The organism is Paenibacillus sp. FSL K6-2441, assembly GCF_037964765.1.
Lineage (GTDB): Bacteria > Bacillota > Bacilli > Paenibacillales > Paenibacillaceae > Fontibacillus > Fontibacillus phoenicis.
The window spans coordinates 1,025,515-1,140,857 of sequence record NZ_CP150174.1 but is presented as its reverse complement, the minus strand read 5'-3'; the positions used below and the strand labels follow the sequence as shown (position 1 = coordinate 1,140,857).

General features: G+C 54.0%; 93 protein-coding genes (2 of these 93 only partly in view). 31 read left to right on the top strand and 62 right to left on the bottom strand.

The features are described from left to right. Nucleotides 1–647, bottom strand: the 5' end (the start) of a protein-coding gene (locus NSQ80_RS04865) for a response regulator (RefSeq protein ID WP_339301605.1). Its footprint begins 955 nt before the window's first position; only the first 647 of its 1,602 coding nucleotides appear in the window; the start codon lies at nt 645–647; the stop codon falls past the left edge of the window. A gap of 269 nt (nt 648–916) precedes the next feature. Between NSQ80_RS04865 and NSQ80_RS04860 the strand changes: the two genes are divergently transcribed. Beyond that, the gene (locus tag NSQ80_RS04860) at nt 917–1,888 is read left to right on the top strand and encodes an ABC transporter permease subunit (RefSeq protein ID WP_009224679.1); all 972 of its coding nucleotides are present in this window, start codon (nt 917–919) and stop codon (nt 1,886–1,888) included. A 21-nt stretch (nt 1,889–1,909) separates the two neighbouring features. Continuing rightward, a complete protein-coding gene (locus NSQ80_RS04855) occupies nt 1,910–2,803 on the top strand; it encodes a carbohydrate ABC transporter permease (protein ID WP_009224678.1) in 894 nt (297 codons plus the stop codon). A 77-nt stretch (nt 2,804–2,880) separates the two neighbouring features. On the opposite strand, the gene NSQ80_RS04850 is transcribed toward NSQ80_RS04855, so the two are convergent. Together NSQ80_RS04850 and NSQ80_RS04845 are read right to left on the bottom strand one after the other, a co-directional pair. Further along, a complete protein-coding gene (locus tag NSQ80_RS04850; RefSeq protein WP_339301603.1) occupies nt 2,881–3,369 on the bottom strand; it encodes a low molecular weight protein-tyrosine-phosphatase in 489 nt (162 codons plus the stop codon). Nucleotides 3,370–3,470: 101 nt separating this feature from the next. Then, nucleotides 3,471–4,346, bottom strand: coding sequence for an AraC family transcriptional regulator (locus tag NSQ80_RS04845; RefSeq protein WP_339301601.1), 876 nt, complete (start codon nt 4,344–4,346; stop codon nt 3,471–3,473). A 359-nt stretch (nt 4,347–4,705) separates the two neighbouring features. Here NSQ80_RS04845 and NSQ80_RS04840 point away from each other — a divergent pair, with 359 nt between their 5' ends. Further along, a complete protein-coding gene (locus tag NSQ80_RS04840; RefSeq protein ID WP_260072012.1) occupies nt 4,706–6,082 on the top strand; it encodes an IS110 family transposase in 1,377 nt (458 codons plus the stop codon). Nucleotides 6,083–6,454: 372 nt separating this feature from the next. Here NSQ80_RS04840 and NSQ80_RS04835 read toward each other — a convergent pair whose 3' ends face one another. Both NSQ80_RS04835 and NSQ80_RS04830 read right to left on the bottom strand, forming a co-directional pair. Next, nucleotides 6,455–9,601, bottom strand: a complete 3,147-nt coding sequence (locus tag NSQ80_RS04835; protein WP_339301599.1) for a discoidin domain-containing protein — start codon at nt 9,599–9,601, stop codon at nt 6,455–6,457. Between the two features lie 233 nt (nt 9,602–9,834). Beyond that, nucleotides 9,835–10,662, bottom strand: coding sequence for an AraC family transcriptional regulator (locus tag NSQ80_RS04830; RefSeq protein ID WP_260069783.1), 828 nt, complete (start codon nt 10,660–10,662; stop codon nt 9,835–9,837). A 239-nt stretch (nt 10,663–10,901) separates the two neighbouring features. Here NSQ80_RS04830 and NSQ80_RS04825 point away from each other — a divergent pair, with 239 nt between their 5' ends. Further along, the gene (locus NSQ80_RS04825; protein WP_339301597.1) at nt 10,902–12,068 is read left to right on the top strand and encodes a Gfo/Idh/MocA family oxidoreductase; all 1,167 of its coding nucleotides are present in this window, start codon (nt 10,902–10,904) and stop codon (nt 12,066–12,068) included. A 488-nt stretch (nt 12,069–12,556) separates the two neighbouring features. On the opposite strand, the gene NSQ80_RS04820 is transcribed toward NSQ80_RS04825, so the two are convergent. Beyond that, nucleotides 12,557–13,711, bottom strand: a complete 1,155-nt coding sequence (locus tag NSQ80_RS04820; protein WP_339302159.1) for an IS4 family transposase — start codon at nt 13,709–13,711, stop codon at nt 12,557–12,559. Between the two features lie 408 nt (nt 13,712–14,119). Between NSQ80_RS04820 and NSQ80_RS04815 the strand changes: the two genes are divergently transcribed. The 3 genes from NSQ80_RS04815 to NSQ80_RS04805 are packed head-to-tail and all read left to right on the top strand — an operon-like array spanning nt 14,120 to nt 17,138. Then, nucleotides 14,120–14,968, top strand: coding sequence for a sugar phosphate isomerase/epimerase family protein (locus NSQ80_RS04815; protein WP_339301595.1), 849 nt, complete (start codon nt 14,120–14,122; stop codon nt 14,966–14,968). A 9-nt stretch (nt 14,969–14,977) separates the two neighbouring features. Then, nucleotides 14,978–16,087, top strand: coding sequence for a Gfo/Idh/MocA family oxidoreductase (locus tag NSQ80_RS04810; RefSeq protein WP_339301593.1), 1,110 nt, complete (start codon nt 14,978–14,980; stop codon nt 16,085–16,087). Between the two features lie 19 nt (nt 16,088–16,106). Beyond that, on the top strand, nt 16,107–17,138 hold the full coding sequence (locus NSQ80_RS04805) for a Gfo/Idh/MocA family oxidoreductase (protein WP_339301592.1): 1,032 nt from the start codon (nt 16,107–16,109) through the stop codon (nt 17,136–17,138). A gap of 135 nt (nt 17,139–17,273) precedes the next feature. Here the strand turns inward: NSQ80_RS04805 and NSQ80_RS04800 are convergent, their stop codons facing one another. From NSQ80_RS04800 to NSQ80_RS04770, 7 genes are all read right to left on the bottom strand, one after another. After that, complete coding sequence (locus NSQ80_RS04800) at nt 17,274–17,465, bottom strand: hypothetical protein (protein WP_036644918.1); 192 nt, start codon at nt 17,463–17,465, stop codon at nt 17,274–17,276. 262 nt (nt 17,466–17,727) lie between these two features. Further along, nucleotides 17,728–18,225: a hypothetical protein gene (locus tag NSQ80_RS04795; protein WP_323075874.1), complete on the bottom strand. Its 498-nt coding sequence runs from the start codon at nt 18,223–18,225 to the stop codon at nt 17,728–17,730. Further along, the gene (locus tag NSQ80_RS04790) at nt 18,222–19,319 is read right to left on the bottom strand and encodes a carbohydrate ABC transporter permease (protein ID WP_339301589.1); all 1,098 of its coding nucleotides are present in this window, start codon (nt 19,317–19,319) and stop codon (nt 18,222–18,224) included. The genes NSQ80_RS04795 and NSQ80_RS04790 overlap by 4 nt, the downstream gene beginning before the upstream one ends. After that, entirely contained in the window at nt 19,319–20,401 is a 1,083-nt protein-coding gene (locus NSQ80_RS04785; protein WP_323075871.1) for a sugar ABC transporter permease, read from the bottom strand. Before NSQ80_RS04785 ends, NSQ80_RS04790 begins: the two co-directional genes overlap by 1 nt. Before the next feature lie 154 nt (nt 20,402–20,555). Continuing rightward, complete coding sequence (locus NSQ80_RS04780) at nt 20,556–21,974, bottom strand: ABC transporter substrate-binding protein (protein ID WP_260069775.1); 1,419 nt, start codon at nt 21,972–21,974, stop codon at nt 20,556–20,558. A 363-nt stretch (nt 21,975–22,337) separates the two neighbouring features. Beyond that, nucleotides 22,338–23,366, bottom strand: coding sequence for a LacI family DNA-binding transcriptional regulator (locus tag NSQ80_RS04775; protein ID WP_009224664.1), 1,029 nt, complete (start codon nt 23,364–23,366; stop codon nt 22,338–22,340). Between the two features lie 442 nt (nt 23,367–23,808). Next, complete coding sequence (locus NSQ80_RS04770; protein ID WP_260069774.1) at nt 23,809–24,342, bottom strand: DUF6273 domain-containing protein; 534 nt, start codon at nt 24,340–24,342, stop codon at nt 23,809–23,811. A gap of 386 nt (nt 24,343–24,728) precedes the next feature. On the opposite strand from NSQ80_RS04770, the gene NSQ80_RS04765 reads away from it, so the two are divergent. Genes NSQ80_RS04765 through NSQ80_RS04755 form a run of 3 tightly spaced genes read left to right on the top strand, consistent with a single transcriptional unit; the run spans nt 24,729 to nt 26,352 of the window. Continuing rightward, entirely contained in the window at nt 24,729–25,088 is a 360-nt protein-coding gene (locus NSQ80_RS04765) for a PadR family transcriptional regulator (RefSeq protein ID WP_036644910.1), read from the top strand. Continuing rightward, the gene (locus NSQ80_RS04760) at nt 25,085–25,762 is read left to right on the top strand and encodes a permease prefix domain 1-containing protein (protein ID WP_036644908.1); all 678 of its coding nucleotides are present in this window, start codon (nt 25,085–25,087) and stop codon (nt 25,760–25,762) included. The genes NSQ80_RS04765 and NSQ80_RS04760 overlap by 4 nt, the downstream gene beginning before the upstream one ends. Then, complete coding sequence (locus tag NSQ80_RS04755) at nt 25,759–26,352, top strand: DUF4825 domain-containing protein (RefSeq protein WP_260069773.1); 594 nt, start codon at nt 25,759–25,761, stop codon at nt 26,350–26,352. The genes NSQ80_RS04760 and NSQ80_RS04755 overlap by 4 nt, the downstream gene beginning before the upstream one ends. 155 nt (nt 26,353–26,507) lie before the next feature. Here NSQ80_RS04755 and NSQ80_RS04750 read toward each other — a convergent pair whose 3' ends face one another. Further along, the gene (locus NSQ80_RS04750) at nt 26,508–26,732 is read right to left on the bottom strand and encodes a hypothetical protein (RefSeq protein ID WP_009224659.1); all 225 of its coding nucleotides are present in this window, start codon (nt 26,730–26,732) and stop codon (nt 26,508–26,510) included. Further along, nucleotides 26,681–27,025: a DUF1492 domain-containing protein gene (locus tag NSQ80_RS04745; protein WP_009224658.1), complete on the bottom strand. Its 345-nt coding sequence runs from the start codon at nt 27,023–27,025 to the stop codon at nt 26,681–26,683. The genes NSQ80_RS04750 and NSQ80_RS04745 overlap by 52 nt, the downstream gene beginning before the upstream one ends. 178 nt (nt 27,026–27,203) lie before the next feature. Between NSQ80_RS04745 and NSQ80_RS04740 the strand changes: the two genes are divergently transcribed. Next, on the top strand, nt 27,204–27,431 hold the full coding sequence (locus NSQ80_RS04740) for a hypothetical protein (RefSeq protein ID WP_009224657.1): 228 nt from the start codon (nt 27,204–27,206) through the stop codon (nt 27,429–27,431). Nucleotides 27,432–27,619: 188 nt separating this feature from the next. Here NSQ80_RS04740 and NSQ80_RS04735 read toward each other — a convergent pair whose 3' ends face one another. The 7 genes from NSQ80_RS04735 to NSQ80_RS04705 all read right to left on the bottom strand — a co-directional run bounded on the left by NSQ80_RS04735 (nt 27,620) and on the right by NSQ80_RS04705 (nt 37,517). Continuing rightward, nucleotides 27,620–28,657 carry a glycoside hydrolase family 18 protein gene (locus NSQ80_RS04735; RefSeq protein ID WP_009224656.1) on the bottom strand — a complete coding sequence of 346 codons (1,038 nt, stop codon included), beginning with the start codon at nt 28,655–28,657 and terminating at the stop codon, nt 27,620–27,622. A 62-nt stretch (nt 28,658–28,719) separates the two neighbouring features. Then, the gene (locus NSQ80_RS04730) at nt 28,720–31,347 is read right to left on the bottom strand and encodes a transglutaminase domain-containing protein (protein ID WP_260069770.1); all 2,628 of its coding nucleotides are present in this window, start codon (nt 31,345–31,347) and stop codon (nt 28,720–28,722) included. A gap of 6 nt (nt 31,348–31,353) precedes the next feature. Then, nucleotides 31,354–32,400, bottom strand: a complete 1,047-nt coding sequence (locus NSQ80_RS04725; protein ID WP_260069769.1) for a carbohydrate-binding family 9-like protein — start codon at nt 32,398–32,400, stop codon at nt 31,354–31,356. A 39-nt stretch (nt 32,401–32,439) separates the two neighbouring features. Beyond that, on the bottom strand, nt 32,440–33,879 hold the full coding sequence (locus NSQ80_RS04720; RefSeq protein WP_260069768.1) for an alpha-L-fucosidase: 1,440 nt from the start codon (nt 33,877–33,879) through the stop codon (nt 32,440–32,442). Between the two features lie 60 nt (nt 33,880–33,939). After that, nucleotides 33,940–35,589 (bottom strand): extracellular solute-binding protein, encoded by a 1,650-nt coding sequence (locus NSQ80_RS04715; RefSeq protein ID WP_009224652.1) that lies wholly within the window; start codon nt 35,587–35,589, stop codon nt 33,940–33,942. A 41-nt stretch (nt 35,590–35,630) separates the two neighbouring features. Next, nucleotides 35,631–36,536: a carbohydrate ABC transporter permease gene (locus NSQ80_RS04710; RefSeq protein WP_339301582.1), complete on the bottom strand. Its 906-nt coding sequence runs from the start codon at nt 36,534–36,536 to the stop codon at nt 35,631–35,633. A gap of 18 nt (nt 36,537–36,554) precedes the next feature. Continuing rightward, nucleotides 36,555–37,517: an ABC transporter permease subunit gene (locus tag NSQ80_RS04705; protein WP_009224650.1), complete on the bottom strand. Its 963-nt coding sequence runs from the start codon at nt 37,515–37,517 to the stop codon at nt 36,555–36,557. 358 nt (nt 37,518–37,875) lie between these two features. Here NSQ80_RS04705 and NSQ80_RS04700 point away from each other — a divergent pair, with 358 nt between their 5' ends. Then, entirely contained in the window at nt 37,876–40,182 is a 2,307-nt protein-coding gene (locus NSQ80_RS04700; RefSeq protein ID WP_009224649.1) for a helix-turn-helix domain-containing protein, read from the top strand. Nucleotides 40,183–40,258: 76 nt separating this feature from the next. Here the strand turns inward: NSQ80_RS04700 and NSQ80_RS04695 are convergent, their stop codons facing one another. Continuing rightward, entirely contained in the window at nt 40,259–41,428 is a 1,170-nt protein-coding gene (locus tag NSQ80_RS04695) for an SEC-C metal-binding domain-containing protein (RefSeq protein ID WP_323075852.1), read from the bottom strand. Nucleotides 41,429–41,450: 22 nt separating this feature from the next. Continuing rightward, nucleotides 41,451–42,437, bottom strand: coding sequence for a Gfo/Idh/MocA family oxidoreductase (locus tag NSQ80_RS04690; protein WP_323075851.1), 987 nt, complete (start codon nt 42,435–42,437; stop codon nt 41,451–41,453). A 157-nt stretch (nt 42,438–42,594) separates the two neighbouring features. Between NSQ80_RS04690 and NSQ80_RS04685 the strand changes: the two genes are divergently transcribed. From NSQ80_RS04685 to NSQ80_RS04670, 4 genes are all read left to right on the top strand, one after another. Beyond that, complete coding sequence (locus NSQ80_RS04685; protein ID WP_009224646.1) at nt 42,595–43,107, top strand: hypothetical protein; 513 nt, start codon at nt 42,595–42,597, stop codon at nt 43,105–43,107. Between the two features lie 528 nt (nt 43,108–43,635). Continuing rightward, nucleotides 43,636–44,229: a DUF1273 domain-containing protein gene (locus NSQ80_RS04680; RefSeq protein ID WP_009224645.1), complete on the top strand. Its 594-nt coding sequence runs from the start codon at nt 43,636–43,638 to the stop codon at nt 44,227–44,229. A gap of 175 nt (nt 44,230–44,404) precedes the next feature. Then, nucleotides 44,405–46,021: an alpha-glucan family phosphorylase gene (glgP, locus tag NSQ80_RS04675; protein WP_339301578.1), complete on the top strand. Its 1,617-nt coding sequence runs from the start codon at nt 44,405–44,407 to the stop codon at nt 46,019–46,021. A 647-nt stretch (nt 46,022–46,668) separates the two neighbouring features. Continuing rightward, nucleotides 46,669–47,889 carry a phosphodiester glycosidase family protein gene (locus NSQ80_RS04670; protein ID WP_260069806.1) on the top strand — a complete coding sequence of 407 codons (1,221 nt, stop codon included), beginning with the start codon at nt 46,669–46,671 and terminating at the stop codon, nt 47,887–47,889. Nucleotides 47,890–48,016: 127 nt separating this feature from the next. Here the strand turns inward: NSQ80_RS04670 and NSQ80_RS04665 are convergent, their stop codons facing one another. The 7 genes from NSQ80_RS04665 to NSQ80_RS04635 all read right to left on the bottom strand — a co-directional run bounded on the left by NSQ80_RS04665 (nt 48,017) and on the right by NSQ80_RS04635 (nt 57,908). Continuing rightward, a complete protein-coding gene (locus NSQ80_RS04665) occupies nt 48,017–49,210 on the bottom strand; it encodes a sugar ABC transporter permease (RefSeq protein WP_009224642.1) in 1,194 nt (397 codons plus the stop codon). A gap of 2 nt (nt 49,211–49,212) precedes the next feature. Beyond that, nucleotides 49,213–50,724, bottom strand: coding sequence for a xylose ABC transporter ATP-binding protein (locus NSQ80_RS04660; RefSeq protein ID WP_260069766.1), 1,512 nt, complete (start codon nt 50,722–50,724; stop codon nt 49,213–49,215). Nucleotides 50,725–50,836: 112 nt separating this feature from the next. Continuing rightward, entirely contained in the window at nt 50,837–52,126 is a 1,290-nt protein-coding gene (gene xylF / locus NSQ80_RS04655) for a D-xylose ABC transporter substrate-binding protein (RefSeq protein ID WP_009224640.1), read from the bottom strand. 57 nt (nt 52,127–52,183) lie between these two features. Continuing rightward, nucleotides 52,184–53,755, bottom strand: coding sequence for a helix-turn-helix domain-containing protein (locus NSQ80_RS04650; RefSeq protein WP_339301573.1), 1,572 nt, complete (start codon nt 53,753–53,755; stop codon nt 52,184–52,186). A gap of 22 nt (nt 53,756–53,777) precedes the next feature. Beyond that, the gene (locus NSQ80_RS04645; RefSeq protein ID WP_339301571.1) at nt 53,778–55,217 is read right to left on the bottom strand and encodes a sensor histidine kinase; all 1,440 of its coding nucleotides are present in this window, start codon (nt 55,215–55,217) and stop codon (nt 53,778–53,780) included. Continuing rightward, entirely contained in the window at nt 55,214–56,197 is a 984-nt protein-coding gene (locus tag NSQ80_RS04640; RefSeq protein ID WP_339301570.1) for a sugar-binding protein, read from the bottom strand. Before NSQ80_RS04640 ends, NSQ80_RS04645 begins: the two co-directional genes overlap by 4 nt. 382 nt (nt 56,198–56,579) lie before the next feature. Then, nucleotides 56,580–57,908: a S1 family peptidase gene (locus tag NSQ80_RS04635; RefSeq protein ID WP_339301568.1), complete on the bottom strand. Its 1,329-nt coding sequence runs from the start codon at nt 57,906–57,908 to the stop codon at nt 56,580–56,582. A gap of 137 nt (nt 57,909–58,045) precedes the next feature. Between NSQ80_RS04635 and NSQ80_RS04630 the strand changes: the two genes are divergently transcribed. After that, nucleotides 58,046–58,765 carry a stalk domain-containing protein gene (locus NSQ80_RS04630; protein ID WP_339301566.1) on the top strand — a complete coding sequence of 240 codons (720 nt, stop codon included), beginning with the start codon at nt 58,046–58,048 and terminating at the stop codon, nt 58,763–58,765. 105 nt (nt 58,766–58,870) lie between these two features. On the opposite strand, the gene NSQ80_RS04625 is transcribed toward NSQ80_RS04630, so the two are convergent. After that, the gene (locus NSQ80_RS04625; RefSeq protein ID WP_339302160.1) at nt 58,871–59,881 is read right to left on the bottom strand and encodes a Gfo/Idh/MocA family oxidoreductase; all 1,011 of its coding nucleotides are present in this window, start codon (nt 59,879–59,881) and stop codon (nt 58,871–58,873) included. Nucleotides 59,882–60,072: 191 nt separating this feature from the next. Here NSQ80_RS04625 and NSQ80_RS04620 point away from each other — a divergent pair, with 191 nt between their 5' ends. Next, complete coding sequence (locus NSQ80_RS04620; protein ID WP_339301564.1) at nt 60,073–60,831, top strand: SGNH/GDSL hydrolase family protein; 759 nt, start codon at nt 60,073–60,075, stop codon at nt 60,829–60,831. 32 nt (nt 60,832–60,863) lie between these two features. On the opposite strand, the gene NSQ80_RS04615 is transcribed toward NSQ80_RS04620, so the two are convergent. Further along, nucleotides 60,864–61,370 carry a CYTH domain-containing protein gene (locus NSQ80_RS04615; protein WP_009224632.1) on the bottom strand — a complete coding sequence of 169 codons (507 nt, stop codon included), beginning with the start codon at nt 61,368–61,370 and terminating at the stop codon, nt 60,864–60,866. A 143-nt stretch (nt 61,371–61,513) separates the two neighbouring features. Here NSQ80_RS04615 and NSQ80_RS04610 point away from each other — a divergent pair, with 143 nt between their 5' ends. Next, on the top strand, nt 61,514–61,822 hold the full coding sequence (locus tag NSQ80_RS04610) for an MCP four helix bundle domain-containing protein (RefSeq protein ID WP_339301562.1): 309 nt from the start codon (nt 61,514–61,516) through the stop codon (nt 61,820–61,822). Further along, entirely contained in the window at nt 61,746–63,341 is a 1,596-nt protein-coding gene (locus tag NSQ80_RS04605; protein ID WP_339301560.1) for a methyl-accepting chemotaxis protein, read from the top strand. Before NSQ80_RS04610 ends, NSQ80_RS04605 begins: the two co-directional genes overlap by 77 nt. 345 nt (nt 63,342–63,686) lie before the next feature. Here NSQ80_RS04605 and NSQ80_RS04600 read toward each other — a convergent pair whose 3' ends face one another. Beyond that, complete coding sequence (locus NSQ80_RS04600) at nt 63,687–65,255, bottom strand: amidohydrolase (RefSeq protein ID WP_339301558.1); 1,569 nt, start codon at nt 65,253–65,255, stop codon at nt 63,687–63,689. Nucleotides 65,256–65,359: 104 nt separating this feature from the next. Beyond that, nucleotides 65,360–66,319, bottom strand: coding sequence for an alpha/beta fold hydrolase (locus NSQ80_RS04595; RefSeq protein ID WP_009224628.1), 960 nt, complete (start codon nt 66,317–66,319; stop codon nt 65,360–65,362). 198 nt (nt 66,320–66,517) lie between these two features. Between NSQ80_RS04595 and NSQ80_RS04590 the strand changes: the two genes are divergently transcribed. Beyond that, nucleotides 66,518–67,300, top strand: coding sequence for a Cof-type HAD-IIB family hydrolase (locus NSQ80_RS04590; protein ID WP_323075834.1), 783 nt, complete (start codon nt 66,518–66,520; stop codon nt 67,298–67,300). 188 nt (nt 67,301–67,488) lie between these two features. Further along, complete coding sequence (locus NSQ80_RS04585; RefSeq protein WP_260069757.1) at nt 67,489–68,424, top strand: S-layer homology domain-containing protein; 936 nt, start codon at nt 67,489–67,491, stop codon at nt 68,422–68,424. A gap of 83 nt (nt 68,425–68,507) precedes the next feature. Here the strand turns inward: NSQ80_RS04585 and NSQ80_RS04580 are convergent, their stop codons facing one another. The 3 genes from NSQ80_RS04580 to alr form a co-directional block, all read right to left on the bottom strand. Further along, nucleotides 68,508–69,875 (bottom strand): MATE family efflux transporter, encoded by a 1,368-nt coding sequence (locus NSQ80_RS04580; RefSeq protein ID WP_323075832.1) that lies wholly within the window; start codon nt 69,873–69,875, stop codon nt 68,508–68,510. Nucleotides 69,876–69,921: 46 nt separating this feature from the next. Beyond that, nucleotides 69,922–70,854 carry an aldo/keto reductase gene (locus tag NSQ80_RS04575; RefSeq protein ID WP_316011272.1) on the bottom strand — a complete coding sequence of 311 codons (933 nt, stop codon included), beginning with the start codon at nt 70,852–70,854 and terminating at the stop codon, nt 69,922–69,924. 238 nt (nt 70,855–71,092) lie between these two features. Further along, nucleotides 71,093–72,268 (bottom strand): alanine racemase, encoded by a 1,176-nt coding sequence (alr, locus tag NSQ80_RS04570; RefSeq protein WP_323075830.1) that lies wholly within the window; start codon nt 72,266–72,268, stop codon nt 71,093–71,095. Between the two features lie 159 nt (nt 72,269–72,427). On the opposite strand from alr, the gene NSQ80_RS04565 reads away from it, so the two are divergent. Further along, nucleotides 72,428–73,675 (top strand): helix-turn-helix domain-containing protein, encoded by a 1,248-nt coding sequence (locus NSQ80_RS04565; RefSeq protein WP_323075828.1) that lies wholly within the window; start codon nt 72,428–72,430, stop codon nt 73,673–73,675. Between the two features lie 103 nt (nt 73,676–73,778). Next, complete coding sequence (gene ald / locus NSQ80_RS04560; RefSeq protein ID WP_323075827.1) at nt 73,779–74,912, top strand: alanine dehydrogenase; 1,134 nt, start codon at nt 73,779–73,781, stop codon at nt 74,910–74,912. Between the two features lie 56 nt (nt 74,913–74,968). On the opposite strand, the gene NSQ80_RS04555 is transcribed toward ald, so the two are convergent. The 7 genes from NSQ80_RS04555 to NSQ80_RS04525 form a co-directional block, all read right to left on the bottom strand. Continuing rightward, nucleotides 74,969–75,904 (bottom strand): D-alanine--D-alanine ligase, encoded by a 936-nt coding sequence (locus NSQ80_RS04555; protein WP_009224620.1) that lies wholly within the window; start codon nt 75,902–75,904, stop codon nt 74,969–74,971. Between the two features lie 57 nt (nt 75,905–75,961). Beyond that, on the bottom strand, nt 75,962–77,443 hold the full coding sequence (locus NSQ80_RS04550; RefSeq protein ID WP_339301553.1) for a PLP-dependent aminotransferase family protein: 1,482 nt from the start codon (nt 77,441–77,443) through the stop codon (nt 75,962–75,964). Between the two features lie 93 nt (nt 77,444–77,536). Then, the gene (htpG, locus tag NSQ80_RS04545) at nt 77,537–79,417 is read right to left on the bottom strand and encodes a molecular chaperone HtpG (protein WP_339301551.1); all 1,881 of its coding nucleotides are present in this window, start codon (nt 79,415–79,417) and stop codon (nt 77,537–77,539) included. A 125-nt stretch (nt 79,418–79,542) separates the two neighbouring features. Further along, nucleotides 79,543–80,721, bottom strand: a complete 1,179-nt coding sequence (locus NSQ80_RS04540) for a substrate-binding domain-containing protein (protein WP_260069750.1) — start codon at nt 80,719–80,721, stop codon at nt 79,543–79,545. Continuing rightward, the gene (locus tag NSQ80_RS04535) at nt 80,718–80,939 is read right to left on the bottom strand and encodes an ATP-binding protein (protein WP_009224616.1); all 222 of its coding nucleotides are present in this window, start codon (nt 80,937–80,939) and stop codon (nt 80,718–80,720) included. Before NSQ80_RS04535 ends, NSQ80_RS04540 begins: the two co-directional genes overlap by 4 nt. 638 nt (nt 80,940–81,577) lie before the next feature. Continuing rightward, nucleotides 81,578–82,864, bottom strand: a complete 1,287-nt coding sequence (locus NSQ80_RS04530; RefSeq protein ID WP_339301547.1) for an alpha-L-fucosidase — start codon at nt 82,862–82,864, stop codon at nt 81,578–81,580. Nucleotides 82,865–83,017: 153 nt separating this feature from the next. After that, nucleotides 83,018–85,513, bottom strand: coding sequence for a glycoside hydrolase family 2 protein (locus tag NSQ80_RS04525; RefSeq protein ID WP_339301545.1), 2,496 nt, complete (start codon nt 85,511–85,513; stop codon nt 83,018–83,020). A gap of 135 nt (nt 85,514–85,648) precedes the next feature. Here NSQ80_RS04525 and NSQ80_RS04520 point away from each other — a divergent pair, with 135 nt between their 5' ends. Next, the gene (locus NSQ80_RS04520) at nt 85,649–86,533 is read left to right on the top strand and encodes a helix-turn-helix domain-containing protein (RefSeq protein ID WP_009224613.1); all 885 of its coding nucleotides are present in this window, start codon (nt 85,649–85,651) and stop codon (nt 86,531–86,533) included. A 16-nt stretch (nt 86,534–86,549) separates the two neighbouring features. Here the strand turns inward: NSQ80_RS04520 and NSQ80_RS04515 are convergent, their stop codons facing one another. The 4 genes from NSQ80_RS04515 to NSQ80_RS04500 all read right to left on the bottom strand — a co-directional run bounded on the left by NSQ80_RS04515 (nt 86,550) and on the right by NSQ80_RS04500 (nt 93,495). Further along, on the bottom strand, nt 86,550–86,897 hold the full coding sequence (locus NSQ80_RS04515) for a hypothetical protein (RefSeq protein WP_009224612.1): 348 nt from the start codon (nt 86,895–86,897) through the stop codon (nt 86,550–86,552). A gap of 93 nt (nt 86,898–86,990) precedes the next feature. Beyond that, entirely contained in the window at nt 86,991–91,997 is a 5,007-nt protein-coding gene (locus tag NSQ80_RS04510; RefSeq protein ID WP_339301542.1) for a S8 family serine peptidase, read from the bottom strand. Nucleotides 91,998–92,171: 174 nt separating this feature from the next. Next, nucleotides 92,172–93,230, bottom strand: a complete 1,059-nt coding sequence (locus NSQ80_RS04505) for an NAD(P)/FAD-dependent oxidoreductase (RefSeq protein ID WP_127576152.1) — start codon at nt 93,228–93,230, stop codon at nt 92,172–92,174. 22 nt (nt 93,231–93,252) lie between these two features. Beyond that, nucleotides 93,253–93,495: a hypothetical protein gene (locus NSQ80_RS04500; protein WP_260069745.1), complete on the bottom strand. Its 243-nt coding sequence runs from the start codon at nt 93,493–93,495 to the stop codon at nt 93,253–93,255. A gap of 104 nt (nt 93,496–93,599) precedes the next feature. Between NSQ80_RS04500 and NSQ80_RS04495 the strand changes: the two genes are divergently transcribed. The 4 genes from NSQ80_RS04495 to NSQ80_RS04480 all read left to right on the top strand — a co-directional run bounded on the left by NSQ80_RS04495 (nt 93,600) and on the right by NSQ80_RS04480 (nt 98,754). Beyond that, complete coding sequence (locus NSQ80_RS04495; RefSeq protein WP_036644899.1) at nt 93,600–93,944, top strand: iron-sulfur cluster biosynthesis family protein; 345 nt, start codon at nt 93,600–93,602, stop codon at nt 93,942–93,944. Nucleotides 93,945–94,180: 236 nt separating this feature from the next. Then, nucleotides 94,181–95,098, top strand: a complete 918-nt coding sequence (locus NSQ80_RS04490; RefSeq protein WP_323075818.1) for an aldo/keto reductase family oxidoreductase — start codon at nt 94,181–94,183, stop codon at nt 95,096–95,098. A 96-nt stretch (nt 95,099–95,194) separates the two neighbouring features. Continuing rightward, a complete protein-coding gene (locus NSQ80_RS04485; RefSeq protein WP_323075817.1) occupies nt 95,195–96,394 on the top strand; it encodes an MFS transporter in 1,200 nt (399 codons plus the stop codon). A gap of 122 nt (nt 96,395–96,516) precedes the next feature. Then, entirely contained in the window at nt 96,517–98,754 is a 2,238-nt protein-coding gene (locus NSQ80_RS04480) for an S-layer homology domain-containing protein (protein ID WP_323075816.1), read from the top strand. A gap of 108 nt (nt 98,755–98,862) precedes the next feature. Here the strand turns inward: NSQ80_RS04480 and NSQ80_RS04475 are convergent, their stop codons facing one another. Next, nucleotides 98,863–100,440, bottom strand: a complete 1,578-nt coding sequence (locus tag NSQ80_RS04475; protein WP_232228323.1) for a methyl-accepting chemotaxis protein — start codon at nt 100,438–100,440, stop codon at nt 98,863–98,865. 482 nt (nt 100,441–100,922) lie between these two features. Between NSQ80_RS04475 and NSQ80_RS04470 the strand changes: the two genes are divergently transcribed. Next, nucleotides 100,923–101,108 carry a hypothetical protein gene (locus NSQ80_RS04470; protein WP_009224602.1) on the top strand — a complete coding sequence of 62 codons (186 nt, stop codon included), beginning with the start codon at nt 100,923–100,925 and terminating at the stop codon, nt 101,106–101,108. Nucleotides 101,109–101,123: 15 nt separating this feature from the next. Further along, nucleotides 101,124–101,372: a spore coat protein gene (locus tag NSQ80_RS04465; protein WP_009224601.1), complete on the top strand. Its 249-nt coding sequence runs from the start codon at nt 101,124–101,126 to the stop codon at nt 101,370–101,372. 72 nt (nt 101,373–101,444) lie between these two features. On the opposite strand, the gene NSQ80_RS04460 is transcribed toward NSQ80_RS04465, so the two are convergent. The 12 genes from NSQ80_RS04460 to NSQ80_RS04405 all read right to left on the bottom strand — a co-directional run. Then, nucleotides 101,445–102,485, bottom strand: a complete 1,041-nt coding sequence (locus NSQ80_RS04460; protein WP_028538700.1) for an LLM class flavin-dependent oxidoreductase — start codon at nt 102,483–102,485, stop codon at nt 101,445–101,447. 51 nt (nt 102,486–102,536) lie between these two features. Further along, nucleotides 102,537–104,003, bottom strand: a complete 1,467-nt coding sequence (locus NSQ80_RS04455) for a DHA2 family efflux MFS transporter permease subunit (RefSeq protein ID WP_339301535.1) — start codon at nt 104,001–104,003, stop codon at nt 102,537–102,539. Continuing rightward, complete coding sequence (locus NSQ80_RS04450; protein ID WP_260069741.1) at nt 104,000–106,075, bottom strand: ABC transporter ATP-binding protein; 2,076 nt, start codon at nt 106,073–106,075, stop codon at nt 104,000–104,002. The genes NSQ80_RS04455 and NSQ80_RS04450 overlap by 4 nt, the downstream gene beginning before the upstream one ends. A gap of 9 nt (nt 106,076–106,084) precedes the next feature. Next, on the bottom strand, nt 106,085–106,981 hold the full coding sequence (locus tag NSQ80_RS04445; protein ID WP_036699952.1) for an ABC transporter permease: 897 nt from the start codon (nt 106,979–106,981) through the stop codon (nt 106,085–106,087). A gap of 37 nt (nt 106,982–107,018) precedes the next feature. After that, a complete protein-coding gene (locus NSQ80_RS04440) occupies nt 107,019–107,945 on the bottom strand; it encodes an ABC transporter permease (protein WP_028538696.1) in 927 nt (308 codons plus the stop codon). A gap of 24 nt (nt 107,946–107,969) precedes the next feature. Further along, a complete protein-coding gene (locus NSQ80_RS04435; RefSeq protein WP_009224595.1) occupies nt 107,970–109,628 on the bottom strand; it encodes an ABC transporter substrate-binding protein in 1,659 nt (552 codons plus the stop codon). Nucleotides 109,629–109,666: 38 nt separating this feature from the next. Further along, a complete protein-coding gene (locus NSQ80_RS04430; RefSeq protein WP_339301528.1) occupies nt 109,667–111,025 on the bottom strand; it encodes an LLM class flavin-dependent oxidoreductase in 1,359 nt (452 codons plus the stop codon). A 135-nt stretch (nt 111,026–111,160) separates the two neighbouring features. Then, entirely contained in the window at nt 111,161–111,733 is a 573-nt protein-coding gene (ssuE, locus tag NSQ80_RS04425) for an NADPH-dependent FMN reductase (RefSeq protein ID WP_009224593.1), read from the bottom strand. Nucleotides 111,734–111,813: 80 nt separating this feature from the next. Next, nucleotides 111,814–113,154 carry an LLM class flavin-dependent oxidoreductase gene (locus NSQ80_RS04420; protein WP_009224592.1) on the bottom strand — a complete coding sequence of 447 codons (1,341 nt, stop codon included), beginning with the start codon at nt 113,152–113,154 and terminating at the stop codon, nt 111,814–111,816. A 46-nt stretch (nt 113,155–113,200) separates the two neighbouring features. Continuing rightward, on the bottom strand, nt 113,201–113,680 hold the full coding sequence (locus NSQ80_RS04415) for a DinB family protein (protein WP_009224591.1): 480 nt from the start codon (nt 113,678–113,680) through the stop codon (nt 113,201–113,203). Between the two features lie 85 nt (nt 113,681–113,765). Next, on the bottom strand, nt 113,766–114,920 hold the full coding sequence (gene solA / locus NSQ80_RS04410) for an N-methyl-L-tryptophan oxidase (RefSeq protein WP_009224590.1): 1,155 nt from the start codon (nt 114,918–114,920) through the stop codon (nt 113,766–113,768). Continuing rightward, nucleotides 114,917–115,343, bottom strand: partial view of an amidohydrolase gene (locus NSQ80_RS04405; protein WP_009224589.1) — the 3' end only. Its footprint extends 773 nt past the window's final position; the window shows 427 of its 1,200 coding nt (coding positions 774–1,200); its start codon lies beyond the right edge, outside the window; its stop codon occupies nt 114,917–114,919. Before NSQ80_RS04405 ends, solA begins: the two co-directional genes overlap by 4 nt.

Sequence of the window (115,343 nt, the reverse complement as noted above, 5' to 3'; positions counted from 1 at the left end):
AAATATTCCTCCGTCACCTCGGGCAGACGGGAGATCGCGGCTTCCAACGAACCCGCCTCCCCTGTGCCGTCGGGCTCTCCGCCGTTGATGCCGCTTGCGCTGCGGTCCGCGCTGCAAAGCGCCAGCGAATAGGAAGGGCCGGAGGCTCCTCCCCGTTCCAGCTTGCGAAGCTCGGCGGTGAGCTGCTCCTGCCGAACCGGTGATTTTTCGTGGAGTAGCTCTTTCAACAACTTGGCTTTCGTCATCTGAACCGATTTATATTTTAAACGTACCTCTTCGCACTTTTGCTTCACCCGCGCCATTACTCCGGAGATTTCCTCCAGATCCAGCGGCTTAAGCAAATAACCGACCGCTCCGACGTGCAAGGCCGATTTCACATAACTAAACTCGTCATGACCGGTCAGAAATACAATCTGCATCCAGTCATACTGCTCCCTGACCCACCTTGCCAACTCCAGGCCGTCCATGAAGGGCATCTGGACGTCTGTCAGCACAATGTCAGGCTGAATGGCTTGGATCTTCTCTTGGGCATCCTTCCCGTTGATGCCGACGCCGGCGACGTATATCCCCATCTCCTCCCAACGGATGAAGTCCCGCATCATCTCCAATTCCAATTGCTCGTCGTCCACCAGAAAAATGCTGTACATGCCGCAAGCCCCCTTCGGTTGTCTTTCTATGCCTGATCACCGTCCTGGGAGGACGGTCCTTTCAACTTACGACTTCCTGCGTCCACTTTAATTATAGCGCTTACATCTTCGGGAGCTGAATCCTCCTTTCGCATGAAAGTTATTTTCAAGCATGATTCGATGTTTTGCTTTATCGACACGGATTTTTCGGGGGTCTTATAATTTTTTTAAGCCATAGGCTGGACGTCCTGACTTGAACTTGAACTAGAAAACCAATGCGAGGTGCCGCTATGCAAACCGACTTGAAGCTACGTGAAGGCACGGACCTGAACCTCCCGCGCCGGAAAGTTTGGCCCGTCTTCAAACAACAAAAATACCTGTTCCTCTTGATGCTGCCGGCGCTCATCTGGGCGATCCTGTTCGCCTATGCTCCAATGGCCGGATTGTATATGTCGTTCGTGAACTACCAGCCCACGCTCGGCCGTTTCTGGTACAGTCTGTTCCACAGCGAATTCGTGGGATTGCAGTGGTTTCGTTATTTTTTTAATAACGGCGATTTCCTGATCATCCTGCGCAACACGTTGGCTTCGACGTTGATTACACTCCTGTTCTCGTTTCCGATGCCAATCCTGATCGCGCTGGCCATTAACGAAATCAAAAACGTCCAATTCAAAAAAATCGTGCAAACGTCCTCCTATTTGCCGTATTTCATCTCCTGGGTTATCGCGGCCAACATTATCGTTACGCTGCTGTCCTCGGATGGTGCGGTGAACGCGTTGCTGAAGTTTCTCCATATTACCAATGAGAGCATCCTGTTCCTGCAAAACGGCAAGTACTTCTGGTGGATTGTCGCCTTGGGCAATACGTGGAAGGATATGGGCTACAGCTCGATCATGTATTTGGCGGCGATCTCTTCCATCAACCCGGAATTGTACGAAGCGGCCAAGGTGGATGGGGCCAACCGGTTTAAGCAAATCCGTTATATCACGTTCCCGCATCTAAAGCCGACGATCGTCATCCTGCTGATTCTGGCCATGGGCGGCATTCTGAACGCCGGGTTCGACCAGCACTTCCTGCTCGGGAACGATTTGACGAAGGATTACTCCGACGTGCTCTCAACCTACTCGTTCCGCTACGGGATCCAGAACGGGATGTTCTCTTACGCTTCCGCTGTCGGCATGTTCAGCTCGGTGGTCGCCTTTATCATCGTGGTGATCGTCAACCAAATCGCGAAAAAAATCAACGGCCAGTCCTTATTCTAAACCTGGCATGGAGGGAACTGCATGAAAAATCAAAAAACGATGACCGAGCATCTGTTTGATGCGGCCTTGTACCTGTTCCTGACGTGCATCTTTCTCGTCACGTTTTATCCGTTCTGGAACATCCTGATCATCTCGCTGAACGATGCGACGGACTCGCTGCGCGGCAACCTGTATTTCTGGCCGCGAGAGTTTACGACAGCCAGCTATATTACCATCTTCCGCAACCCGGAAATCTGGAGTGCGCTGCAGGTGACGGCGCTGCGGACAGTGATCGGGACCGCGGTGTCGATTATCTGTATCTCCATGCTGGCTTACTCCTTAAGCAAACGGTATTTGCTCGGCTGGAAGTATTTTTCGTTCTTCTTTGTGTTTACGATGTATTTCGGGGGCGGCTTGATTCCAACGTATATGGTGATCAAGGCGTTGGGGTTAATTGACTCGTTCTGGGTGTTTATTTTCCCGGGGCTGATCGGAGTGTTTCTGATGATCCTCGTTCGCACCTTCATCGAGCAGTTGCCCGGCGAAATCGAGGAATCGGCCAAAATCGACGGCGCCAACGATTTGCAGGTTTTCGTCCGCATCGTTCTTCCGCTGTGTGTACCGGTGCTGGCGACGATTGGCTTGTTCCTGGCCATCGGCCACTGGAATGCTTGGTACGATTCCTATATTTACACGTATAAACCGGAGCTTAAGACGCTGCAGGCCGTTCTGGTCAAGATCCTTAACCAATTCCAGACCGGCGCGATGATGACCGATGCCCAGCAGCTGGCGCAAAACGCCAAGCGCATCCCGGTCTCCAGCGAAAGCATTCGGATGGCGGTCACGATGGTGGCGACGCTGCCGATCATCATGGTGTACCCGTTCGTGCAAAAATATTTCGTCAAAGGGATCATGATGGGCGCGATCAAAAGCTAACAATTAAGAAACCCGTCGCGGCGATTGCCGGACGGGTTCTGTGTTTGTGGTTGGCTCTTGTTTAGGCTGATCTGCGCTTAGCCAAAGGCGTGCTCCTGCCGGATCAATTCCAGTAAAGCGCGGCAGCCCTGCTGCACCAGGCCGTAGACCTCTTCGAAATTCCCGGTGTAATACGGATCGGGAACTTCCTTTAGCTGCGATTCCGGCACCAGATCCAAGAGTTTCACGATCCGGGCATCGGTCTTGCGGGCCAACGCCTTCAAATCACGTTCGTTCTGGTTATCCATCGCAATGATATAGTCAAACTTGGCAAAATCGTCCTGCGCCACCTGCCGCGCTTTCAGCCCTTCATAGGAAATGCCGTACTGATCCAAAATGCGGCGCGTGCCGTGATGCGGCGGATTGCCTGTATGCCAGTTGCCGGTTCCCGCCGAATCGATCACAAACCGTTCGCTGAATCCAGCTTCGTTCACCAGATGCCGAAAGACGGCTTCCGCCATGGGCGAACGGCAAATGTTCCCCAGGCATACAAACAACACTCCCACTTTGCGCTTCTCGTTTTCCATGGTTCTCCTTCTTCCTTCCTGTCACCTATCTGCTCAACACTCTCTCTTAGCAGATAGTACTATAGGTTAAGCCGGAGAACAACCATAGCTCAGTCGAAGCTTCAGCCTTTGCGCACCACCGGAATCCAGATTTCACTTCGATAGTTGGGCAGGGAGGTGTCCGGGCTCTCGTTCCATAGGAGCTCCGGTCCTTCGGCCAGCTCGTAATGAGCGGACGGGAACCACTCGGAATAAATCCGTCCCCAAACGTTCCGCAGCGCATCCGGGAATGGGCCGACGGCAGTGAACACCGCCCATGTCGAAGCGGCCACCGCAAGCGATGCATAGCCGTCCGGGCAAACCTGCGTTGTCGCCACGCCAAGATAATGGTCCAGCTCCCCCTGCTCCTCCATGCGCCCTTCCGAGAAATTAATCGACGCGCTGATGATCCCGGCCGGTTCGAGATTGGACAACCCCTTCAGCTGAGCGATCTTCTCCGGGGTTAACTGCTGCGCCATTTCTGCGATATGCGGATTTACTCCGTGAAATTGAACCGGTACCCGCTTGTGCAGGCCGACGATCCGAAAAGCATCTTTGTCTACGATCCGATAATTCATTTCATTTCCTCCTTGTATGGTGAGTTGGAAGGACATCCGAGGATAAGCTTTCAACTGCGCTCCCGGATCTCTCGCCTCCGACGGCGTGATGCCATGCAAGGCTTGGAATGCCCGGGTAAACGCATCGGCGGAACCGTACCCATATTTCACCGCAAGGTCGATGACCCGCACCGGCCCCTGCTGCAGCTCGAAAGCAGCCAGCGTTAATCGGCGGCGGCGGATGTATTCCGTCAGCGAAATCCCGGCCAGGAACGAAAACATCCGTTTAAAATGGTACTCCGAACAAACGGCGATCCGGGCGACTTCCCCATAATCGATCTCCTCCGTCAAATTCCGCTCGATGTAGTTTAGCGCTTCGTTCATATTTTTTAGCACATCCATCGTTTGCACCTCCTCTGGTTCCCATCATACTAGGAGTTCTCCTGCCCCTTCCGACTTTCCGCGCACCAACTTTGCAGGGAGTCTGGACTGGCCGGCGAAATGAGTTTGGTATCAGTATATCGGATCAGGGAGTAGTCACCAAATAAGAAAAACGTCTATCGACGTACATTCAAAGTAGACAGACCGCGTTTAGCGGAAGTTTTTCTTGCGATATCAGGATGCCAATCCCCGTAGTTTATACTTTCTGGCGTGTAATATAATCAAAATATAAAGAGGAAATCCCCAGCGACTATCGAAGAAAGAAGCACCTGACAGGGAAGCTTCAATCTTACCTACCAACCACAGGAGGTTAAAGTCGCATGGGGAAATCCTCGCACATTCAAGGCCGTAAGGGAACTAAGTTCAGTCAACAGCTAAGGGGCGTTAACCTGGAGCAAGTCCTCATCGTTGCAATCGATGCGGCCAAGCTCCACCAAAAAGCCTTAATATGCAATTATTTCGGCGACATCATTGAAAAACCCTTCTTTTTCTCAGCGAATAATTCTGGTATGGAGCTGCTTTGCAAGAAGATTAATCAAGCGGTTACAGCCACAGAGGCTGTTCGCTTGTTCCTGGGTATTGAGGCAACAGGCCATTACTATGAAGACATCGTCCGCGAGATGGCGAAACGAGGGTACCACGTTCAGATCTTGAATCCGTATACCACCTTCGAGGAACGCGCCGGCGCACTGAATTGGTGCAAAACAGATGATCTTGATCTTGTGGCCATCGCCCATGCCATCAAAAGCAACAAAGCCACTGAAAACCAGCTTTTGAATGGCGTGCAGCGTCAGCTCCATGTCTTGACTCGAGCACGGCGCTCTGAGACACGGAAGCGTGCTTCCTTGCGTACAGAGATTCGAGCACTTATGGACCTCATCTGGCGCGAGTACCAAGGATATGCAGATTATTCAGCCGGTAGAGCTCGAAAAATCAAAGTATTCAGTGACTTCTGGGGGAAAGCCTCGCTCTTCTTCATGGAGCATTATCCACACCCCGCTGCTGTCCTGAAACTAGGGGAGACCGGGCTACGGAAGCTCTCGATTCAGCATAATCTCAAATTGCGAAACACCACCATCCAGAAGCTCTTGCACGTCGCTGAACAAGCGTTATCGAGAAACTTACAGGAACTTCGGCCTGAGCTTATGTTACTGAAAATGAAGCTACGTGACTTACGAACATTTGATGCCAAAATTAATGTTTTGGAACAAGAGATCGAGAACCTTCTCCTTCAGACAGACGGACGACTGCTTCTTACCGTCCCGGGCTTAGGAGTGACTACCGCGGCTGAGCTTTATGCTGAAATCGGCGATGTATCTCAGTACTCGAACGCAAACCAGTTAATTAAGAAAGCTGGCACAAACCCCATTGTTAAGCAAACAGGTGGCGGCAAAGGCTCCTACCGCAAGATTTCCAAACAGGGAAACGATCACCTTCGTTATGCGGTATATCTAGCAGGTAAGAGTCTCTGCATGCATAATAAGGACCTTAAGCCTTTCTATGATCGTCTGAAGGAAAAAGGAAAACATGAACGAGCCATCTTTGTTGCAATGGGTAATAAGATGCTCAAAGTCGCTTTCGCCATGCTGCGAGACCGTTTACCGTTTCAATCGCAGTGCTCTGATTATCACATCCTTGATGAGGTCAATAAGAAGTTGAACTTCAATTGCGTTATGCCGACACTAGCGGTGGCCTAACTAAGCAAGATCTTGGAACCGGTCTTTCTGGGACTGAGGGAAGATCGGATCACTTTCTTGGAGACCTTGGATCTCGTATGTCAGCTTTATCCACCTCGCCCTGTGAATGCGAATTGTACGTTAGCGTATACTCTGCACTCAGCCAGATTGCATCGCAGGATTGAAAAAACGAGGCTATTTCCTTTCAAGTCCGAGAAAGGCCGGTTTCAAGCATCGCTTCTCTGTCAGTTGCTAACTTTTTTGAAAATCTGGGTGGTTAGGTGTGTTTGGGTTACCCAGAAACCTAAAAATTCTACTTGACATAGTACGCTGATATCTTCAAAAAACAGGGGAAAGGCCCCACGGCCTTCCCCCTCTGCTTTTCCGTATGACTTATGGCGTTTCCCCTGTCAAACTTTCGACCGTTGGGCCCAGCTCCTCGTCCACCCAATCTGCGGATGTATATAACGTGAAGATCAGGTCCCGATTCGTTTCCGCGGACCAGGTTAACCCTCCGTCCGTGGACAGCTTGGCTTCCCCGCCCGCATAAGGGTTCTCGTCGCTGTAGGCAAATCCGTAGTTGTTGTCCGTACTTGGCGTATAGTCCGAACCGGGCGATTTTAGGATCAAACCATAGGTTTTGCTCGTATCCAGTCCCTTTAACTGTGGGTAAATCGAATAAGGCGAGATCGAGCCCGGGATGTTGTACGCCGGAAGCGAAGCCGTAAACAGCTTCTCCGCCGGTTGACCCTGTTGGTCCAACACGACCAGCTCGAAATAATAAGCGTCCTTTGGCACCTCATTCCGATAGCTCTCGTAAATGTAAACATCCAGTTTAGGCAAATCCGTATGCTCTAACGTGAAGGTCTGCATCCGCTGAATTCCCGCCCGCACGTCGGAGTAATAATCATACCGGATATCACTGTCGTCCTGATCGATGCGGCTGCCGCTCACCCCAGGAACATAGTAGGCTTCCAGTTCGTAGATCGAAGGCACCCCGTAGTTCGTATTCAGGTAAAGTCTCAGCTTGGTGGTGGTAACCTCTGGGAACGTCAGCGTCCGGTTATCGCCTAGCGTAAATCCTTTTGTAATGTTCCGGTAAGCCGAACCGTCCCAATATTGGAGCGTATAGTTGGCCGTTTTGAAATACGTATCCCGGAACTCCTTCACGACAACCTGATTGACCTTCGTTGCTGTGCCAAAATCAATTTCCGCCCATTGGTCGTTCAGCTGCCCATCCGCAGCGTTCCAGCGCGTTGTAAGATCGCCGTCGGTCAGCTTATCGGCCTCGTAGCCGGGATCGCCCCAGGTCGAGGAGACGTTGACTGGCTTGCCTAACGCCAAATTCGTTGGCAGCGGGTCCGCAGGCTCCGTTTTTCCCGAACCCGCGATTTGAATAACGGCCGAGCCCTTCGCTTCCAGCGAGTACGTTAACGTGCCCTGCACCGTGCCCAGCGACCGCCCGCTGTACAGCTCGGTCAGCCGGTATTTTTTGTTGGGTTTGAGGCCGAGATCAACCAAATCAACCTGGATGTCCTGCGCCTGGTTGGTCCAATTGGATAACCCGACCACGCGGTTGTCCTTCCCTTCCGACAGCACGGTGACCGCAGGGGAATGCGCCTCATGATGGTAAAAATCGGTCATCTGCAGCGGTTTGGCGGCCTGCCCTTTTTTCACCAGATCCAGCAGTTCCTCGTTATGCAGCCAAGCCAACCGATCCTCGTCGATAAAAGGCAGATTGTCGCCGATCAGATAATGCCCTCCGCCCAGCGTCACCGCCGTGTTCAGCAGCTTCGCGTCCTGCTGGCTGAACTTGTACCAGAACCCTTGGATCACGTACTGCGGAATGATCATATCCGGATCGTTGTATTCGTAGAGCGTTCCGTTCGTCCACCAGGAAGCCGCAGTATTAAACGCCTGCCGCTCAATGCCGGAGTAGCTCGCTACGCCAAGCGACGTGTCGCAAGCCGTCCGACGGCCATGGGCAAACGCAGCCGGCAGCAGCGGGGCAATCGACTCGTTGATGTAAATCGGGCGGTCCGCCGCCAGTACGACGTCGCGAATAATGCCCATCCCGATTCGGTAGTTTTGCATTCCGTTCACCGAAGGATCGTAATGTTGTCCCTCGTACATCCCCATATCGATAAAATCCAGCTTAATGTAATCGTAGCCCCAGCGGATATAATCGTCGATATTCCGCTTCACAATCTGCTGAGCTACCGGATGGCTGAGGTCCAGCGCGTACGTGTTCAGATAGGTTTTGATCAAGTTCCCCTGCTCGTCCTTCAGGCAGATGTCACGATGGGTTAATCCCGTCCCCTCGATCGGCAGGTCGATCCACTCCTCATAAATCGTAAACGGCGTCGAATATCCGCCCGCTTTCAGCCCTTTGGCATGCACATAGTTGATGAACTTGGTGATCGATTGTTCAAAAGGCAGGCCGCTTTCCGGTTGAAAACCGCCGTCCAGATTAAAATAATTATATCCCAGCGGCTTCAAATGCTCTGCCACGTAGTCGACCATCGCATACATAGCCTCCGCGGTGGCATAACGGTCATGCGAGTAGAACGTATTGTAACCCATCGGTACGTCGCCGTCCCACTCCATATGAGGCTCTCCGAGGTTATAAACGGTGCCGTATTCCTCAAGGCCATGTTGATAATCGTCGTAATACCCGAGGAAAAACAGATCCGAAGACACCGTCGTACCGCTATGACTCCCACCCCAGTTATACAGGGAAAATGCGGTCAGCGGCCCGTTAGGAAGCTCCGCTTCGCCGAGCTTTTGGCTGCTTTTCCAATTCTGGACGGTCGCCGCCCCGCCAACAAAGCCGTGCTTGTTCTCGTTGTCAAACACCGCTGCAACCCAATGGCTGATCCCGTTGAAGTCGTCCCAGGTCAGCTGCTCGCCAGCAAAACGGTCGGCTCCGTTTTGGCTTTTCCCGAAATCGTCCACCGGCGCAACCCCGAAATCGAAGTTGTTGGAATACGGCGTCGTAAAAATTTTCTTCGCATTGCCCGCCCCGATCTCGATCCGCTGTGCGGCAATTGGGGTCAGCTCCTCCACGTTCAGACCGTCCGCCCGCTGCACCTGCATGTCGGTCAACACGTACGAAACCTTCGGGTACAAGTAAAAGTTCAAATCGATTTGCTCACCGCTTGCCAGCTGGCTGTGAATCGTCAGCTTGCGGCCGTTTTTGCCGTACTTGTCCGGTTTCAGCTTGCTCCACTCCGCCGTGCTTTCCACCGCCTCCTGGGTTGAACGCGTTTCGCCGCCTTTCTCGCGAAAGCTTGACTCGAACTGCTGCACGACCGATTGTCCGTTCCACGACAAGCTGCCGATTCCTTCCGCTAAATCGTAAACCAGCGAAACCCTTCCGTTTGACGCCTGCACGATGTTGCCGTTTCGGGCATAAGCCCCGGCTTCTTCCTCCGCCTGTACGGCTTGCGCGGATCCCAAGGGTCCGGAGAAAGCCAATGCACCGACGAACAGCAGGATGAATGCGTGCGCCATTTTCCTTGTCCGTAAACGTCTTCTCACCTTTACGCCTCCTTCAATCGTGAAATGGTGGAACTTCGGTTTGCGATGCCAGAACTGGATGTTTTTTCTACCCCCATTCTAAAAACCCCCCTGTCCCGCAGCTATACCGCAATGTAATGATTCATGCAGGAAAACGCCTTACATCCAAGGTGAGCATAAAAAAAGCCCGCCCCCTGCGCATCAAAGCGCGGAGAGCGGGCGGTTAAGTTCAGTTGGGTTCAACACGGAGCAGATTACCGCGTGCAGGCGCGGTACGCGGTCGGCGAAATCCCGGCATGACTTTTAAACTGGCGGGAGAAATGCGCCAGCTGCATGCCCAACCGGTCGGCGATGTCCGCGATGCTGTCGTCCGTATAGGTCAACAGCCGTTTGGCCTCCTCCATCCGTTTGCGCTGCACGTAATGCATCGGGGTGACTCCCATGATTTTTTTAAAATAGGGAATAAAATAGTTCGGATGCAAATGCACCAGGTCGGCCAACGTCTCGATTTCGATCGGCTCGTGCAGATGCTCCTGGATATATCTCAACACGCCGTTCAGCTTGTTCCGTTCCGTAAACTGCATATAGTCCTTCAAATAATCGTGGTAGCCGCCTTCCTCCAGACAGCAGGCCAGCAGATTCAGCAGACAAGCCTGCATGCGTAACCCGGCAAAGGGTCCCCCGGACTGAAACTGACGGATCAGCTCCTCGAAGGTCGCTCGGACGTCCTCGGGATTGCCGGCATCGCTGATGTACAGCTTGCTCCTCGCATGAAACAGCGGCCATTCCCCCACCTGAGCGTCGAAATGGCAGAAATACCGGGTATAGGGATTTTCCGGATTCGTAAACGTCGTTTGACTGCTCCCCGCCGGCATGATCATCAGCTGACCCGGCCGGGGATAATACGTCTCCCCGTTGATGATGACCGCCCCTTCCCCCTCCGCGATAAAATACAGCCGATTAAAGCTGGGGGCCAGCTCCGTCCGGTTCCATCCGGGAAAGCCGCTTCTCAGCTGTGCATGCGTCACGGTGACGGTTAAGCTCTCGGGCAAACGCCCGGCAAGTTGGTCCATCTCATTCATCGGCTTCTTCACCCTTCCCTATGTCTCGCTGTAAACCTTTTCATACCGAAGGATTCTTATCCCATTGTATCAGTCTTATTTATCGAATACACCTTAATTTTGTGCAAAACCGTCTTAATTCGTGCCATTCTCAACCCTTCCGATTCAAGCTAAGCTAAGAGCGACAGGACTATATAGAAGCTGACAGGACGTTCATATCAATTATGGTACTACTTATATAGGAGGCAGGGAGCGATTATATGGACAAAGTACGTTTCGCCATCATCGGGATTGGCAATATGGGAACGTCACACGCATTAAACCTCAGCAGCGGCGAGATCCGGGGCGCGGAGCTGACCGCCGTATGCGACACGAACCCCGACCGCTTGAAGTGGGCGAAGGAGCATCTGCCGGAGACGGTGCTGACTTTTGATACCCCGGAAGCGTTGTTTGCTTCGGACGCGATGGATGCGGTGCTGGTCGCCACGCCGCACTATGATCATCCGACGCTGGCGATGCAAGCTTTTGAGAGCGGTTACCATGTGCTGGTAGAGAAGCCAGCCGGCGTGTTCACCAAAGCGGTTCGCGAGATGAATGAAGCGGCGGCGAAGTCCGGGAAGCAGTTCGGCATCATGTACAATCAGCGGACGAATCCGCTGTACGCCAAGCTTCGCGACCTTGTGTTGTCCGGGGAGCTGGGGACGATCCGCCGCACGAATTGGATCATCACGAACTGGTACCGCTCGCAAAGCTACTACGACTCCGGCGGTTGGCGCGCCACTTGGGCCGGAGAAGGCGGCGGCGTGCTGCTGAACCAGGACCCGCACCAGCTCGACCTATGGCAGTGGACGACCGGGATGATGCCCAAGCGGGTGCGCGCGTTTTGCCACTTTGGCAAATACCGCAACATCGAGGTCGAGGACGACGTGACCGCCTACGTGGAATACGAAAACGGCGCCACCGGGCTGTTCGTCACCACGACTGGCGAAGCGCCGGGCACGAACCGTTTCGAGTTGACCGGCGACAACGGCAAAATCGTCGTGGAAGACGGCAAGCTCACGTTCTGGCGGCTGCGCGTGCCCGAGCCGAAGTTTAACGCGGAGTATACCGGTGGCTTTGGACAGCCGGAATGCTGGAGATGCGAAATCCCGGTGAGCGGCGGCGACGGCCCGCAGCATAAAGGGATTTTGCAAAACTTCACGAACGCGTTGCTGCACGGCGAGAAGCTGCTCGCCCCCGGCGAGGAAGGCATCCTCGGCCTGACGCTCTCCAACGCCATGCACCTGTCCGCCTGGACCGACGACTGGGTGGAACTGCCGCTGGACGAGGAGCTGTTCTATGCCAAGCTGCAGGAGAAGATCCGCACCTCCTCGTTCCGCAAGGAAGCCGGCAGCGGCAAGGTGCTGGACGTGTCGGGTACGCATTAAAGCGGTGCGGGAGCGCGATGGGCGTGACGGGTGCGCAGTGAAGTGGCGCTAGAGCGTGCGATGGGACGTGGCTGGCACGCACTCTGCGGCACAGGAGCGCCATGAGACGTGGCCGGCACGCACTCTAGCGGCACAGGAGCGCCATGGGACGTGGCCGGCACGCGCTCTAGCGGCACAGGAGCGCCATGGGACGTGGCCGGCACGCACTCTAGCGGCGGGTGACCTGCCCACAGGCTGCCTTCCGAGCAAATAGCGGACTTTTTTTCCTCTATTTGCTCCAAATCAGCCCGTTGAGCCGAAATAAGGGTAAATTTGGCACTAGCGTTGCATTAAGACTTCTTTCTGCTTTGATTCAGACAAATACAGAACAACGATATAGTATATACAAACCGGATTAGTATATATTTTACAGACGCACTTTGCTTAAATTTGAAAAAGTTTAGAGGGGATTAGACCCGCACGTTACCCATTTTTTAAAATTTAAGTATTTAGTTCAATACTTCTACAATGATTCGTGGCTTCATCGATTTGTTCGCCTGCTTGGGGGGCCGACCGTTTCGCTTCGTTCGTCCTTTTGAGCTCCGTGTGGGCTTTTTGAATAAGGCTTCATGCAGCCTAGTCCATGACCGATCGGCATAGAGTCGAATCAATCGAAGTAACTGCCAAACGGTTTGCTTGCACTCTAGCTTCAGGCGTAGCAACAGGCACAGAGCATAGGATATCAACGCGATATACATCTGGTTCCAGATGGCTTCTGCGGTGTACCCATGAGGCTTCACTAAACGGAGGTGTTGCTTAATCCATTTAAAGAATAGCTCGATTTGCCAACGATGCCGATATACATCTGCAATTTGGTGCACGGACAAATCCATGCGACTTGTCACAAGGCGATATAAACGACCTTGCTGATCCTGAAACTCAATGAGTCGCAACTTCATTTGCTGCCCTGGCAGAGTTACATCCGCATCCCGAATGAAATCTCCCCGCTTGGGAAGAGCCCGTTCCTTGAGGATCGTCAATCGGGTATTATCCTTAACCCGAGCCACAAACTTCATCCCTTGGTCCACCCAGGCTTGAAAATGCTTGTGCACCTGATAGCCTCGGTCCATCACATAGGTCACTTCTTTATCGACCGTAAAGTTTGGGGCAACTTCGTGGTCTGCGACATCTTTGGTTGAGGCGATGATTTTATCTGGAACCATCGTCTTCGCGTCGACGACTAGAAGTGAAGTGTGCATTTTCACGCCGTGATTGGATGCAGAGCAGTAAGCCCATTTGGAAAGAATCGCTGGCAAGGTGATTTGAGTAGAATCCATGATCGCGAGCTTTCCGATCTTAGTCGTGATTCCTGGCTTACTCTCCGTTAGTTGTTGGATTTGTCTCGTTACTTGCATGAAAAGCAGGTGAAGGTTCTCTAGGGGAAGCTTCTTCATTTTCCGCGAGAGTTGGGATGGGCTTATGCTTTCAAGTCCACCAAGTATCGCTTGAAAATCTTCATTGGCTTCAAGATGCTCGGACATTTCAGCATAAGACTCTCGTTGCTGTAACTGGGCTTCAATGAACAGCAGTAGGGAAGAACCGACAAAAAGCTTGCGAGCACGATAATCCAAAACGCTATCTCGGGAAGAATTAATATTTAACATTTGTAGACATTGACATATGACACTTAAATTTGTACTGTTATCCATAGAAATCTCCTTTTGTTGAGAGGTTGATGGATAACCTTTGGATCAACTCAACATTAGGGGATTTCTTTATTTTTGTACATGAAAACCAGCCTATAATTTGCAAATTTAGTAAATTGTTGATTTGAAATATCGTTTGAAAAGTTAATGCAACGCTAGTGTAAATTTGGGCCTTATTTTCCGGAAACACGCAAGTTTCGCCCGCTTCGCACGCTTCCCATTCAAAATAAGGACAAAAAAGTCCCTTATTTCTCCGTATCCGCTCAAACCTTGCAAAATAAGGCCATTTTTTACCTTTATTGAGAATTGAGCCGTTAGTCTAGCACACGAGTAAGCATTAAGGATTTCAAAGAGGAGCGATAGCCCATGAAATTGTCCGTATTTACCGTATCCACCCCGGATTTGACGCCGGAGGAGTTGGTGCAGGCCGCTCGCGAAGCCGGGCTCCACGGCGTGGAGTGGCGTTTCAAGGAAGTTCCCGCCGAAGTCGCTGGTGAAAAACCATCGTACTGGCGCAACAATCTGTGCTCGATCGACCCGTCTTCCTCTGAAGAGCAACTGCTCCGCTTCAAACGCATCACCGAAGCCGAAGGGCTTGAGGTCGCCAGCATCACGCCTTATTTGAACTCGCTGGATCTGGAGGAAACGGAACGCGTATTCTCCGTCGCCCGCCTGCTCGGCGCCAAAATGATCCGCGTCGGCGCGGCCGGATATGACGGCACCACCCCCTATCCTGAGCTGTACGACAAAACGGTGCGCTATCTGAAGGAAGCAGAGCGCCTGGCCAAGCAATACGGCGTCAAAGGGGTCGTGGAAACGCATCATCTGACGATCGCGCCCAGCGCCAGCCTGGCCCATCGGCTCGTCAGCCACTGCGATCCCGATCAGATCGGCGTCCTGTACGATCCGGGCAACATGGTGCACGAAGGGTATGAGCAATTCAAAATGGGACTTGAGCTGCTGGGCCCCTATCTCGCACATGTCCACGTCAAAAACGCCGCCTGGTCGCAGACCGGTACGCGCGAGGATGGCACCGCAGCCTGGCGCTGCGAGTGGTCGCCTCTGGCGGACGGCGTGATCGATTACAGCCGCCTGCTCCGGGACCTGAAATCCGTCGGCTACGACGGCTACCTGGGGATCGAGGATTTCAGCGGCCACTACGGCTCGAAAGAAATGCTCCGCCAATTTGCCGAGTTTATCCACGAAAGGATGTAAGGCGATACGATGGATGCACAACAACAGAAGCCCTCTTTTCAAGCGAAGGACGGAATGAACTATGCGCCGAAGGGACGTCCCCATGCCGTCGTGAAACCCGGCGAATTTATATTTGCTGCGGTGCACCTCGACCACGGGCATATTTACGGCATGACCGGCGGCCTGGTCGAAGCCGGAGCGACCTTGAAGTGGGTGTATGATCCCGACCCGGCCAAAGTCCAGGCGTTCGTGGAGCAGTACCCGCAAGCCGCCCGGGCAGACAGCCTGGATCAAGTGCTCTCCGACCCCGAGGTGCGGCTCGTCGCTGCAGCGGCGGTGCCGTCGGAGCGCGGTCCGCTGGGGCTTAGGGTGATGGACGCCGGGAAGGATTATTTTACCGACAAGACGCCGTTCACCCGTCTGGCCCAACTGGAAGCTGCGCGTCAGAAGGTACGCGAAACCGGACGCAAATATATGGTCTATTACAGCGAACGCCTGCACGTGGAATCCGCCGTGTATGCCGGTCAGCTCGTTCAGCAAGGGGCGATCGGGCGCGTGCTGCAGGTGACCGGGTTTGGTCCGCACCGGCTGAATGCGGGTTCGCGGCCGGAGTGGTTTTTTCAGAAGGAAAAATACGGCGGTATTCTCTGCGACATCGGCAGTCATCAAATCGAGCAGTTTCTGTTCTATACTGGGTGCAAGGATGCCCAAGTGCTGCACAGCAAGGTAGCCAACTATCATCATCCCGAATACCCCGAGCTGGAGGACTTCGGCGACGCGACGTTGGTTGGAGATAACGGGGCGACGCAATATTTCCGCGTGGACTGGTTTACGCCGGACGGACTCAGCACCTGGGGAGACGGACGGACGTTCATTTTGGGCACCGAAGGGTATATTGAGCTGCGCAAATACGTCGACCTCGCCCGGGATGCGGAGGGCGACCATGTCTACCTGGTGAATCAGGACGGGGAGCAGCATTTTGCCGTACGCGGGCAGGTGGGCTATCCGTTCTTTGGCGAGCTGATTCTGGATTGCCTGAACCGCACGGAAAACGCCATGACCCAGGAGCACGCCTTCAAAGCCGCAGAGCTGTGTCTAAAAGCTCAGCAGCAGGCACTTCGCGTCACCCCAACTTACTAGGACAGGAAGGGACCTTACGATGACGATGCAAGAACCGATCGGCGCGGCGATTATCGGCTGCGGAGCGATTTTTCCGCTGCATGCCGGGGCTGTGCAGCAACTGGACGGCGTGAAGCTGAAAGTGGTCGTCGACAGCGATGCCGCCAAGGCAGAGCAGGCCGCAGCGGCGTATTCCTGCGAAGCGGCCAGCGATTACCTGACCTTGCTGGATCGTGACGATATTCAAGTCGTCCACCTCTGTACGCCCCATCACCTGCATGCGGAGATGGCGACGCAGCTGCTCCGTGCCGGCAAACATGTGCTGACGGAAAAACCGCTCGCACATGACCTCAAAGCGGCGGAGAACCTGGTGGCAGAAGCTCGGCGCAGCGAGGCACAGCTGGGGGTTGTTTTTCAGAATCGGTATAACGACTCATCCCGAAAAATCCGCGAATTCCTGGAATCGAAAACGCTGGGCCGGCTCATCTGCCTGAAAGGCATCGTCACCTGGCACCGGGACGAAGCTTATTATACCGACAGCCCATGGCGGGGCCGCTGGTCGACGGAAGGCGGCGGCGTGCTGATCAATCAAGCGATCCATACGCTTGACCTGCTCCAATGGTTCGGCGGCGAAGTCCTCTCCGTCCAGGGGAGCGTCACTGCCGACGCCCTTGGCGACGTGATCGAGGTGGAGGATACGGCGCATGCCAGCCTCCGGTTTGCGGACGGCGTTCACGGGTTGTTTTACGCCACCAATGCGTACCTCACCAACACCCCAGTTGAACTGGAACTGGTGTTTGAAGGCGGCACGCTGCGTCAGCGGGACGATTGCCTGTATTTGACCCGGGACGGTCGGGAAAGCCTGGTCTGCGAACCGCCGGCGAACCTTAGCGACGCAGGACAAATCATCGGCAAATCCTACTGGGGCTCCAGCCATCAGTTGTTAATCGCCGACTTTTATGACCGCGTCCGAACAGGAACTCGCTTTGCGATTGACGGCGAAGAAGGCCTCAAAACGCTGCGGCTCATCGATGAGTTGTATCAATCCTCTCGGACGCGGAAATCCAGATAAACACTAGATACTGAGAACCGGGAACTTACGACATAAACAAACGGAAAATGGAAAATCGTTGCGAAGCGAAGGACCGTTCCTTACGAGGGGCGGTCTTTCTTGTATCGGGGAACATACCAGAGGGGATGGCCGAGGTTACAGCCGTTTTCTCATCCTGGTGAGGATGGTAACCAGTACCGAGTTGAAGCCTATGGGTACTTTAGACCGCTCACGCTTTGACTTCTCCCGCTCCCTGCGCCGGATTTGCTCAGCCAGCAAACACCGGTCCAGCTCCTGGCGAAGATCCCGAATATACTGTTTGGCAACGTCCAAGTCGTTCAGATACATCGTGCTCCACCTCCTTTTCGTCATTAGTTAAAGATCTCCATAATTGGATAAACACTTCCTGCTTGATCCTTCCCTATCATAACGCCGCAGTTGCAGCCGCGTAAGGGTACAAAACACCTTAAGTTCTTTTTTCCTCCCTTCTTCCTCACAAAATAAAAGCGGCCACCTTTGTTTTATGCAAAGGGGTCGCTTTTGTTCACGGCGTTCCACACGCCAGCGGCTTTATAGATAAAAATGGCGAATCCAATCGGTAGAGTTGACGCTACGTTAGCTGACCAGGTGCCCGCCGGGAAATAGGCGGAGTTCTCTTCGCCCGCTGCCGCGCTTGCTCCAGCGTGCGGTAGCGGAACTCCAGCAAGGCTCGGCCGATCTCCGGCGTCGTAAAGGTAAAGAAGGGCAGCACGTACATTTCGGTATCCCAGAAATAATGCCCTTCGTACCCTTCGCCGGTGAGCCCCTTCGCGGCCATGCTGGTCATGCCGTCGCGTCCAGCCGACTGCAGCAGGCCAAACGCATTAAACCGCAGCCCCTGCTGGAGCGCGGGATCGCTGGCAATTTCCACGTCGGCGCGGCTCCAGAACGCGTCCAGGTAAGCGTGCTGCTCCTCAGCCAGCCCGTCAAAGCCGCGGCTCTCGGCCAAGCGCAGCACTTCTTCGCTTCGCATCCGCAGCTCTTCCTCCCGGGTATCCCGGGTCGTATGAACGCTGATGAATTTGCTCAGCGACAGGTCCGCCGAATGTTCATAAGGCTGCTCGTTCATCCTTTCACCGAGCCTCCCATCAGCCCTCTAACAAAGTACTTCTGCAGGAGGAAGAAGATCGCGAGCGGCATCAGCATCGAAATAAACGCGGCGGACGTCAGCAAATGCCAGTCGTTGCCTCTCGAACCCACGAGATCGGCGATTTTCATCGACATCACCTGTACGCTCGGCTGGTTGCCGATGAAGATCAGCGATACCAGGTAATCGTTCCAGACCCACAGGAACTGGAAGATACTGATCGAAGCGAGCGCCGGCACCGACAACGGCAGGATCAGCCGGGAGAAAATCGTAAAATGGCTCGCCCCATCGATAAAGGCCGACTCAAACAAATCCTTGGGCAGCTGGCTGATGAAGTTATACATAAAGTACGTGACGAGCGGCAAACCAAAGGCCGTATGCGCCAACCAGATCCCCAGATAGCTGCCGTTCAGACCCAGCGCCGTATAGTCCTTCAACACCGGGATGAGCGCAACCTGCAGCGGAATGACCAGCATCGCGATGATCACCACGAACAGCGTTTTGCGGCCAGGGAACCGCAGCCAGGAGAAGGCATAAGCGGCAAACGAAGCGATCAGCACCGGAATCACCGTTGCCGGAACGGCGATCGTTAGCGTGTTCCAGAACGCCTGAGACAACCCGGTCCCTTTCTGAATCGATTCGCTGCCATCGGCGAGCTTCAGCTTATATTCCTTACCGGACAGCACGTTCTTATAATTCTCCAGCGTCAGCGCCGGCTTGAACTCCCAGCCCTGCTCCTGGACGTGGATCGTGCGGGCCCGGCGATTTTCCCAGATCAGCCGCTGTCCGTCTTTTACTACCCCGGCTTTCAGCTCGTCGTCACTGTAGGTTTCTCCGTTCACTTCAATCGGTTCGCGCAAGTCGATATCCTTGGAGAGCTGAATCGTTTCCGCATTCGTCCATTCCCGGTGCGGGAACACGTTCCACCAACCGGTTTGCAAAATGTCTGCCGCCGGCCGGAAAGAAGAGATCAGCAGCCCCAGTGTCGGGATGAGCCACAATAAGCAGATGAGACCGAGAACGAGGTTAACTACCGTTTTGCCGCGTTTGCGTTTATGCAATTTCGTGCCCGCCATTAGAATCCCCCCTGCTTGCGGATCTGCCGCAGATTAAAGAAGATGACCGGCGTTACGGCAATCAGCAAGACGATCGCCAGCGTGGACCCGTACCCGAAATTACGGTACATGAAGAATTGCCGATAGAACTGCGTGGCCACCACTTCCGTCCCGTATTGTCCGCCAGTCATGACCATGACCACGTCGAAAATTTTGAGCGTAAACACAATGATCGTCGTCGTCACCGTCAGGATTGTCACCGAGATATACGGGATGATAATGCGGAAGAAGATTTTGATCTCACCGGCCCCGTCCACACGTGCCGCTTCCAAAATATCCTCTGGAACCCCTTTGATCGCCGCGGAGAAAATGACCATGGCGAACCCGGTTTGCATCCAGATCAGAATTAAGATCAGAAACAGGTTGTTCCACGGCTGCAGCATGCTGGTCCAGGCTTGCGCTTCACCGCCTAGAGCGGTGACGATGGCATTAAACAGACCGATTTGCTGGTCGCCGGGCTGATAATAATAAACAAACTTCCAGATGACGCCCGCCGCCACAAACGAGATCGCCATCGGCATAAAGATAATCGACTTGGCGATTTTCTCGTAGCTGCTGCGGTCGGCGAGGATGGCAATCAGCAGCCCAAGCGTGACGCAAGCAAGCGTGCCTAGGAACACCCACAGCAGGTTGTTGCGCAGCGCCGTTCCCATCAGCTTATCGGTGAAGATCGCCGCATAGTTGGCGAGCCCAACGAATTTCTCCGACGAGGCGTTAAAGAAGCTCAAGTACAACGTCCGTACGGCAGGCAGCACCAGCAGCCATCCCAGCAAAATCACGGCCGGACCGATGAAAATATACGGCAACACCTTCCGCCGCACCTGCTCCGGATACTGCTCCACCGCCCAGTTAAAGGTATAGAAAAGTAAGTACACGCCGAGTACGCCCCATAAAACGGCGAAGATCGCAGTCAGCAGCGGATTCAGCGTCGAGTCGCGGAAAAATCGGAAGATCAGGCCGTGTCCGGCGGCATTTGCGACCAGGACGATCAGGGTGAAGAGCACGGCCCTCAGGCTGACGATTCGCTTGGCCTCTGAACTCATCATGACCCCTCCTAAATGTTTTGTGAGCGTTACTTCCTGAACCGGTTGGATTGATGAAAAAGGAAGGGGCGTGTGTGCCGGAACCCACGTTTCGGCTCGCGCGCCCCTCCGCGGTGCTTTAGTTATCGTTTATGCCGCAGATCCAGAATCGGGCTTAGTTATTCCAGCCTTCCTGAATTTGCGCCAACGCTTCATCCAGTGTGGACGTACCGCTCACGTAGTCGGTCATGCCTTTCCAGAAGGTACCGGCACCTACTTTACCCGGCATCAGGTCAGAGCCGTCAAACCGCAGCGTGGTCGCATCCTGCACGAGCTGAGCCATACGACGATCGGCCTCGGAAGTATACCAGTCAAGCGAAGCATCGTTCATCGGAGCGATTACGCCGCCGGATTGTACCCACGATTTGATCGATTCGCCTGTCGTAAAGAATTCCATAACCGCACGAACCTCAGGACGATCATTGAACATGGCATAGATATCGCCGGCTACCAGCACCGGTTTCCCATATTGCTCGTCGATCGGCGGCAGGTAGAACCAGTCGTAGTCTTCGTCGATCTTCGCCGTTTCCGGGAAGAAGCTGGTGATAAAGTTCGCTTGACGATGCAGCCAAATCTTCGGCGGGTTGTCGAACATCGGTAACGCCGAATCCCCAAATGCTGTCGTTACGATCGATTTCGTTCCGCCATACACGTAATCCGGATTCATCCAGATTTCCGACATTACTTCAACAGCATGCTTCACTTCAGGGGAAGTGAACGGCAGTTCACCGCTAACCCATTTATCATAGTTTTCCGGCGAGGTCGTGCGGAGCATGATGTCTTCTACCCAGTCGGTAGCCGGCCAGCCTGTTGCCGCGCCGCTTTCGATACCGATCCCCCAAGCCGTGTCGCCGTCCTTGGCGATTTGCTCCGTCAGCGCCATCAGCTCATCCCAAGTTTGCGGAATGGTATAACCCGCTTCCTCAAATTGCTTCTTCGGATACCATACCAAGCTCTTTACGTTACTGCGGTTCCAAATGCCCGCCATGATTTTATTGCCGTCCTTATCTTCCATCGTCGCCATGTCAAGCCAGCTTTGGTTGTAGTTCGCCTTCAGCTTCTCCTGGTCGAGTATGTTGGTCAGATCGATGACCTTACCGGTCTTGGCAACGGCAGCCAGCAGACCCGGTTGCGGGAAGTCCGCGATGTCGGGGGCGTTGCCGCCGTCTACACGGACGTTAATGGTCGCTTCGAACTCTTTGGAGCCTTCGTATTGAATGTCGATGCCTGTTTTCTCCTCGAACTCTTTGATGCTGGTTTCGAATTTCACTTGGTCAGCATCTACGAACGGACCAAACATCGTAACTTTCGTCCCTTTATATTCACCTTTCAACGCCAACTCCAGCGGAGAGCCGGTGGAAGTGTCATTGGTTGCGGCGGTATCATTTGTGTTCTGTTCCGTGGTTCCCGTATTAGCCGGAGCCGCCGGTTCATTATTTGCCGCATTGTTCCCTCCGCCGCAGGCGCTGAGGAGAAGTGTGAACGATAACCCGCTAACGAGCAATAAGGAAGTCCATTTTGATCTTTTTTTCATTGACCCTACATCCCCTTCGATATGATTTAGGAACAACCATCTGTAGGTCTGACGACCTTTATTCGATTCCGGCGAATCACCTCCTTAATCAAGCTTTTCAGCAGCAGGCGACGATAAATATAGGCCTGTATCCGTTTTCAATTCGGTATAAGTGTATGACCTACCCAGCCGGAATGTTCCGCTTTTTTGAAAAGCTTTTCAGAATACGATTCAAATGGTTCGTGGTGAGTGTTGGAATGTGTGAGTTGTGTTACATTGCGTGTGTTGTGTTACGATGTGTGTTACGTTGTGTATGTTGTATTGCGTTGTGTGTGTTGTATTGCGTTGTGTGTGTTGTATTGCGTTGTGTGTGTTATTACTTGGCTACACCATGGTTCTTTCCCGTGAGGATTCCCTTACGACCAGCTTGTGTTGGAGGATCTCTCTGGGCACCGCCACGCTCCCGGTCGTCAGCAGCTCATGCAGCTTCTCTGCAGCACGGTGGCCTAGATCATAGATGGGTTGGGATATCGTGGTCAGCTTAGGAATATACATGCTGGCCATGCGGTGGTTGTCAAAGCCGATGACGGACACCTGCCCCGGGACAAGAATGTGCCGATCCCGAAGATACGAAATCGTCCCCATGGCAAATTCGTCGGCAACGCAAAACACCGCGGTCAAATCAGGATGCTCGGTAAACAGCTCATGTGCCGCCTGATACGCATGCTCAAAATAGTGACTGGCAAATTTCACGTTTTCGATATTCGATGTCAGTCCGTATTCCTTCATGGCCCGAACAAACCCGGCGAATCGCGGCGGGCCTGAAATGGAATTGTCGTGATTGAAGCCAATCATACCGATTTGGCGATGACCAAGCTCGATCAGGTAAACGGCTGCGTCATAAGCTGCCGCCTCGTCGTCGACTTCGACGCACGGAATATCGTAGTCGTCCGAATGGGACGACACCATGACACAGGGGATGCGGCAACCAATCAGTTTCTCGTAATACTCCGGAAACATTTTGTCGCTCGCAAATACGATCCCGTCCACCTGCTTCTCATGAAACGTATCGATATACGACAACATCCGCTCCTTATCACGGTCCGTGTTGCAGATCATCAGGCTGTACCCCAGCTTGTTGCAGGCATCCTGCATTCCCCGGATCATTCCCGCGTAATACATGTTCTCAATATCGGGAATCAACAATCCTAAGGTAAAAGACTTCTTGTAAATCAGTCCGCGGGCGAACGCGTTCGGCTGGTAGTTCAGTTCCTGAATCGCCTCCAGCACGCGCTTTCGCTTGCTCTCCACCACCGTACCCGGCGCGTTCATGACGCGCGAGACCGTACTGATGGAGACCCCCGCCTTTTTAGCAACATCACGGATCGTTGGTTTGCTTTTGTTTTTGTTCATCGTTTGTATCCTCGATTTGAAAAGCTTTTCAATGCGATTATAACAAGGGATTTTTTCGATGACAAGATTTTTTTGAAGCGCTTACAATCCTAGGGGTGACCCTAGCCCGTCCGCCCCCTTTCTCACCTTTATCCCTTTGAGTCCGGCTACTCGTAAGCACTCCCCCATTGGCATTTCCCTGCCTAAGAAGTTCAAATGCAGCGTAAACGGACTGACTGGGGGCGAGACGATATACCTCGTTCTTGCTCTAACGGAACCAAATGACGCTAAAGTCCATTTCCCGCGAGATTTCCCGTTCTAACGGAACGTAAGGCCGTTATTGGACGTAAATCAACCTCGCTCTAGCCTATTCGAGCCAAATAACGTCATCTGATTCCGTTAAAAGTTCCGACCAGCTGCTTCCATGCGAAATAAGGGCTGTACGTTCCGTTAAATCCATTCATTAAACATAACTCAACTTAATTGCTGGCCGCACGCCATCCCTTGCCAGACTGACGTTGGCATAGCTGCGGATGCTGCATCCCGTACCGATAAAATGGGCGCGCGAAGGTAAATTGCCCTGCGTGCGCAGCCACCACCAGGAACAGCCCAGCTTCTGACCGTTTCGCAGCACATAATTGACTTCCTCGCCCTTGTCATAGACATAAAGGCTGCAGCCGTCGGGCTTCTTCAATTTCGCATAATCCGTCCCTACGGCGGTCATCCAGTCCTTGCCAAGGCTTGCGGTGAATGCCTTCACCTCCGCTACACTCAGCAGAAACACGTTGTCCTCCGTATCGGGGCAGCCTTCCCCGTTATCTGTGCAATAAGCCGGCTCGATCAACGCTTGCTCTTCCGGGCTAAAGGCAGCAGCGAAAAACTCCTCGTTTAACCACTGTCGCAAATCGCAGTCGCGCCAGATGATGTCTACGGCATCCCGCCACGAAACATCCGCGCTTTTCCCGTGATAAAAGCTTGCAGTCCAAAATCTCTTCACTCAACAGAAACAACTCGTTGCCTGAATTTTGGAGAACCCGCCATACGATCGGCTGTACCGTCCCATCGGCTGAATGGGGGTACGAGCCGAAGGTCATCCGTTCCCCCGGATGAATCGCATGATGGAGCGGCATAGAAGCAGGTTGATGGTTACCATCCATAAGACTCCCCTCCTCTTCTTCAGTCTATCTATTTTACAACAAGTTCCCAGGGGGGGCCGCAACAACTAATCGATGAGACTTCTTCTTCGGCCAATAACAAGCGACCATAGGATCTAGTGATCTAGTAACTTACTGACTTAGCGATCTAGTGACAAAGTAACCAAGCATCAACTACATTGACACACATAGTAATATGTATTACATTGTTTCAAAAGAGGTGAACAAAGTGAACGACAGCGCCATCAGCCGGGATTTGATCCGCGGCCACATCGATACGATTATTCTTCGGGTGCTGCTGGAGGAGGGAGATAACTACGGGTATGAGATCATGAAATCCATCTCCTCCATTAGCCAAGGACGTTACGAATTGAAAGAGCCGTCGCTCTACACCAGCTTAAAGCGATTGGAGGCCCAGAAGCTGATCGAATCCTATTGGGGGGAAGATCGCAGTTTGGGCGGGCGGCGCAAATATTACCATGTCACCCCTGCGGGAGCCGAGGTTTACAAAGCCAATTTGGCGGCATGGAAATTTTCCCGCGAGATCATCGACGTTCTGATCGAGAAACAGGAGGGATCCCCATCATGAATTCGTTGCAAAACCACGTGGATCGTTTATTTGCCGGCTACCCGGCAACCGGACGAAACCGTGAGATGAAAGAGGAAATCATCGGTAATCTGGAAGCCAAAGTCGCCGATCTCATGGCTGGCGGAATGGATTACGAACAAGCCGTCCGAACGGCAACATCCAGCCTCACCCGCATCGACGGGCTGATCGACGAACACCCACTGATCTATGTAAACCGCTATCGTTTGGAATGGATGCAAAAGATGCTGTTTTTAGCCATCATTCTGTGGATCTTCACTATTCCATTACGTTTGATCGAACGCACGCCGTTAAGTTTCTTCCTTCTGGGCTTCGTCCTGGTTCTTGGCCTCTTTTATCTCGTGCTGCATTTAACGTGGCGCGGCCAAGCGCTTGAAGTAACGGCTCCGCGACATATCGCGGCGGCCCGGCGGCGAAGCCGGATCGTGTGGCTGCTGTGGGGGTTGTTCATTCTTGTCACCCTGCTCGCGATTACGGCCCTCCGGTTCGGGAGCAATATCTGGTTTGGCTATCAAGTGAAGATCGGCGGTCCTTATCAGTTTGCGCTACTGGGCATCCAATACGCCAAGCCGTTTCTCACGATTGGGATTCCGCTGGCGTTCCAGCTGAGCGCTTCGTTGCTGACAAAACATGAAGTAGGTGATTGGGAAGCATGACGACGAGACAAACCTTCAAACGTTGGAACATCGGAATTTTCGCCCTGCTCCTTGCCGGATTCGTCTGCTTGGGCGTGGTGGAAGGCGTGGCGCTACCGCGCCAGGATAAGCAGGGGGCGCTCTACAACGAAGCGCAAAACAATCCGCTGACCCATGACATCACCCGTACGGCCTCTTTTGCGACACCTTACATGGGCAATGCTTCTAAAGTTTCGGGCCTCTTCCTTTCGCTCCCCCTGGGACCGATTCGTTCTTTTGCCCTTGATCCGGACGTGTTCACCGTGCAAGTGAATCTGGATTCTTCGGTGCCGATGGCGGATGTCGATCGCGATCGAGCGTATTTATACAGCGCCACGGCCGCTTTTGCTTATATCGATAACCTGGAGGCCGTGATTTTTAACGAAGGTTCGGCGGCCTACCGTGTAACGCGTGAAGAACTGCTAGACTGGTACGGCGTAGATCAGTTTTCGTCTTTAACCACCGACCATGCCGTTTGGCAAGCTGCGGTGCAAAACAAGCTGACAGATCGGGATTACGCGTGGCGAGCGTTCCAGGAGCTTTTCCATGAGACCGAGACTCTATCCGTTTAACGCTTCCTTCTCCCAACGCTTTTATCTGATAAAGCCCCTTTACCGCACTCATCTATAAGGGAAAATCAAAAACCGCATTTACAACCGGATTCATCAAAAAATTTAAAAAAGTCGATCAGGAATGAACTTCCTGACCGACTTTTTTTGCATGTCAATTACTTCTCCTCCCGCCTCTTAATCATCTCCAGAAACTCGAGAATGATGTCGGAAACGGCGTCCTCTTCGGACATATGAATATACTTGCTTATATGCACAATATCGCCTTTAAACAGCTCGATTAACTTTAACGTCGCATCGGGATCGTTATCCCTTGCTTTCTGAAGCAAACTCAGGAACTCTTCATCATCCGGGACAACTCTTTGATCATCTTTCGTTTCCATTTGTTCACCCCTTGCTGACTCATATTCAACTCGCGGGCGACTTCCCCCTCCGTTTTGTCCTGTAGATAGATTTTGGAGATGATCGTTTTTCCCGTCGTAGAAGGAAGCGCATTGATCAGCTGTCTTACAACAATTTTATTATCAGAAGATGAGGTGAAGCAGGTTACGGCCGGCTCGACTCCATTGAATGAACATTCCCGTTTTCTGACGACTCTCGCTCTGTATTGAACCCTCCATGCAATACGATAAACTTCTTTCCGATATTGCTCGTACACGGTATGTTGTTCCTTCAAAACTACCTCCCCCTTTCATTTTCATCTTCTATGTATAGGGAAATTTTTAAGGGGGTTATACAACCATAATTATATAAGTAGTAATGATTATAACATTTTTTCTATATTTTGGTTGTGCCATGACAAACTTTTTTTCCCCATATAGTGAAGGGCCCGAAAAAAGTTCAAGGAGGTACCCATGATGCAGGTTGCAGATATTGTGTCGTTGGTTGCTAATGTTGGCTTTCCCGTCACACTTTGCTTCATCCTGATCAAATATGTGCTGCAAACCGTTGGCGATAAATTGGGCAACATCGAGGCTTCCTTGCAGGCTCTCTCCGAAGAAGTGCAGCGGCTGGATGATATTCTGGGCGAAGATCGGCAGACCTCAGGAGCCTCCGGCAGCAAAGAATCTAGGAAACTGTGAAAATCCTCAGGCCTAAGGTTGTACCGCAGATGCGGGTAAAAACACCCCTATTTATATCTATGACGGGCCCGGCAAAGTTAGAACGATTGATGTCATAACAAAAAGCCCCATGCTGCTCGCTATCCCTTTGGTTCAAGGTTGGCGAAGCATGAGGCTTTTTGCAGGCTAGGAAAGTTTAAGATTGTTCCTTACGGTGATTTTAACCCTTGGTACAGTGCATCAAGCAGCCGGTGCGTCCGATCGCAGCCATACTCCCAGAACATCACCCCGGCCAGTTCTTGCGCCTTGACGTAATCGCATTTACAGCGGATCGATGCTTCATCGTCATAGGAGATAAACGTTTGGCCGTCAAACAGATACGGCGCTTTCGCCTCCTCATCCCAGTAACGGACAAATCCGTTGCGGTCGATATACTCGGCGGCTAATGCAGTAAAGTCCGGGCCGTACCCACCCGGGCCGGGAGACATTTGATACAGCCCGCGATTCACGTTTGGTACGTCCTTCCACATGCGTGAATAAAACGCTGCGCCGATGACGATTTTCTCCTTGGGCACCCCGGCCTGAATATACAGGTTCACCGAGGCGTCAACGCTAATGCGGAACAGGTCCCCGGTTCCTGTGTACAGGTTGGTGTGATGCCCGGTCAACGTCTGGAAGCCGCCGCGCATGTCGTACGTCATCAGCTGGACGAAATCAAGGTAACGCTGGACCTCAGCCATCTCCGTACCGTCAATGTAATATTGGTCCGCCCCAGCGGCGATCGTCAGCCCATAATGGCGGCCATCCCGTTCGCCTTGCCGATCCAGCGCCTCTCTCATCGTCCGCAGCAGCAGCGTGAAATTCGCCTTGTCGTCCGGGCTGGCAGCAATCCCCGCCTCGGCATAGCAGGGATACTCCCAATCCAGGTCGACCCCGTCAAGTGCATATTCCGTGACGGCGCGGACCGCCGACTCGGCCATTGCCTGCCGCCCGGCTTCCGTTGAAGCGGCCTCCGAGAAGCCGCCGGCGCTCCAGCCGCCTACGGACAGCAGGACCGTCAAGTCAGGATTCTCCCGTTTGAGTTCGGGCAGCAGGCCCAAGTTTTGCAAATGTCCCGTTTGAATCCGGTCCTCTCGCACATGGCCAAAGGCGATATTGATATGGGTCAGCTTCTTCAGCTCTTCCTTCGTCAGTTCAGGGAGGTGGCGGTCGCTAACGTATCCCGCCACCACATAGTTCCGGCTCATTTGGTGCTCCTCCCTTTGTTTGCGCGGCTACTCGCGCAAACCTGAGTTGTCGTCGTACACAGCTACAAATCGCTTAAAATCTGGAGTGCTTCCTTGCCGCTTCCCGGCTTATAACCCGATTGCACGTAACGGACGTTCCCTTCATGGTCCAGGACAAATAGGTGCGGGAACCCTCCGCTCCCTAACTGGATGCCGGCGTCCGTGAACCGGCGTAGCGCAATGTGACCCGGATCGCCGGCGAATACCGCGCCCTTCGGCAAGCGGGCAGCGGCTTCAGGGACGACGGGAGCCGGTGAGTCCTCTTCACGCCCAAGGACAAAAATAACCGGGATCCCCAAGACGTCAAACGTTTCCGCGAGCTCTCCTGTTTCACGCAGCAGATGCTTCGACGGCTCCCGTTCCGGCACCAGCCAAGCGATCATCGCGCCGCGTGGCCCTTGGCATAACGCCCCCAGCGTTGTCTCCGTCCCGTCTGCTTGCCATAGCGGCGTTTTGGGATCAGGTGTCCCGTACACCGGGATATGCCGTGATGGAGCTGGAAAGGTCAGCGTAACCTCGGTCTGCTCTTGCTCCACCACCCGGAAGTACGTGAACCGTCCCAGCACGGTACCGTCCTTCAGCCGTACGCCCGATGTGATCCGGTAATCCCCCGGCTCAACATCAAACGCCGTATCGTACACATCGGTTTTGCCGTGCGGGTACAGCAGCGTTTTATAGAACCCATTTTCCAGCCGGGCGATGGTGAAGTTCTCCATATAAGAGGCGTTTGGTGCGTCGGTTCCGCCATTCGCTTCGCGTCGAAGCAGCAATTGGCCGGCGCGGCCCTCGGCTTCCGCCTGTCCTTCTCGTACGCTTCCGATTGCCGCATCCACCCAAGTACCAGCCGCATAATACTGCGGCTTCAGCTCGCTTGGATGCAGCCTTGCCGGAATGCCGAGACTCCGGCATAACGCGACGAACAGAATGTCCAGCGCACCTTGGTCCGCAATCCGCAGCTGGAATGTGCCCAGGGGTCCTGCTTTGCCGCGCAGGTTCCCCGGTCCCTCATGCACTTTCCAGCCTTCATTCAGGAACTCAGCAATCCGGGAAGGATCGGCTTGATAAGATTTGATCTCCGCTTCGGTAAATTGATTCTGAAGCGCCTTCCGGTAAGGGGTGATCATCTCAAACCACACACGCGGGCACATCACGTACGTCACGAACAGCTCCCGGTTGTACGAATCCTTCCATGGCAACGATCCGGTCAAGTGGTCGTCCAGCGTCTCGCGCATCGTATCGGTCAAATCTTTCTCCCGCAAGCTTTCGAGCAGAAGCAGCGGCCATTCGCCATGTTCCGGGACGCGCTCCTCCAGGAAAGCGGCGATTTCCCGGCTGTTGCCGCGGGCAGGCTCAAGCACTTTCCATACCCGGTCTGCCGGCAGCCCAAGCTGGGCAGCAAGTTGCTTGGCATCCTCCTCCGTTAAGAACGTCTCCTCGTAAGCACGGCGCAATGCAGCCCCTTCGGCCACCCGTTCTTCATGCCGCTGTAACTGCTCCGCAGGGAGCGGCTCAGATTCCGGACCCTCCAGCTCCGGCGGAGGCACCATCTCGAAGTCCTCGCTTCCAGCCGGCTGCTCCGCCACCGCTCCGCTTAGCACGATCTCGAACCGGTCGCCATCGGCGATGCGGATCTTCCGCTGCCCCCAAGCCCCGTTCCGCACGGCCCGAACGATCAGATCGCCGTAACCGGTCGTGAACCGGACTTCGCCCCGCTCATCCGTGATCAGCTCGGCCAGCGGGAAGAGCTCGGCATAGTTGTACAGCTGGAACTGCACCTTTGCCCCAGCCGCCGGCGTGCCGTCCGCCTCACGCACCTCCACGGCGATCGTCCGGGTCGGCGCGTAATTCGCCAGCAGGTTCAGCTCCGCATACGGGCCGCCCTTGACGGTAATCTCCTCCGGCCCGGAATAGGTCGCCGGGACGCGGGTATGCACCAGCATTGCCCGTCGTGCCGGACCGCTGAACCACCCCTGGTCTAGGCGGGCCTCCGGTTCGCAAGCGCCGATATAATGCCACTTGCCGTCAGCCCAAGCCTCGACCCAAGCGTGATTATCGTCGCAGTGCGCCCAACGCGGCGTGTAGCACTGCCGCGCCGGAATGCCGATGCTGCGCAGCGCCGCAACCGCCAGCGTGGACTCCTCGCCGCAGCGCCCGCGCGCGTTGCGAATCATACCGATCGGCGACAGCGTGCGCAAGTCGCTGCCGATGTAGGTGGCTTTTTCATGGCACCAGTAATTCGCCTCGAGGATCGCCTCCGCCATCGATAAGCCCGCCGTCCGCGGCCCCAACTCCGCATAAATGACCTCACGGAAATCCTCGAGGTTCTCGGTGTTCACCCTGGCCGGCAGCACAAAATGCAAGAACAGGTAGTCCGGCACCCGGGCGCCCCAAGGTACCTGCTTACGGATGGCAAGCGCCTGACGAACATGGGTCAAGAAAAACGTGCCGTCATAATCGGCCAGATCATTTAGCGGCATATGCACATATAGAAATTTTAAAGCCCACGCCTCTTCGGCAGTTAAAGGGCCGTCAAAAACGTCAAACAATTCCTTCTCCCGGCCCTGTGCCAGCTTTCGGATGTCCGCAAACTTGCGTTCAATCTGCTCCAGCTCCTGTTCACTTAACGAAAACACCGGCGTCTCCACGCTCATCAACGCTCACTCCTTCCACAGTTTTCCGTCTTCCCGGATATAATAGATTCCCTTGCCGTCCGAAGCTGGCGCGGAAATCTCAAATCTTCTTCTCGCGGCCTCGACCGTCGGATGAATGCGTAGCGAATCCCTTTCTTCCGCGCTGACGAGCTCCGTAAGCTCCGCCGTAAATCGGCCATGACGGGCATAATAGTTCCGCTGGCGATAATACAGTCGGCGCAGCTCCCATTTGATATATTCGTCCTGCGGCAGCGGGAAACCGGCGGATCCGCCGCCCGTATCGGCTCCCTCGTCCGCAAAGACTACATAACCCCACAGCTCGGGATAATGCATGTTGATGACTCCTTGCGGGGACCATACCCAGTTGTCCTCGGGATAAGGCTTCCCGGTCTCAGGATTGATTTGCTTGACGTAGCGGCCGTCTTGCACCTCCACACGCCATTCTACCCGGGAAAAATTCACCCGCCAGAACTCGCCCGGCAGCGGCGGACGCCCCTCCGGCGCGCATTCGCGCAGCGCGGCCCACGGGAGGGCCACCTCCACGCTCCACCGTCGATTTTTTGCAGTCGGATCGTTTAACTTCCCATCGATATCTACCGCCGTGCGCAACCCATTAATATCCCAGCCATTCACCGGCGGTCCGCCGTCCCGGTATGGCTTGACTAACAGCAAATCCCATACCGTATTCAGCGCGTTGATTTCAAATTCATAATATAGGTGGCTGTCGCCATCTGGATCGATAAAGATTTCAAAGTCGTTGTCATGGAAAATCACCGAATCCCGCTCCGTCAGCGTCGCCCAAATTTCGTCCTCCTCCATTTCGGCCGCCACGTAGAAGTATTCATCATCCCACAGCATTTTCGCCCGCGTCCGTTTGCTTGGCTTGGGCCGCACATCGCCTTCGATATCCACGAAGTCGTCGGTCCATGCCGCGGCATCCCAGAACGGCTTGTCGATCCGCCCGTCCAGGACAAGCGGCCCGGCGGCCCGCTTGCAGACATAGGTTTTGGGCGCATATTCGATTGAAGGTTCAGGCACCTCGCTGTAATTCACCGTTGTTCTCTCTCCCTTCCTGACTTAAGTAAAGACTGCCTAGCGGATGCGCAGCACGATCGCGATCGGCGTCTCCCCTTGCCGCGCGGCGTCGGGCAGGCGCACCGCCACCCCGCCTTCGGAAGACGGTCGGAAGTCCAAGGCTTCGGCGCCGCCGACCAGGTCGATCCGGATGATGCCGGAAGCGGATAGCGGCAGAAGCACTTCCTCCGGAATTGCCTCGGTGTCCTCTTGCACCAGCATCAAGGCGTATCTTGTCTCTCCCTTGCGGGTGAAGTAAATGTTCCCGGAAGCATACGGCTCGCAGATCCGTGTCCCGTAGATCGCTTCCCCGTACACCTTCAGCCACTCGCCTAACCCTTTCATCCGCTCCAACGCCGGCTTGGGCAGCCTCCCGTCCGGCTGCGGCCCGACGTTTAACGCAAGATTGCCGCCTTTGGCGACGATTTCGACGAGCAGATGCACCAGTTCGCGGACGGACTTATAGCTGTCGTTATAGCTGAACGAGAACGAATGCCCCATGGTGATGCAGCTCTCCCAAGGGACGGTGAGCGGCCGCTCCGGCACAGTTTGCTCGGGGGTGATCAGGTTCTCGTACGGCCCGCCGACCGTCCGGTCCGCGGTCAACAACCAAGGTTGGATTTGCCGCGCCTTCTCCACCACTTCGCCGAGACGAATGTCCTGACCGCGGCGGGCATTCACCCACCCGGCGTCCAGCCACAGCATATCGATGCGGCCATACCGCGTCATCAGCTCCATGATTTGCGCATGGGTAAACTGAACAAACTGCTCCCACAGCCAAGGGTACTGCTTCGGATCGTACGAAGGTCCGCGCCACATTCTGCGGCCCCGTTCCATGCCCGGCGCCCAGTAATACGGCGTATGCCAGTCCGCTTTGGAGAAATAGGCGGAGATCGCCAATCCTTCGGCGCGGAACGCATCGAACAGCACCCGACAAATATCCGCATAACGGTGCATATGGAACGGACAATCCGGCCCGGTGATCCGGTAGTTGGTGGTATGGGTATCCCACATACAAAATCCGTCATGATGCTTGGTCGTAAACGTTAAATACTTGAACCCGCCATCAGCTGCAGCTTTCGCCCATAATTCGGGCTGAAAGCGGATCGGATGAAACGTACGATTCAAATCAAAATATTCCTGCTTAAACTGTTCCATGTCATCGATCCAGTCAATGTCGTTCCGGGACCAGTCCCCGTCCTCATCGCTCAGCGCCCAGGACTCCACCAGGCCAAGCTGGGAGTATGGCCCCCAGTGCATCATCAGGCCCAGCTTCTGATCCTGGAACCATTCCAGCCGCTCGAGGATGAACGGATCTTCCGGTTTCACCCAGTTCCGTTCACTGCTGTAATTGTGCACGCCTTGCTCCACTGCCGGTTCAGCTGCAAAAGGCGCCTCGGAGGGCGCCTTCTGCGGCTCGGCCGACGGCTCCTGATACGCGATTTCCTTCTCGCTCATGGATGCCTCCTTATCTCGGTCCGATAGATTTATTTGTTCGTATTAGCTACCTTAGCTGCCTTAGCTGCCTTGATTCCAACGGTCATAAGCGGCTTGGTATACTTCGGCAATGCGATCGCTGCCCATTTTCTTCAGCTGGCTGACATATTTATCCCAGTTATCAAGCGATTCCTGGCCGGTAACGAACTTCGCTTCCATTTGCGTCACATACGTATTCAGGTCAGACAGCAACGCAGACACCTCGGATTGCTCATCGGTCGTCAGGAAGGCGTTCGGGAACGGCGGTTTGCCGATCGGAGCCAGCTTCTCTTGGGTTTGCTGTTCAATCCATTCGTCAAATTCTGTCTTCAAGCCGTTCGTCAATTCGCTCAGGTTGACCCCCGGCGTCAAAATACCGTAGTTTGGTGTAATCGTTCCGCGATACTCCTCACGGTCTTTGCCATCCGGCACCGGCAGCCATTCCTTCACTTTGTTCTCTTTGTCCTTGTACTGCCACAACAGTCCTTCCGGACCTTGCGTCCACAAGGTTGCACCTTCATAGCTGTATTGATAATCGATCCAACGCATCGTCGCTGCCGGATTCGGGTTGCTCTTCGTAATGGCGAAGGTCCCGTTGGCCGACATGCCCGGATGCTTGCCGTAAACCGGCGTACCGGCAATTTCACTCGCCACCGGCGTCATCAGCGGATGCTCATCACTTGGTTCCCCGCCGAGCGTGAAATAGGGATGATAATCGCTGAACAAGGCGATTTGGTTATTTTTCCCTTTTGCCTTCTTCTGGTCATCGGTTTGCGAGAACGTCTCGTGATCCAGCAACTCTTCCTTCCACAGGCGGTTCATAAAGGTCAAATACCCTTTATAACCTTCTTCTTGCGGCGCATAATGCACTTTGCCGTCCTTATCGGCATAGATGGTCGTGTCATACATCCCCCAGAACCCGAAGAAGAACATCCGCAGATCGTCCAGCTTCACGGACGAGAGCGGGATTTCGTCGGCTTTGCCGTTCCCGTTCGGATCCTCTTCCTTCACCCGTTTCAGATAGGTGTAGAGCTCTTCCGTGGTCTTTGGCTCTTCGGCGTTTAACGCCTTCAAGAACTTGCCGTTATACCACATCGGACCGCGATACCATACCGCTGCGGTATCGATGAACGGCAGGGCATAAATATGCCCATCCGTCGTCGTGATGTTCTTACGAATATCTGGGTTCTCGTCGAGGATCTTCTTCAAGTTAGGAGCGTAGTTGTCAATCAGATCCTCCAGAGGAATCAGAATCCCTTGGCTGCCATAGGTGACTTGCTCAGCAGGGGTAATGTCCGCTGCGTACAGTGCATCTGGCAGGTCACCGCTGGCGAACACCAGGTTTTTCTTCGTACTGAAGCTATCGATAGGAGCCGTTTGGAACTCCACTTTGATCCCCGACAGCTTCTCCATCTCTTGGACTACGGGCATCGTGCTCCAATCAGCCATCCCGGCATCGGGCGCAAACATCGTCAGCGTAAGCGGCTCATCGACGATGGGGAATCCCTCTTTCTTAACGCCCTTCACTTCACCAGCTTGTTCGGAATTGGATGCGTTCGTTCCCGAATTCGCCCCATTTCCCGAATTACTTGCCGTGTTGCCCGAATTGCCGGACGAACCGCAGGCTGCCAGCAACGAGGCCAGCAGGAGCAAGCTTAAGGCTAATGCTCCCCGTCTTTTCAGCTTCTGCATGAATGAATCCTCCTTTTGAATATTTTGAATGTATGGCAAGATCATCCCTTAACGGAACCGATCATGACACCTTGCACGAAATAACGTTGCAGGAAAGGATACACCACAATGACCGGCAGCGTCGCTACAATAATCACCGCATATTTGACCAGCGCGGCCACTTCCGCCCGGTTATTTAAGGCAGTTGCGGTAGCGGCGTCGATCGAACCGGTTTGCGCCGACATCTCCTGCAGGACAAGAATTTGCCGTAGCACAAGCTGCAGCGGATATTTCGCATCGTCATTCAGATAAATCATGGCTGAAAAGTAGCTGTTCCAGTGACCTACCCCGAAGAACAGAGCCATTACCGCGATAATCGAAGTCGACAAGGGCAGCACAATTTGGAAAAATAGCCGGAAGTTGCTGCAGCCATCGATTTCTGCGGCCTCCTGGAGCTCCTTTGGGATGTTGGACTGAAAAAACGTCCGGCAAACGATAAGATTCCAAACGGAGGTGGCCCCCGGTAGGATCAAAGCCCACATCGTGTTGACCATGCCCAAATCCTTAATGAGCAAATAGGTCGGGACCAAACCACCGCTGAAGAACATCGTTACCATAAAGATCCCCATAAACAGGTTCCGCCCAACAAAGTCTTTGCGGCTAAGCGCATAGGCGGTCGGGATTGTCACCGCCAGATTCACCAGCGTCCCTACAACGGTATAGAGAATGGTGTTCCCGTAGCCGGTCCAGATTTGCGGATCCCGGAACACCCGTTCATACCCTTCGAAGGTAAGGCCCATCGGCCATAACCACATTTCCCCGGAAGAGACGTATTTCGGGGTACTGACAGAGGCGCTAATGATGTAAATAATCGGATATGCGACGATGACCAGCGCCAGAAACAAAAACGCATAGTTGCATGCTAGAAAAATGCGATCCCGCCGAGTTTCCTTAATTGCCGATACCACATGCCCCACTCCTTTCTTCTACCATAGGCTGTTTTCACTGACGCGCCGAACGATCTGATTGACGGTGACAAGCAATATCGCGTTAACAACCGAGTTGAACAAGCCAACCGCCGTGGAGAAGCTGTACTGCGCATCCAGCAAGCCTGACCGGTAGACGAACGTCGAGATGACGTCGGAGGATTCCATGTTCAGCGGGTTTTGCAGCAGCAGGATCTTCTCGAACCCAACGCCCAGCAGACTGCCCATATTCAGAATCATCAGGATGGTAATCGTGGGCAGAATCGCCGGAATATTGATGTACCGAATCCGCTGCATACGCGAGGCCCCATCCAAAATAGCCGCTTCATGAAGACCCGGATCAACCCCGGTTAATGCGGCCAAATAAATGATCGTGCCCCATCCGGTTCCTTGCCATACGTCAGACAGCACATACACCGTTTTGAACCAGCGAGGATCGGACAAGAAGTCAGGAGCCTTGATGCCAAACGCTTCAATCAAGTTCACGATCATCCCTGTTGAAGGCGTCAGGAACGTAATGATCATCCCCGCCATTACGACCATCGAAATAAAGTGCGGTGCATAGGTTACGGTCTGAACCGTACGTTTAAAGAAGCCGTCCTTCACCTCGTTGAAAGCCAAGGCCAGGATAATCGGGAGCGGGAACCCTACGGCCAGCCCGTATAAGCTGATCCCCAGCGTGTTCCATAGCAGATCCCAGAAATAATAAGAATTAAAGAAACGAACAAAGTGATCGAAGCCAACCCATGGACTGCCCAAAATTCCGTTCACGGGAATAAAGTTTTTAAAAGCGATTTGAATCCCGTACATCGGCACGTAGCTAAAGATCAAAATACTTAATAATGCAGGTGCGATAAAAATGTACAATTGCCAATTCCGGAGGATTTTTGTCCTAAGTTTACTTTTGGTAGCGATTGGGGTTATAGGCCTGGTGTCGATCGCGGTTGGTGCGCTTTTCTGCATCGGCGACTCCTCCTTTTTTTCTGAAGTGTAATGGGGCCGCCAGGCCTTCGTAAATATGTCATTTTGCTTCGAGATAACAAAACGCCGTGGCAATTTTAACAAATTGATTGATTTTCATATCTTTTCATGTAAATAAACTTAACACTTAGTTGTCCTGAACAAATGGAGGAAATGTGTATTTTTTTACGGTTCATGCCGCGATCTAAGCCGAATAAAGCCAGAGAACAAGCGCTGGCAAGCAAAAATAACATGTTTTTACCACCCGCTTCCGCTACTTTCCTCCCTTGCGTTATCCGGCAAACTCCTTTACATTTTATATAAAAAAATAAAATAGAGCGGGCGAGGGGGCAGACGTAACGTGAAGCTGAATTACTTTAAGTCTAAGCTTTTTCAAAAATACACCTGGTCTTACTTGTTCATGCTACTGGTTCCACTTGCATTGTTATCGGTCTTCATCTATAACAGCGCGGTCCGCAATCTCCGCTCCGAAATTGAACAATCCCATTTGAACCAGTTAACGCAGGCCAAGACGATCGTGGACAGCCATGTTAAGCAGCTCAGCGATATCGCTTCGCGGGTTGCTTATGACGATCAACTGGCCCGTTATCGCGTGCATGATCCGTATTACAGCTTAGAGGCGATCAATGCGCTCAAAAATTACAAGGCGACCAGCCCAATCATCGGGGAAATGTTCCTTTACTTCCATGGCGATGAGAGGATTTATTCCACCGCCGGGATGACAAGTCTGGACGTGTTTCACGAACGTTATCATTTTCTGAACTGGGAAGGCTCTACACTGGTTGAGGAACTGAATTCCGTCAAGTTTCCTGTCATTCACTCCACCGAGATGCTGAACCAGAACGGAACGATACAGCATTCGGTCTTGGCTTATCTCGTTCCGATTACACCTAACAACCCGAACCCGCACGGGACATTAATGTACTTGATCCCAAAATCGGAATTAACCCGACTGATCGATACAATTCTTGGCAACTATGAAGGATCTTCTTATATTTTCGATAACCACGGTCGTGTCATGGCTTCCAAGAACAATCAAGAACAATCGCTTCAGGGATCGGACTTACAACAATTGGTTGCGCTTTCAACAGGAATCCACAGCATCGAGATAGGCGGGGTATCGCATTCCGTGGTTTCGGTCAAGTCAGAGACCAACGGCTGGGAATACGTCACCTTGATGCCCAGCTCGCAGTTCCTTGACAGCGTGATGCATCTGCGCAGCCTAATGATTCTGCTGCTGGCTGTGCTGACCGTCGTCGGAACCTTGGCGGCTCTGATCTTGGCGCGGCGTCAGCTTCATCCGATTCTTGACCTCGTCAAGTTTGCCGATTCCAAATCGAAGCCCGGCGTACTGGCTGCCAAACCGCACAAAACCGGCAACGAGCTGGACCGCATCCGTACGGCGCTGCAGGAATACAGCTCGCGCGCCGATCTGCAGGAGCCGTATGCACGCAATCATTTTCTATTGATGTTGCTGAAATACGGAAACGCCCGCAGCCTGATGCCAGAGCTGTTAAGCTCGCTGGAGATCAACCTGAACAAAGCGCATTATTTCGCCATGGTAATCGGCCGGGATGAAGCGGCGAAGAGCCGGCTGAACACCCACGATTGGCAGGCGATGATCGGGCGGCTGGCCGCGGCGGAAATTCCTGAATATGGCGCGTGCCTTTACAGCGTGGAGCTGCCTAAACCCGGACAAATCGCTCTGATCGTTGGCTTTGACAAGGTCGACTCCTGGTCCGGACCCGACCAGTTCCGCCGGATCGTCCACCGCATCCACGACAATCTGCTGGAGCAGTTCCGGATCGACCCGGTTATCGGTGTAGGTACTTATTACAGCGATCCTGATCAACTGAACCAATCGTTTATTGAGGCTTGCTCGGCGTTTGAATCGCGGATGTTTACCGGGCATGGCAGCATCACCTTCTTCGAGAAGCTGTCCCATGCGCCGGGAGAAACGTCCTGGGTGCCTAAGAACGAGTTGCTGAAGCTGTCCCAAAGCTTAAAGCAAGGCAGCTACGAAGTGGCCGCCCAAACGATCGGCGAATCGATGAAGGTGTTGCAAAATCCGGAGCTATCCGTCGAGATGAAGCGCTGCATTAGCTTTGACATCTTGAATACAATTCTGCGAACGGGAATGGAGATGGATATTCGCGATTGGACCTACGAAATCCCAAGTTCCGATGCGTTTAATTCCCTGCAGGAGCTGGAGCGCCATTTCCTTGGCCTTGCTTCGCGGATCTGCGAGTTGGCGCTGCATAACGAACGCAAGGAAGAGCATTCCCTGATGGACCGAATTATCGCCTACATCGACAGCAATTATATGGATCACTCGTTAAGTCTGGAAGCAATCTCCTGCAAATATTCGATTTCGGTGTCCCATTTCAGCCGCTCCTTCAAAGATCAGATGGGAATCAATTTCGTTCAATACATCTGGCAAAAACGGATGATGGCGGTGATGAACGATCTGACGTCCACCAACGATCCACTGAAGGACATTATTCAGCGGGTCGGCTACCTCGACACGCCTAACTTCATCCGTAAGTTTAAGAAGGAAACCGGATTAACTCCGGGCCAGTACCGCAAACTGTACTCCCAGGTGGAATCCAGCAATCCACCGATTTCGGACTCGGCCGATGTCGGATAAGACGGTGGTTCCAGAATGAGAAGAAGGCTGCCTAAGCTTGAGTGCTTAGGCAGCCTTTTAGAATTGATGCTTTGGTTTATTTTCCACAGCATTTCTTGTACTTCAAACCGCTTCCGCAAGGGCAAGGTTCGTTGCGGCCGATCTTGTTCGACCGGGCTTGCTTAACGATATGCCCGCGAATGGAAGGTCTCGCTTGCGAGCTTCCGGAATTGTCCTGCATCCGGCGCAGCTCGTCCAACGTGTGTCCGGCATTGGACCACATCCGGGTGTGATCGTATACGTCGCCAATGAGGGCTACCGCTTGCTGTGCCTGCTTCTGCGACGAGAAGTTCAGGTCCCGACGTTCGAATTCGTAGAGCAGATCCTGCAAGGAAGCTTCCATCGAGCAGCCGAGTTGAATGTCGTCTACTAAATACTCCGCGCTTTCCGCATCCAAATGAAACTCCTTCGTCACAAACTCCCGCAACGCCGTCAGTTGCGGAGTCATCTCAAAGTAGTCTTGATCCGCATATTTAAGCAGTTCCTGCGCCTCCGGCACGTAGTAAGGTTTCCCTTGCACTTTGCCCTTGAGCTCGTCAAATTCTTTGTCTTCCATGTCCAAGGAGGCGATATAGCCCTGACGAAGCTCAAAATACTGATCCGTCCGGAGTAAAAATTGGTTCAGCTGTTGCAGCAAGTCCTCTTCTGTGATGGATGCATGGCTGTTCTGCGCGTTATAGATTTCCGTAAGCTTCGCTGGCGCGATGATTCCATACAGATTAATCGCGGCCATCAAGTAATTGTAGAGCCGGTGGCTTCGTTCCAGCGCTTGCCGGAAAGCCGGTTGATCCAGCTTCCGGAAGGCTGCCTTCACTTCGTCCGGAATCACCAGGTGCAACTGGTTATCAGTGAAAAAAGTAAACAGCAAGCCGCGATCCAGGAAATAATAGTAGTATCCGAAAGGTGTCGCGTTGCTTGGTTGATAGGAACCGTAAAGCAGCGAGGCGAACAGCTCCCATTCCTTCGGTCTGCTATTTCGTAAAGCAACCTCCAGCGATTCGGGATTCTCAATGCTTGCTTGAACGGCGGCGGCCAGCTCCTCCTTCTTCATCTTGGAGCGGCCAGGGATGCTATAAACGGCGGCTAACGCCGCCAGCCTGGTCTTGGTCAGGCTGGGCAAGATGTCCGACAGCCGATGCATCACCTCGCCAATCATCGCATGCTTAATATTGTTCTCCTCTAGCAGTTGGTTCGTCTGATCAGTCATGTAAAACTACTCCTTCTTCATTTCATTCAAACGGATATTTCAGCCCCCATTGCCCGCGAATCTGATCCATCAAGCGCAGAATAGCCAGCGATTCATCGAGCGAAATGTCGCTGCTTTCGGTCAACCCGGCATTCAGGGCCAGACCGACGGCTTCCGCCTCATAGGCGTAACCTTTAAAGGTCCGATCATCGGTCACGGTCTCAGGCTCTTCCCCATCGACATACAACGTGGCCGTGGTCGCGTTAAGGAACCCGGGAATGTATATCTTGCCGTTCGTTCCATGAATATAAGCATCGTTGCCGATCGCCAACCGCACGGCGCCGTTTAAGGAAGCGACAGCCCCATTTTCATAGGTCAACAATACGGAGAAGTGCTCATCGACCCCGGTTTCCCCGATATGCGCTGTACTTTGGATGCTTTGCGGGTGCGGCCCCAGCACCATCGACGCAAACGAAACCGGGTAGATGCCGGCGTCCAGCAGCGCCCCGCCGCCAAGCTCGGGGTTGAGCAGCCTCCCGGCCGGATCCCAGCCGGCGCGGAAGCCAAAGTCCGCTTTCACCATGCGCACTTCGCCGATCCGTCCGGCCGCCAGCCATTCCCGCACCCGGCGGATGACTGGCAGGAACCGCGTCCACATCGCTTCCATCAGGAACAGCTTGTGTTCGCGGGCATAGGCTACCAGTTCCTCCAATTCGGCGGCATTGACCGTAAACGGCTTCTCGCATAAGACAGCCTTTCCCGCACGCAGTGCCATCATCACATTTTCCTTATGGTAAGGATGCGGTGTAGCTACATAGACGGCATCGACTTCCGGGTCGGCGACCAGTTCCTCATAGCTTCCATACGCTTTAGGAATCCCAAATTTCTCAGCAAACGCCTTGGCCTTCTCCAGATTTCTCGAACCGATGGCATAGGCTTCGCCGTTGCTCGCATGCGCCAAATCCCCCGCAAACGATTCGGCAATTCCCCCAGCCGCTAAAATTCCCCACTTGATCGTCGCCTCTCCCATTCGTTCCTTCCTCCTTTGCTCGATTCATCTTCCATTCATTATAACTGCTAACCCGCCGATGGGGAAACGGAACGAATTGGAGCGTCCGATATGCTATAATCAATAGACGCGGGAAGGACAAGCCCCCGCAATTTCGCCATTTGAGAGGTTGGGCTGCATGCTGACATTTGAGCAGAAACTGGAAATCTTCAAATCATTCCCTGAGCTGGAACAAAGAAACGTATCGCTGGGCCGGGTAAATTTCCACTATGAAGGCAGCGTTTATGATAAAAAGACCGTCGTCTACCACCTGCACCCCAACGGGAACGGGTTTGTTTACGCCGGGCTGCTGGACGGTTATGAGACCGATGCCAAAGGATTCGTGAATATTCGGGACATGGCGGAGCCCGAGCTGCGCCGCCTGGTCAAGGCGTCAATTACCGCTTTGTCCGTCCGGAAGGACGAAGACAGCGTTTCACCCTCTGTGAACTCCGGATCGAAAGACGCTTCCCTGCAGAACACCTCAACCGGGGGTGTGTGGGCAAATGCCAAAGGCGAGAAGCTGACGCTCAAATACGAGGATGATTTGTGGTATATCTACTCCGGATTAAGCCTGGAAATGGCCTTCGAAACCCGCGAGGAAGCCGGAGAGTATTTGGCGGAGGAAGGCTTTTCCCCATTTAAAGGATAATAACTGAAACTCGAGCGACCGACCATGCCTTACGGGGCATGGTTTTTTGTTGATTTCAAAAAAAGTTTGAATTCGTTCAATAAATTGTTTGATTTTTGACACAAAATGTTCAATAATTAAGTCAGACACAATTTGTTCACATTTGTAAGTCCAGTGAAACGTAAAGGAGCGAGTCCTCATGTGGCAACCGGAGAAATTGAAAGGCAACGCTTTTCTATGGATTGTTGGGCTGGGTGTTTTTTACGCAGTGTTCTACACGGTATTTACCCTACTCTCGATTCACGGTTAATGGGTCGCGTTTTTTGTAACCGCTGCCATGGGCTTGGGCGATCTGCCTGATCCCGCGTAAGAGCCATGTCAAATGGCTATCACAACTTCTTGATTTAAGCACATCTACCGCCAAGCCGGTGAGGTCTTCCTCCTGCGCGAGGCGGTATTTTTGTTTTTGCCGGGAAGGGATAGCAAGGTATAATACGTTACGTGGCCGCGATCGGCCCTAGGAACAACTGAAGCTAAGGAGTTATCAACTTGAAAAATCTGCTCGTCACCGGTTACCGCGCCCATGAGCTCGGTATTTACAACCAGAAGCACCCAGGCATTCCCTATATCCGTCAAGCGATCACCCATCGCCTCATCCCCTTGTTGGAAGAAGGGTTAGAATGGGTCATTACCCCCGGCCAATACGGCGTGGATCTGTGGGCTTGCGAAGCTGTGTTTGAGTTGAGGAAGCGGTACCCCCAGCTGAAATGCTCGATCATCACCGCCTACAGCCGTCAAGAAGAGAAATGGAGCGATGAGAAAAAAGACTACTATTCGCAAATTCTTCGCCAGGTCGACCATTATGCTGCAGCGAGCAAAGATCCTTACCTCGGCCCTTGGCAGTTTGCGGGCCGGGACGAGCTGCTATTCCGGAAGACCGATGGTATTCTGCTCGTCTATGACGAGGAGTCGGGCGAGGCAAGCCCGAAATATTTTAAGGAACGTGCCTTAAAGAAGCAAGCCCAGGACGGTTACGTCTACATCAACATCGGTTCCGAAGAAATTCAAGCAATCGCTAGCGAAGAACAGGAGCGGGCTTACGTTGACAGCGACATCCGCCCGGATGAATATGGCCCGGCTTAAGCGAATTTCTTCCCGGGTGTTAACGCAGTAATCCCCCATTTCCCCGCTGCCTCTCTCTCCCCGCTCTCACGGGCCAATCCCCCTTCAGTCACCTTCCGCCCGCCTCCGGACTACACTAATAGCGTAAATCGCTTTCAGTGCAGCATGACGTTTGCATAGCAAAGGAGGTATTCCCATGGGCGAAAGGCAGCTCCCTACCGTTGCTTATTTCAGCATGGAGTACGGTCTTCATTCCGATTTTAAAATGTATGCGGGAGGACTTGGCGTCCTCGCCGGTGATTTTATCAAAGGGGCCAAAGATATCGGCGCTCCGCTCGTCGGAGTTGGCATCAAGTGGAAGCAAGGATATACCGATCAGCGGATCGGCGAGGATGGACGGCCCTACGATATGTTTACCGATCACGAATACGAGTTTCTTGAGGACACCGGCATCACCGTCATGGTGACGATCAAAAATACCGAGGTTCCTTGCAAAGTATGGAAAACCGAACAGTTTGGCAATAATCCACTTTATTTGCTTGATACCGACCTCCCGGGCAGCGAGAACGGCTGGATTACCGCTCGCTTATACGGCGGCGGCTTCGGCGAGGAGCGGATCGCCCAGGAAATCGTGCTGGGCATCGGGGGCGTAAAGGCGCTGCGCGCGCTGAACATCCCGGTAGAGGTGTACCATTTCAACGAGGGGCATGCCGCCCTGGCCGCCACGGAGCTGATCCGCGAAAAAATGCAGGCCGGGCTGACCTTCGAATCCGCTTGGCGGAATACCCGCGAAACGGTCGTGTTCACGACCCATACGCCGGTCAAGGAAGGCAACGAAGCCCATGGGCTGGATTTGCTGGAGGCGATGTCCGCCTTTAACGGGTTAAGCCGCGATCAGATGGAGCGGATTGGCGGCAACCCGTTTAACATGACCGTCGCCGGTCTGCGGCTGGCGCGCCGCGCCAACGCCGTGGCTGCGCTGCATGCGGAGACCGCAAACCGCATGTGGAAGGACGTGGCCGGGCGCGCGGAGATCATCGGGATCACCAACGCGATCCACCTGCCGACGTGGGCCGACCCGCGGATGCTCCGCGCTTATGACGAGGGCGGCGATGTATGGGCCGTCCATATGGAGTTGAAGCGCGAGCTGATCGGGTTGATCCGCGAGCGGTCGGGAGTGGAGCTGAATCCGGAGCGGCTGCTGATCGGGTTCTCGCGCCGGGCTGCGCCGTATAAGCGCAGCGACCTGATCTTTTCCCGTCCGGACCTAATCGCACCTTACCTTGAATCCGGACGGATCCAGCTTGTGTTCTCCGGTAAAGCCCATCCGAATGACGAAACTGGCAAGCGGATCGTCAGCAACCTGGTCGCGATGATGAAGCGATATCCTGGCAGCGTCGTGTTTCTGGAAAACTACGACATGACGATCGGCGCCAAGCTGACCCGCGGCGCGGACGTTTGGCTGAACAACCCGCGCCGGCCGCTGGAAGCGAGCGGCACCTCGGGGATGAAAGCCGCCGTCAACGGCGTGCTGAACTGCTCGATCCTCGACGGCTGGTGGCCGGAGGCCTGCCTGGACGGCGAGAACGGCTGGCAGATCGGCGACGGCTTCGAGTCGGCCGACCCGGACGAGCTGGACCGGCATGACAGCGCAGCGCTCTACGACACGCTGCTCAACCGGGTCGTGCCGGCCTACTACGAGGATCGCCCCCGCTGGGTGCAGATGATGCAGCGCAGCATCGAAACCACCCGCGAGGCATTCTCAACCAAGCGGATGCTGGAGGAGTATTACCGGAAGCTGTATATGCGGTGAAAGCGGTGGATGCGGCGAAAGCAGTGGTGAACGTGACAATAGCGGTGAATACGACGGATGGTGAGCTTGGCGAACGCGGTGGATGCGGCGGATGGTGAGCTTGGCGAGAGCGGTGGTGGATGAGGTGTGATTGTGAATGCGGCGGATAAAGCTGCAACGCAGTGTGAGGGGTTGCACTTGCACCGTTTTTTGGTGTAGATGTGACTTCCCCTCTTACACCGTTGTTTATCTCCTCCAAACCGTTATTTACTGGTATGGATGCGGCTCCCCTCCTCGCATCGTTATTTTATCGTTATTTATTTGGTGTCGATGCAGCTCAACTTCCCCTTCGAACCGTTGTTTATTGGTATGGGTGCGCCCACACTCACCTTCCACACAATGTAGTTCGTCTCCACTTCCCTTCCGCACCAAATGTATGCGAAAAATCGAATACATTTCAGCGTTTTCTGCGGTTTTAAGGGAATGTATATGAAATTTCATATATATTTGCCCAGTTTCGAGAGAATTGATCGAAATCTATATGAAAAACCGAATATATTCCAATTTTTTTCGTCGTTGGCACCCTTTTGTATATGAAAAATCGAATACATTTCCGATATTACCTAAAGAAGCGATTCCCAATATACATAAAAGGAGAAACCAACTTGATGAACAAAACGAGCATATTCTATCGCGCCTTTGCGAAACGCCTGCTGCTTCTAGGGCTCGCCCTGGTCTGCCTCATCTCCGGCGGCATCAGTTGGGCCTCTGCCCCCGCTCCCGCCTCCGCCGCAGGCACGGCGACGGCGGCGCCTGCCAAAAACGTCGTCCTGCTGGACGCTTCCAGCGGACATGCCTTTGTGCCCAGCCGGGCCTTAAACGGACTGAACGGTATCCAGGTTCAGTGGGATGCAGCCCGGCAGCAGTTGACGATCGCGCAGGGCGAAGCCACGTCCGCGATCCTGAAGGTCGGCTCCGCCAAGGCCGAGGTTAACGGCGAGCCGACCACCCTAGCCGACGCGCCGTTCCCCCAGGCCGGCGCGACCTACGTGCCGCTGCAATTCGTCAGCGCCACGTTCAATTTGCCGGCGGAATGGGACAAAACCGCCGGCTCAGTTACCCTGGGTCAAGGCGATGCCCGCTTGACCCTGCCGTATACAAGCCGCAGCGCGCTCACCAGCGCCGGCGCCTCAAAAGCGATCGTCAGCGCGCGCAAGACGTTTAAAGTGGGCGGACGTTCCTTCTCCACGCAGATGGTCACCATCTCGTTGATGGATCCCAAAGTCCGCCTGAAGGTGGCGCTCGCTGGCGACGCGGTCGGCAAGGTCGAGGAACTGAGCAGCCTCGCCAAGCGCCATAAGGCTGTCGTTGCCATCAACGGCACGTTCTTCAACGCTTATACAGATAACGCCTACAAAGCTCCTTACGGCTATATCGTCAGCGGCGGCGAGTTGAAGATGAAAGCTTCCGGCGACAAGCGCACCATCTTCACCTATGACTCCAACCTGCTGGCGCGGTTGATCCCCGGCGATGACTTCAACGATGCCTTTAACGCAGGCACGATGGAGGGAGCGCTTCAAGCCGGGCCGCGCCTTGTGGTCAATGGCAAAGTAGCCGTTGACGTCAAAGCGGAGGGCTTCAAGGACCCGAAAATTCTCACCGGCGGCGGTGCCCGCAGCGCCTTAGGCCTCACGCGCGACCATAAGCTGATCCTGCTGACCACCGGCGGCGCCACGATTCCGCAGCTCGCGGAAATCATGAAGCAAGCCGGCGCGTACCAAGCGATGAACCTGGACGGCGGCGCCTCCAGCGGCCTGTATTATAACGGGAAATACCTGACCCAACCGGGCCGCAAAATCAGCAATGCGCTGATCGTCACCTACCAATAAGCAAGAAAGTCAACAGCAACGAAGCGACCAACCAACGTAAGACCATCAACAATCAAAACGGCACTTCCAAGGAGTTCACCCCGCAGGGACAAGCTCCAAAGAAGTGCCGTCTTTTTACATCACCCTCTTATCTCAACCCTTTACGCCGATTCGAAATGTCGAGCCAAACCGCAAAGACGAGGATCGAGCCCTTCACCACGTATTGCCAGAACGACTCCAGCCCCATCAACGACATCCCATTGTCGAGCGAGGTCATGACGAGCGCTCCAATTAAGGCGCCCAGCACCGTACCCGCACCGCCCATCAGCGATGTCCCGCCGATGACGCAAGCCGCGATCGCGTCCATTTCCGCCATGTTCCCGGCGGTGATCGTCGCCGAAGCGAGGCGCGACGTCAAGACAATCGACGCGATGGACGCCAGCAACCCGCTGAGCAGGAAGACGATCATCGTCTTGCGGCGGATATTGATGCCGGACAGCCGGGCCGCTTCCAGGTTGCCGCCGATCGCATAAATGTGCCGGCCGAAGGTTGTTTTGGTGGACAGGAAGTAGAAAATGGCCGCCAGCGCGATAACGAAGATGATCGGGAACGGAATGCCCTTGTAGGCATTCATCACGAGCACGAAAGCGACGACCAGCAGGGAGAGCGCGGCCATCTTGATCACGTCCACTGCAAATGGCGCCACCTCAAAGCCGTATTTCTGCCGGGAACGACGTTTGCGCAGCGTGCTCCACACAATCAGGCCAATGGCCAATATCCCAAGGATGATGCCGAATCCCGAGGCAAAATACGCGTTACCCAGCAGCGCCAGCACTTTATCGGAGACCGGGATCGTCATCGATTTGGTCACGCCCATCAGCGTGCCGCGAAAGACCATCATGCCCCCCAGCGTGACGATAAAGGCGGGGATCATTTTGTAGGCGACCAACCAGCCCTGCAGCAAGCCTAAGATTGCGCCAGCTGCCAGCGTAGCGAGAATCACCACAATCGCCGGCAGCCCCAGCCAGTTGCTGAAAATCGCGGCAAGCCCGCCGGTCAACCCCACGATGGAACCCACCGACAAGTCAATATGCCCGGCGACGATCACCAAGACCATCCCAATCGCCAAAATCGACGTCACCGACATTTGCGTAAACAGGTTGGATAAGTTCCGCGCCGTCAAAAAAGTCGGGTCCAGCAGGCCAAACAGCACCCAGATCAACACCAGTGCGCCCACCATCGTGTAGGCCCGCACGTCCATTTTGCCGAACAGGCTGCCCCAAAGCGTCGGCTTTAAGGCGGCCCCATCCGTTTGTTTACCTAGTTCCTTTTGAAGCTCCATGTTTATTTCCCTCCCGTAGCGGCTTGCATGATATTTTCTTGGGTCGCTTCGCGCCAGTCGAACTCCCGGACAAATTTGCCTTCGCTCATCACCAGAATTCGGTCACTCATCCCGAGCACCTCTGGAAGCTCCGAAGAGATCATGATGATGGCCACGCCCTGGTCGACCAGCTGATTCATAAGATGATAAATCTCGTATTTCGCCCCGACATCAATGCCGCGGGTTGGTTCGTCCATGATGAGAATTTTCGGGTCAGACATCAGCCATTTGCCGATAACAACCTTCTGCTGGTTCCCGCCGGACAATGTGCCGACAGGGGTTTCCAACGACGCGGTTTTCGTCTTTAAATCCTGCACATATTTCAGACCCCAGCGGATTTCCTCATTATCGTTAATCACGCTTAACTTCGAGACCTTAGCCAACGTCGCCAGCGTTGTATTCGTCTTGACGTCCATCCCCATGACGAGCCCTTGACGCTTGCGATCCTCGCTGACGAGGGCGAGTCCGGCGCGGATGGCGTCGGAGACGGAGCGAATCCGCACTGGATTGCCTTCTACGAAGATCTCCCCCGTCGCCTTACCGCCGTATGCGCCAAACAGGCTGCTGACCAGCTCGGTCCGGCCGGCCCCCATCAACCCCGCGATGCCGAGGATTTCCCCTTTGCGCACCCGGAAGCTGACATCCTTAATCACCCTCTGATTCCGCTTCTCCGGATGCCACACGTTATAGTTCCGAACCTCCAGCACAGTATCCGATGGGCGATGCTCCACCCGTGGGTACCGTTCCGTCAGCTCCCGTCCGACCATCATCGACACGACCTGGTCATCATTCGTTTCCTTGCGATCCAGCGTCGCTATCGTGCGACCGTCGCGAAGCACCGTAATCGAGTCGGCCAGAGCAAACACCTCCGGCATCTTGTGCGAAATATAAACGCAAGACACCCCTTCGCTGCGCAGCTGATTCAAGATGTCCATCAGGATCGCCACTTCACTTTCCGTTAAAGCGGCCGTAGGTTCATCCAGAATCAAAATCTGCGTATGCTTGGACAACGCCTTGGCGATCTCCACCAGCTGCTGCTGGCCGATGCCGAGACTGCCGATTTTCGTATCCGGAGAAATATTCAGCCCAACCCGCTTCAGCCACTGCGCCGCGTTATGATACAGCTCATCCCACTGGATCACGCCGCGTTTGGTTGGTTCCGCCCCAAGGAAAATATTCTCGCCCACCGTCATCTCCTTCACGAGCGCCAGCTCCTGGTGAATGATGGCGATGCCGGCTTTTTCTGCATCGGCAATGTTGTGGAACTGCTTCTTCTCGCCGCCGATGACGATGTCCCCGCTGTAGGTGCCGGCTGGGTACAAGCCGCTCAGCACCTTCATCAGCGTTGATTTACCCGCTCCGTTCTCGCCGCAGAGCGCGTGGATTTCCCCTTTACGCACTTGGAAGTTCACGCGGTCAAGGGCTTTCACGCCGGGAAACTCCTTGCTGATATTCACCATTTCCAATACATACATAGGCTTAGCTCTCCTTCATTCGCCTAAGGATCGGCGAAAAGCGCGAAACCAAGGAGGCGCCGAACGCTCCCTGGTTTTCGCCGCTTCCGCCCTTACCGATGTCCGGTTCGCATTACTTCGGCCATTGATCCTTTGGTACGTTTTTGTACACGTCCTCCAGCTTGTGGAACCCGTCTTCAATCACGACGTTCAGGCTATCCTTGTTGAGCGGAATTGGATCCAGCAGCACGGAAGGCACGTCAATTTTGCCGTTGTTGACGGTTTTGTCCGCTTTTACTTCCTCGCCTTTGGCGGCCGCAACTGCCATTTCCGCAGCGGTGATGGCAATCGATTTAATCGGTTTGTAGACAGTCATCAGCTGCGTACCTTCGGCGATCCGTTGGACTGCGGCCAAGTCCGCGTCCTGCCCGGATACCGGGATTTTGCCGGCCATACCTTGTGCGTTTAACGCTTGGATTACCCCGCCGGCCGTGCCGTCATTTGCAGCGACCACGCCCTGAATGTCATTGTTATTGGCGGTCAGCGCATTCTCCATATTCTTCAGTGCTTCTTCCGGCTTCCAGTCCTTGGAGAACTGGTCATATACGATCTTGATGTCGCCTTTCTCCTCCAGCGGCTTCAGCACGTTCATCGCGCCTTCCTTGAACATGTGCGCGTTGTTATCGGTGTCCGCACCGCCGATGTAAACGATGTTGCCCTTTGGTGCCGCTTCAATTACAGCGCGGGCTTGAAGTTCGCCGACCCGAACGTTATCGAAGGAGATGTAATAGTCAACGTCCGAGTTTCTGATCAAACGGTCATACGCGATGACCTTGATGCCTTCTTTGTGCGCTTTTTCCACGATGGGTGCGGTTGCTTCGGCGTTGTGTGCGATGACCACCAACACGTCAACGCCTTGCGAAATCAGTTGCTCCGCTTGGCTCAACTGCGTTGCGTCGTCACCGTTCGCCGCAAGCACCTTCACTTCGCCCCCGAGCTCTTCGACTTTGGCGGTGAATAAATCCCGGTCCTTCTGCCACCGTTCTTCCTTCAGGGTGTCCATCGACATGCCGATGACGATTTTCCCGTCGTCCTTGCCTCCAGCCGCGCTCTCTGCATTGTTCTTTGTGTTCCCGCTGTTGGCGCTGCCGTCCGAAACAACCCCGCAGCCTGCCAGGGTGGAAGCTAACAAAATGGCTGCCAAGCTTAACCGTACAAAATGACTATGTTTTTTCACTACGCCTACGCCCCTTCTTTTAAATAATCGTTTGATGATTCCGCTTACAAAAATATCGTAGCATCGCTCCTCGCGCTTCGGTTCGGTCAAAGCCTGCACTTGTTTGCGCTTGTTCTGCATTCCTTTGCCATCGGATGTAAATGCTTTCAAACCGAACGCTTTCACTGGATTTTTTTGTGCAATCACAACAAAAAAGTCCTTGTCTGGGACAAGGACTCACCTAAGCTAACCGAACGGACGGACTTATTCGATTTCGATTTGCTGGCGATATTCACTGGGGGTGATGCCAACGGATTTCTTAAATACCCGGCTAAAATAATTCGGGTCTTTGTAACCCACCTCATAACAGATTTCTTTCAGGCTTAACGAGCGCTCGGCGATCAGCCGCTTCGCCTCCTCAATCCGCAGTCGGGTGAGATAATCGCTAAAATTCTCTCCGGTCTGCAGCTTAAACAATTTGCTGAAGTAGTAAGGACTGAGATTCACGTATTCCGCCGTCTGCTCCATCGAGATCTCTTCTTTGAACCGCTGGTTGACGAATAGGATCGCCCGCTGAAGCACATGTGAACGGCTGCGTTCCTTCCGTTCCCGCAGGCCGTCGATCCAGCCGCCAAGCCGGTGCAGCGCGCGCTCGCGCAGCGATGCCGTATCCTCGCAGGCGCTCAGATCCTCGATTAACTCGGGACCGTCCCCCGCCTCCACGCCGCGGCTCAAATAGAGGAGCAACCCAATTACATCCCCGCGCAGACGCGGAAAATAATCCGACCGCCCCCCTTTCAGGCGTTCGAACAGCAGGTCAAAGCGCTCGGCTGCTTCGGGTTTGTCCTGCCGCAGCAGTGCATCCAGCAGCTTCTTCTCCTCATCCAGCGGAATCGCGGGGCCGCCCGAGCTTTCGGCGATATCGTCATAATGTCGGACGCAGACGATGTCCTGCTCCTCCGCACAGACGCGAACCGCTTCGCGGTACGAGCGGCTTAGCCCGTCCCAGCCCTCGCGGACCCCGCCGATCCCGACGGACAACGGCAGCCCAAACCGCTCCTCCACCTGGCTGCGCAGCCGCTCGCCCCATTCCAACGCCATCACCCGCTGCTCATACCCCGGCCGTCCCGGCGGCAACGGGATAAACAAAGCGATCTGATGGCCCACCACCGGGCTGACAATGCAGGACAAGCCCGGCTTCGCCCATTGCTTGACCGCATCGTAAATCTCCTTCTTGACCACCTGGAAGCTGGCCCATTCCTTGGGGGTGTGCTTCACAAATGACAATACCATCGCGTAGCCTTTCCTCCACTTGAGGTTCAGCATTCGGGCCAGTTGGTCGGCCTCGACCTCCTGCGCATACTCCAGCATTAACATCAGCGACAGTTCGTTCTCCGCCAGCGGCAGCAGGTGGGAGAGCTTCTCCTGCAGGGAGAGCTGCTCGTCGCGGGCCCGCTTCGCCTCTTCGGTCTCAGTGATTAGATGCTTCAGTACGTATACGATCTCTTCCCGCCGAGCCGGCTTCAGCAAATATTCCCGTACGCCTAGCGCCAGCCCCTCCTTCGCATAGGCAAAATAATCATGGGCCGTGATAATAACCACCCGTGCCCCCGGCTGACGGGCCATAATCTCCCGCACCGCTTCTAAGCCCTGTATCCCCGGCATTTTGATATCCATAAAAATAAAATCCGGCCTTTCCTCCTCCGCCAGCTGGATCGCCCGCCTCCCATTCTCCGCATGAACAAAACGGAACGTATCCGGCATCGCGTGGCTGATCATCATTTCCAGACCTTCCCGTTCCAATGCTTCATCGTCCGCAATCAGCAATGTGTACAATTCGGATTCCCCCTTCCCTGTCCTATGAAATCCCTACGCGAAGAGGCAGCGTAAACCGGACGGCGGTTCCAGCCCCTTCCTCGCTGTCGATCTCGATTTGTTCCTCTCCGTCAAAAAATAAATGCAGCCGCTTGAACACATTATGCGTACCCAAGCCGGTCGAATGCCTTTTACCCCCCATCTGCGGAGCGTCGCCGCGTACCGATTGCAGCAGCCGATCCACCGTCTCTCGGCTCATGCCAACCCCGTTATCGCGGATTTCAATCTCGACCCGATCCCCCTCGCCAAGGCGAATCGCCAGCTCCAGCACAGCCCCTTCCTCCATCTGTTCAATGCCGTGTACAAAAGCGTTCTCCAGAATCGGCTGCAAGGTTAAGCAAGGGACTCTCCCGTCCAGTGCGCGTTCGTCGATGTTCATCCTGAAGGCAATCCGATCGCGGAACCGCGCCTTCTGGATGTTCATGTATTCCGTAACATGGGCCACCTCCTCGCGCAGCGGGACCGCCTGGTCAAGCTTCTGTAAGTTGTAGCGCAGCAGACGAGACACGGAAACAGCCAGGTCGCTTGTCTTGGCTGCCCCTTCGAGATAGGCCAGCTTGGAGATGGAGTTTAAAGTATTAAATAAAAAATGCGGATTGATCTGGCTTTGCAGCGTCTTGAGCTCCAGCTCCTTCACCAGCCGGTCCTTCTCCAAGTTGTTGATATTCTCCGCCATCAGCTGCTGGATGTTGTCAATCATTCCATTAAACGCCCGGCACAAAATACTAATCTCATCGTTGCTGTCGCTCTCCGGCGCTTTCGTGTCCATCCGCCCTTTGGAGATCTGCTTGGCAGTCGCGACCAGCCGGCGGATCGGATTGGTAATGCTGCGCGACAACCAAATCGCCAGCAGAATGCTGAAGGCCGCTGCCGTCACCACCAGCAGAATGCCCAGCTTGTTCAGATTTCCGGTCGCATCCATCATCTCTTCGTAAATCGGCTTATATTGCTCCAGCTCCAAGTCGACCAGCTCCTGAGCCTCCTCGCGGATAAAGCGCTGCGTCTGCTCGGCTTCGATATAAGCCCCGGCCATCGTATCGGAATCCTCGTAACTGATCCGCTCGATCATCGCCTCGGCCTGCTCCAGGAACGTGTCGATCAGGTTGCGGTAATTGGCGAGGGCCAGGTCGCTTCCGCCAATCGTTTGGAGGCCGTCGAGATCCGATCTCAAGGACTTGACTGCGTTTAAATGCTTAACAACCTCGGGCAAGCTTTCCATGTCCACTTGCATGATGAAACGGTTCATCGACCGCATGTTCTCTCCCACCTCGTAGGAGATCTCTTTGTACAGCAAGATGCGCTTCATCATCAAGTGGTAGCTCTCCTGAACACTCTTTCCGCTTTGGAACAGGAAAAACGATACCGAACTCATCACCAGCACGAACAGCGGGATGAACAGAAACAACTTGCGGCGGATGCTCATAAACTCTCGCCCTCCTCCACATTGTGCGCATTCAGCACCTTCACTTCCGTGAAGTAATCCTTCTTCAGCGGTTGTCCCCCAAAGTGCTCATAAAGGAGCCGAACGGCCGTTTCCCCCATCAAAAAAGGCTGCTGCGCAACCGTCGCTTCGATCTCCCCCTTGCGAATCGCCTCCAGCGTTTCCTTCTGATTGTCGAAGCCGATAATCGTCAGGTCGTCGCGGTTTTTGGCCGCCTGCAGCATGCCAAGCGCATCGGTTGCACTGGTGCCAACCATAATGGTGATCTCCGGATGGTTCCGGAGCATGTTGGCCGCCTGCTGAATCGCCTCCATGTGGGAGATGTTCGAGCTGCGAACGTCCACGATCTCCAGCCCCTCGTGTTCGGCGACGATTTTCTTCAGCCCGTCCAGCCGCTGCAGCTGGTTGGCGGCCTGATCGCTGCCGATGATCACGCCGATCTTGCCTATCCCGCCAGTCGTCTCCACGACAAGGCGACCCAGGCGCTCGCCCGCGGCTAAATTGTCAGTGCCGACATAAGTCAGCCGCTGGCTGTTTGGCGCATCGGTGTCGATGGTCACGACGGGGATGCCGCGGCGTACCGCCTTATCGATGACCGGCGTAAACCGCTCTTCATTGAGCCCCTGCACGATAATCGCGTCGACGCGGGCGGCGATCGCTTTTTCCAGCAGGTTCAGTTGCTCTTCCATGTTGTTGCGCACTGGTCCCGTGAACTCGATGTCGATTCCATACTTCTCCGCCGCCTCCGCTGCACCTTTCTCCACCATTTCCCAATAGGGATGGTAGCGCTCTTGCTCGATCAGCACGATATGATAGCGTGGCTCTCCGCTCGCGGGCTGCCCTTGCAGCTCCTTGACAATGCTGCCGATTTTCCCCGAGTACCTGGCAAAGCCGATAAACAAATAGACCAATACAACGATGCAGATCATGATGCCCGCCAGCCATTTCTTGTCCTTCATCATCCTGTTCACCTCTTCGATTATCCTATCTCAAGGGTGTAAACGGTTGCAATGAGGATTTTAGGCAGGGTTTTTATACATAGGTTTCTACTCCTAGCTTTGTATCAGGTTGAGCAAGCCACAAGTTACCGCTTCTTTAAATTAACAATACTAGAATTGATTTTTAGTAAACCGCAAACAAATGCCAAATACCTATATTTTCAGTAATTCAGGCTATTGTAATGTCGTGGTAAAGTACAACAAATTTTAATTGAAGGCAATGAAAAAGAGGGTATCTGCTCATAGATGAACAAACACCCTCCAAACAAAAGCACTGGAATAGCCGATCCTTGTGTTGTTGTTTACACTAAATTATTTATCAATAGAATTAGCAAAAATATATTTATTAATTCAGACCAACAATTTCAATAGGAATACCGAATTCTTCAGGAGTTAAATTATTTAATAATGTAAAATTTATTCTGTTTTCCCCTAGATATTGAGTTCCAGACAAAATGCCTGATGCCCTATTCAACCCTTGATATGCTATTCTATAATATACAAGAGATCCACTATCGCCATAAGTACCTTCAGCGGCGAAAGAACCTAAACGTGAAATGTGAACACTGGTCCCGTCATTATCTTCAACAAAACCATATGCGTATAAACTTCTAACCGGACCACAAGTTATTCCAGTAGTTATACCGGATTTGCAAACAACTTGACCCTCAACCAACCAAGGATCTTCCATTTGAATAGCACCTGCTTCATCATAAATGGCACCATTAACATCATTTCTAGTTAATGGTCCTACAAAAAGAGCGTCTGTATGTTCTCCAAACTTTTTGTATCTAACAGTACCAAGAAATTGTCCCCCCTGATAAACTGGCTGTCCAATGACTCCACAATGCCCTGCTGACGAAATGTAATATTTACCGGATTGAGTTTTATAGGATGCTGCTGAAGTGCAATTACCTTTAGGAAATTCTAATGTAAGTCCAGCAAATACTGGTCTAAAGTAGTCAGAACGTGATAAGGCTGTCATCATTCTGGGGTCATCTACAGCTTTAACAACAAGCAAGTCACTATCAATAGCACTATTTATTTTTTCAAGCAACATATTAGTCGAATTTGAACTCAATTTAACATATAAAATCACCTTATTTTCCTGGATTGATATTTCGGATGAAGTATCAATCCAATTACCATCTATAACAATTTTACTTATAATTTCTTGTGCCTTTATCAGTTCTGCTAAGGAATACTTAACATTATAAAGATCCAATCGATCTTTATGAGGAAAATCAGCTAAAAGATCCTTACTTTTAACTGTATTTATACCATCATCAACTAGTGCAATGCGAAGCACACCGTTACCCTTTTTGTGATCAAAATAAATTCCACCGAAGGTGTCCTTATTGATTGTTTCAAGTTTTTCTATATATGGCTTGATAGCTTGAATTACCGTAGATCGATAATTTAATTCATCGATTTCCTCAGTTGTTAGATACACACCGTAAAGTTCTTTGCTCTCGGGATCAAGTTGCTTATTTGTCAATGAATGTTGTGGACTAAATCCAACTTTTTCTCTAAAAGAATTACTTTTATTCAGCATTTCAATAGTAATACTTTCTTCACTAGTATTTTCCTGTGCTAACGAACTTGGAAGGTTAATCATTGATGTCATTAGAAAAAGTAAGGCACATAAAACTGACAGTAATGATTTAAGTTTCATACGAATCACCTCTTCCGAATATTGTTAATAACTGGGGTTTATTCCCTAATTTATTTCATAGCATAATTTGGAATAAAAAACAATATAAAGTATAATGAACTGTGTCCACCAAAAAAACAAGGAGATGAAGACAAAAGATGAAATGCAAAAAAATATTAATTATGCTGATGGCTTTCTTTCTCTTTTCTACAACAGCGTATGCAATTTCAGAAAAGAACTTTTCGGTTTTTATTAATGATGTAAAGAAGGAATTGCCTCTGGAACAATTAATGATTGTTAAAGACAGAGTATTCGTCCCTTTAAGATTTATATCCGAGAGTATGGGAGTAGTGGTGGGATATGATAGTAATCAAAAAAATGTTTTTATCGTAAGTAATAAAATTGATCGAGCTCATTCAAAATTACATTCAAAAGCAAACAACACTGATTTTGAGCTTAAGTTATTATCAAATAAAGAAAAATATAAATATGGTGAACCTATCATGATATGGTCAACTTTAACATCCGTAGCTGATCAACGGATAAGCATTCAACATGGCACTCCTCTCATTACCTACTATTTGGAAGATTCAGACGGTTTTAAGTTTTCTGAGATGCAAGCTTCTATTGCAACGAACAGTGATTTTGAACCAGGCGATGAAGAAATACGAATCATTCCTCATCATTTATTTTTAGAATACCACCTACAAAAAAACAAGGTTACAGAAGTCGAGAAGTACCTAGAAAAATATTTAAGCAATACAGCTTATCCTGCAGCTTTGCCAAAAGGGAAATACACAATTAGTGCCTCAGTAGAATACTCAAAGGCACAGGAATCCGCTCAATTATATACAGAGTTAGAAATTATTATCGATTAACTTAGAAGCCCTCCTTCACGTAATAAGCCCAAACTGGTTTGCCTGTTTGGGCTTGGTTTCAACTTAATTCAATAACAACCAAATGGGACTTCGGACATCAATATTTTACTTCACGTCATCATAGTTTGCCTCGGTCTCTTCGTCCGCCGCGTACCGCAATCCGAACTGGCGTCTGGCTTCCTCCATCAGCTCGGCGACAGCCAGCGAACGGGCATGCGTATTGATCTGGCTCTCCCGCTTGCCGCTGAGAATCAGCTCAATGAACTCCAGCGCCTCGTAGTACATCGACTCCTGCGGCTGGAAGCAGGTCAGCTCCTCGGTTGTGCCGTCACGGTACAGGATTTTGACCTCATACGGCTGGTTGATTCGATCGATCACGATCGTTCCGTATTCCCCCTGGATTTCCGTTGGCAAATAGGAGTCGGTAATTTTGGAATACATAATCACGCCGTCCATCTCCGGATAACGCACAACGAGACTGCCTTCCCCGTCTACGCCTGAAGACAGCATGATCGCCGAAGCCTGCACGGATTCCGGTTTCCCGAACAACGTCACCATCGGATAGATACAATAAATGCCGAGGTCCATCAAAGCCCCGCTGGAAAACGCAGGATTAAAGGCATTCAACACCTTGCCCTGCTTAAAGGCGTCATACCGCGAAGAATACTGGCAGTAGCTTGAAAAATAACGCCGCACCTGGCCGATTTTGTACAAATTATCCTGAACGGCCCGGAAGTTCGGCATAAGCGTCGATTTCAGCGCCTCCATTAACAGCACGTCATTGCGGCGAGCCGCTTCGATCATCCGGCGAACCTCTGCCGCATTGGACGCCATCGGCTTCTCGCATAACACATGCTTGCCGTGGTCCATCATCAAGATGGCCTGCTCCGCATGAAATGAATTCGGGCTGGCGATGTAAACGGCATCGACGTCAGAGCTGGCCGCTAAGGCTTTCAAATCCGTATATACCTGCGGATCGCCAAACTTGGCAGCAAACTCTCTGCCCTTCTCCTCGGTCCGGGAGTAAACCGCCGTTAAGGCAAATTGCTCCGTTTCCAGTGCTGCCTGAATAAAACGTTCCGTAATCCAGTTCGTTCCAATCGTGGCGAAACGTATCACATTGATTTCCTCCCTTTGTTCATGGTTGCTTCACTCGTATTCTCTCATTCCCTGTCAACCTTGTCCACTTTCGCATGCATTCACATATCCTGTCAATACAAACTGCTTACTTGCGCATGGCAAGAAAACTCATCTACAATAGATATAACGAAATGAACAAGGTTTCGGGGTTTAAGAGGGGTGATATTGTGATTAACGACAGCAAGTTTTTTTCCAAAAATGAAATCAAGTATATGGTCAGTGGAGACTCCATTTCCAAAGGCGTCATCTATGATGAACAACGTCATAAGTACGTCGTCTTGGAGAACAATTATGTTTCACTGCTGCAGCAGAAGCTGAAGGGTGCGGTTCATAATACCGCGCGGTTTGGTAACACGTTAATGAAGGGGCTCACGAACCTCAAGAGGGACGTGGAGAAAGATAAACCCCACATCGTCTTAATCGAGTATGGAGGCAATGACTGTGATTTCAACTGGAACGAAATTGCTGAGCATCCCGATGCAGAACACCACCCGAAAACCGACTTTTCTTTATTTGAAAAAATGCTGACCGAAGCGATCCAATTCGTTAAGAGTCAGAACATTGTCCCGGTCCTGATGAGCTTGCCGCCGCTCAACGCCGACAATTACTTCAAATGGGTCAGCCGCAACGACCCGGAAGCGGAGAAGAATATCCTGAAATGGCTGGGGAGCGTCACAAAGATTTATTGGTGGCAGGAACGGTACAATTCAACGATTCTGAAAGTATCGGAAATGACCAAGACCAAAATGATCGACGTGCGCGGCGCATTTCTGGAGCACCCCGATTACACGAAGTTCCTCTGCACGGACGGCATCCATCCGAACGAAGACGGTCACCGGATCATCTGCGAGAAGGTGCTGGAGTTCGTCCGCAATAACTACCGGTTCTTGCTGCGGGAAGGAAGCGGCGGATTGGCGCTGGAATAGAGAACTGTCATAGAACGAGAGACCTGAGGATGTCAGGTCTCTTTTTTGCGGGCTTGTAAATCGCGCCATACCTTCTTGTTGCTGTATTCCTTGCTGGTGCTGATGTCCGGGCCAAACCAGGCCGGCGGCTCAAAGGACCGCGCCTCTTCCTCCGAGCTAAACTCCACTTCGAGCACGATAAAATCGATCTGGTCGTAAACGTCGATCTCTACTGTACGCTTGTCCCATTCGGCAGTCACCCGTCGTTTGGTCAAAGGGATCGCCTGATGAATCGCGATAATCTGCTCATACAGCCCCTCCGAAATGGACACCTCCACTTCTTCGCGGGACAGGCCAAACCCTCTTTTGAAGGTATGCGTATATTGAATCTCTCCGGTACGCAAGTCCTCAATTCTGCGAACCCGCAGCTCCTGATCCTCATGCAGGGCTAGATACGTCTGGTCGATCGCATGTTCCGACCGAACCACCAGCGCTCCCTCTCGAATCAGTTGCTCCGGATACGCCGGTAACAGAAACTTGCGTTCAATTTCCAGCGACAACGGAAAAAACCTCCTCATGTTCTTTTCAGTAAAAATTCAGTATCCGTTCATCGTGAATTCAGCGGTCTTTCATGCTGGATTCAGTCCCCCCAGATACACTGGACATATCCATTATACGAATACATACCTAGGGGGACAATCACGTGAAACTCATCCAAGACATGAAGATTGCGCTAAAAATCCGCTTGTTGGCGTATTGCCTGTTTGCGTTTCTCCTTATCATCGGTGTCGTGGGTCTTCGGGAAATTTCCAACGTTAACGACAAGCTGGAGGAACTGAATAACGAACGGCTCGTGCCGATCGTGAAGCTGGAGGAGCTGAAATCGAGCATGATTGCGGCGAGCACCTCGGCCAACAGCTACATGAACGCCTCCGATGACGAAGAACGCTTCGCTGAAGGAGGAAATCACCGCAACCTTAACGAAGATCGAGGCAAGCTTGTCCGAATATAACGATGAAACTGACCAAGCGACTGTAAGCAATGTATTGACTACATACGCAGCATATACTGAGGCGTTGGACAACTTCCTGACGACGTACCAGAACGGCATGACCGGTCCAGGAGGCCCAGGGGCGAACGCGCCTGCAACGGAGGAGGCCGCTGAAGCGGGTGCTGAAGCAGGGGATGCAACAGGGGTTGCGGCGGGGGCAGACCCAGCCGCCGAACCGGCAGGGGAACCCGGCGGACCTCCAGCAGAAATGACCGCCTTGGATACGGCGAAAGCCGAATTGATCGACGCGATGGACGGCTGGATCAATGAACATATCAATGAAGCGCGGCAAACCTATGAAGACAGCAAAGCGGTCTACCGTTCCACCTGGATCACCATGTTGATCCTGCTGGCCATTTCCGCCGCCGTCACTGTCGTTCTGGCATTGTTTATTATTCGCGCCGTCGTCCATCCGATTGAAAAAGTAACCGCCAAGCTGAAGGAGATTGCCGACAGCAACGGCGATTTAACCGGGCGAATCGGTTATCGCAGCAAGGATGAGCTCGGCGTGCTCAGCCAAAGCTTTGACGCCTTTATGGCCAAGCTGCAAACGATCATCGGGGAAATCATCGCCTCCAGCGGCACGATGTATTCCGCCAGTCAGTTGCTGAGCCGGGCAACGGGAGAAACCACCGCTTCACTGGAAAACATCTCCGCCACGGTACAGCAGATCGCTTCCGGCACCTCGGAGAATGCCGCTGTCGCGGAGGAAACGTCCGCCAGCTTAACCGATATGGCCCGGTTCTCCGAATCCACGGCCATCGCCAGCAAACATACAGCGGAGAAGAGTAAAATCGTCGGCGAAGCCGCAGCCAACGGGGCGATGAAAATTACAGAGATCGAAGAGGCCATTACCGATATCGAGTCGTCAACCCGCCTCGTTACGTCAACGATCCGCCAGCTTAACGATTCATCCGAGCGCATCGCCAACATGACCGAGCTGATCGCCGGCATCTCTGCCCAAACCAATCTGCTGGCGCTGAATGCCGCGATTGAAGCGGCCCGCGCCGGGGAAGCCGGCAGAGGATTTTCCGTCGTGGCCGATGAAATTCGCAAGCTGGCCGATGAGAGTCGGATCGCCGCTCAAGAGATCGCCGATGTGGTTGCCGACAACCAGTTGAAGTCGGCGGAAGCCGTAGCCTCGGCCAATGAAGCGGCCGGCAAGGTGCAAGAAGGCGTGGAAAAAGCGGCGGAGGCAAAGCGCAGTATCGATCATATTCTGGGCAGCGTGCAAGAAATCATCGGCCAGATCGCCCGCATCGATGAGGATAACGATCGGCAGGCGCAGAGCACCCGGGAGATGGAGAAAGCGATCAGCAGCATCGCGATCGCGACCGAAGAGATCGCCGGAGGCACGGAGCAGATTAGTAGCAGCATCCAGCAGCAGCTCGCCACGATGAACGAAATCGACGGCACCGCCGACCAGCTGGCCGCGATGGCGAAGAAGCTGCAGGACATGACCTCCGGCTTCACGGTGTAAGGATGTTCAGGCACCATGCTCGAGCACAACAAAGAAAGCCGTCCCGGGAGTTCAAGCTCCCTGGGACGGCTTCTTTAGGTCATATCGGAAATCTATTCGAAATTTCATATATAAAATGGTGCCAACGAAGAAAAAAAGGGAATCTATTCGGTTTTTCATATAGATTTAGGCTGTTTCTCTCGGAAATGAGCAAATGTATATGAAATTTCATATAGATTCCCTTAAATCCGCCCAAATCGTTAAATTGTATTCGATTTTTCATATACATTAGGCGCGAGAGGGGAGTGGGAAGGCTCAACAGCGGAACAAGTTGCTGGACATGACCTCCGGCTTCACCGTGCAAGTCTATGGCGCCCGGTAACCGATCTCCCCGTTGACGATGGTCATCCGCACCTGGACTTGGAGAAGCTGCTCGGGGTCGCCTTCGATCTCCCGGTCGATGACCGTAAAATCCCCGGCTTTCCCCACGGCAATCTCCCCGCGCTCCTCCGCTTCCCCGGCGGCCTGTGCACTGCCGCGGGTAAAGAGCGCCAAGGCCTCCGCCGTCGTCAGCTTCTCCTCGGGCAGATAGCCCTCGTGCGTCTCCTCCGGCGCCCGCCGGGTCACCGCCGCATGTAGCCCCAGGAACGGGCTGAGCGGCTCAATCGGCGCGTCGCTGCCGCCGGCGCAGGCGATTCCGGCCGCCAGCAGCTTCTTCCAGGCGTACAGGTACTCCGTACGCCCTTCCCCCACCCGCTCCAGCACCCAGGGGAAGTCGCTGGCCACGAACCGCGGCTGGATATCCGCCGCGAGCGGCAGCGCGGCCATGCGCTGGACGAGCCCGGCGTCCAGCACCTGCGCATGGATCAGCCGGTCCGGGAGCCGGCTGCCGGAGATCAGCGGCTGCGCCTCCATCGCGCGCAACGTGAGATCGGCGCCGCCGTCGCCGATCGCGTGCACGGCGATCGGGAAGCCCTGCCGCCGCGCCTCGCGCACGATCTCGGCGAGCCGCTCCTCCGGATGGATCGCCATGCCCCGGGTGTGCGGCGCATCGCTGTACGGCTGCTTTAGCAGCGCGGTGCGGCCGCCGATCGCTCCGTCGGCGAACAGCTTCACCGCACCGATGCGCAGCCAGTCATCGCCGTCGCCGGCCCGCACCCCAAGCTCTTCCGCCTCCTCCAGGAACGGATAGTACAGCAGCTGGTGGGTGCGGAAGGCGATCCCTTCCTCGCGCAGCTCGCGGCATATTCGCCGCATCGTCTCGATGCTGCCTAGAAACCGCAGGTCCTCGGTATGGGCAGCTGTGAGCCCAAGGCGCAGCGCGTCGAGCCAGGCGCGGCGGATGGCGTCCTTCTTCGCGGCGTAGTCCGGTTCGGGCTGCGCCCGGGTGAACGGCACCGACGCCTCCTCATACACCCAGCCGTTTAAGCGGCCGTCCTCGTCTCTGCCGTAAGCGCCAGCTTCCGAATCCGGCGTATCCGCCGTAATCCCCGCGCGGCGAAACGCCTCGGAGTTGGCCAGATACGCATGGAAGCAGGTGCGCGTCAGGAAGATCGGATGGCGGTCGCTGGCCGCATCCAGCTCCTCCAGCGTTGGCGCAGCGGCAGGCACGAACCGATTCTCGTCCCAATTCAAGCCGAGAATCCACTCGCCGGGCGGCGTCACGGCAGCGCGCTCCCGCACGAGGCGCAGCATCTCCTCCTTCGAAGTGACGCCGCTGAAATCAAGCATGGCGAGCTTCATGCCGTGCATGGACAGGTGCATATGCGAGTCGGTTAAGCCGGGGAGCACCACGGCCCCTTCCCAGTCGACGGTACGCACCGCCCGGCCCGCCAGCTGCAGCTTGAGCTCTGCCGTCCTCCCGATGGCGCGAATGCGCCCATTCTCCACGTATATCGCATCCGCTTCTTTCTCGGAGAGTCCGCTCTGCTCCAACGTTTGGATTCTCCCGTTGATAAATAACGTGCCTGTCACGAACACCGCTCCTTTCTGCCTATCCGTCGGCCTGTGTGCCTGCTTTTTTTCACGGCAGACTTACATTACATCCCAAGCATAAACTGAACGATCTTATCGTGCATTCCCGGCAGCCCTTCATGACCGAAATCCGGGTAGATTTCCAGCTTCTTCGGCGAAGTAATCGCGTTGTATGCGGCAAATTGCGTGGACGGCGGGCAAATCTCGTCCATCAATCCAACGCCCATCAGCACTTCGGCTTGAATGCGGCTGGCCAGATGGTGCACGTCAATGTAGCCTAGCTTGGCAAACAGCTCCTCCTCCCGCTCATGCTGCGGATCGAAGCGGCGGAAATACAAACGCAGCTCCTCGTATGCGTTTTTGGCCAAATCCATCTCCCATACCCGGCGGTAATCGGAGAGGAACGGATAAACTGGAGCAGCCCGGCGAACCCGCGGCTCCAGCGCTGCGCAAGCTAACGTGATCCCGCCGCCTTGCGACCAACCGGTAACGCCAACGCGATTCTCGTCGATCTCCGGCATATCCATCGCGATCCCCGTCAATTGCACGGCATCCAGGAAAATATGGCGGAACAACATATTTTGCGGATCCCCGTCTACCCCGCGGATGATGTGGCCTTGCAGCGTATTGCCGATCGTTCCGCCGACATCCTCCGATTTGCCGCCTTGGCCGCGGCAGTCCATCGCAAAGACATGGAAGCCCAGCGAGGCGTACCCCAGCTTCTCGGTCCAGTCCCCGGCATTCCCGGAATAACCGTGGAACAGGATCACGGCCGGCGCCGGGCCATCCGATTTAGCCGGACGCACGTATTGCGCATGGATGCGGGCTCCCTTTACCCCGGTAAAATAAAGATGATAACATTCCACACCCGGCAGCTGATATTCGGCCTTTTCCAATCGCACCTGCGGATCAACCGCGCGCATTTCCCGCAGCGCGACCTCCCAATAAGCGTCGAAATCCGGCAGCTTCGGGTTCATTCCTTTGTACTTGCGTAACTCGTCCAAAGGCTTGTCGATAACCGGCATTGACCTCTTCCTCTCTCCACAATAGGGTCTAATTTTACCGTCCGGCTGAACTGTAGCAGTTGCCGGGCCATCGCTCACAGTATAGCTTGACAACGCTTTCTATACAAGAGGAAGGAGAAGTATGACCAGTTTGCGTGCCCATGGTACACTATTTTTATAGATGAAGATAAAAAAAACGAACGGATAGGAGCCATACAGATGAACAACAACTACAAAATCGTCTTCTTTGATCTCGACGGCACGCTGCTGAACGAGGACAAGCAAGTCCCTCAGGATACAATCCAGGCCATCGCTGAACTAAAAGCAAACGGTATCGAGCCGGTCATTGCGACCGGGCGGGCGCCGTATTTTTTTGAACCGATCGCCAAGCTGCTGGACATCGAATCCTTCGTCAGTCTGAACGGCGCTTACGTCGTCTACCGGGGCGAGCCGCTGCTCCAGCGGCCCCTGCCCGCGCAAAGTCTCCGGAAGCTCGTCGAGCTGGCCGGACGTCATCAGCATCCGCTGGTGTTTCAGGGGCATGAACGCTACTGCGCCAATACCGAGGCTCACCCCTTTGTCGTGGAATCCATTAATTCCCTGAAGGTCGAGCATCCGGGATTCGATCCGGAATTTTGGAGCAAATCCCCGGTGTATCAAGCCTTTCTGCATTGTGAGGAGCAGGACGAAGCGCTGTACGATGGGCAATTCGAGGACTTGCGTCTGATCCGTTGGCACCCGAAAGCGATGGATGTGACGCTCCGCGGCGGCTCCAAGGCGATAGGCATCGCAGCCATGCTGGAGCGTCTCGGCATCCCCCTGTCCGCTGCTGTAGCCTTCGGGGACGGTTTGAATGATAAGGAAATGCTGCAGGAAGTAGGGTTGGGGATCGCCATGGGCAATTCCTATCCGGAGCTGCTGCCTTATGCCGATTATGTCACAGCTGCCGTGGATGAGGGCGGTATCCGTCAGGGGCTGCGTTATGCGGGACTGATTAACTGAGACTTTTCGCAAAAAATGGGAGATTCTTTGAAACATCTGCAGCCCTTCCTGCGTCAAAGGGTTAAACCAAACTGAATCCGGAAGGAGGGAAATGATACCCAAAGCCTCGCCGGACGCTGCGCAAGAGCAGAGCAGCCGACGGATCGGATGCGTTTAACTCACTACTGTTTCCAGGAGGGATTTTGCGAATGAAACCGAAAAGAACTTTCTCTTTCTCTAAACTTTCAAAGCTGACGCTGCTAATGGTCATCGCGTTCACGATGATGTTTGGCGGTACGGCCTCAGCTTTCAGCGACATTAAAGGCGACAAGGAGCAGAAGGCGATCGAACGCCTGGAGAAGCTGGGGATCATTAAAGGCGGCCTTCACGGTCGTTACTACCCGGCCCAGAAGCTGACGGGTGCTGCAGCCGTCTCTCTGATCGTGAAAACGCTGGACCTGAACTTCGATACGGTCCGGTTCATCCAATTGCCAAAAGCCAGCAACTATTACACCAAGGTGAAAGATAACGCTTGGTATTCCGAAGCCTTCGTGATCGCGAACTACTACGGGCTGGACATTCCGAAGGACATCAACCCGGCCGCCAAAGTGACGAAGGAGCAATTCAGCCACTGGCTGTTCAAAGCGCTGAGCACGAAGGGCGAATACGCGTTTACGATGCAATATTTGTCCATCAATGATGAGAAGCAAATCAACAAAGACTATATGAACAGCATTCAAGCGCTTCTGAAAGCCAAAATCGTCACCCTGGATAAGAAGGGCAACTTCGGACCGAAGCAACCGATCTCCCGCAGTGAAGCCGCAGGCATGCTTGATCGGACGCTGCAATTTATCAAAGACAATGAGCCGATTGTGAACCCGATTCCCGGCCTGTACGATTTTGGAGTGAGCACAGACAAAATCACCAGTGACGTGACGAAAGTGAAGATCACGGCGATGGCGCCGCATCCGGGCTACGGCCTGGAAGTGTCGAATATCTCCTTTAAAGACGGCAAGGCGATCATCGACTATCGCGTCGTAGAGCCTCAGCCAGGACAATTTTATCCTCAGGTCATTTCCGAGGTGAAGGCCGTCACGTACATTCCGGCCGGATACCAGCCGGTGCTGGGCGCCCAATCGAAATAACCCGCATGATATGAAAAAAAGAAAGGACCGCATGGGTCCGGCAGCAGCCGGACGATCGCGGTCCTTTCTTTGTTATGTGGAGTTTATGCTCGAGGCTCCGGGTTTCCAAACGTCCGAATCCACCGATAGCGATTCACCTTCACGATCGCCACCAAGCATTTCAGAATCTGATCGGATTTAAGACAGATAAACGTCAGCAGCGGCGATAACCCCAACACCGCAGCGCATAGAAAGGCGGAAGGCAACACGATCAGCCACATGAAGATAAAATCGTTGTACAACACAAATTTCGTATCTCCCCCGCTGCGCACAATTCCCGTCAGCGCCGGCATTTGGTAAGCCGTGCCTACCGCCGTAATGGAGAGCACCGTCATAAACTGCAGGGCCAGATCCTTCGATGCCGGGGATATGGCATAAAATCCCAGTACCATGTCTTTGATCAAGAAGAGCACCGCCCCCGTCCCCAAACCGATGATCACATAAAGCACCTGCAGCGTTTGGGCGTATGGCTTGATTTTCTCCGGATGTCCGGCGCCAATCGTCTTCCCGATGATGACGGCCGTTGCACTGGCCGAAGCGTACGTGACGACCGACACGATTTGGAAGACCGTCGTGGCGATGCTGTTCGCGGCGATCGCTGCTTCCCCCATATGCCCCAAGATCCCGGACTGTACCGCCATGGCCAGCCCCCAGAGGGCATTAGACATCAGGATTGGGGAGCCCACGCTAAGGTATTGCTTGAACGTGCCCCGGTCAAATTGGAAGAAGTCCCGCAGCGCGAACCGGATTTTGCGATCCACCCGTTTGAGATATCCCACCACGATGGCCAACTCGATGATCCGGGCCGTTAACGTCGCTGCGGCCGAGCCGCGCACGCCCCAAGCCGGAAAGCCAAAATGCCCGTAAATCAGCAAATAGTTCAGGCAGACGTTGATCAGTAATGTCGATACGGAGAGGATAAATCCAACTCTGACCGTTTCCACGCTGCGCAGGGAAGCGAGCAGCAGATTGGTTGCCGCAAAAAAGAGATAGGAGAAGCCGATAATCCGTAAATATTTGGCCCCTTCAGCGATGACGCTGTCCTCGTTGGTGAATAAAGACAGGCATCCGTGCGGGAACAAGAACACCGCCAGCCACAGCAGCAACGCTAGTAGCAGCGCCAGGCGCATCCCGATGCTGGCCACCCGCTTGATGGTCCCCATGTCCCGCGCGCCCCATGCCCGTGACGACAGGATGACGACGCCCTCCCCTACGCCCAGCACGAGCATTTGCAGCAGGAACTGGATCTGGTTGGCCAGAGCTACTCCGGATAAGGCCGATTCGCTGTAACCGCCAAGCATGATATTGTCCGATAAGTTGACGCCAAAGGAAATGATGTTTTGCAAAGCAATTACCAGAGTCAGTCTGAAGAAGCTGCGATAAAATGCCTTATCCTGCACCAGAAATTTCATGTTTGCGTACCAGCTTTCATGTATGCTTACTAGCCTTCACGTTTGCTTACCAGCCCAACGATTTGAAGCGGATATCCCGTTCCCATAGCTCTTGCAGTTTTCGCAGTGATTCCTCCGGCAGAGGCGCGCTGCTTGCAGCTACATTTTCACGAAGCTGAGCGCTGTTTCGGACGCCGGGAATCACCGTTGTCACCTCAGGATACGCCAAAATAAAACGAAGTGCCGCCATCGTCATCGTCGTGTGCTCATCTTCCAGGAAGCGAATTTGCTCCACCAGCTTCGCACGGGTCTGAATCACTTCCGGAGACCAGCGGCTGCGCACGCCGGAGAACGAGCTGTTCTCGTCATATTTGCCCGACAACCAGCCGGAATCCAGCGGCACCTTAATAATGAGCGCAACATCTTTCTCCTGTGCGGCCTGGAACGCTTGTGCTGTTTCCTGATAAAAGATGTTGAACATCACTTCCATAACCCCAAGCTGAGAATGCTCCAGCGCCTCCAACATCTCACGGCTGGAATCGACGGACACGCCATATGCCAGAATTTTGCCTTCCGCCTTCAGATCCTCCAGCACTTGATAATGACCGTATTTACCATCCAGAACATCAAACGGCGGATTATGGATCAATACCGAGTCCAAATAATCGGTTTGCAGCCGCATCAGGCTGCGTTCCACCGAATTGCGGATCTGAGATGCGGAATAATCGGTCCCTTCCGGGGAATGACCGAACTTCGTATTGATGACCGCTTTGTCCCGTTTTCGTTCCAACGCTTTGCCGAGTAAGACCTCGCTTTTGCCTTGCCCGTAATTGGGAGCGGTATCAAAAAAGTTCACCCCAAGATCCAGCGCCTCGTGCACGAGCCGAATGGCCTCATCATCCTCCATCCCCGCCCAATCCTGCTTGTTGCCAAGCTGCCAAGCACCAAAGCCGATTTCCGACACCTGCTTGCCGGTCGTTCCGTACCTTCTGTACTTCATCCTCTCACGCTCCTGCGATGTTTGGATTTTAAATAAAGGAACTCATGCCCCAATTCTAGACCGGATCATGTAAGCCGCGCAAGGAGAAATCCGCTCCCCCCCTTTCCTACTTGAAACCTGTCCGCATACAACGTTAAGATATATGACATAAAAGAGGTTTTTCACGGGAAATACCGCAAAAACCTCTTTACGAAAACCGGAAGCTTGGATTATGATGCCATAAGCATGATACCTAATCTTACATATTTAAGATTTGAGGATATACGCGCGGGACTCGGACTCCGAGCTGACAAACGACCTCATAGTTGATCGTTCCGATCCAATCGGCGACCTCGTCAATCGATATCGCCGCCGTATCGCTCGTTCCGCCAAAGAGGATCACTTCCTCTCCCGCTTGGACGCCCTCTACCTCGGTGACATCCAACATCGTCTGGTCCATGCACACTCGGCCGATGATTGGCGCCCGCTGTCCGCGAACCAGCGCAAACCCTCGGTTCGAAAGCGTCCGCGACAGCCCGTCGGCGTATCCGATGGGAACCGTGGCGATCAGCCGCTCCTCGGCTGCCCGGTACGTCCGGCCGTAGCCGACGGTTTGGCCCGGCTTGATCCGCCGCAGCGAAGCGATTTTCGTCTTGAGCTGCATCGCCTGCTGCAAAGGATATTCCGGCAGCCGCAGCTGCGGCGAAGGATATAGCCCGTAGAGTGCGATCCCGATGCGAACGAGATCCAGATGCATTTGCGGGAACCGCATCGCGGCAGCACTGTTGCAGCAGTGCTTGATCGGTACGTGCAATCCGTGAGCCTCCAGGGCATCGAGACAAGCTTGGAACCGGGCGAATTGCTCCCACGTATACGTCGGGTCGGGTCCGTCCGCATCCGCGAAATGGGTAAACACGCCTTCCAGGATGACGAAGGGCGCAGCCGCTGCCGCAAGTTCAGCGAGCTCAATCACCGCCCGGGTGCTGGATAAGCCGATCCGGGACATCCCGGTATCCACCTTCAAGTGGATGCGTGCTGCACACCCTTGCTTTTTGGCGCAAGCGATCGTCTCCTGCAGGACTTCCTGGGTATCCACCGTCAAGGTGATGCCCTGCCGAACCGCCGCTTCGACGCCAAACGGTGGCGTGTAGCCGAGCACTAGAATAGGTTGTGATATACCGGCCGCTCGCAGCTGCAGCGCCTCATCAACGAGGGCAACGCCGAGACAATCGGCGCCGGCATGGATGGCGGCTTGCGCCGCTTGCACCGCTCCGTGTCCGTAGCCGTTCGCTTTGACTACGGCCATCAGCCGGCAGCCCTCGGCGATTTGCTTGCGGAAGAGCCTCGTATTGTGGGCGATGGCGTCCAGCGACACCTCCGCCCAAGTTTCCCGATAGCCGGTAGGGGTGGAGACCCTCGATTGCATCGTTGTCATCGTGGAATACCTCTTTCCTAATCAATAATCAGCATGAAGCATCTTGAAATTAAGTATAATTGAGCCGCTCCTGCCGGGGTTTGTCTTCCTACCCCAAAAAAACGGCATGATCCTAGTGCGGCTTCACAAACCATACCGCATCGGAGGTGACGCTCGCCTATGAGCCAAGATCAAGACGATATTTTCGAGCCATACTCCGACAATCTGGAATTGCTCGCGGAGAAGATCAGCGACGTGCTGGGCCGTCCGGTCACGATCGAAGACGCCAACCATCGGCTGGTTGCCTACAGCTCGCACGAGCCGGAGACCGACGCGGCGCGGCTGGCCACCATCGTCGGGCGCCGGGTGCCCGATCAGATCATTGGCAGTCTCTGGCGGGACGGCGTTATGCCTCGCCTATTGGAGAGCGAAGCGCCGATTCGCGTCGCTCCGATTCAAGAGGTGGGGCTTAGCGGCCGCGTTGCAACGGCGATCCGTTTGGGCTCCCGGGTTGTCGGCTTTATTTGGGTGCTGGAGGCGGAGAGGCCTTTTTCAGAACGGGAAATGGCGTTATTCGCCAAGGCGGCCCAAGCCGCCCGCACCAAAATGGCTAGGTGGCAGCTGCAGCGCCATAAGGAGGAAGAGGCGCATCGCGATTTTTTCTGGCAGCTGCTGACCGGGCATCTGTCCAACGAAACCCTAATCCGGGATAAGGCTCAGCGGATCGGGATCGCACTCCCTCCGCAATTCCATGTGGTCGTCCTGCAGTTTGCCGCCGAAGTGAAGGAATCGTGGCAGCGGCAGGCGCTGGAGAAATGCGCTCCCCTCTCCGCTTATAGCCGGATCGTGCTGCACGCCATCAATAAAAATCAGCTGATTTTGTTATTTGCGCCGATAACGGCGGATACTAAGGATGGAGTCGCCAGCCAGCTGGGGCTGCTTCAGCAGAATTTGCGCACCTATTTTTCGCCGCATTTCCTAGGATTGGCCAGCGGATGTCTCTACAGCGAATACGGACGGCTGGAAGACAGCTACCGCGAAGCGCTGCTCCTGCTTGAGGTGAAGCAGCGGTTTCCCAAGGAGACCGGAGATCTCGTGATATATAGCGATCTCGGGTATTACCGGTATCTTCCCCGAATCTGGGAGGAGCTTCAGCGGCATGGCCGCGCGGGCAGCCAACTGGCCCGGCTGCGGGCCTACGATCAGGAGCATCACAGCGAGCTGGTGCACACGCTGGAGGTGTTTTTGGCGCATGACAGCAATGCGAAGACAGCCGCCGAAGCCCTGCATGTTCATGCGAATACCCTGAATTACCGGCTGAAGCGAATCGCTGAAATCGGCCGGATCGACTTAACCAGCATGGAGCAGAAAGTAACCTTATATTTGGAACTCAAAGCCGAACGTTTCGGCGGCAGCAACGCATTGTGAAATTTCACAATGCGGGCTGTCTTTTTTCTCATATCGCCACAAACAAAAATCACAGCTCCTGTCCTATACTGATGTCAGATCGTTTGACAGAGGAGGTTACAGCATGATCATTGGAGTCCCCAAAGAAATCAAAAATAATGAGAATCGAGTTGCCCTGACCCCATCGGGCGCCTATTCGCTGGTGAAAGCAGGTCACTCGGTATGGATCGAGACCCAGGCGGGTGCCGGCAGCGGCTTTGAGGATACGGAATATGCGGCCGCCGGGGCCAAGGTGGTCGGCAGCGCCGCCGAAGCCTGGTCGGCCGATCTGGTGATGAAGGTGAAGGAGCCGCAGCCGTCGGAGTATGGCTTTTTCCGTCCAGGTCTGATCCTGTTCACGTATTTGCATCTGGCGCCGGAACCGGAACTGACGCAAGCGTTAAAAGATCAAGGTGTGACCGCCATCGCGTATGAAACGGTTGAAGTGAACAAAACGCTGCCGCTGTTGACGCCAATGAGCGAGGTTGCCGGTCGGATGTCCGTGCAAATCGGGGCGCAGTTCCTGGAGAAGCCGCACGGCGGCAAAGGCATCCTGCTCGGCGGTGTGCCTGGCGTGAAGCGCGGCAAAGTGACGATCATCGGCGGAGGCGTCGTTGGCACGAACGCAGCCCGAGTGGCGATCGGCCTGGGCGCCGACGTGACGATCATCGATCTGAATCCGGATCGCCTGCGGCAGCTGGAGGACATCTTTGGCGCCAGCGTGCAGACGCTGATGTCGAATCCGCAGCACATCGCCGAGTCGGTTGCTGAATCCGACCTGGTGATCGGCGCGGTGCTGATCCCCGGTGCCAAGGCGCCAAAGCTGGTCACCGAAAGCATGGTGAAGGCGATGCGCCCCGGCTCGGTCATCGTGGACGTGGCCATCGACCAGGGCGGCATCTTCGAAACGGTCGACCGGATCACGACCCATTCCGATCCGACCTATGTGAAGCATGGCGTCGTGCATTACGCCGTGGCGAACATGCCGGGCGCCGTACCGCGCACCTCTACGCTGGCGCTGGCCAACGCTACGCTGCCTTATGCGCTGGAGATCGCCTCGAAGGGCCTTTACACGGCGCTCAGTGAACGGGCAGCTCTGCGCAAAGGCGTTAACGTCGCCGCTGGTGCGATTACGTACGCCTCTGTTGCCCGGGACCTTCACTACGAGTATGTGCCTGTTGAGCAAGCGCTGGAGCTGCCCAGTTCCCCAGTTAACTAGGCGATTTCGCCGCATTCAACAAGAGCAAGAGATCCGCAACCAGCGGGTCTCTTATTTTATGTGGCAGCAACGCCGCTCCCTCGCTCGGCCAGCGACAGCTCGATGATCCGATCGAGCAGTTCGCTGTAACTGATGCCAGCGGCAGCGGCGCTGCGCGGCAGCAGGCTGTTCGCCGTCATCCCCGGCAGCGTATTTACCTCCAGCACGTAAGGGACACCGTCCTTGAGAATCATATCGACCCGGGCATAAACGCGGCATTGCAACAGCCGATAACACGCCAGTGCTGCCGCCCGTACCCGCGTCTCTTCGTCGGGAGGCAGCGTGATCGGCTTCTCCTCCGCCCCGCCGTCGCTGTATTTGGCTTCGTAGTCAAACCACTCCGCTCCATTGGCCGCCCGGATGCCCAGCACCGGAAGCAGCTCCCCGTCCAGGATCGGGCAGGTGATTTCCTGGCCGGACACCATGGACTCGACGAGCACAGACTCGCCCCAGCGGAACGCCTCCTCCAGCGCACCGCGCAACAACTCCGGCCGGTCGACGCGCTGGACGCCGATGCTGGAGCCTCCTGCATTCGGCTTGACGAACAGCGGATACGCGAGCCCCGCCATCTTGGGTTCCCACGTTCCGTCCGCGAACATGGCCCGCTCCAGATAGGCCCCGTCCGGCGTCGCAATCCCTTCAGTCTGCAGCAGCCTCTTCGTCAGATTCTTATCCATGCATAAGCTGCTGGACAACACGCCGCTGCCCGAGTACGGGATGCCCATCGTCTCCAGAACACCCTGCACTGTACCGTCCTCGCCAAACGCGCCATGCAGCGCCAGCAAAGCGAAGTCGATGCCCCGCACCCGGTCGATCAACTCCTCCCGCTTCGTCAGCTCAATCGGCACCACTTCATATTTATTGGGGTCCAGCTTCCCCACGATTTCCTTCCCCGTCATCAGCGAGACCTCGCGCTCCGAGGAGACGCCGCCCATAATTACGCCTACCTTCATCCTGTTTCTCTCCTTCACCCGTTGTTTAAGTCCATGCAGCACCTAACTACCCCGTTGCTAACTCTGATCTCCTAACAGCTTTGCAGCCGTATCACCGATCAGGCGAATCCCCTTTTCGATGTCTTCCTCGGACACCCGCGAAAAACCAATTCGCATCGTGTTCCGTCCTCCGCCGTCAACGTAGAACATATCCCCCGGAGTAAAAAGGACGCCCTGATCTGCACAAAGTTCGAGCAGCTTCCACGTATCGAAGTCCTCCGGAAACTCCAGAAACAGATGTAACCCGCCGCTGCCCGACAGCCGGGAGAATGGCACGTACCGCTCGCAGCAGGCCTTCGTCCATTCGTACTTCCGCCGATATTCGGCCCTGGCCCGTTTCAGATATTTTTCGAGATTCCCGTTCAGCAAGTATTGATACAGCAGGGATTGGTCCAACGTTGAGGTATGAATGCTGCGCGCCCGTTTGACGCTTTCCAGCACCTCGATCAGCTCCCGGTCTGCTAAGATCCAGCCGACACGAATCCCCGGGAACAGCACCTTCGAGAAACTTCCCAAATACACCACGCCGTTCCCCTGCCCTGCCATCGCAATCAACGGCGCGACGTGGGAGCCGGAATACCTCAGCTCCTCATTAAATCCATCCTCGATCACCGGCACCCGGTAGCGGCCGAGCAGCTCTAGTATCGCCAGCCGTTTCTCAGCGGACGTCACGATCCCGGTTGGGTTATGATAGGAAGGAACGAGGAACGCGCCGTCAAAAGCCTGCGTCTTCAGCTCGCGCTCCAGCGCTGCCAGGTCCAGGCCGTCCGGCTCCATCGGAATCCCGGTGATCTCGAACCCGTGCCGCCGCAAATTTTTGATCGCGGTTTGGTGTGTTGGGTTTTCGCATAACATGCGTCCGCCCGCACTGCCATCCCGCCCAAGGGCTGATAACACGATGTCCAGCCCTTCCGTAAAGCCGCTGGTGATCAGCAAATCCTTGCCTTGCAGATCCACGCCTTTACGTTCCATATAGTTCAGCAAATAATCGATAAGTGGTTTATATCCTTTAGCGTATCCATAGTTCAATAAGACGCGGCCTTCCACCGCCATCCGATCCAAGAATGCGCGTTTGACGTTCTCCAGATCAAACAGCTCCTCGTCAGGGGCGATGCTCGTAAACAAAATGGCGCCTTTCGCCGCCCGCAGGCCGGGACTGCTGCGTTTCATATGGTCGAGCTCCACGGACAGCCGGGCTTGCCGATTCATCCGCTCGCGCCAATCCATCCGCCAGGTGGGGACCGCCTGCCCGCTTGGTGCAGAGGCCTCGGCGACGAAGTTCCCTTTCCCCGTGACAGCATACACTAGCCCCTCATCCTGCAAGGCTTCATAGGCAGCAATGATACTGCCCCGGCTGACGCCCAGCAGTTCCGACAGTTCCCGTGTTGAGGGAAGCCGTTGCCCGGCCTGCAAAGCGCCTTGCATCATTAGTCGTTTGATATAATTTTTCACCTGCACGTAAACCGGCGTTTCCGCCACAAGCTTAAATTCATGAAACACCCTGTATCGCCCCCACCCTCATGATGGCATATTCCAGGCCAAAAATAAAAGAACCACCCTCCCGCATTTTTCGGAGGAAGGTGGTTCTTCCGCTTATACCATCACTTTGCAAATATCGTTCGTAAATTCAACTGGATCGTTGATTGGCAGCCCTTCAATCAGCAGCGCCTGATTGTACAGCAGGTTCGTGTACAAGGCCAGCTTCTCTTTGTCGCTCTCGTAAGCCTTCTTCAGCGACTGGAAGACGTCGTGGTTCACGTTGATCTCCAGCACTTTTTCGGCTTTAACCGACTGGCCGTTCGAGCCTGGCATCGAGTTCAGTACCTTTTCCATCTCGATCGTCAGCTCACCTTCCGTCGACAAGCAGACCGGATGGGATTTCAGACGTTTGGACGCTTTAACTTCCTTCACCTTGCCCGCCAGCAGGTCCTTCATTGCGGCGAACAATTCCTTGTTCTCATCCGTATTCGCCTTATCTTCGGAATTCTCGGCTTCGATGCCCAAATCACCGCTCGATACCGATTTAAATTCCTTATCCTTGTATTTCATGATCATCTTGATCGCGAACTCGTCAATGTCGTCGGTGAAATACAGGATCTCGTATCCTTTATCCAGCACCAGCTCGGTTTGCGGCAGCTTCTCCAGCCGTTCTACCGATTCACCGGCAGCATAATAAATATACTTCTGGTCTTCCGGCATGCGGGAGACGTATTCATCCAGCGTAACAAGCTTCTTCTCCTTGGACGAAGTGAACAGCAGCAGATCCTGCAGCACGTCCTTGTTGATGCCGTAGTCGTTGTACACGCCAAACTTCAGCTGGCGGCCAAACGAAGCGTAGAACTTCTCGTATTTCTCACGGTCTTCCTTCAGCAGCGTTTGCAGCTGGCTCTTGATCTTGCTTTGGATGTTCTTCGCAATCAACTTCAACTGGCGGTCATGCTGCAGCATTTCCCGAGAAATGTTGAGCGACAGATCCTCGGAATCGACCATCCCTTTGACAAAGCTGAAATAGTCCGGCAGCAGATCCGGGCACTTATTCATGATCAGCACGCCGTTGGAGTAGAGCTCCAACCCTTTTTCGTATTCCTTGGTGTAATAGTCAAACGGCGTCTTCTCCGGAATATACAAAATCGCATTGTACACGACCGCGCCGTCAGCCTTGATATGGATATGCGATACCGGTTTATCGAACCCGTAGCGCTTCTCCATGTAAAAGTTGACATAATCCTCTTCCGTCAGTTCGGATTTGTTCTTGCGCCAGATCGGCACCATGCTGTTGATGGTTTGCTCTTCGGTGTACGTCTCGTATTCGCCTTCGCTGCCTTCCTTCGGCCGGCTGTTCGTGACGTCCATCTTGATCGGATAACGGATGAAATCCGAATATTTCTTGATAATCGACTTCAGACGGTATTCCTCGAGGTATTCGTCATATTGGTCGTCTTCGGAGTTTTCTTTGATCTTCAAAATAATATCCGTACCCACCGTTTCCTTCTCACACGGTTCGATCGTGTAGCCGTCCGCCCCTTTGGACTCCCATTTGTAGGCCTCGTCCGAACCCAGCGCCCGGCTGATCACGGTAACCACGTCGGCGACCATAAATGCGGAATAGAAGCCGACACCAAACTGCCCGATAATGTTATGACCATCCTTCAGTTCATTTTCGTTCTTAAACGCATACGAACCGCTGTTGGCGATAGTCCCCAGGTGCTTCTCCAGCTCTTCCTTGGTCATGCCGATCCCGGTATCGGAAATCGTCAAGGTGCGGTTTGCTTTATCCGGCTTAATCTTAATAAAATAGTCGTCCTTGTTAAATACCAGCTTGTCATCCGTTAACGCCCGATAATAAATCTTATCAATGGCATCGCTGGCGTTCGAAATCAGCTCACGCAGAAAAATTTCCCGCTGTGTGTAAATCGAGTTGATCATCATTTCCAGCAGTCGTTTAGATTCTGCTTTAAACTGCTTTTTCGCCATGAATCGGATCTCCTTCCTTTCACCCCATGGGGGAACTTGTCTTACAACATATTAGCACTCTACAAGGAAGAGTGCTAATTCCTAGTTTTTAGTTTATCGATCCCCAATTCGAGTGTCAATACATCCTAGGGGGCGAGCGGCGTATAGCCCGTTTGCTCCACTAAATACTGCCCTTGCGGGGAGCGAATCCATTCGATCAGCTTCTCCACGTTCGGATTGTCACTGCCCGCCGTTACCGCGTAAAACTCGGCCGCAAACGGATATTCGCCGCTGGCAATCGTCGCTCGTTCCGGCTTCACGCCGTCGATGGCCAACAGGCGGATATTCCCGTTTTTCACCATCTCGGTGGCATAAAACAAGAACGAATAGCCCAGCGCGTTTTTGTAGTTGCGGTAATCCGCGGTCCGCGAAATGATGCCACCCATCCCGGAGGCCACATTCTCCTTGGGCGGTTTGGCGAGCTCCCGTCCGTCCATCACCCGTATCAGCATCGTCTGGCTTCCGCTATCCTCCGGGCGCTGAAACGCGCGGATCCGCTCATCGCGGCCCCCCACTTCACTCCATCGGGTAATTTCCCCCGAGTAGATCCCACGGATCTGCTCCGTCGTTAACCCGGTTACCGGATTCGACGCATTCACGAAAAAGACAAACGCCTCACGGCCGATCGGGGTGAGCTTTAATTCCTTCCCTTCCTTGCGGGCGGCGGCTATTTGCCCCTCCGACGGCGCGGCGGCGAAAATGATATCCGCCCGGCCTTCGATTAAATTCTTATAAGCCACAGGTGTCGTATTCACCATGACCTCGCTGTCGTAGAGATCATAATCCTGGCGCGGATATACGGTCTGCGCAAACGCTGCATACAGAGGATAAAGTGCCGTTGCTCCGTCAAGCCGCGGTAAATCCTCCGTTAATGTCAATTTGGACGGTTCCGGCAGCACGGCCAGCTTCCCCGTGTCCGCAAACGGCCGATACGGCCTCATATCTACCTCCTGGTCGCTGACGACCGGAATGCTGTTGTGGTAAGCTTTGCGAATCTCGTATCCCCCTGTTGTCAAGCCGCCCAAGATCACGACGGCAAGCAGCGAGAAATACAACTTGCGACGGTGCCGCTCCGGCAAGAACATAAAGAAAGCCAGAAAGACGACCAACACGGCCGCCGCAACCAGCACCAAAGGCGTATAGAACACCGCTCCGCCGGAGAATGACACGATTAAACCGGCAAAAAATCCTAAGAATAAAATCACACTAGACAACAGGACACAGAGCACAATTTTGGCCGCAAGCTCTCCGACGGATTTGTTCATCCTTCATTCATCCCCTTTGCTTCTTCCTCACAGTTATAGATCGGCAAGCTAATCGTAAACTTCGTCCCCGCTCCGGGTGCGCTTTGCACGCTCACCGTGCCGCCGAACGAAAGAATCGCCTGGTAGGAGAAAGTCACCTCGAGATTGGTAGGCTCCTGCTTATCGCCAACCGGCTTGGATATCGCTAGGTACTCGGATAACCCGCTCGTTTTGTGCATAGCTGATGAACAAATCCTTCTCGGTGACCGCTTTTCAGAACAAACAAAGTATGTATAAAACTTTAATTCCATGTATCTCTCTATAAACCCTTTTTCTCTGACAACAAATTTTCTCTGACAACAAAACATGGACTAGAATGCATCTTTGGCATGTCCGCCGCCTGCCGATGAGTCTGGGCTTGTGGCTGAGCAATATCTCATAGCCCTGCTCTGCCAATGGCTGTCCACCCGCATCGTCAAATGGCTCCAATGAGTGGGGAAAGATGCGGGCCCCTCTTTTCCCCTTCTTTGCAGGATTATCCCCTTTGGTCAGGGGGCCCAATGAGGTAAAAAGATGAGCATATGTTTGCGATAAATCGTCCAGACAAACGATATGTACCTATTTTTCTCACGAGAGAGGAAAGGACTTTGGAGGTAACGGTGGAATCGGTTTCCACCATTTTGCAGACGATTTTGCTAACAAGGAGGATTGCCTGGAGGTCTTGAGGAAAGGGCGGACAACCTGCGTCGGCTTTGGTCGGAGGGGTACGATCTTACCTTTTGCCTATCTTCTGATCAAACGGGATAATCCTGTAAAACGGGCCCGGACGACAGGCCTGGACCTGCCGACCGACTTACGCCCAATGCTTCTCCCTACTCTAGTTATGGGTGACAACCGCACCCGAACCGCCGTACATTTCGACTGGCTCAGCAAACTCCAGCTTCAGAACGGTAACATGCTCATGACAATCCTCCGGCGTTAAATAGATCCACGTCGTTCCCGGGATATTAAACCAGGGCACACCGCCATGAATTTCATGTTTCAGTTCTTTGCCCGAATGGAGCACGGTCACTTTTTGAATCGGATTACATAAGCCCTTGAGGCAGACGCTTTCCTTCGGGTCATCGTAAACGAACAGATATAACGTCTTCCGATCTTTCGTTAACGTGCTTCCGCCTAACCAATAGCGGGTCATGATCCCTTCGACAGTTCCATACACGGCTTCTTCATGCGCGCGTATCCAATCGCCTAACCCAAGCAAAATGACAGCTTGTCTCGGATCGATCGTTCCGTCCTCGCGGGGACCGATATTTAACAACATGTTGCCGCCCATAGAGATGCAGTCGCAGAACATACGGATAATTTGATTTAACGATTTATATTTATGATCATTGTGTTGATAGCCCCAAGATGAATTAATCGTCGTACAGAACTCCCAAGGTCCTTCGGGTCTTGTGATCGGTAGCCCTTGCTCCGGCGTTTTATAATCCCCGTGACCGGCTAGGCGTGAGTTGATGATCAGATCGGGGTTAAAAGACAGCAAAAACTCCTTAAACTCCGGCAATCCCCATTGCTCAGCACTTCGTTCCCAATCCCCGTCGAACCAGAGCAAATCAACCTTGCCATATTTCGTTAATAGTTCGCTCAGCTGATGACGATTAAACTGCAAGAACCTCTGCCACTTCGCCTCGTCCTGTTTACCGTCCAGCGGTTCCGAGAAACGGTTAACCTGGCTTAGATCCTCGGGCACAGCACCGCCTGGATACACGCTAGGATAATCAGGATGGGACCAGTCGATTAACGAATAGTACAAACCTAGTGGAATTCCCCGTTTCTTTATCGCTTCGGCATACTCTTTAACGATGTCACGTTTGGCCGGCGTTCGCTTGACCACGCTCAAATCACTGTACTGGGTATCAAACAGCGCTACGCCGTCATGATGTTTCGTCGTCAACACCGCGTACTTGGCCCCGGACTTCTCGATCAATTCCGCCCAGTGGTCGGCATCAAACCGGGAAGCTGTGAACCCGTCCAATTGTTTCATGTAATCCTCATACGAGATCACGCCGTTATGAAAGGACCAAGATTCGGAAACACCGTCAACCGCGTAAATCCCGTAATGGATAAAGATCCCCAGCTTGGCGTCTTCAAACCATGGTAACATCGCTATTCCCCCTCTATGCTTGTTCCTCCTAACGATAGGCGATTGCAGCATGAGGGGTAAATATGTTGTTTTTACGACGGATATGTCATTTTGAAGATCATCTGCTTAAAAAGGGGGGTCCCCAAAGGAACACCCCCGTTTATCTTCTGCGGTTTAGATATCAAACACGCTGCGAACCGTGAGCCGCTCTTGCAGCTCGGTTAATGCCGCCGGACGGCTCAGAGTCGATTTGGCGATGGTGACCGTCTTCTTCGATCCGCCGGACAAATCGAAATAATTGTCGCTAAAGATGGCGTCCAGCCCCGTAAAATCCAGCTCTACGAACCGAGCATACGCTTCTGCGGTCAGCGTGATCGTAAAGCGGTCTTCCGCCTCCGTGATCACGGCTTGGATGTTCGGATTGGCGAATTCGAAATGCTTCGCTTTGACGAACAGGACCGTGCCGCCGCTGACGATCTCTCCGTCTTCCTCCCAAGCATATTCGAGATAGGTGCTCCGCAGCTTCGCTTTGGTGTCCAGCTCTCCGGCAAAATCAAGCTGCTCCAGCTCCACGCTGGTAAACGGAGCGACTTCCGCCGCCCGTTCTCCCTGCCGAAGCACTTCGGAGCAGGCATTCCGCAGCGTCCAGACCAGCTTGCCCTTCGCGGTCTGCTTGCTTTCGTTAGATACGTGCAAGGCGACTCGTGTACCTTCCTCGCAGGCCGACGCCAACACGGGAGCAAAGAAGCGCTTGGCCTCATATTGCAGCGCCTTCCATCTGCCGTAGTAATCGATGCTCGACCAAGAGGCTACCGGCCAAATGTCGTTGAGCTGCCAGTACAATGCCCCCATGCAGCGGCCGCGGTTGCGACGCCAATGCTCGACTCCGCAACGCATGCCTTCGGCTTGAACCAGTTGGGAGGCATACAGCAGGGACGAGAAATCCTTGGGATAACGGTACGTTTCCCCGATGTAGTAGAGGATTTTTTCGTTCCCCGTCCCGTTTTTCTGATGAGATTCCATTACATAAGAGAAAATATTCCGGTCCTCCGGCAGCGTAAACGTCTCCACCGTCTTCAGCGACGGGAATGACTGCAGCCCGAACTCCGACATGTAACGCGGGTAGATGGTGCGGTAGGCGGTGAAAGGCTTCTTGCCGTGCCACACATCCCAGTAATGCATGTCCCCGTAATTTTCGTCATTCGGCTTGTCGAAGCTCCCCTTCGAGGACGGCGAGGCCCGCCAGTAGAACGTATTCGGATCGATTTCCTTCGCGATCTCCGGCAGCAGCACCTCATACATCTTGATGTAGTCCGCTTGCAGTTGCAGCGAGGTTTGCTCCGCCCAATTCCACTCATCCCAGGCCATCTCCTGCTCGTTGTTCCCGCACCAAAGCCCCAGCGAAGCGTGATGGCGCAGCCGCTTCATATTGTCGATCGTCTCCTGCGTGATGTTCGCCTTGAATTCCTCGGTCAACTCATAGACGCCACACGCGTACATATGGTCCTGCCACACCACGATCCCGTATTCATCACATAAATCGTAAAAATAATCCTCCGGATAATGTCCCCCGCCCCAGACGCGGATCGTATTAAAGTTGGCTTCAGCACAGCTGCGGATCAGGTGTTCTGTCCGCTCTCGGCTGCGCCGCGGAAAGATGTTGTCCTCAGGAACATAATCCGCCCCCATGGAAAAGAACGGAATCCCGTTCACGACAAACTGGAACGATTCGCCCCATTCGTCTTCTTCCTGCAGCACCGTCAGGGTGCGCAGGCCGATGTGCAGGTCGTGCCGGTCCAGCTCCCGGCCTTGCTCGCTAAGCACAACCTCCACTTCGTATAGCGGCTGCTCGCCGAGCCCGTTGGGCCACCACAGCTCCGGATTTAGGATCTCTACCGGAATATGCCGCTCTCGGAGAGTGCCATTTGCCCCAGCGGTGGATTGCTCATTTTGCTCCAAAACCTGGGTTTCCAGCACATGGCCCGACGGACTGGTTACGCGGACCGTGATCTCCCGGTTCCCTTCCGCCCAGCTATCCGTCCGCACGCGTACATCCAAGCTGACCTTGCCGGGCTCGTGGGTTTGCGTGATGTACACATCTTCGATCCGGGAACGATCGTAACCGCGGATGGTCATGTCCCTCCAGATCCCGAGGTCTGGCAGCTGCGGCCCCCAATCCCAGCCGAACATCGAATGCGCCTTACGCAGATGGGAAATCCCCGGCACGGCGTCAGCACAGCCGATCAGCGGCCGTTCCGCCTGCTTGCGCAGCACGTATTCAACCGGCGAACGCAAAATCACGTGAATGTGATTTTCCCCGAGAATCAGCTGCGATTTGATGTCAACTTCGTACGTCCGGTGCATATTGTCTGCGTTCAGAATGAGCGTCCCATTCAAGTACACCTCAGCCAGGGTATCCAACCCCTCGCAAAGCAGCACCACCCGGTCATGGTCCAACGTGGGCTCGTCCACCTGAAAGGTCCGTTCATATTCATAATCGTATTTCGAAAGCTCCAGTACCTCGTACTCCTGATCGCGGTAATACGGGTCCGGCATTTGTCCGGCATTCAACAAATCATAATAAACCGAACCCGGCACGGTTCCCGGGAGCCATTCCGTCTGGTCCAGCCGTTTCATCCGCCAAGCTCCGCCCAAGTCGACAAGCAGCATTGTTTTGCCTCCTCATGTACTTTTTTATCCTGACCATGGTTTGATTGTACTAAAGAGGCTGGATATTTTCTTGTATTGTCTTCACCTAAGTCATGTGCTATTTTAACACCATCTTGTTGTGGAGAGGTGTCTTCCATGCTGAAATATACCGAGGAAAACTACATTGATCCGGAGGTGCCGGTCAACCCGTTTCGGGTGGAGGCCTTGTCTCAGGTTTCGCCGGAGCATACCCATGATTTCTATGAATTTTTCGTAATTGAAGCAGGGAGCTGCCGCCATGTTGTGAATGGGGAGACCCAATTGCTACAGGCGGGTTGCCTGGTCTTCATCCGGCCGGAGGATATCCATCGATACGAGCAGAACGGGGAGGAGGACTGCCGGTTTTACAATGTTCCCTGCCGGCATAGCTTGATGGACGAAGCGATGGCTTTTTTGGGGGAGGAAGAGATCGCCGAGCGGCTGCTGCAATCGCATCTGCCCCAGGTGGCCCTGCTGTCGCCAACCGAAGTTGGCGAATTCGTCGCCTTATTCGAACGCATCAAGCTGTTGTCCTCCATCGACAAACAGAAGGCCCGCCTCGTCCTCAAAAGCGGACTGATCGACCTGCTAACCCGTTACTTTTTTAACCCGAATCCGGTCAAGCAGGAGGAGATTCCATTATGGCTGGAGCATGCACTCAGCAAAATGCAGCTGAAAGAAAATCTCCACCGCGGGCTTCCCGCCTTGTATGAATTGTCCGGAAGAAGCATCGGCCACGTGAACCGCGCCTTCCGCCGATATCTGCAGCAGACGCCAACGGAATATTTGAACCAGCTGAAGCTGAGCGCAGCCCGCAACCTGCTGCTGACGACGGAGCTGCGCGTGGTGGAAATCGCCCTGGAGTGCGGGTTCGAGAACGTCAGCCATTTTTATCATCAATTCAAAAAATGGTACCACCAAGCGCCGCTGGATTTGCGCCGGAATCGCCAAGCCATCCCTGTGTCGACAGCCAGTCCTGGGGCAACGCGGCGGCCGGACTAATTCCGGCTTTGCGTCGCTACTTCTTGTCCACCTGCACCAGCGTGACTTGTTTGATGGAGAACGTTCCTTCCAGCTTTTCCTCGGGGATTACGTTCAGCTTCACGAGTCCGGCGATCTTCTGGGCGTCCGCTTTGGAAACCAAACGCCACACGCCAGGATCGGGAAGCGCTTCGTAAAGCTTACGATCATCGTACTCCTTCCGTTCCTGGCGGATGGTTCTAACCCGGTATTCCCCCACGTCCAGCTCCGAAATGCCTTGTTCCTGAAAATGTTCTAAAATTTCGCCACGTAATGCGGCCAGCTCTTGCTCCGTTTCTTTCTGCAGCTGTTTTAGTTCATGATAACGACGTACTTTCTGTTCCACTTGTCCACGCTCCTTCGGTGAGATCGAACCTTACCTCATGTATATGAAAACCGCCGCCGGCATCATGCGCACCGACGGCGGAACGTTCAAATCTTATTTGGTAAAATCTTTGAAGATGCGGTACACCACGACGGCTGCCTCAGCTCGGGTCGTTGGCGATTCGGCCTCGAAGCGGTTCCCCGCCTTGCCGTTCATGATGCCAAGGCTCGTGACTTTGGCTACCGCCTCGGCGGCCCAAGCTGGAATGCGAGCTTGATCGGCAAAGCTGTGATTCGCTCCGCCTTCCCCTGCGGATTGGCCCAGGACCTCCAGCGCCTTCGCCAAAACCACTGCGATTTCACCGCGAGTAATCGGTTGGTCCGGCGCAAAAGTACCGTTGGAATAACCGCTGATCAGCCCCTTGGATGTCGCAAACTTCACGGCCTCCTCGTACCAGCTTCCTGCAGGAACGTCAAGGAAGGAAATCTGGCTAGCTGCGTTTGGATCAGCCTTCAATTCCAGTGCCCGAACCAGCATGGATACGAATTCCGCCCGAGTGACTTGCGATGTCGGATGGAAGTTACTGTCGATGGATCCAGCGAGAATGTCTTTCGATGCCAGAATTTCGATCGCATCCACCGCCCAAGCGAACTTCGCTGGGGTGACATCAGCAAAGGTGACGTTCTTGGCCAGATAGATGTAACGGCTAGAGCCGTACAGGTTCGCAACCACTTTACCGTCCTTCAATCGTCCGAAGAATTGAGTTAATTCTCCGTTGTCCCCCAGCTTGAACAGGCTGATCTTCCCGCCATGGATTGCTTCAGGATTCAATGCCGTCAGCGGGATTGCGGCTTCGGCTGGCTTGCTGAGCTGGATATTTTCCAGCGCTTTCCCGTCTTTCGCTAAAATGTTGATATCATAATAGATTCCAAACGGTTGAACTTCTGCTGGCAGCTTCAATCCTTCCAGCAGCTTCTTCGTTTCTTCCTCGGTTGCCGGCGTGACTTGGACATAAGCGGCATCCGGGGAAGTGATCGCGCCTTCCGGAATCGTTAACGTAAACCCATTTGGCAGCTTCACCACCGTTGGTTCGCCTGCCTTGATGGCTACGGCATCCTTAGGTATTGCTGGTTTAGTTGGCGTCGTTGTTGGTGTCGTGGTTGGCGTAGAAGTGGAACCGCCGCTGCTGGATCCGCCTCCGCCACCGTTGCCGCCGCTATTACCTCCGCCATTGCCTCCGCCGCCATTGTTAGGCGGGTCAGCTGGGGTGACTGTGACCTGGACGGACTTCGACAAACCTTGGGAAGTCACGTCGATCGTGGTAGAGCCTGCTTTCAAGGCCGTAACCAGTCCCGTACTTGAAACGGCAGCAATCAGCGGATCTCTCGATACGTATACCGCATCTGTCACAGAGGTTTCATTGCCATCCGCATCCCGATAAGTCACTGCTAACTGGTTGCTTTTTCCAACTTTCAGAGTCAGAGAAGGTGGTGTAACGATCAGCGAAGGTTCCCCTGGTTCTGGTTCTTCGCCGCCTTCAGCAGTAACAGTCACATGAACAGTTTGGGAGAGACCTTCGTGCACAACCTCAATCGTTGTCGTTCCTTCCGCTACCCCGGTCACGATACCTTGATCGACAGTCGCGATCGTGGAGTCCGCCACGGTATATTCCGCTGCTGCTGTGACGTCACTCTCCTCACCGTTTGCCGCTTTATACGTTACGGTGAGCGCTTGAACTTCATCTACTTGAAGATCCAAGCTCTCCGGATTCACCCGCAGCTCTGGTTGTTCTTCATTGCCTTCAGCGGTTACGGTTACATTAACGGTCTTCGAGATTCCTTCGTACGCAACTTCAATCGTGGTCGTTCCTTCTGCTACCCCGGTTACGACGCCTTGGTCAACTGTCGCGATAGTCGAGTCAGCTACGGAATATTCTGCTGCTACTGTGACGTCGCTCTCCTCACCGTTTGCCGCTTTATACGTTACGGTGAGTTGTTCGGTATCTCCTGCTTGCAGCGTCAGATTTTCAGTGTTAACGATCAATTCCGGTTCTGTAGCGTGGTTGTAGCTAAACACATGTGCCGGATCCCAGAACCCATTCCCGGCCAAGTCATAGATGTACACTTCATATTCGTTGTCGCCAGGATATACGGGAACCTCAATTTTGAAATTCCCTTGGTTATCAATAGTGCCAAACCGATAATCTACATTGCCCTCTGGATCTGCAAACCACGCCTCGACACCAATCACAAGCTCCATATCCAGCCCGCCGAAGTTCACGAGATAATTAATCAGCATATCCTCCGTCACTTCGCCGGAGATGACTCCCGTTTGACCAGAGCTCTTCACTGTCAATGGCGGTTCACTAAGATGGGATACCGGTGCCGTCGTATCGACGAAGAATACATAAGCAGAGTCTTCCGAAGGAACGGAGTCAAACAAGGATGTTCCAGTATAAGGGATCAGCAGGTATCCGCCATCGGGAAGTAACACTTCGTCGTAATTTTCATCAAAAACACTTCCGTCCCAACCTCTCAAAGTATAGCTGCCGGGATCAATGCCTTGATCGGTTTCAAAGACCACGCCCTGCCAATTTCCGTTCAGATCATGGACTTCCAGCGAGAAGTAATCGGTATATTCATTCACCGTGAATGAGATGTCTGTAGTATCATAAAGTCCATCGTTATTCGGCGAAATCGGGTTGCTGGACAGATCTACATCCGTCACCACATCCACCTGCGGCGTATCACCAACGTAGACCGATACCGGCAGGTTAATCACATGCCCGGTTGCCGTTTCGGTCAGGATCACTTCACCTTCATACCGTTGGTTGGCGGCTTCTTCCGGCACGACAACTTCGACGTCGAAGCTGGTTTCCCCGCCAGCGCTGACCGCAACCTCTGCCGCAGACAAGGTTAGGTCAATCGATGCATTGCCATACCAATGCGAACTGACCGTGTAGGTCGAGGACTCCCCGACGATGTCCTTCACGATCACATGTTGTTTGGCAGAAAAGCCGTTGCCAACATATCCAAACGACAGGCTGCCCGTATAAAAAGTTTCCGGGAGATCCCCATCCACATAAGGCGTCGAATCCTCTGCCATCGCTACCGCTTTGGCCTCCAGAACCTGATCCAGCGCGACCCGACCGGCCCCTTGATCCATGTGGGTATAGCGGTCACCGTTCCGATCGCTGAGTTTCACGGTATTATTCATCAATAAGGACTTTACTTCATAAGGCGTCAGGTTTGGATATTTTTGCAGCACGAGGGCTGCTGCACCTGCAATGTGCGGCGCGGCCATACTGGTGCCGTTTTGAGCGGCATACCAGCCTTCATAATCCGGCACGCTGGAGCGAACGCTCATCCCTGGTGCGGAAATGTCCGGTTTGAGGTCATACCCCGGTTTGGCTGGTCCACGCGAGCTAAAGCCCGCCATAATATCTTCTTCTATCGTTGTACTGAATTCAGCAGACAGCTCCTGTTCCTTCAAAGCCTCCCGAATTCGTCCCCCATACGCTCCAGAAAGAGCGTAAACCGGGATTTGAACATCTGCGTCCCCCAACGTCCCGCTTTCCAAAGCTTCCGGCACGTTGTTGAACACAATCGCGGCGGCCGCACCCGCGGCTTGGGCGTTGAGCGCTTTTTCCGCGAAGGAAATCTCACCGCGTTTGATAAAGGCGATTTTTCCGTTCAAGTCCTTACCCGCATAATCCGCTGCTTTCCCGAGTCCAACATCCACCAACGGGTAAGACTCGGTTAAATCCTCGATCCCGGCGGACTTATCAAACGTATCCATAAAGAAGCCTTCTCCGCCCATCGCCGGAATCCGCATAATCGGCGTGACGAGCGGCGGCTTGGATGCGCCAACCGTAATCGCCAGCTCCGAACTGCCCGGATCGGTCACCGTCGCAGCCCCCGGTCCGGAGTTGCCGCTGGATACCACGGCCACAACGCCGGCTTTCATCGCATTGTTGACCGCAATCGAGTCGGCGGAGCGCTGGTTATTGGTGTTGGAGCCCAGCGACAGATTGATGACATCCATGCCATCCACGACTGCACGCTCGATACCGGCGATCACATCCTCCGTCGTACCGCTGCCGTATGGACCTAACACCTTATAAGCGTAAATTTCCGCTTCTGGTGCGACCCCTTTGGTCCCTGCCAGTTCATCCGTGCCAACGCCACGACCGGCTACGATTCCCGAGACGTGGCTGCCGTGCGAAGTATAGTAAGCTCTGCCGTTTTCATCAAACTCAGGCAGCGACGGATTCTGGGCATGTGCATCCAAATAATCCTGCTTCGTTGTTTCGTAGGGCTCGGAATCATCGTTCACAAAGTCATAACCCCAATACCCATCCGGAACCGCATCCGCCAAATCGGGATGGTCCTTCGCCACACCGGTATCGATGACCCCAACTTTAATCCCCTGGCCTTCGTTTCCTTCGGCCCAGAAGTCACCGCTGCCGATAAACGACACGCTGTCCAGCGGCGCAGTCGGAGTCTCTTCCTCCTCCGTGGCATAGACCGTTTCGTTAGGATAAACGGCCTTCACTCCCGGAAGCTTGAGCAGATTTTCGATCTCATTGGCCGGAAGGGTCAGCGAATACCCGTTAAAAATATTTTCGTACTCGCGTTTAATTTTGGCCTTCAGTTTACCAACCGCTTGCGTCTTGAACGTTTGCTGCTGCAAATCGATCGCCTTTCTGTGGGAGCTCAGCGAATGGCTTGTTTTCATTTTGCTCTGCGTAGCCTCAAACACCTTTAACGGCGCTTCCTGCAGCTCGACGATGACCGTCGTTAACTCGCTGCCGTCCGTAAGCGGAACGAAGTTTTGCGGTTGAACCGCGGCCGCTTCGGCGTCCTGGCGTTCCAGCTGCAACTTATTGCCTGCGGGAGAGGCTTGACCCAAAACCTCCCGTTGCTCTCTGCCTTTCAGCTGAACGTCCGATACTTGCTTACGCAGCGCTTCCTGCGTCACGGCGTCCTGATTCAACCGGGGAACGCCGTCCCTCCTTGCATCGGCTCCCGCCAAAGCGTCGCCTTCGGCTCCTGCCATCGGCAGAAGCAGCGTAAATGCCAGGAGGAAGCTTAAGATTCCTGCAACGACTTTCTTGCTCAAACTCTCATCTCCCTCACCGTTCATAGTTTTCAAGGAGCCTATACAAGCTGCTGACTTTATATCTATTGGGTGAGGTTTCGATATATTCCCACTTTTATGGCACATAAGCAGTAAAAGGGTAAAAAAATACGCCTACCCAATTCAGGTAAGCGCATCCATATGTAGTAGATTCGGTTATTCTGCCATTGTCGCAAACAGTTGCTTCTTCAGCTCCCGATTTTTTTCAATGAACAGATCATTATGCGAGGAGACCATTCCATATGCCTCTGCCTCCGGGTTGATGTACTGTTTGGCTCGGTTCACAGCGTTCGCCGCATCCTGAAAAGCCCCGGCGATCAGATGCAGCTTGCCTTCATAAGACAAAATATCCCCCGCAGCAAAAATCCCCTCCACCGTGGTTTCACTCATGGCCGTTCCTTTTACGCCGTACTCGTTCGCCATTTCGATCTTGACTTCACTGTTTTCCAGCAGCGCCTTATCCCGTTCATACCCGTGGCTGACCACCACCTCATCCACTTCCAGCTCGACGATGGAGCCGTCCTCATGGTTTTGAATCCATACGCTGCGGATGGAATCTCCGCCCTTGGCGCCGGTCAATTTCACGATCGACGTGTTCAACAGGCAAGCCACATCGTTCTTCATCAGCTTCGTCACCTCAGCCTCGTGGCCTTTCAGCGTTTCTTTTCGGTACGTCAGATAGACCTTCTTCGCAATCGGAGCCAGCTCGTTCGCCCAATCGATCGCGGTATTCCCGCCGCCGGAGATCAGCACGGTTTTGCCTTTGAACCGGCCCAGCGATTTCACCGTATAGTGGAGATTCGTCACTTCGAATCGTTCCGCCCCTTCGATGTCGAGCTTCGTGGGCTTCAGAATCCCGCCGCCGATGGCCAGGATGATCGTTTTGGAGTAGTGTTTGGCTCCCGATGCAGTATGCAATGTAAAAATGCGATCCTCGCCCCGAGAAATCGAAGTCACCTTTTCACCTAGCACAACTTCCGGTTGGAACGTCATTCCCTGCTCGATCAATTGCTGGATCAGCTGTTCTCCAGTGACCGGCGTCAGGCCGCCGACGTCCCAAATCATTTTCTCCGGATACACATTCACTTTGCCGCCAAGAAAAGGCTGATACTCGATCAGCTTCGTCTTCATCTCGCGCAAGCCGCTATAAAAGGCCGAATACAACCCGGCAGGGCCGCCTCCGATAATCGTGACATCATATACGGTTGGTTCCATCGTCGTTACCTCTCCTTTTTTATCACGTAAACAAAGTAAATGATCTACTTGGATGGAACCATCGTATCATATCTAATTGAGAATGAAAATCATTATTATCTAAATTTTTTTGCTTTTTTCTCTTAAAAAGCGAATCCTTTCCCGCCCGCGCCTCGCTGCCGCGAATAAAATATTCGTAGCGTCCAAGATTCCGCAGCGCTCTGTCATCCCGTTGCCAAACCCATTCCATCAGCTGCATACTTTCGCTCAGGTCTTCGGCGTACAAGTGATCTTTCCCCCACTTGACACCTTTCATTAAATTGTTTATAAATAAATTGTAGGAAATTTAATTTTACTAAATATAAATAGAGGCTAAAGGATGTGTGTCGAATGAGAGTAGACATGACGAACCTGACGAAAGAAAAACTTGCGCAAAGCCTAGGCGGCCAGCCGGGGTACTTCAAGCTGGTTGGCGAATCGGAAGGGTGCAGCGCAGCCGGCGTTTATTCGCTGCATTTGGTCAGCGAGCCGCTTCCTACTGATATCGCATTTGAATCGGGCGGCTTCACCTTTTTGGTGGATCGCCAGCAAGAAATTTTGTTTGATGACGTCTTACGCTTGTTTGCCCATGAGAATTACCCAACTTACCGTTTGAGCAGCGACTCGATGTTGTACAGCAACAACGTCGTGCTGAAAGACAAACGCGTTGCTGCTACCAGCGAAGCCCTTCGCTAAACGGTCAGGGGCTTCCCTTCCTTTCCGCTTTCGGCTGCCGGATTTATGATCCGGCGGCCTTTTTGGGCTGTTTTTCTTTAACGCGTTGCCCTGCTCTTGAATCCGCCGTTTTTCTATGTCACAATGATGGGGGCATCCAGGCGCCATCGATGGAACTGGATTCGATCTCATATTTTTACATATCCGGCCCGGGTGAATAAATCATCTATTCCTAACCATAGAGGAGGATCCGATTAATGAAGACGATCAAGCTTGGTACGAGCACGCTGGAGGTCCCTGTCATTGCCGTCGGCTGTATGCGAATTAACTCGCTGGACAAAGCCGGAGCGGAACGTTTCGTCCAAACCGCGCTGGAAGAAGGCGCTAACTTTTTTGACCACGCGGATATCTACGGCGGCGGCTCCTGTGAGGAGATTTTCGCCGATGCGATTCACATGAATCCAGAAATTCGGGAGAAAATCATCCTGCAATCGAAATGCGGCATCCGCCAAGGGTTCTTTGACTTCTCGAAAGAGCATATTTTGTCGTCGGTGGACGGCATTCTGAAGCGTCTGAAAACCGAATATCTCGATGTGCTGCTGCTGCATCGTCCCGATGCCCTGGTAGAACCCGAAGAGGTTGCGGAGGCGTTCGACCAGTTGCATACCGCGGGCAAAGTACGCCATTTCGGCGTGTCCAACCAGAACCCGATGCAAATTCAACTGCTGCAAAAATACGTCAAACAGCCGATCGTCGCCAATCAGCTGCAGCTGAGCATCACGAACACGACGATGATTTCGGCCGGCATTAACGTAAATATGGAAAACGAAGCCGCCATTAACCGTGACGGCAGCGTGCTGGACTTCTGCCGCTTGAACGATATCACGATTCAGCCGTGGTCGCCGTTCCAATACGGTTTCTTTGAAGGCGTCTTCCTCGGCAACGAGAAGTTCCCTGAGCTGAACCAGAAAATTGACGAAATCGCCGCGAAATACGGCGTCACGAATACGACCATCGCCATCGCGTGGCTGCTGCGTCACCCGGCCCAAATGCAACCGGTCATCGGGACGATGAACATCGACCGCTTGAAGGACTGCATCAAAGCCAGCGACATCCGTTTGACCCGCGAGGAATGGTACGAAATTTACCGTGCTGCGGGGAACATTTTGCCGTAAGTTAAGTGTCCCTACGCGAAACAACCTAAGCCCCGTTTCCACAGGACTTAGGTTGTTTTTTTGTCCAAAATCTCGAAAGGAGGGGCTGGAGAAAACATGCCTACCGAAAGTACGGAAAGCACGCCGATTCGGCTGAGTCGGTTTCTCGTGTTGACCATGGCGGTCACCGCCGGCATCGCCGTGGCGAATCTCTATTACATTCAACCGCTGCTGGCGGAAATTGCCGCCTCGTTTGGCGTTACGCAATCCCAGGTCGGGTACGCTGCCACTTTGACGCAAGTTGGCTATGCCCTGGGGATGCTGATGATCCTGCCGCTGGCCGATATCCGTGAGAAAAAATCGCTGATTCTGTTCATGCTCGTCTGCTCCGCCGGCGCCCTGCTGTTTCTGGCATTTGCCTGGAACAGCATCATCCTGAGCGTCGCCTCCTTCGCCGTGGGCTTCACTTCCATCGTCCCGCAGCTGATCGTGCCGCTCGCCGCACAGCTGGCCGACCCAAAGGAGCGCGGCCGAATCATCGGCACTGTCATGAGCGGACTGTTGATCGGGATTCTCGTCTCCCGGACGTTCAGCGGGCTCGTTGGCGAATATCTCGGCTGGCCGACCGTTTATTTTATCGCCTCCGGACTCATGATCCTTCTGGCCTTCTTCTTAGCGTTCCGCCTGCCCAAGTCCCCGTCCGTGGCAATGGCCGGGTATGGGGATTTGTTCCGCTCGATGGCGTCACTCATTAAAGATCTGCCGCTGCTTCGCGAAGCGTCGCTGAACGGCGGCATGATGTTCGCCGCCTTCAGCGTGTTCTGGACGACGCTGTCGTTCCTGCTGGCCGAACCGCACTACGGCCTCGGCCCTGACGCGGCCGGTCTGTTCAGCCTGATTGGCGTCGTCGGAGCCTTGGCTGCGCCGATCGCCGGGCGGATGGCCGATCGGCGCAGTCCGCGCTTCACCATCGCCATCGGCATGGGCGCGGTGATCCTCGCCTACGCCTGCATGCTCGGCTTCGGCTACACCTTGGCGGGCCTGGTTGTCGGCGTCATTCTGCTCGACCTTGGCGTCCAGTCGACGCAGATCTCCAACCAGGCCCGCATCCACGCCATCAGCGACGAGTACCGCAACCGTATCAATACGATCTATATGGTATCGTATTTCATCGGCGGAGCTCTGGGCTCCGGGATCGGCTCGTTCAGCTATGCGCATTTCGGCTGGACCGGTGTATGCATCGCCGGCCTGTTGACGCAGCTCGTCGCCGTGTACGCGCAGGTGCGCGGGCTGCGGCGCGAGCGGGTCAGCAGATAATCAAGATTTCGAGAGCCACCATCCCCAAATGAAGGAAATATCAGAAAAATGTCGAATTTGTTTTAATTATCACATTTTTCCCGATATTTTATCGGAGTTTGACAAAGGAGTGGCCTCTTTAAATGTTAGGTTGGAGAAAAATATCGATTCATCTGATCGCAGCCCTTGGAATCACATTCTGCGCATTTTTATTACCTAAATGCGTTTATGCGGAACAGTTAGACAGCATGCTACCGGAGCGAAGTAAAGAGGAGATCATCGATCATTGGCGGCTATGGAATACAGGAACTTCTGGAACTTCCCCAGCCTTCGCTGAAGAACCCGCTACGACAGCTCCCTATTTACCAGGGAAGTTGAATGATGAGTATCTGAAAAGGGGCTTGGACACAGCAAACTTCTATCGGTTTATCACCGGTTTGCCTAGTGATCTGCAGTTGGATCCTCAACTAAACCGGCAAGCACAGCATGGTTCTGTACTTGTTTCCACTGTGGGACAACTCACCCATTGGCCAAAACAACCAGCCGATATGCTCAAAGAATTCTATGACATCGGATACAAATCCAGTAGCTCCTCAAATCTTTATTATACGTCCGGAAGCAACGGAAATATTTTAGTGGATAGCGTGAATGCCTATATGGATGATTCTGACGTCAGTAATATCGATAGACTAGGCCATCGAAGATGGGTATTAAGCCCGCAGCTAAAAAACATTGGCTTCGGTCTGGCATATAAATCTAACCCTGCTAAAGGGAGCGGATACTATAGCGCGATGCAGGTATTTGATACCAGTCGAAGCGATTCGCTTAACTTCAACTACTCCCTTTATCCCAATAAAGGTTATTTCCCGCTTGAATATTTTAATGGTCAACAAGCTTGGTCCGTGCAGCTAAATCCGGAACGATTCGAGGCTCCTTCCCTTTCGGATGTAAAAGTGGAATTAACCCGACTATCGGACCAACGTACTTGGAATTTTAATCATGAGATGGTGAAAGAGGAATTTCCTGCGGGATACCGCAACGTCGACTCTGAGGATTTAAAATGGCAGCAGCAAGCTTATTTTAACGTCGATACTACGAAATATGGTCACGTTTATGCAATCATCTTCCGTCCCGATGATGTCCAAATGATCCAAGACGGGGAACAGTTTTCAGTAAATATCACTGGACTTCGTAAAATTGATGGTACACCTGCCGAGATATCCTATCAGACTCACTTTTTCAAGATAGATCCAAGTCGAACAAATGAACTGCAAAACCTATCCACTCAAACGAAAGAAATTTCTATTAAACAAAACGGCCAAGCTGAGCTTCCAACCGTAATTGCTTCGTATTCAAATGGATTGCGTTTTACTGTCGAATCCAATTACAAACTCACGACAAGTTCAGATCTGATTCAAATCAATGGGAATATAATAAAAGGAATTAAGCCAGGTCGGGCGGAACTTCTCTTTGAATATGAAGGACAACAGTTGAAGTTAACTGTCAATATCTCTGGACGATCTAACTTCAGTGATGTTGATTCTCATTGGGCCAGTAGCGCCATTGCTTGGGCTATCGATCGGGAGATTGCCTCCGGATATAAGGATGGTACCTTTAAGCCTAACAATCCAATTACAGAAGCTGAATTTTTCGCGATGCTTTTCAAACTTTATTCCAATTCAAGTATGGTCCAAAGCATGAAGAAAAGCGCCGGAACTGCATACTATGACCGCGGTGCATGGAGTGACGAATATTATCGTTTTGCCGGGACCTTGAACTTGGACGTAGATGATAGTATCAAGGATATCAAACTTCGCAACCAACCAATTACCAGGCTTCAAGTGGCTCGGATCGTTGCGGGTCTCGGAGGCAGAAACTACTCCGATGATGACTCGATTCGCTATTTGTTCAATATGGGATACACTTCAGGCAAGACGTCTGCAACAGTAGAGGGCTACGCCGGAGATGATAAATTAACTAGAGCCGAAGCCATCGTGTTCTTGAAAAACTTATACGAGCTAGGATATGATATATGGCCAAAACCGCTGTCGCCTACCCCGTTCTCTGAGAATGAAAAAAATGGTGGATTCCCTGATAATACGGTTAGAGCCATTTACTCCTTAGATCATAGTTTATTTATTAAGGGAACTTTTCCAGAGGTCGCAGGAAAGACGTTTTCCGTTCATATCAACGGACCATCCCCTTTGTCCAAGAGACTAATGACCCGTTCGGTAACCGCTGATGATTATGGTAACTTTTCGTTAACTATAACAGGACTAGAAGAGCCCTCTTTAAGTATCGATATCGAAACACGCGAGAATTTTATGTACTGGTTAAAGGTCGAAGCGGGTAATGCAACCGTGAACGCCTACCAAAATTAAAAAAAGCCGATGCATTTCTCATTCGCTGAGGGTTGCATCGGCACTTTTTTTGTAAAGAGCTCTATGAAACATTGTATTTGCGAGGGGTTCGTTGTTGTTGGGCTTTAATCAAAACTTAAACTGCTCCACCATCCGGTGCAAATCGTCGGCAATCTCTTTCATTTCGACGGCCGATGCGGATACCTGCTCCATGCTGGCGAGTTGCTGCTCGGTTGAAGCCGAGATTTCCTCGGTAGACGCAGTGGCTTCCTGTGCGATGGAGGAGATGTTTTCGATGGTGCCGATCACTTCGTTTTTGTCGTTGTTTACTTGCATGATTCCATCGATCAGCTCTTGCATGCCCGCGATCATCTGATGGATCGTCTGATCGATTTGCCGGAACGCTTGACCGGTCTCCCGCGACACCTCGCTTGTCCGGGTAATGACTTCGGTTCCCTGCTGCATATACTCCCGGGTCTTCGCTACGGCAGCAGACACTTCCCGCACCATCTCCTCGATCCCCTGCACCGAACCTGTCGTTTGTTCGGCCAGCTTACGAATCTGCTCCGCCACAACCGCAAAGCCACGGCCTTGTTCGCCGGCTCTTGCGCTTTCAATCATGGCGTTCAGCGCCAAGAGATGCGTTTGCTCGGCAACCGCCTTGATCACGGTCGTCACCTGAGTAATCGACTGCGATTTGTCGCTGAGGTCGTTCACCTGCTCCTCAATGTTGACGGTGACCTCTGCATTTTCACGGATCGCTTTCTGCAGTTGTTTCATGCTACTCATGGTTGTTTGGTTGGCTTCCTGCGTCTCTTCAATGCTTGCCTTCATCTGGTCTGCCCGCGCAGTCAAGGCAAGAATCTCCTCGGCTAAGCGGTTCAGCCGCTCAAACCCCTCCTGCGCATTCACCGCAAGATCGCTGGATCCCGTCGCCAGTGCATCCGTCGCGGTTGAAATTTCCTTCACCGCCTGCGAGCTCTCCCCGATCATTATCGAGAGCTGCTGCGAACCGGAGGTGACTTGGCCAGCGCGAAGCTGGATGTTCTCCATCATCCCGCCCAGCTTGCTGCGCATATGGGCAAGGTCCTCTGCCATTTTACCGATTTCATCGCGGCTATGATGGATGAATTCTTCGGTAAAATCCCCTGCGGCATACTGTTTGATGCATTTGGACATCATCACGATCGGACGAATCATTCGATGTCCCATAAACACGCCCAAGGCGACGGCGAACAATAAAATCAAAAGCGAAATAGCGATCGTCTCGATTAGTGCATCGCGGATTTGCTCGTTCATGCTTTCCAGCGAGATCCCCACATTTAACGCACCGGAGAGCTCTTGGTTGTATGTAAATTCCGTGGAAATATTATAAACCTTCTCACCACTGGCCGTTTTCAAGATTTGGCCCGTCGTCTCTTGATTGGCAACAACGGAGGACAAATCCATATTTGACGCCGTAACCGAGGAAGAAGCGACGGCGTCGATTTCCTCTGCAGTGTTCCCCTGGAGCTGGCTGTTATCCGATACGATCAATTTCCCTTGGGCATCGTAGAGCGAGACATAAACGAGGTTGCCGTTGCCTTCCTCCATGATGGTTTGAAATACCTTCTGCAGTTGCTCCATATCCAACAGCTCATTGCTGATGATTTCGCGTTTAATGTTCGTCACCAGGGTGGTCCCGTCGCTCTTCATCTGACTGGTCATTGATCGTTGGACCTCGTAATAGGACACCAGCGTGAAAGATACGGCGCATATTGTCATTAGCAGTACGATCATTCCCAGCAATTTGCCGGTTAGCGAATGGAACCTGAAACTCTTAAACAATCGGAATAAATTACCTCGCCTGGACATGATGATTCCACCTTTTAATTAAATTTTCATAGGTTGATGCCCCGGTGCTTTAACTGCATCTTCGGAATAAAATCTAAATAATACCTACATATTCATTTTTAACTAAATTCGACAAAAACACAGTGACTATTTTAATAGTTTACATGGTATGGAATTGTGATAAGAGTCACGAGTTCAAAAATATACAAGACTCAAATGACCTATTTCTCCCCGATCCCCGTCACGTTTTCTTCACAGATAAGCCGCTTTTTTCCAAGAAAAAATCAACTCATCGCATATTTGCTCCGGTTTCGCAAACAATAACCAGCGAATACCACCTGAAAGGAGCAGATGGCATGGCCCAAATCAATCAACAGGAGCTGCAAAGCCTGCGGCACCTGATTGGCGCTCATGAAACAGCACATCAAAAAATGCTTGCCTACGCGCAGCAGTCCGTTGATCCGCAAGTCAAAGCTTACTTTCAAAAATCGGCTCAGGACGCACTGAATACGAAGCAGCAGCTCATGTCATTTCTGAATTAGGAGGAGCTTTACACGATGATGCAGGATAAAGATATGGTGAACGACGCGTTGTCCATGGTCAAAAGCAGCCTGACCACCTACTCCAGCGTCATTTCCGAATGCGCGAATCCCCAGCTGAGATCAACGATTCAGCAAATCCGGGACAATTGCGAGAAATCGCAATACGAGCTGTTCCAACTGGCTCAGTCCAAAGGATTCTACCAGCCGGCGATGATGGCGGACGATCAGGAAGTGCAGCAGGTAAAATCGCAGCTGGGCGGCTGAGTGAAACCCCAGCTTGAGTGAACAGCAAAAAGAGCTTCTCCACCCCCTTTCGGGTGTAAAGAAGCTCTTTTTTTAAATTCCACGGTACAAGGGGTTTGGAATCTCCCGTTTCAAAACCGGCAGCACCTCTTCGGCAAACCGGTGAAGCTGCTCCCGCTGCTCGGCCTCACTTAATCCGTCCACGCTAATCCCCAGCACGGTATGTCCGAAGGCCTCGTGGTATTTCAGGATTTTCACGATAATCTGTTCAGCGCTGCCGATTAAGGCCGGTCCCCGTTCCACCATATCCTTTAGCGAGGTAAACGGCGATTGATTGTGCTTGGCGGCCTCCGTCCCGCTGAACGCCTCATAATAGGGTCTAAACCGCCGCAAGGCCTCCTCGGCCGTGTCCGCGAGATATAAACTTCCCGAACCGGCTCCCACCACCGCTTTGTGGGGATCATGGCCATAATAGACCAGTCGTTCGCGGTAATGATCGATTAAGGCTTTGTATTTTTCAAACGGGTGAAAAGAGTTCGAAGAAAAAATCGGCTCCCCGTACCGGGCGGCGAGCTCCGTCGACAGCGTGCTTGATGCGCTGCCGTGCCATACGGGGATTTCCGATTGGTGGGGTCTCGGAAAGGTCGTTACCTCTTGGAGCGGGGGCCGGTAACGGCCCGACCAGGTTACCTTCTCCTCCGTCCACAGCCGCTTCAGCAATCCGTATCGTTCGGCGAGCGACTCCCATTGCTCTTCTTCTGTGATGCCAAACAACGAGTAATGCCGGGGATCGTTGCCTTTGCCGATGATCATCGTCAGCCTCCCTCCGGACAAATGATCCAAGGTGGCATAATCCTCGGCGACCCGAACTGGGTCAAGCACGCTCAACACCGTAACGGTGGTGAGAAGGCGAATGCGGGTGGTCTGAGCAGCGATCGCGGTCAGGACCAACGGCGGTGAAGAAGAGAGAAAAGGTTCCCCGTGTCTCTCACCGATCCCATAAGCATCGAACCCCAGTTTTTCGGCGAGGATGGCCTGGTCGATCACATTTTGAAATTTTTGCTGCGCCGTCCACGCTTCCCCCGTTACCGCATTGGGAACATTCATCATCAAGCTGAACAAAGCAACTTTCATCAGGCTTTCGCCTCCTACCGGGTTAATCAAAGTTACATTGGACTACTTTCCTCAGACAGAGCGTTTTAAAGCAGGAGCACCGGCATCTTGTGGCTGTCTCTTTCTACGGATCAGCCAAACAAGAGGAATCGCTGCGGCAATTAACCCGCTCGCCAGCCAAAAGGCATCTCCAATGCTCTGCGTATACGCCTCCCTGTACAACTGTTCTCGACTCAGCCCGTTAGCGTTAAGCTCGGCATGCATCCGGGCTTCATGGATCCCCAAACGGACGTAGAACACAGACGTGAACATCCCCAGCGAGATGGAGCTAACGATCTGCCTCAGCCAGCTGAGCAGCGCCGAAGCATCTCCCGATTCCTGCTCGGACACCGCCCCCATCGCACTGCCGGTGGCTGGAGTGAGTGCAAACCCCGTACCGGCGTTACGAATGCATAACCAGATGATCACCGAAAGCAGCGTCGTCTCCGGATGAAGCCGGCTGAAATGCAGGTTGGCCGCCAGCAGCAGCAAGCTGCCCGCACCAACCAGCAGCGCGGGGCCACGGGAAGCGTATATTTTCCCTGAGAGGAAGGTCGCCAAGGTCAGGCACGCCGCAGCCGGAAGAAACAGCAGCCCGATATGGAAGGCGGACATTCCGCGGATTTCCTCGAGGAACAGCGGGATGAAATACACCCCGGAGTACAGGGCTACCGTAAGAATCAGGGTCAGACTTAAGCTTGCTGTAAAGGGTAAATTGCGAAATAACCGCAGATTCAACAGCGGCTCTGGGGTGCGTAACTCCACTCGCACAAACATTACGAAGGCTGCACCTCCGGCGATCAAGCACGCCCAGGTTAAAGGAGAAGCAAGCCCCCATTGATGCAAATTCCCGAACAGCAGCAGCATGGCCAGGCTTCCTCCGGTGGCAAGGAACAGCCCGGCGATATCTAATTTTCTCGAAGCATCGGCGCCTCCTGCGGACGGCAGCAGAACCTTCGCGGCGATCCAGGCGCCGATGCCGAGCGGCACGGTCACGAGAAAAATCAGATGCCAATCCACCTGCTGAAACCAACCGCTTAGCGAAGGTCCAATCGCTGTGGCCAGCACCGTGGAAAACGACCAGACGCTGACGGCCAGCGATTGGCGTTCGCGCGGCAGCGTCTGGTAAATCATCATCAGGGAAACCGGCTGGATCAGTCCGCAGAACACCCCCTGCAGGATACGAAACCCGATCAGCGCCTGAACGTTCCACGAGATCGCGCACAGCAGCGAGGTCACGCTGATCCCTGCCAGCGACCACAGAAACACCCGTTTGCTCCCAAACCGAAGGCATACATATCCGCTGACCGGCGCGATCATGCCGCAGGCCAAGGAAAAGCCGGTAATCACCCACTGTACGGTATTCAGCTCGGCATGAAAGATCCCGATAAAGCCGGGAAGCGAGACGTTTAGCGACACGACGTGATATACCCCGGCAAAGGACCCTAAAAACAACGTCAGGAGAATGGGCCAGAACCGGCGTTCAGTTCCAGTCCTCATAACGGAAAATGACAGGCCGCGTAATGGCCGCCTTCGAGCGGCCGAAGCTGCGGCTCCTCTTCCCGGCAGCGCGAGACGGCAAACGGGCAGCGGGTGTGAAACCGGCAGCCTGCCGGGGGATTCGCCGGGGATGGGATTTCACCGGTGATGCCGCGGGGAAGCTGCCCTTGCCCCTGTCCCTCGCCCGGGCGGCTCCGGGGAATGGAGTCGATCAGCGCCCGGGTATACGGGTGGGCCGGCCGAAGGAACAGCGATTCGCTTGGGGCAATCTCCACCAGCTTCCCGAGATACATCACGCCAATCCGGTCGGAAATATGCCGCACGACCTGCAGCCCGTGGGCGATAAACAGATAGGTCAGCCCCAACTTCTGCTGCAGGTCCTGCAGCAGGTTGATGATCTGAGCCTGGACGGACACGTCCAGGGCCGAGACGGCTTCATCCGCTAAGATGAACTGCGGGTTCAAGGCGATAGCCCGGGCGATGCCGATGCGTTGCCGCTGCCCGCCGGAGAACTCATGCGGATACCGTTCGTCCCAAGATGGGTCCAAACCAACGAGCTCCAACAATTCGCGAACGCGCTCCTTGATTTCCCCAGAGGGCAAATCTCCGTGAACTTTGAGCGGTTCAGCGATGCTGTCCCCGATTTTCCACCTCGGATCAAACGAGCCATAAGGATCCTGAAAAATCGTCTGCATATGGCGGCGGGCCGAACGCAAGGCTGCTCCGCTCAGTCGAGTAAGGTCCTCGCCGGCGAACAACACGCTTCCTGCCGTCGCTTTCTCCATCTGCAGCAGCACCCTCCCCAGCGTCGACTTCCCGCTGCCGGATTCGCCAACCAGGCCAAAGGTTTCCCCTTTCTTGATCGTAAACGTGACATCGTCTACGGCACGGATCAGCCGGGTCCGTTTCCCTAAGCCTCCGCCGTGAACGCGGTAATATTTGCGCAAATGCTCAGCGGCAAACAGCACCTCGCCTTCGTTTACATCAGTCGGTTCGGCCGTCGCGATGGGGCCTTCGCTCTCCGAGGAAGAGCTGCGTACGTGTATCGGGGCGGCTTCGATTTCCGGTTGCGCCGCAAGCCAGCTATCCTGCCGGACCAGCTCTTCCGAGTGCCAGCAAGCGGTTCGGCGGCCTTCTGCATCTGCCACTAAAGGCGGGGCTTCCCGAATACAGCTTTCCGTGGCGTAAGCGCAACGGGGATGAAACCGGCACCCGCTGGGCGGCTCGGCCAGGCTGGGAATCGACCCTTCGATGGAATGGAGCCGGGTCCCGCGGACGGTATCCAGCTTAGCGATGGAGCGGAGCAGTCCGCGGGTATACGGATGGCGGGGGAGTCGGAACAATTGCTCTGCCGGCGCCTCCTCCACGATTTCCCCGGCATACATCACCACAATACGGTCAGCGATATCGGCGGCAATCCCCAAATCATGCGTGATGAGCAAAATCGACATCCCGAACTCTTGCTGCAAGTCCTTAAGCAAGCTCAGAATCTGCGCTTGGATGGTCACATCCAATGCGGTTGTCGGCTCATCTGCGATCAGCAGGTCCGGGCCGCAGGACAGCGCCATCGCGATCATCGCCCGTTGCAGCATGCCGCCCGACAGTTCGCCCGGGTATTGCTTCAGCCGCAGCCTCGGCTCCGGAATGCCCACGCGTTCAAGCAGGCGAACCGCCCGCTCATCGGCCTCCCGCTTGGAGATCCGCTCATGCTGCAGGATGGTTTCCCGGATTTGCCGGCCGATTGTAAATACCGGGTCAAAGGCGGCCATCGGCTCTTGGAACACCATCGCCATCTTTTTTCCGCGAACCCGGCGAAGCTCCGCCTCAGACAGTCCCGTCAAATCGGTCCCGCCTAAGCGGAGGCTGCCGCCCGTGATCCTGCCGTTCTCATGATCGATCAAGCGCATAATGGCTTTGGAGGTGACCGTCTTGCCGCTTCCGGACTCGCCGACGAGGCAAACGGTTTCCCCTTCTCCGATCGTTAAGGTGACATCCCGAATCGCCTGGATCAGTCCGTTTCGGGTGCTGAAATCAACGGAAAGCTGCTGAATATCCAACAATGCGCTCCTCATGGCCCCCTCCTATCGCTGCGTAAGTTTTTTCGGATCCAGATGATCTCTCAGACGGTCCCCCAGTATATTGACTGCCAAGACAAACAAGGTAATCGCCAGCCCTGGAAAAGTGCAGATCCACCAAGCTACGGTCAGGTAACCTCTGCCCTGGGACAGCAGCGTCCCCCAGTCCGGGATTTCGCGAAGCACGCCCAGCCCGAGGAAGCTGAGACCCGATCCCGTCAGAATCGACGTGCCGATCCCCACCGCCGCCATGACCAGCAGCGGTGAAAGGGAGTTCGGCAGCACATGCTTCCAGAAGATCGACCAGGGCGAAGCGCCGATGGAGGCGGCGGCTTTCACGAACGTGCGGTTTTTAATGCTTAAAATTTGAGCTCGCATCACGCGGGCATATCCCGGTACGGAGGAGACGGCGACGGCCAGCACGATGTTAAACAGGCTGGGGCCAAGGGCCGCGGCGATCGCAAGCGCGAGCAGAATCCCCGGAATCGTCATCAGAATATCGTTGATTCGCATCATTACCGTATCCACCCATCCGCCCGCATACCCGGCGATGGCTCCGAAAGCTCCGCCGATCAACCCGCCGGTCAGCACGGAAGCCAGCCCGATAAAGAGGGAATCGCGGCTTCCATGCACGATCACGCTGAAGACATCCCTGCCGAAATAATCCGTACCCAACGGATGAGCCCGGCTGGGCGCTTGCAGGATACGGTCCGTCAGCATTTCCGTCGGAGCATACGGAGCGATCCAGGAAGGGACGATGGCGCATGCGACGATAAACAAGATGAATAATCCGGCCAACACCAGAAGCAGGTCATTGACCGAAAATCGGCCGGTTCGCGGCGCGGCCGAAGCTCCGGCTTTACGTTCGCGCCAGACGGTTTTGGAGAAGATCGCTTCTCTCACTCGATTTCCCTCCCGTTCATAGAGTACGTGAACCTCATTAAGTGGAGCGTCGGACTCGTGGATCGATGATCGCATAAGAAATGTCCACTAGCAGATTAACGAATACATAAATGGCGGCAGAAAACAGGATAACGCCTTGAACCACCGGCAAGTCCTTGGCCATGATGGCGTCCGAGATCACCCTGCCGATGCCCTGTCGGGAAAATACGGTCTCGATCACGACCGTGCCGGCCAGCATCTCGCCGATCAGCATGCCAATCATCGTCACAGCCGGGATCAACGCGTTCCTGAGCGCATGCCGGTACATCACCGCGCGCTCGGTGAGTCCCTTGGATCGCAAGGTGACGATAAACTGCTCCCCAATGACATCGAGCATGCTGCTTCGAACCATCCGGAGGATAAATCCCGCCCCGACGGTGCCAAGTGCAAGGGCCGGCAGGACGAGGGTCCTCCAGCCGTCCGATCCCATCGCCGGGAACCAGCCCAGCGTAATCGAGAAGATCAGGATCAGCAGAATGCCCGACCAGAACGTCGGCATGGAGATGCCAAATAATCCGATGATCCGGGCAATAATGTCAATCGCCCGGTTGCGATGGATCGCCGAGAGAACGCCCAGCAGGATCCCGACAACGACGGACACGAAGGCGCTGGCCGCCGTTAAAGCGAGCGTAGCCGGCAAGCTCTCCACGATCTTGGGCAGCACCGGGTCCGAATTCAGCAGCGAGTTGCCGAAGTCTCCCCGGAATATACCGCCGAAATACCGCAGGAGCTGAACGTGGAACGGCTGGTCAACGCCAAGCTGGTGCCGTAAGGCCGCAATCGCCTCCGGCGTCGCCAGCGCGGGATCAATCATCGCGTCCGTCGGATCGCCGGGCAGGACGTACAAAATGGTGAAGACCAGCACCAGCGATCCGAAAATGACCAGCAACGAGGCGATCAGCCGCTGGAAGATCGTCCAAACCATTTTCCTAATGCAGCTCCCTTCGCGTTACTTCTTTAATGAAACATCGTTAAACAACGGATAGCCGAGGGAATCGAATTTGATTCCTTGTACGGACTGGGATGCAGCTACGGTATAAGGGAACACGTAGATCGGAAGAATGATCGCATTGTCGATAATGTAATGCTGCACTTTCTTGTACAGCTCCGCCCGTTTCGCGTCATCCTTCTCCACTCTTCCCTGCTCGAGCCACTCATCCACCTCTGGACTGTTCAGCCGCGACAAGGTGGGCTGTCCGTTCGGATCATAGGAATGGTAGAACGAATAGAGTGCGTTCGGATCAGAATTGACTTGGCTGTTTCCGTATAAATCGTAATCTCCGTTGGTATACACCACGGTCCGGACATCTTTGGTGATCTCCACCTCAACGGCGATGCCGATTTGCTTCAACTGCTGCTGAATGATCACTGCGATGTCGTTGCGTTTTTCCCGGTTCGGGGTTCCGTCGACGTAATGCAGGGTGAGCTTCTTGCCGTCTTTTTCCCGGATGCCGTCCGCTCCCTTCACCCATCCCAACTCATCCAGCAGCTGGTTGGCCTTCGTTAGATCAGGTTGAATCGAGTTCTCCAGCGAAGGATCGTAGCCAAACGTTCCCGGCGTCAGCGGTGACCAAGCCCGCTCGTAAGTGCCTAAGTACAAGGTCTTGACGATCGCATCCACATCAACTGCGAGCTGCACGGCTTGCCGGGCCTTCAGCTCATTCCAGGGGGCATGGTCCAGATTAAAAAACAACGTATACGGCAGGCCGACCGTATTGGTCTGGAGCAACTGCAGCTCGGCATGGTTCTTCAGTGCGATCGCATTCTGAGGCGGCACCGTTTCGGCAGCGAGCACTTGCTTGCTCTGCACGCTTCCGATCCGGGTCGCTTCCTCCGGAATGATACGAAAGTTCACGCTGTCCAGATAAGGCGCTCCCGGGTTGTCGACCAATTCAGGCGCCCAATGATAATCTGGATTGCGCTCCACCTGAATGCCGGCGTTTTCCTCCCATTTCACGAATTTATACGGTCCGGTTCCCACCGGGTGCTGTCCCAGCTGATCACCGTATTGCTTGGCTGCCGTCGGCGAGACGATGCCAAGCAGCGCCTGGCTGAGGTTGCCAAGGAACGCTCTGGACGGCGTCGAAAGGTTGAGCTTGACGGTGTACTCGTCAATTACCTCGGAGGATTCATACGGCTGAAGCAAGGCAGCCGCATTCGCCGCTTTTGTGGCCGGATCGAGAATCCGGTCGAAGTTGAATTTAACCGCTTCGGCATTAAACGGGGTTCCGTCATGGAATTTGACATCCTCCCGGAGCTTGAAGGTATAGCTGAGCCCGTCCTCCGAAACCGTCCATTCCTTCGCCAACCACGGCTTGATGGTATTGTCCGGCAGCTGGACGACCAGGCTGTCATAGATCGTGCGAAGGACCCGAACCGCTACGGCAAGCCCGCTGCGATGCGGGTCCAACGTATCGGGTGAGGTCGCCAGCGCATAAGTGAGTTCCCCGCCTTGTGCGGCAGCTGTTTGTTCGGCATCCGAGGCGGACGCCTCAGCCTTTGGGCTTTCTTGTGCGGTTGGATGGCTCCCGCAGGCCGATAGCAGCACCACCATCATCGTTGCCGCTGCGACGATGGATTTACTGCGCTTGGTTTTCATGATTCTCATGGCATCAACGCCCTCCCTGTGCTTAAACTAACGTTTGATCAGACATACCGAACGCTGCCGGCCTGTTGCAGCGCCCTCTGCGCCGTGTAACGGTTCACCGGCACAGGCAGCCCCAGATTGCCGCGAAGCGTATCCGCCTCATAATCGGTGCGGAACAATCCGCGTTCCTGCAGAATCGGCACGACCCATTCCACGAAATCTCTCAGCCCGCCCGGAACGCTTTCTCCGATAATAAAACCGTCCGCCGCCTGTTCCTCGAACCATTGCTGCACAATATCCGCAACCTTCTCCGGCGTGCCAAAGAACACCGTCCTTGGCGTCGCCTCCTGCAGCGCAACTTCCCGGAGCGTCAGGTTCTGCTCCTTCGCCCGTTTCTTGATACGTTCCGTTGTACTGCGGAAGCTGTTCGAACCGAAATCGCCCAGATCCGGGAACGGCTCATCCAGCGGATATCGGGAGAAATCATGGTGCTCGAAATACCGTCCAAGGTACTCCAGCGCTTTGTCCGGCGTCACCAATTCGGCGATTTCGCGGTATTTCCGCTCCGCTTCCTCCTCAGTCCGGCCAATGATTGGACCGATTCCCGGGAAGATCAGAATCTCATTAGGGGAACGCCCATATTCGACGGCGCGCCGCTTCACGTCCTGATAGAACGCCTTGGCTTCTTCAAGCGTCTCCGGTCCGGTGAATACCGCGTCCGCCGTCTTGGCCGCAAGGTTGCGGCCGCTTTCGGAGGAGCCGGCTTGGAACACGACCGGTTGGCCCTGCTTGGAACGCGCGATGTTTAACGGGCCCTGTACGGAGAAATACTCGCCCTCGTGATTCAACCGATGCATTTTGGACGGGTCGAAGAAAACCCCGCTCTCCTTGTCGCGAATAAAAGCGTCATCCTCCCAGGAGTCCCACAGGCCTTTGATGACCTCCAAATATTCCTCGGCGATTCGGTATCGCTCAGAATGCGAGGGGTGCGGTTTGCCGCCAAAATTGAGGGCCGTCCCTTCCAAAGGTGAAGTCACAACGTTCCAACCGGCCCGCCCTTTGCTAATATGGTCGATCGACGCGAACTGCCGGGCGACCGTAAAGGGCTCGCTGTACGAGGTCGACAGCGTTCCGACCAGGCCGATCCGTGAAGTTACAGCGCCAAGCGCAGACAAGATCGTAATCGGCTCGAACCGGTTCAGAAAATGCGGGATCGATTTTTCATTGATGTAGAGACCGTCCGCAATGAATACAAAATCGAATTTTCCGTTTTCAGCGATTTGCGCCTGTTGCGTATAAAAAGCAAGGCTTACGCTGGCATCCGAAGGAATCTGCGGATGCCTCCACGCCGTATGGCTGCTCCCTACGCCATGAATCGCGGCTCCGAACCGGAGCTGTCTATTGGAATGGGAACCCATTGTTCACTCCACCTTTGTTTAATTTAGAAATCATGACACTCTAATCAATCATTAACTCATATGTTTAGTCGGCATTAGTGCAGCACAGAATCCCGTGAGGCTCTCCTTCACCTTCAGGCACATCGCCTTCTGAATTTACACAACCTGGCCTTGCTTCTGCTCCTCTGCCCCAAGCCGATAACGGGCCAGTTCCCGGTTCAGCTCGGCTACCTCCTCGTCCAGCCGCACCCGAAGCTGCTCTTCCAGCGCAAACCCGCCGTTCTCCAACCGGCTAACCCATTGATCGACGGCAAATACACCGCTGAGAATATGAGTTCCGCCAAGCGCCGCAACCACCGGCTTCAACGCGTAATCCACCGCCAGCAAATGGGCAATCGTCCCGCCGATGAACAGCGGCAGCACTACTTTGCCTTGGAGCCCTTTTTGCGGGATCAAATCCAGGATCGTCTTCAGCGCGCCCGAATAAGACGCTTTATAGACCGGGCTGGCGATGATAACGGCATCGGCCGCTTCAACCGCTGCGTTCAGCTCCTTCACAACCTCGCTGTTGAAATTCGCCCGGAGCAAATCCTCCGCCGGCAGCTCTGCCGCCGAGAACCAATCGATGGAATTGCCCGCTTGGGTCAACTTCTCCTGTACGTAATCCGTTAATCCGAACAACCGTGAACCTAAGGTTGGACTCCCAGCGATAATAACGATTTTGCTCATAATTTGATCTCCTCCTATTCGTAATCCATCTCCTGATACTGCAAAGCTAACGGCACCACCTCAGCATGCCGGTACCCGCCTCAGGATTTAGCCGCTACCGCTTTACGCTCCAGCGTATATCGGTTCTCCGGAAACGGCAGGCCCAGGTTGCCGCGCAGCGTATCGCTTTCGTATTCAGTCCGGAACAGGTCGCGCTCCTGCAGAATCGGTACGACCAGATCCACAAAATCCTCCAGCCCGTTCGGAACGGCAGCGGTAATCATAAACCCGTCGGCTGCGCCTCCCTCAAACCAGGCCTGAATCCGGTCTGCGACCTGCACCGGCGTCCCGATAAATCCGCCGCGCGGCGTTGCGACTTGAAGCGCCACTTGTCTTAACGTCAACCCTTTTTCCTTGGCGTCTTTTTTGATTTTATCCGTGCTGCTTTGGAAGCTGTTTTTGCCCAAATCCCCGACATCCGGGAACGGCTCATCCAGCGGATATTGGGAGAAATCATGATGCTCGAAGAAACGGCCCAAATAGTCCAGCGCATTCTCGATCGTCACCAGGCTGGCGACCTCTTGATATTTGCGTTCCGCTTCCTCCGGCGTACGGCCAAGGATCGGGCTGATCCCCGGAAAGATCAGGACTTCCTCCGGATTCCGTCCAAACGATGCGGCGCGGGACTTCACATCTTGGTAGAAAGCTTGCGCGTCCTCGATCGTCTCATGCCCGGTGAACACGGAGTCCGCGTGCTTGGCTGCGTAATTTTTGCCGACCTCAGAGGAGCCCGCCTGGAAGATCACGGGTTGCCCTTGCTTAGAGCGGGCGATGTTCAGCGGCCCCTTCACCGAGAAGAATTCTCCGACGTGGTTCAGCGTGTGCATTTTTTCCGGATCAAAAAATACCCCCGTCTCCTTATCCCGCACAAATGCGTCGTCCTCCCACGAATCCCACAGACCGCGGACCACCTCCAGAAACTCGGTGGCAATCCGGTAACGTTTGGCATGGTCCGGATGCTCCTTCTTCCCATAGTTCAGCGCCGAGCCTTCCAACGGGGAGGTTACGACGTTCCAGCCTGCGCGCCCTCCGCTGATCATGTCCAAGGAGGCGAACTGCCGGGCAACGGTAAACGGCTCGCTGTACGAAGTGGACAACGTTCCGACCAGACCCACATGCTTGCTGACCGCCGCCAGGGCGCTGAGGAGCGTTAAGGGCTCAAAGCGGTTCAGGAAATGGGGGATCGATTTCTCCGTGATGTATAAGCCGTCCGCAATAAATACCAGGTCGAATTTGCCGGCCTCCGCCTTTTGCACCCAACGTTTATACACGTCGATATTCACGCTGGCATCCGCCTGCACATCCGGATGACGCCACAGGGAGGTTCCTCCTCCTACCCCGTGCAATAATGCGCCTAATTTGAGTTGTCTTGGTTTCGCCATGATCTCGTTCCTCCTTATCGTTTGGGTATCGTTCGTTTCCTAGCCCTTAGCTCTTGCTTAGGGCAAACCCGGCTGCTTGTTTGATTCGATCGATTTGCCCCAAATGACGTTGGACGTGGTTGGTAAAGCCCTCGACAATATCCTTGATGGAGACAGTTTCTCCCTTGGCGTTCACGCCGGTTTTCTCCAAGTCGGCCGCATCCAGGCGGCTTAACAGCAGGCTGTTGTACAAAAGCAACGCATGAAAGGCCTGCAGCACATCGGAGACTTTACCTGCGTTGGCATATTGCCCGCTGATCCAGGCGTCTTGGTTAAAAGCCGGCAGCCGCGCCTCCGTTCCCGCCAGAATATCCCGGATCCGAAAAGAGACAACGATACTGTGATCCACCAAGTGGGTTAATACCTCCAGTACGCTCCAGCTCTCCGGCTTTGGCTTCCAAGTGGTCTGCTCCTCGCTGAGGCCATCAATGGCCGTAACGAGCTGTCCATGTGTATTCAAAAAAGCTTCAAAATTTACTTTAGTCATGCCATCCCCTCCGATTCCAAATTAAGCTTCTTCCCGAACTCCCTGCTTCGCCAACTGGCCCAATCAGGTCCAGCGCCAAATCTCTCTACTTCGCCAACTGGCCAAAACGATCCAGCGCAAACGGCCGCAGCGAGTCATCCGTCTTCCCTTTTTCAACCAAGTCCGCAAGCCGCTCCCCAATCACGCTGGCAAATTTGAAGCCGTGTCCGGAAAAGCCGCCCGCCACCCAAACCTGCGGGTGCTCTGGATGCCGGTCGATGATAAAATCCTCATCCGGCGACATCTCGTATTTGCAGACCGCGCCTTGCTTTAGGCGGCCGGCCGCCCCCGGCATATAGGCTGACAGCACGCGGCGCAAATCCGCTTCATCCTCGGGACGGCTTCCGAAAGGCGCCAACGTCTCCCCCGGGGTCCAGGGGATTCCGCCGTCATGGCGGCCGATCTTAAGACCGGCTCCGCCGATGTTCGGGAACCCGTAATACCCGCCTTCCGGCGTCCCCAATGTAAACCCGGGAAAACGTCCCCCGTCGAAGCCAGGACCGGTTGTCTCGAACCATCCGACCACCTTGCGCACGGAGCGAATGGGAAGGTTGACGAACGGGGCGAGCGTGCTGAACCATGCCCCGGCAGTAAGCAGAACGGCCCCGGCATGAAACTTGTCGTCCGCGGTATAAACCGTCACGCCGCCTGCTCCGCTGTGTACCTTCAAATCCCGCACGATGGCGTACGTCAGCAGCTCCGCGCCTTGCGCCAACGCCAGCTTGCGATACGCCTCCACACATCGCTCGCTGTACAAGTACCCGGCGTCCGGCTCATACATCGCCTCAAACGAATCCGGGATCGTCAGCTCTGGCCAGCGGGCGCGGATTTCTGCCGCATCCAGCCATTCCGTACGGACGCCCAGCGCCTCCGATTGCGCAATTCGCTCCTTAAAGGAATAGATGGTGCGATCCGCGATATTCAGCACGCCGGACGGCTCCAGCAGCCGAGTTCCGGTCAGCTCCTCCACTTCATTCCATAAGCGGTGGGCGCGAACCGCCAATTCCGTATACACGGGATCTCCGCTGTAAGCATGCCGGATCAGCCGGGGTTCGCCGTGATGGCTGCCTTCCCGGTGCGGCGGATCAAAAGCATCGATCAGCAGCGTTCGCAGCCCCTTACGGGCCAAATAGTACCCGGCGCTCATCCCCATGGAGCCTGCGCCAACAACGATGACGTCATAAACGGCGGGCGTGCTCATCGGGACGCGCCTTCCTTCCGGCGGTTATCCCGTGCCAGCTCCTCCAATGCCAGCTCCGCCAGCTTCGTGAAGAAGCCGATGCTTACCGGAATCGCCCGCTCGTCAAGATCAAAGGCTGGATGATGCCATTCCTGCGGCCCATCCGTCCCCATAAAGACGAAGAGCCCCGGAACTTCCCGTTGATACCACGAAAAATCCTCTCCTGCCGGCGACGGAACCGGCATGATGCCCTGATACCCCGCCGCCTCTGCGGCCGCCAGCCCAAGCTCCGCCAGCTTGGGATCGTTCAGCACGGGCGGCGGCCCTTCGATCCAGCGGACGGAAGCTGTCGTGCCAAATGCAGCCGCCACTCCTTGAACCACCTCTTCGAAGCGCTGTAGCACCCGCCGCCGCACCTCTTCATCAAAGGTGCGGATCGTGCCC

Bases quoted from the DNA above. Each gene is read 5' to 3' on its own strand.
- NSQ80_RS04860 (WP_009224679.1), top strand. From the start codon at position 917: ATGCAAACCGACTTGAAGCTACGTGAAGGCACGGACCTGAACCTCCCG.
- NSQ80_RS04855 (WP_009224678.1), top strand. From the start codon at position 1,910: ATGAAAAATCAAAAAACGATGACCGAGCATCTGTTTGATGCGGCCTTG.
- NSQ80_RS04850 (WP_339301603.1), bottom strand. From the start codon at position 3,369: ATGGAAAACGAGAAGCGCAAAGTGGGAGTGTTGTTTGTATGCCTGGGG.
- NSQ80_RS04845 (WP_339301601.1), bottom strand. From the start codon at position 4,346: ATGGATGTGCTAAAAAATATGAACGAAGCGCTAAACTACATCGAGCGG.
- NSQ80_RS04840 (WP_260072012.1), top strand. From the start codon at position 4,706: ATGGGGAAATCCTCGCACATTCAAGGCCGTAAGGGAACTAAGTTCAGT.
- NSQ80_RS04830 (WP_260069783.1), bottom strand. From the start codon at position 10,662: ATGAATGAGATGGACCAACTTGCCGGGCGTTTGCCCGAGAGCTTAACC.
- NSQ80_RS04825 (WP_339301597.1), top strand. From the start codon at position 10,902: ATGGACAAAGTACGTTTCGCCATCATCGGGATTGGCAATATGGGAACG.
- NSQ80_RS04820 (WP_339302159.1), bottom strand. From the start codon at position 13,711: ATGTTAAATATTAATTCTTCCCGAGATAGCGTTTTGGATTATCGTGCT.
- NSQ80_RS04815 (WP_339301595.1), top strand. From the start codon at position 14,120: ATGAAATTGTCCGTATTTACCGTATCCACCCCGGATTTGACGCCGGAG.
- NSQ80_RS04810 (WP_339301593.1), top strand. From the start codon at position 14,978: ATGGATGCACAACAACAGAAGCCCTCTTTTCAAGCGAAGGACGGAATG.
- NSQ80_RS04805 (WP_339301592.1), top strand. From the start codon at position 16,107: ATGACGATGCAAGAACCGATCGGCGCGGCGATTATCGGCTGCGGAGCG.
- NSQ80_RS04800 (WP_036644918.1), bottom strand. From the start codon at position 17,465: ATGTATCTGAACGACTTGGACGTTGCCAAACAGTATATTCGGGATCTT.
- NSQ80_RS04795 (WP_323075874.1), bottom strand. From the start codon at position 18,225: ATGAACGAGCAGCCTTATGAACATTCGGCGGACCTGTCGCTGAGCAAA.
- NSQ80_RS04790 (WP_339301589.1), bottom strand. From the start codon at position 19,319: ATGGCGGGCACGAAATTGCATAAACGCAAACGCGGCAAAACGGTAGTT.
- NSQ80_RS04785 (WP_323075871.1), bottom strand. From the start codon at position 20,401: ATGAGTTCAGAGGCCAAGCGAATCGTCAGCCTGAGGGCCGTGCTCTTC.
- NSQ80_RS04780 (WP_260069775.1), bottom strand. From the start codon at position 21,974: ATGAAAAAAAGATCAAAATGGACTTCCTTATTGCTCGTTAGCGGGTTA.
- NSQ80_RS04775 (WP_009224664.1), bottom strand. From the start codon at position 23,366: ATGAACAAAAACAAAAGCAAACCAACGATCCGTGATGTTGCTAAAAAG.
- NSQ80_RS04760 (WP_036644908.1), top strand. From the start codon at position 25,085: ATGAATTCGTTGCAAAACCACGTGGATCGTTTATTTGCCGGCTACCCG.
- NSQ80_RS04755 (WP_260069773.1), top strand. From the start codon at position 25,759: ATGACGACGAGACAAACCTTCAAACGTTGGAACATCGGAATTTTCGCC.
- NSQ80_RS04750 (WP_009224659.1), bottom strand. From the start codon at position 26,732: ATGGAAACGAAAGATGATCAAAGAGTTGTCCCGGATGATGAAGAGTTC.
- NSQ80_RS04740 (WP_009224657.1), top strand. From the start codon at position 27,204: ATGATGCAGGTTGCAGATATTGTGTCGTTGGTTGCTAATGTTGGCTTT.
- NSQ80_RS04735 (WP_009224656.1), bottom strand. From the start codon at position 28,657: ATGAGCCGGAACTATGTGGTGGCGGGATACGTTAGCGACCGCCACCTC.
- NSQ80_RS04730 (WP_260069770.1), bottom strand. From the start codon at position 31,347: ATGAGCGTGGAGACGCCGGTGTTTTCGTTAAGTGAACAGGAGCTGGAG.
- NSQ80_RS04720 (WP_260069768.1), bottom strand. From the start codon at position 33,879: ATGAGCGAGAAGGAAATCGCGTATCAGGAGCCGTCGGCCGAGCCGCAG.
- NSQ80_RS04715 (WP_009224652.1), bottom strand. From the start codon at position 35,589: ATGCAGAAGCTGAAAAGACGGGGAGCATTAGCCTTAAGCTTGCTCCTG.
- NSQ80_RS04705 (WP_009224650.1), bottom strand. From the start codon at position 37,517: ATGCAGAAAAGCGCACCAACCGCGATCGACACCAGGCCTATAACCCCA.
- NSQ80_RS04695 (WP_323075852.1), bottom strand. From the start codon at position 41,428: ATGACTGATCAGACGAACCAACTGCTAGAGGAGAACAATATTAAGCAT.
- NSQ80_RS04690 (WP_323075851.1), bottom strand. From the start codon at position 42,437: ATGGGAGAGGCGACGATCAAGTGGGGAATTTTAGCGGCTGGGGGAATT.
- NSQ80_RS04685 (WP_009224646.1), top strand. From the start codon at position 42,595: ATGCTGACATTTGAGCAGAAACTGGAAATCTTCAAATCATTCCCTGAG.
- glgP (WP_339301578.1), top strand. From the start codon at position 44,405: ATGGGCGAAAGGCAGCTCCCTACCGTTGCTTATTTCAGCATGGAGTAC.
- NSQ80_RS04670 (WP_260069806.1), top strand. From the start codon at position 46,669: ATGAACAAAACGAGCATATTCTATCGCGCCTTTGCGAAACGCCTGCTG.
- NSQ80_RS04665 (WP_009224642.1), bottom strand. From the start codon at position 49,210: ATGGAGCTTCAAAAGGAACTAGGTAAACAAACGGATGGGGCCGCCTTA.
- NSQ80_RS04660 (WP_260069766.1), bottom strand. From the start codon at position 50,724: ATGTATGTATTGGAAATGGTGAATATCAGCAAGGAGTTTCCCGGCGTG.
- NSQ80_RS04645 (WP_339301571.1), bottom strand. From the start codon at position 55,217: ATGAGCATCCGCCGCAAGTTGTTTCTGTTCATCCCGCTGTTCGTGCTG.
- NSQ80_RS04640 (WP_339301570.1), bottom strand. From the start codon at position 56,197: ATGATGAAGGACAAGAAATGGCTGGCGGGCATCATGATCTGCATCGTT.
- NSQ80_RS04635 (WP_339301568.1), bottom strand. From the start codon at position 57,908: ATGAAACTTAAATCATTACTGTCAGTTTTATGTGCCTTACTTTTTCTA.
- NSQ80_RS04630 (WP_339301566.1), top strand. From the start codon at position 58,046: ATGAAATGCAAAAAAATATTAATTATGCTGATGGCTTTCTTTCTCTTT.
- NSQ80_RS04605 (WP_339301560.1), top strand. From the start codon at position 61,746: ATGACGAAGAACGCTTCGCTGAAGGAGGAAATCACCGCAACCTTAACG.
- NSQ80_RS04595 (WP_009224628.1), bottom strand. From the start codon at position 66,319: ATGCCGGTTATCGACAAGCCTTTGGACGAGTTACGCAAGTACAAAGGA.
- NSQ80_RS04590 (WP_323075834.1), top strand. From the start codon at position 66,518: ATGAACAACAACTACAAAATCGTCTTCTTTGATCTCGACGGCACGCTG.
- NSQ80_RS04585 (WP_260069757.1), top strand. From the start codon at position 67,489: ATGAAACCGAAAAGAACTTTCTCTTTCTCTAAACTTTCAAAGCTGACG.
- NSQ80_RS04580 (WP_323075832.1), bottom strand. From the start codon at position 69,875: ATGAAATTTCTGGTGCAGGATAAGGCATTTTATCGCAGCTTCTTCAGA.
- NSQ80_RS04575 (WP_316011272.1), bottom strand. From the start codon at position 70,854: ATGAAGTACAGAAGGTACGGAACGACCGGCAAGCAGGTGTCGGAAATC.
- alr (WP_323075830.1), bottom strand. From the start codon at position 72,268: ATGACAACGATGCAATCGAGGGTCTCCACCCCTACCGGCTATCGGGAA.
- NSQ80_RS04565 (WP_323075828.1), top strand. From the start codon at position 72,428: ATGAGCCAAGATCAAGACGATATTTTCGAGCCATACTCCGACAATCTG.
- ald (WP_323075827.1), top strand. From the start codon at position 73,779: ATGATCATTGGAGTCCCCAAAGAAATCAAAAATAATGAGAATCGAGTT.
- NSQ80_RS04555 (WP_009224620.1), bottom strand. From the start codon at position 75,904: ATGAAGGTAGGCGTAATTATGGGCGGCGTCTCCTCGGAGCGCGAGGTC.
- htpG (WP_339301551.1), bottom strand. From the start codon at position 79,417: ATGGCGAAAAAGCAGTTTAAAGCAGAATCTAAACGACTGCTGGAAATG.
- NSQ80_RS04540 (WP_260069750.1), bottom strand. From the start codon at position 80,721: ATGAACAAATCCGTCGGAGAGCTTGCGGCCAAAATTGTGCTCTGTGTC.
- NSQ80_RS04535 (WP_009224616.1), bottom strand. From the start codon at position 80,939: ATGCACAAAACGAGCGGGTTATCCGAGTACCTAGCGATATCCAAGCCG.
- NSQ80_RS04530 (WP_339301547.1), bottom strand. From the start codon at position 82,864: ATGTTACCATGGTTTGAAGACGCCAAGCTGGGGATCTTTATCCATTAC.
- NSQ80_RS04525 (WP_339301545.1), bottom strand. From the start codon at position 85,513: ATGCTGCTTGTCGACTTGGGCGGAGCTTGGCGGATGAAACGGCTGGAC.
- NSQ80_RS04520 (WP_009224613.1), top strand. From the start codon at position 85,649: ATGCTGAAATATACCGAGGAAAACTACATTGATCCGGAGGTGCCGGTC.
- NSQ80_RS04505 (WP_127576152.1), bottom strand. From the start codon at position 93,230: ATGGAACCAACCGTATATGATGTCACGATTATCGGAGGCGGCCCTGCC.
- NSQ80_RS04495 (WP_036644899.1), top strand. From the start codon at position 93,600: ATGAGAGTAGACATGACGAACCTGACGAAAGAAAAACTTGCGCAAAGC.
- NSQ80_RS04490 (WP_323075818.1), top strand. From the start codon at position 94,181: ATGAAGACGATCAAGCTTGGTACGAGCACGCTGGAGGTCCCTGTCATT.
- NSQ80_RS04485 (WP_323075817.1), top strand. From the start codon at position 95,195: ATGCCTACCGAAAGTACGGAAAGCACGCCGATTCGGCTGAGTCGGTTT.
- NSQ80_RS04480 (WP_323075816.1), top strand. From the start codon at position 96,517: ATGTTAGGTTGGAGAAAAATATCGATTCATCTGATCGCAGCCCTTGGA.
- NSQ80_RS04475 (WP_232228323.1), bottom strand. From the start codon at position 100,440: ATGACCAGTCAGATGAAGAGCGACGGGACCACCCTGGTGACGAACATT.
- NSQ80_RS04470 (WP_009224602.1), top strand. From the start codon at position 100,923: ATGGCCCAAATCAATCAACAGGAGCTGCAAAGCCTGCGGCACCTGATT.
- NSQ80_RS04465 (WP_009224601.1), top strand. From the start codon at position 101,124: ATGATGCAGGATAAAGATATGGTGAACGACGCGTTGTCCATGGTCAAA.
- NSQ80_RS04460 (WP_028538700.1), bottom strand. From the start codon at position 102,485: ATGAAAGTTGCTTTGTTCAGCTTGATGATGAATGTTCCCAATGCGGTA.
- NSQ80_RS04455 (WP_339301535.1), bottom strand. From the start codon at position 104,003: ATGAGGACTGGAACTGAACGCCGGTTCTGGCCCATTCTCCTGACGTTG.
- NSQ80_RS04450 (WP_260069741.1), bottom strand. From the start codon at position 106,075: ATGAGGAGCGCATTGTTGGATATTCAGCAGCTTTCCGTTGATTTCAGC.
- NSQ80_RS04440 (WP_028538696.1), bottom strand. From the start codon at position 107,945: ATGGTTTGGACGATCTTCCAGCGGCTGATCGCCTCGTTGCTGGTCATT.
- NSQ80_RS04435 (WP_009224595.1), bottom strand. From the start codon at position 109,628: ATGAGAATCATGAAAACCAAGCGCAGTAAATCCATCGTCGCAGCGGCA.
- NSQ80_RS04430 (WP_339301528.1), bottom strand. From the start codon at position 111,025: ATGGGTTCCCATTCCAATAGACAGCTCCGGTTCGGAGCCGCGATTCAT.
- ssuE (WP_009224593.1), bottom strand. From the start codon at position 111,733: ATGAGCAAAATCGTTATTATCGCTGGGAGTCCAACCTTAGGTTCACGG.
- NSQ80_RS04420 (WP_009224592.1), bottom strand. From the start codon at position 113,154: ATGGCGAAACCAAGACAACTCAAATTAGGCGCATTATTGCACGGGGTA.
- NSQ80_RS04415 (WP_009224591.1), bottom strand. From the start codon at position 113,680: ATGACTAAAGTAAATTTTGAAGCTTTTTTGAATACACATGGACAGCTC.
- solA (WP_009224590.1), bottom strand. From the start codon at position 114,920: ATGAGCACGCCCGCCGTTTATGACGTCATCGTTGTTGGCGCAGGCTCC.